At 47.5% G+C, this 114,066-nt stretch carries 119 protein-coding genes, 8 tRNA genes, 1 other RNA gene, 1 pseudogene and 2 other annotated features (1 of these 131 cut by a window edge); of the genes and pseudogenes, 23 read left to right on the top strand and 106 right to left on the bottom strand.

What is annotated here, in order from left to right; translation table 11 throughout:
• Positions 1-25 precede the first annotated feature (25 nt).
• The 6 genes from E8L90_RS22670 to E8L90_RS22695 all read right to left on the bottom strand — a co-directional run bounded on the left by E8L90_RS22670 (position 26) and on the right by E8L90_RS22695 (position 671).
• Positions 26-101: transfer RNA gene (locus E8L90_RS22670), tRNA-Lys, on the bottom strand.
• A 40-nt stretch (positions 102-141) separates the two neighbouring features.
• Positions 142-218, bottom strand: a tRNA-Asp gene (locus E8L90_RS22675).
• A gap of 5 nt (positions 219-223) precedes the next feature.
• A tRNA-Met gene (locus E8L90_RS22680) sits at positions 224-300 on the bottom strand.
• Between the two features lie 78 nt (positions 301-378).
• Positions 379-454 (bottom strand) — tRNA-Val (locus E8L90_RS22685).
• Positions 455-487: 33 nt separating this feature from the next.
• Positions 488-561: transfer RNA gene (locus E8L90_RS22690), tRNA-Glu, on the bottom strand.
• A gap of 17 nt (positions 562-578) precedes the next feature.
• Positions 579-671: transfer RNA gene (locus E8L90_RS22695), tRNA-Ser, on the bottom strand.
• A 747-nt stretch (positions 672-1,418) separates the two neighbouring features.
• Between E8L90_RS22695 and E8L90_RS22700 the strand changes: the two genes are divergently transcribed.
• Entirely contained in the window at positions 1,419-1,850 is a 432-nt protein-coding gene (locus E8L90_RS22700) for a GNAT family N-acetyltransferase (RefSeq protein WP_137031461.1), read from the top strand.
• Here the strand turns inward: E8L90_RS22700 and E8L90_RS22705 are convergent.
• The 7 genes from E8L90_RS22705 to E8L90_RS22735 form a co-directional block, all read right to left on the bottom strand.
• Complete coding sequence (locus E8L90_RS22705) at positions 1,845-2,612, bottom strand: type III pantothenate kinase (protein WP_137031462.1); 768 nt, start codon at positions 2,610-2,612, stop codon at positions 1,845-1,847. The genes E8L90_RS22700 and E8L90_RS22705 overlap by 6 nt on opposite strands.
• 12 nt (positions 2,613-2,624) lie before the next feature.
• Positions 2,625-3,473 (bottom strand): carboxylating nicotinate-nucleotide diphosphorylase, encoded by an 849-nt coding sequence (gene nadC / locus E8L90_RS22710; RefSeq protein WP_137031463.1) that lies wholly within the window; start codon positions 3,471-3,473, stop codon positions 2,625-2,627.
• On the bottom strand, positions 3,460-5,082 hold the full coding sequence (gene nadB, locus E8L90_RS22715) for an L-aspartate oxidase (protein ID WP_137031464.1): 1,623 nt from the start codon (positions 5,080-5,082) through the stop codon (positions 3,460-3,462). Before nadB ends, nadC begins: the two co-directional genes overlap by 14 nt.
• Before the next feature lie 115 nt (positions 5,083-5,197).
• Positions 5,198-5,623, bottom strand: a complete 426-nt coding sequence (locus tag E8L90_RS22720) for a Fur family transcriptional regulator (protein WP_137031465.1) — start codon at positions 5,621-5,623, stop codon at positions 5,198-5,200.
• Positions 5,624-5,662: 39 nt separating this feature from the next.
• Positions 5,663-6,502, bottom strand: coding sequence for a metal ABC transporter permease (locus E8L90_RS22725; RefSeq protein WP_137031466.1), 840 nt, complete (start codon positions 6,500-6,502; stop codon positions 5,663-5,665).
• A gap of 40 nt (positions 6,503-6,542) precedes the next feature.
• Positions 6,543-7,313 carry a metal ABC transporter ATP-binding protein gene (locus E8L90_RS22730; protein WP_137031467.1) on the bottom strand — a complete coding sequence of 257 codons (771 nt, stop codon included), beginning with the start codon at positions 7,311-7,313 and terminating at the stop codon, positions 6,543-6,545.
• A 132-nt stretch (positions 7,314-7,445) separates the two neighbouring features.
• Positions 7,446-8,405 carry a metal ABC transporter substrate-binding protein gene (locus E8L90_RS22735; protein ID WP_137031468.1) on the bottom strand — a complete coding sequence of 320 codons (960 nt, stop codon included), beginning with the start codon at positions 8,403-8,405 and terminating at the stop codon, positions 7,446-7,448.
• Positions 8,406-8,597: 192 nt separating this feature from the next.
• On the opposite strand from E8L90_RS22735, the gene E8L90_RS22740 reads away from it, so the two are divergent.
• The 3 genes from E8L90_RS22740 (at position 8,598) to E8L90_RS22750 (ending at position 10,824) form a co-directional block, all read left to right on the top strand.
• Positions 8,598-9,089 (top strand): PCYCGC domain-containing protein, encoded by a 492-nt coding sequence (locus E8L90_RS22740; RefSeq protein ID WP_137031469.1) that lies wholly within the window; start codon positions 8,598-8,600, stop codon positions 9,087-9,089.
• Between the two features lie 110 nt (positions 9,090-9,199).
• Entirely contained in the window at positions 9,200-9,535 is a 336-nt protein-coding gene (locus tag E8L90_RS22745) for a PadR family transcriptional regulator (RefSeq protein WP_137031470.1), read from the top strand.
• On the top strand, positions 9,532-10,824 hold the full coding sequence (locus E8L90_RS22750; protein WP_137031471.1) for an FtsW/RodA/SpoVE family cell cycle protein: 1,293 nt from the start codon (positions 9,532-9,534) through the stop codon (positions 10,822-10,824). Before E8L90_RS22745 ends, E8L90_RS22750 begins: the two co-directional genes overlap by 4 nt.
• A 60-nt stretch (positions 10,825-10,884) precedes the next feature.
• Here E8L90_RS22750 and nadA read toward each other — a convergent pair whose 3' ends face one another.
• From nadA to E8L90_RS22830, 16 genes and pseudogenes are all read right to left on the bottom strand, one after another.
• Complete coding sequence (gene nadA / locus E8L90_RS22755) at positions 10,885-11,829, bottom strand: quinolinate synthase NadA (RefSeq protein ID WP_137031472.1); 945 nt, start codon at positions 11,827-11,829, stop codon at positions 10,885-10,887.
• Positions 11,830-11,966: 137 nt separating this feature from the next.
• Positions 11,967-12,836 carry an HAD family hydrolase gene (locus E8L90_RS22760; protein ID WP_137031473.1) on the bottom strand — a complete coding sequence of 290 codons (870 nt, stop codon included), beginning with the start codon at positions 12,834-12,836 and terminating at the stop codon, positions 11,967-11,969.
• 346 nt (positions 12,837-13,182) lie between these two features.
• The gene (gene ftsH / locus E8L90_RS22765; RefSeq protein WP_137031474.1) at positions 13,183-15,162 is read right to left on the bottom strand and encodes an ATP-dependent zinc metalloprotease FtsH; all 1,980 of its coding nucleotides are present in this window, start codon (positions 15,160-15,162) and stop codon (positions 13,183-13,185) included.
• 69 nt (positions 15,163-15,231) lie between these two features.
• The gene (hpt, locus tag E8L90_RS22770) at positions 15,232-15,771 is read right to left on the bottom strand and encodes a hypoxanthine phosphoribosyltransferase (protein WP_017246961.1); all 540 of its coding nucleotides are present in this window, start codon (positions 15,769-15,771) and stop codon (positions 15,232-15,234) included.
• Positions 15,768-17,195: a tRNA lysidine(34) synthetase TilS gene (gene tilS, locus E8L90_RS22775; RefSeq protein ID WP_137031475.1), complete on the bottom strand. Its 1,428-nt coding sequence runs from the start codon at positions 17,193-17,195 to the stop codon at positions 15,768-15,770. Before tilS ends, hpt begins: the two co-directional genes overlap by 4 nt.
• Positions 17,167-17,619, bottom strand: a complete 453-nt coding sequence (locus E8L90_RS22780; protein WP_137031476.1) for a threonine/serine exporter family protein — start codon at positions 17,617-17,619, stop codon at positions 17,167-17,169. Before E8L90_RS22780 ends, tilS begins: the two co-directional genes overlap by 29 nt.
• Before the next feature lie 5 nt (positions 17,620-17,624).
• Positions 17,625-18,374, bottom strand: coding sequence for a threonine/serine exporter family protein (locus E8L90_RS22785; protein ID WP_137031477.1), 750 nt, complete (start codon positions 18,372-18,374; stop codon positions 17,625-17,627).
• 15 nt (positions 18,375-18,389) lie between these two features.
• Positions 18,390-19,325 (bottom strand): serine/threonine protein kinase, encoded by a 936-nt coding sequence (locus E8L90_RS22790; RefSeq protein ID WP_244297355.1) that lies wholly within the window; start codon positions 19,323-19,325, stop codon positions 18,390-18,392.
• Entirely contained in the window at positions 19,315-20,076 is a 762-nt protein-coding gene (locus E8L90_RS22795; RefSeq protein ID WP_137031479.1) for a VWA domain-containing protein, read from the bottom strand. The genes E8L90_RS22790 and E8L90_RS22795 overlap by 11 nt, the downstream gene beginning before the upstream one ends.
• 120 nt (positions 20,077-20,196) lie before the next feature.
• Positions 20,197-22,671, bottom strand: a complete 2,475-nt coding sequence (spoIIE, locus tag E8L90_RS22800; protein WP_137031480.1) for a stage II sporulation protein E — start codon at positions 22,669-22,671, stop codon at positions 20,197-20,199.
• 273 nt (positions 22,672-22,944) lie between these two features.
• Positions 22,945-23,127, bottom strand: a pseudogene (locus E8L90_RS22805) (S1 RNA-binding domain-containing protein); the annotation flags it as partial.
• 41 nt (positions 23,128-23,168) lie between these two features.
• The gene (locus E8L90_RS22810) at positions 23,169-23,477 is read right to left on the bottom strand and encodes an FtsB family cell division protein (RefSeq protein WP_137031481.1); all 309 of its coding nucleotides are present in this window, start codon (positions 23,475-23,477) and stop codon (positions 23,169-23,171) included.
• 18 nt (positions 23,478-23,495) lie between these two features.
• Entirely contained in the window at positions 23,496-24,068 is a 573-nt protein-coding gene (yabQ, locus tag E8L90_RS22815; protein ID WP_137031482.1) for a spore cortex biosynthesis protein YabQ, read from the bottom strand.
• The gene (gene yabP / locus E8L90_RS22820) at positions 24,065-24,349 is read right to left on the bottom strand and encodes a sporulation protein YabP (protein ID WP_007726414.1); all 285 of its coding nucleotides are present in this window, start codon (positions 24,347-24,349) and stop codon (positions 24,065-24,067) included. The genes yabQ and yabP overlap by 4 nt, the downstream gene beginning before the upstream one ends.
• 123 nt (positions 24,350-24,472) lie before the next feature.
• Positions 24,473-26,512 carry a copper amine oxidase N-terminal domain-containing protein gene (locus tag E8L90_RS22825; RefSeq protein ID WP_137031483.1) on the bottom strand — a complete coding sequence of 680 codons (2,040 nt, stop codon included), beginning with the start codon at positions 26,510-26,512 and terminating at the stop codon, positions 24,473-24,475.
• A gap of 60 nt (positions 26,513-26,572) precedes the next feature.
• Positions 26,573-28,351, bottom strand: coding sequence for an SgrR family transcriptional regulator (locus tag E8L90_RS22830; RefSeq protein ID WP_137031484.1), 1,779 nt, complete (start codon positions 28,349-28,351; stop codon positions 26,573-26,575).
• Between the two features lie 99 nt (positions 28,352-28,450).
• On the opposite strand from E8L90_RS22830, the gene E8L90_RS22835 reads away from it, so the two are divergent.
• Positions 28,451-29,731 (top strand): MDR family MFS transporter, encoded by a 1,281-nt coding sequence (locus E8L90_RS22835; RefSeq protein ID WP_137031485.1) that lies wholly within the window; start codon positions 28,451-28,453, stop codon positions 29,729-29,731.
• Positions 29,732-29,758: 27 nt separating this feature from the next.
• On the opposite strand, the gene E8L90_RS22840 is transcribed toward E8L90_RS22835, so the two are convergent.
• The 12 genes from E8L90_RS22840 to glmU all read right to left on the bottom strand — a co-directional run bounded on the left by E8L90_RS22840 (position 29,759) and on the right by glmU (position 45,144).
• Positions 29,759-31,894 carry a GDYXXLXY domain-containing protein gene (locus E8L90_RS22840; RefSeq protein WP_137031486.1) on the bottom strand — a complete coding sequence of 712 codons (2,136 nt, stop codon included), beginning with the start codon at positions 31,892-31,894 and terminating at the stop codon, positions 29,759-29,761.
• Positions 31,895-32,002: 108 nt separating this feature from the next.
• Positions 32,003-32,296, bottom strand: a complete 294-nt coding sequence (locus tag E8L90_RS22845) for an RNA-binding S4 domain-containing protein (protein ID WP_137031487.1) — start codon at positions 32,294-32,296, stop codon at positions 32,003-32,005.
• Complete coding sequence (yabN, locus tag E8L90_RS22850; RefSeq protein WP_208759481.1) at positions 32,283-33,755, bottom strand: bifunctional methyltransferase/pyrophosphohydrolase YabN; 1,473 nt, start codon at positions 33,753-33,755, stop codon at positions 32,283-32,285. The genes E8L90_RS22845 and yabN overlap by 14 nt, the downstream gene beginning before the upstream one ends.
• A gap of 26 nt (positions 33,756-33,781) precedes the next feature.
• A complete protein-coding gene (locus tag E8L90_RS22855; RefSeq protein WP_137031489.1) occupies positions 33,782-35,428 on the bottom strand; it encodes a putative polysaccharide biosynthesis protein in 1,647 nt (548 codons plus the stop codon).
• Positions 35,429-35,537: 109 nt separating this feature from the next.
• On the bottom strand, positions 35,538-36,080 hold the full coding sequence (spoVT, locus tag E8L90_RS22860; RefSeq protein WP_137031490.1) for a stage V sporulation protein T: 543 nt from the start codon (positions 36,078-36,080) through the stop codon (positions 35,538-35,540).
• 236 nt (positions 36,081-36,316) lie between these two features.
• Positions 36,317-37,384 (bottom strand): peptidylprolyl isomerase, encoded by a 1,068-nt coding sequence (locus E8L90_RS22865; RefSeq protein WP_137031491.1) that lies wholly within the window; start codon positions 37,382-37,384, stop codon positions 36,317-36,319.
• Between the two features lie 40 nt (positions 37,385-37,424).
• The gene (mfd, locus tag E8L90_RS22870; RefSeq protein WP_137031492.1) at positions 37,425-40,973 is read right to left on the bottom strand and encodes a transcription-repair coupling factor; all 3,549 of its coding nucleotides are present in this window, start codon (positions 40,971-40,973) and stop codon (positions 37,425-37,427) included.
• Positions 40,974-41,119: 146 nt separating this feature from the next.
• Positions 41,120-41,350, bottom strand: a complete 231-nt coding sequence (locus E8L90_RS22875; RefSeq protein WP_137031493.1) for an anti-sigma-F factor Fin — start codon at positions 41,348-41,350, stop codon at positions 41,120-41,122.
• A 61-nt stretch (positions 41,351-41,411) separates the two neighbouring features.
• The gene (gene pth / locus E8L90_RS22880) at positions 41,412-41,981 is read right to left on the bottom strand and encodes an aminoacyl-tRNA hydrolase (RefSeq protein WP_137031494.1); all 570 of its coding nucleotides are present in this window, start codon (positions 41,979-41,981) and stop codon (positions 41,412-41,414) included.
• A 105-nt stretch (positions 41,982-42,086) separates the two neighbouring features.
• Positions 42,087-42,695: a 50S ribosomal protein L25 gene (locus tag E8L90_RS22885; RefSeq protein WP_137031495.1), complete on the bottom strand. Its 609-nt coding sequence runs from the start codon at positions 42,693-42,695 to the stop codon at positions 42,087-42,089.
• 90 nt (positions 42,696-42,785) lie between these two features.
• Positions 42,786-43,736, bottom strand: a complete 951-nt coding sequence (locus E8L90_RS22890) for a ribose-phosphate diphosphokinase (RefSeq protein ID WP_007726399.1) — start codon at positions 43,734-43,736, stop codon at positions 42,786-42,788.
• A gap of 22 nt (positions 43,737-43,758) precedes the next feature.
• Complete coding sequence (glmU, locus tag E8L90_RS22895; protein WP_137031496.1) at positions 43,759-45,144, bottom strand: bifunctional UDP-N-acetylglucosamine diphosphorylase/glucosamine-1-phosphate N-acetyltransferase GlmU; 1,386 nt, start codon at positions 45,142-45,144, stop codon at positions 43,759-43,761.
• Between the two features lie 195 nt (positions 45,145-45,339).
• Here glmU and E8L90_RS22900 point away from each other — a divergent pair, with 195 nt between their 5' ends.
• Entirely contained in the window at positions 45,340-46,356 is a 1,017-nt protein-coding gene (locus E8L90_RS22900) for a CobW family GTP-binding protein (protein WP_137031497.1), read from the top strand.
• Positions 46,357-46,410: 54 nt separating this feature from the next.
• Here E8L90_RS22900 and spoVG read toward each other — a convergent pair whose 3' ends face one another.
• The 11 genes from spoVG to metG all read right to left on the bottom strand — a co-directional run bounded on the left by spoVG (position 46,411) and on the right by metG (position 55,945).
• Positions 46,411-46,698 carry a septation regulator SpoVG gene (gene spoVG, locus E8L90_RS22905; protein WP_007719936.1) on the bottom strand — a complete coding sequence of 96 codons (288 nt, stop codon included), beginning with the start codon at positions 46,696-46,698 and terminating at the stop codon, positions 46,411-46,413.
• A gap of 192 nt (positions 46,699-46,890) precedes the next feature.
• Positions 46,891-47,271 (bottom strand): RidA family protein, encoded by a 381-nt coding sequence (locus E8L90_RS22910; protein WP_017246939.1) that lies wholly within the window; start codon positions 47,269-47,271, stop codon positions 46,891-46,893.
• 6 nt (positions 47,272-47,277) lie between these two features.
• The gene (gene purR / locus E8L90_RS22915; protein WP_007719934.1) at positions 47,278-48,111 is read right to left on the bottom strand and encodes a pur operon repressor; all 834 of its coding nucleotides are present in this window, start codon (positions 48,109-48,111) and stop codon (positions 47,278-47,280) included.
• 55 nt (positions 48,112-48,166) lie between these two features.
• Positions 48,167-49,045, bottom strand: coding sequence for a 4-(cytidine 5'-diphospho)-2-C-methyl-D-erythritol kinase (ispE, locus tag E8L90_RS22920; protein WP_048035565.1), 879 nt, complete (start codon positions 49,043-49,045; stop codon positions 48,167-48,169).
• A gap of 215 nt (positions 49,046-49,260) precedes the next feature.
• Positions 49,261-49,440 carry a small, acid-soluble spore protein, alpha/beta type gene (locus E8L90_RS22925; protein ID WP_137031498.1) on the bottom strand — a complete coding sequence of 60 codons (180 nt, stop codon included), beginning with the start codon at positions 49,438-49,440 and terminating at the stop codon, positions 49,261-49,263.
• 117 nt (positions 49,441-49,557) lie between these two features.
• A complete protein-coding gene (gene veg, locus E8L90_RS22930; protein WP_005830485.1) occupies positions 49,558-49,830 on the bottom strand; it encodes a biofilm formation stimulator Veg in 273 nt (90 codons plus the stop codon).
• A 216-nt stretch (positions 49,831-50,046) separates the two neighbouring features.
• Positions 50,047-50,940, bottom strand: coding sequence for a 16S rRNA (adenine(1518)-N(6)/adenine(1519)-N(6))-dimethyltransferase RsmA (rsmA, locus tag E8L90_RS22935; RefSeq protein WP_137031499.1), 894 nt, complete (start codon positions 50,938-50,940; stop codon positions 50,047-50,049).
• Between the two features lie 3 nt (positions 50,941-50,943).
• Entirely contained in the window at positions 50,944-51,492 is a 549-nt protein-coding gene (gene rnmV, locus E8L90_RS22940; RefSeq protein ID WP_137033562.1) for a ribonuclease M5, read from the bottom strand.
• A gap of 171 nt (positions 51,493-51,663) precedes the next feature.
• The gene (locus E8L90_RS22945; RefSeq protein ID WP_137031500.1) at positions 51,664-52,761 is read right to left on the bottom strand and encodes a 3D domain-containing protein; all 1,098 of its coding nucleotides are present in this window, start codon (positions 52,759-52,761) and stop codon (positions 51,664-51,666) included.
• A 358-nt stretch (positions 52,762-53,119) separates the two neighbouring features.
• Positions 53,120-53,890: a TatD family hydrolase gene (locus tag E8L90_RS22950; RefSeq protein ID WP_137031501.1), complete on the bottom strand. Its 771-nt coding sequence runs from the start codon at positions 53,888-53,890 to the stop codon at positions 53,120-53,122.
• A 27-nt stretch (positions 53,891-53,917) separates the two neighbouring features.
• Positions 53,918-55,945, bottom strand: coding sequence for a methionine--tRNA ligase (gene metG / locus E8L90_RS22955; protein ID WP_137031502.1), 2,028 nt, complete (start codon positions 55,943-55,945; stop codon positions 53,918-53,920).
• A gap of 58 nt (positions 55,946-56,003) precedes the next feature.
• Positions 56,004-56,258, bottom strand: a binding site (T-box leader).
• Between the two features lie 443 nt (positions 56,259-56,701).
• On the opposite strand from metG, the gene E8L90_RS22960 reads away from it, so the two are divergent.
• A complete protein-coding gene (locus E8L90_RS22960; protein WP_007719913.1) occupies positions 56,702-56,950 on the top strand; it encodes an AbrB/MazE/SpoVT family DNA-binding domain-containing protein in 249 nt (82 codons plus the stop codon).
• Between the two features lie 60 nt (positions 56,951-57,010).
• On the opposite strand, the gene E8L90_RS22965 is transcribed toward E8L90_RS22960, so the two are convergent.
• From E8L90_RS22965 to E8L90_RS23025, 13 genes are all read right to left on the bottom strand, one after another.
• A complete protein-coding gene (locus E8L90_RS22965) occupies positions 57,011-57,781 on the bottom strand; it encodes a class I SAM-dependent methyltransferase (protein WP_244297357.1) in 771 nt (256 codons plus the stop codon).
• Positions 57,782-57,791: 10 nt separating this feature from the next.
• Entirely contained in the window at positions 57,792-58,664 is an 873-nt protein-coding gene (gene rsmI, locus E8L90_RS22970) for a 16S rRNA (cytidine(1402)-2'-O)-methyltransferase (RefSeq protein ID WP_137031503.1), read from the bottom strand.
• On the bottom strand, positions 58,661-58,936 hold the full coding sequence (locus E8L90_RS22975; protein ID WP_137031504.1) for a GIY-YIG nuclease family protein: 276 nt from the start codon (positions 58,934-58,936) through the stop codon (positions 58,661-58,663). Before E8L90_RS22975 ends, rsmI begins: the two co-directional genes overlap by 4 nt.
• Positions 58,911-59,678, bottom strand: a complete 768-nt coding sequence (locus E8L90_RS22980) for a tRNA1(Val) (adenine(37)-N6)-methyltransferase (RefSeq protein ID WP_137031505.1) — start codon at positions 59,676-59,678, stop codon at positions 58,911-58,913. Before E8L90_RS22980 ends, E8L90_RS22975 begins: the two co-directional genes overlap by 26 nt.
• A gap of 108 nt (positions 59,679-59,786) precedes the next feature.
• The gene (yabA, locus tag E8L90_RS22985) at positions 59,787-60,158 is read right to left on the bottom strand and encodes a DNA replication initiation control protein YabA (RefSeq protein WP_103109824.1); all 372 of its coding nucleotides are present in this window, start codon (positions 60,156-60,158) and stop codon (positions 59,787-59,789) included.
• Between the two features lie 28 nt (positions 60,159-60,186).
• On the bottom strand, positions 60,187-61,002 hold the full coding sequence (locus E8L90_RS22990) for a PSP1 domain-containing protein (RefSeq protein WP_137031506.1): 816 nt from the start codon (positions 61,000-61,002) through the stop codon (positions 60,187-60,189).
• Between the two features lie 3 nt (positions 61,003-61,005).
• Positions 61,006-61,986 (bottom strand): DNA polymerase III subunit delta', encoded by a 981-nt coding sequence (gene holB, locus E8L90_RS22995; protein ID WP_137031507.1) that lies wholly within the window; start codon positions 61,984-61,986, stop codon positions 61,006-61,008.
• 16 nt (positions 61,987-62,002) lie between these two features.
• On the bottom strand, positions 62,003-62,449 hold the full coding sequence (locus E8L90_RS23000; RefSeq protein WP_137031508.1) for a YaaR family protein: 447 nt from the start codon (positions 62,447-62,449) through the stop codon (positions 62,003-62,005).
• Between the two features lie 92 nt (positions 62,450-62,541).
• Positions 62,542-62,871: a cyclic-di-AMP receptor gene (locus E8L90_RS23005; protein WP_007719896.1), complete on the bottom strand. Its 330-nt coding sequence runs from the start codon at positions 62,869-62,871 to the stop codon at positions 62,542-62,544.
• 143 nt (positions 62,872-63,014) lie between these two features.
• On the bottom strand, positions 63,015-63,656 hold the full coding sequence (tmk, locus tag E8L90_RS23010) for a dTMP kinase (RefSeq protein ID WP_137031509.1): 642 nt from the start codon (positions 63,654-63,656) through the stop codon (positions 63,015-63,017).
• 39 nt (positions 63,657-63,695) lie between these two features.
• Positions 63,696-65,168 carry an aminotransferase class I/II-fold pyridoxal phosphate-dependent enzyme gene (locus E8L90_RS23015; protein WP_137031510.1) on the bottom strand — a complete coding sequence of 491 codons (1,473 nt, stop codon included), beginning with the start codon at positions 65,166-65,168 and terminating at the stop codon, positions 63,696-63,698.
• A gap of 104 nt (positions 65,169-65,272) precedes the next feature.
• Positions 65,273-65,455 (bottom strand): sigma factor G inhibitor Gin, encoded by a 183-nt coding sequence (locus tag E8L90_RS23020; protein WP_007719893.1) that lies wholly within the window; start codon positions 65,453-65,455, stop codon positions 65,273-65,275.
• A gap of 60 nt (positions 65,456-65,515) precedes the next feature.
• Complete coding sequence (locus E8L90_RS23025; protein ID WP_137031511.1) at positions 65,516-66,505, bottom strand: hypothetical protein; 990 nt, start codon at positions 66,503-66,505, stop codon at positions 65,516-65,518.
• A 209-nt stretch (positions 66,506-66,714) separates the two neighbouring features.
• On the opposite strand from E8L90_RS23025, the gene E8L90_RS23030 reads away from it, so the two are divergent.
• The gene (locus tag E8L90_RS23030) at positions 66,715-67,242 is read left to right on the top strand and encodes a hypothetical protein (RefSeq protein WP_137031512.1); all 528 of its coding nucleotides are present in this window, start codon (positions 66,715-66,717) and stop codon (positions 67,240-67,242) included.
• Between the two features lie 16 nt (positions 67,243-67,258).
• Here the strand turns inward: E8L90_RS23030 and E8L90_RS23035 are convergent, their stop codons facing one another.
• The 10 genes from E8L90_RS23035 to E8L90_RS23080 all read right to left on the bottom strand — a co-directional run bounded on the left by E8L90_RS23035 (position 67,259) and on the right by E8L90_RS23080 (position 76,122).
• Positions 67,259-67,525 carry a pro-sigmaK processing inhibitor BofA family protein gene (locus tag E8L90_RS23035; protein ID WP_137031513.1) on the bottom strand — a complete coding sequence of 89 codons (267 nt, stop codon included), beginning with the start codon at positions 67,523-67,525 and terminating at the stop codon, positions 67,259-67,261.
• 12 nt (positions 67,526-67,537) lie between these two features.
• Positions 67,538-67,768 (bottom strand): DUF2508 family protein, encoded by a 231-nt coding sequence (locus E8L90_RS23040; RefSeq protein ID WP_012683849.1) that lies wholly within the window; start codon positions 67,766-67,768, stop codon positions 67,538-67,540.
• Between the two features lie 15 nt (positions 67,769-67,783).
• The gene (locus tag E8L90_RS23045) at positions 67,784-68,761 is read right to left on the bottom strand and encodes a CPBP family intramembrane glutamic endopeptidase (RefSeq protein WP_137031514.1); all 978 of its coding nucleotides are present in this window, start codon (positions 68,759-68,761) and stop codon (positions 67,784-67,786) included.
• 59 nt (positions 68,762-68,820) lie between these two features.
• Positions 68,821-69,294, bottom strand: coding sequence for an SRPBCC family protein (locus tag E8L90_RS23050; RefSeq protein WP_137031515.1), 474 nt, complete (start codon positions 69,292-69,294; stop codon positions 68,821-68,823).
• A gap of 261 nt (positions 69,295-69,555) precedes the next feature.
• Positions 69,556-70,152: a recombination mediator RecR gene (recR, locus tag E8L90_RS23055; RefSeq protein ID WP_017246916.1), complete on the bottom strand. Its 597-nt coding sequence runs from the start codon at positions 70,150-70,152 to the stop codon at positions 69,556-69,558.
• A 28-nt stretch (positions 70,153-70,180) separates the two neighbouring features.
• Complete coding sequence (locus E8L90_RS23060) at positions 70,181-70,492, bottom strand: YbaB/EbfC family nucleoid-associated protein (protein WP_026042919.1); 312 nt, start codon at positions 70,490-70,492, stop codon at positions 70,181-70,183.
• A 45-nt stretch (positions 70,493-70,537) separates the two neighbouring features.
• Positions 70,538-72,235 carry a DNA polymerase III subunit gamma/tau gene (gene dnaX / locus E8L90_RS23065; protein WP_137031516.1) on the bottom strand — a complete coding sequence of 566 codons (1,698 nt, stop codon included), beginning with the start codon at positions 72,233-72,235 and terminating at the stop codon, positions 70,538-70,540.
• Positions 72,236-72,374: 139 nt separating this feature from the next.
• A complete protein-coding gene (locus E8L90_RS23070; protein WP_137031517.1) occupies positions 72,375-73,808 on the bottom strand; it encodes a PAS domain-containing sensor histidine kinase in 1,434 nt (477 codons plus the stop codon).
• A 230-nt stretch (positions 73,809-74,038) separates the two neighbouring features.
• Positions 74,039-74,303, bottom strand: an RNA gene (gene ffs / locus E8L90_RS23075) — signal recognition particle sRNA large type.
• A 55-nt stretch (positions 74,304-74,358) separates the two neighbouring features.
• A complete protein-coding gene (locus E8L90_RS23080) occupies positions 74,359-76,122 on the bottom strand; it encodes an HD domain-containing phosphohydrolase (protein WP_137031518.1) in 1,764 nt (587 codons plus the stop codon).
• Positions 76,123-76,336: 214 nt separating this feature from the next.
• Between E8L90_RS23080 and E8L90_RS23085 the strand changes: the two genes are divergently transcribed.
• Positions 76,337-77,227: an EamA family transporter gene (locus tag E8L90_RS23085; protein ID WP_137031519.1), complete on the top strand. Its 891-nt coding sequence runs from the start codon at positions 76,337-76,339 to the stop codon at positions 77,225-77,227.
• Between the two features lie 121 nt (positions 77,228-77,348).
• Here the strand turns inward: E8L90_RS23085 and E8L90_RS23090 are convergent, their stop codons facing one another.
• Together E8L90_RS23090 and E8L90_RS23095 are read right to left on the bottom strand one after the other, a co-directional pair.
• On the bottom strand, positions 77,349-78,008 hold the full coding sequence (locus E8L90_RS23090) for a DedA family protein (protein ID WP_137031520.1): 660 nt from the start codon (positions 78,006-78,008) through the stop codon (positions 77,349-77,351).
• 12 nt (positions 78,009-78,020) lie between these two features.
• Positions 78,021-78,620 carry a class I SAM-dependent methyltransferase gene (locus E8L90_RS23095; protein ID WP_137033564.1) on the bottom strand — a complete coding sequence of 200 codons (600 nt, stop codon included), beginning with the start codon at positions 78,618-78,620 and terminating at the stop codon, positions 78,021-78,023.
• 238 nt (positions 78,621-78,858) lie between these two features.
• On the opposite strand from E8L90_RS23095, the gene E8L90_RS23100 reads away from it, so the two are divergent.
• Complete coding sequence (locus E8L90_RS23100; RefSeq protein ID WP_137031521.1) at positions 78,859-79,167, top strand: DUF4870 domain-containing protein; 309 nt, start codon at positions 78,859-78,861, stop codon at positions 79,165-79,167.
• Positions 79,168-79,245: 78 nt separating this feature from the next.
• On the opposite strand, the gene E8L90_RS23105 is transcribed toward E8L90_RS23100, so the two are convergent.
• The 8 genes from E8L90_RS23105 to E8L90_RS23140 form a co-directional block, all read right to left on the bottom strand.
• Positions 79,246-79,878 (bottom strand): NAD(P)-dependent oxidoreductase, encoded by a 633-nt coding sequence (locus E8L90_RS23105; RefSeq protein ID WP_137031522.1) that lies wholly within the window; start codon positions 79,876-79,878, stop codon positions 79,246-79,248.
• A gap of 190 nt (positions 79,879-80,068) precedes the next feature.
• Positions 80,069-80,458, bottom strand: coding sequence for a rhodanese-like domain-containing protein (locus E8L90_RS23110; protein ID WP_137031523.1), 390 nt, complete (start codon positions 80,456-80,458; stop codon positions 80,069-80,071).
• 24 nt (positions 80,459-80,482) lie between these two features.
• Positions 80,483-80,749: a metal-sensitive transcriptional regulator gene (locus E8L90_RS23115; protein ID WP_137031524.1), complete on the bottom strand. Its 267-nt coding sequence runs from the start codon at positions 80,747-80,749 to the stop codon at positions 80,483-80,485.
• Positions 80,750-80,842: 93 nt separating this feature from the next.
• Positions 80,843-81,325 carry a DsrE/DsrF/DrsH-like family protein gene (locus E8L90_RS23120; protein WP_007719857.1) on the bottom strand — a complete coding sequence of 161 codons (483 nt, stop codon included), beginning with the start codon at positions 81,323-81,325 and terminating at the stop codon, positions 80,843-80,845.
• 84 nt (positions 81,326-81,409) lie between these two features.
• The gene (locus E8L90_RS23125; RefSeq protein WP_137031525.1) at positions 81,410-82,198 is read right to left on the bottom strand and encodes a sulfite exporter TauE/SafE family protein; all 789 of its coding nucleotides are present in this window, start codon (positions 82,196-82,198) and stop codon (positions 81,410-81,412) included.
• A gap of 340 nt (positions 82,199-82,538) precedes the next feature.
• Positions 82,539-82,763 carry a sulfurtransferase TusA family protein gene (locus E8L90_RS23130; RefSeq protein ID WP_137031526.1) on the bottom strand — a complete coding sequence of 75 codons (225 nt, stop codon included), beginning with the start codon at positions 82,761-82,763 and terminating at the stop codon, positions 82,539-82,541.
• 62 nt (positions 82,764-82,825) lie between these two features.
• The gene (locus tag E8L90_RS23135; protein WP_137031527.1) at positions 82,826-83,977 is read right to left on the bottom strand and encodes an MBL fold metallo-hydrolase; all 1,152 of its coding nucleotides are present in this window, start codon (positions 83,975-83,977) and stop codon (positions 82,826-82,828) included.
• A gap of 13 nt (positions 83,978-83,990) precedes the next feature.
• The gene (locus E8L90_RS23140; protein WP_137031528.1) at positions 83,991-84,572 is read right to left on the bottom strand and encodes a sulfurtransferase TusA family protein; all 582 of its coding nucleotides are present in this window, start codon (positions 84,570-84,572) and stop codon (positions 83,991-83,993) included.
• Positions 84,573-84,747: 175 nt separating this feature from the next.
• Between E8L90_RS23140 and E8L90_RS23145 the strand changes: the two genes are divergently transcribed.
• Positions 84,748-85,176: a DUF4275 family protein gene (locus tag E8L90_RS23145; protein ID WP_137031529.1), complete on the top strand. Its 429-nt coding sequence runs from the start codon at positions 84,748-84,750 to the stop codon at positions 85,174-85,176.
• A gap of 80 nt (positions 85,177-85,256) precedes the next feature.
• On the opposite strand, the gene E8L90_RS23150 is transcribed toward E8L90_RS23145, so the two are convergent.
• From E8L90_RS23150 to E8L90_RS23160, 3 genes are all read right to left on the bottom strand, one after another.
• On the bottom strand, positions 85,257-86,579 hold the full coding sequence (locus E8L90_RS23150) for a penicillin-binding transpeptidase domain-containing protein (RefSeq protein ID WP_137031530.1): 1,323 nt from the start codon (positions 86,577-86,579) through the stop codon (positions 85,257-85,259).
• Positions 86,563-87,093 carry an RNA polymerase sigma factor gene (locus E8L90_RS23155; RefSeq protein WP_137031531.1) on the bottom strand — a complete coding sequence of 177 codons (531 nt, stop codon included), beginning with the start codon at positions 87,091-87,093 and terminating at the stop codon, positions 86,563-86,565. Before E8L90_RS23155 ends, E8L90_RS23150 begins: the two co-directional genes overlap by 17 nt.
• Positions 87,094-87,234: 141 nt before the next feature.
• A tRNA-Ser gene (locus E8L90_RS23160) sits at positions 87,235-87,323 on the bottom strand.
• A 160-nt stretch (positions 87,324-87,483) separates the two neighbouring features.
• On the opposite strand from E8L90_RS23160, the gene E8L90_RS23165 reads away from it, so the two are divergent.
• Positions 87,484-88,203 (top strand): pseudouridine synthase, encoded by a 720-nt coding sequence (locus tag E8L90_RS23165; protein WP_137031532.1) that lies wholly within the window; start codon positions 87,484-87,486, stop codon positions 88,201-88,203.
• 46 nt (positions 88,204-88,249) lie between these two features.
• Here the strand turns inward: E8L90_RS23165 and tadA are convergent, their stop codons facing one another.
• Positions 88,250-88,732 (bottom strand): tRNA adenosine(34) deaminase TadA, encoded by a 483-nt coding sequence (gene tadA, locus E8L90_RS23170; protein WP_137031533.1) that lies wholly within the window; start codon positions 88,730-88,732, stop codon positions 88,250-88,252.
• A gap of 183 nt (positions 88,733-88,915) precedes the next feature.
• Between tadA and E8L90_RS23175 the strand changes: the two genes are divergently transcribed.
• From E8L90_RS23175 to nagE, 6 genes are all read left to right on the top strand, one after another.
• A complete protein-coding gene (locus tag E8L90_RS23175; protein ID WP_012683824.1) occupies positions 88,916-89,413 on the top strand; it encodes a ribonuclease H-like YkuK family protein in 498 nt (165 codons plus the stop codon).
• 367 nt (positions 89,414-89,780) lie between these two features.
• Positions 89,781-90,638 carry a glucose PTS transporter transcription antiterminator GlcT gene (gene glcT / locus E8L90_RS23180; protein WP_137031534.1) on the top strand — a complete coding sequence of 286 codons (858 nt, stop codon included), beginning with the start codon at positions 89,781-89,783 and terminating at the stop codon, positions 90,636-90,638.
• Positions 90,639-90,768: 130 nt separating this feature from the next.
• Positions 90,769-91,266 carry a PTS sugar transporter subunit IIA gene (locus tag E8L90_RS23185; RefSeq protein WP_137031535.1) on the top strand — a complete coding sequence of 166 codons (498 nt, stop codon included), beginning with the start codon at positions 90,769-90,771 and terminating at the stop codon, positions 91,264-91,266.
• Between the two features lie 31 nt (positions 91,267-91,297).
• Entirely contained in the window at positions 91,298-91,564 is a 267-nt protein-coding gene (locus E8L90_RS23190) for an HPr family phosphocarrier protein (RefSeq protein WP_137031536.1), read from the top strand.
• Between the two features lie 32 nt (positions 91,565-91,596).
• Entirely contained in the window at positions 91,597-93,309 is a 1,713-nt protein-coding gene (gene ptsP, locus E8L90_RS23195; protein WP_137031537.1) for a phosphoenolpyruvate--protein phosphotransferase, read from the top strand.
• A 152-nt stretch (positions 93,310-93,461) separates the two neighbouring features.
• Positions 93,462-94,901: an N-acetylglucosamine-specific PTS transporter subunit IIBC gene (gene nagE, locus E8L90_RS23200; RefSeq protein ID WP_137031538.1), complete on the top strand. Its 1,440-nt coding sequence runs from the start codon at positions 93,462-93,464 to the stop codon at positions 94,899-94,901.
• 293 nt (positions 94,902-95,194) lie between these two features.
• Here the strand turns inward: nagE and E8L90_RS23210 are convergent, their stop codons facing one another.
• Entirely contained in the window at positions 95,195-95,407 is a 213-nt protein-coding gene (locus E8L90_RS23210; protein WP_137031540.1) for a helix-turn-helix domain-containing protein, read from the bottom strand.
• Positions 95,408-95,573: 166 nt separating this feature from the next.
• Here E8L90_RS23210 and E8L90_RS23215 point away from each other — a divergent pair, with 166 nt between their 5' ends.
• Positions 95,574-95,930, top strand: coding sequence for a helix-turn-helix domain-containing protein (locus E8L90_RS23215; RefSeq protein WP_167497617.1), 357 nt, complete (start codon positions 95,574-95,576; stop codon positions 95,928-95,930).
• A gap of 101 nt (positions 95,931-96,031) precedes the next feature.
• Here the strand turns inward: E8L90_RS23215 and E8L90_RS23220 are convergent, their stop codons facing one another.
• Positions 96,032-96,379, bottom strand: coding sequence for a winged helix-turn-helix transcriptional regulator (locus tag E8L90_RS23220; protein ID WP_039960453.1), 348 nt, complete (start codon positions 96,377-96,379; stop codon positions 96,032-96,034).
• Positions 96,380-96,576: 197 nt separating this feature from the next.
• Between E8L90_RS23220 and E8L90_RS23225 the strand changes: the two genes are divergently transcribed.
• Positions 96,577-96,987: a DoxX family protein gene (locus tag E8L90_RS23225; protein WP_137031542.1), complete on the top strand. Its 411-nt coding sequence runs from the start codon at positions 96,577-96,579 to the stop codon at positions 96,985-96,987.
• Positions 96,988-97,055: 68 nt separating this feature from the next.
• On the opposite strand, the gene E8L90_RS23230 is transcribed toward E8L90_RS23225, so the two are convergent.
• The 3 genes from E8L90_RS23230 to E8L90_RS23240 form a co-directional block, all read right to left on the bottom strand.
• A complete protein-coding gene (locus tag E8L90_RS23230; protein ID WP_167497618.1) occupies positions 97,056-97,664 on the bottom strand; it encodes a hypothetical protein in 609 nt (202 codons plus the stop codon).
• Positions 97,665-97,912: 248 nt separating this feature from the next.
• Positions 97,913-99,094: a NupC/NupG family nucleoside CNT transporter gene (locus tag E8L90_RS23235; protein WP_137031543.1), complete on the bottom strand. Its 1,182-nt coding sequence runs from the start codon at positions 99,092-99,094 to the stop codon at positions 97,913-97,915.
• 140 nt (positions 99,095-99,234) lie between these two features.
• Entirely contained in the window at positions 99,235-99,642 is a 408-nt protein-coding gene (locus E8L90_RS23240; protein ID WP_137031544.1) for a RidA family protein, read from the bottom strand.
• 100 nt (positions 99,643-99,742) lie between these two features.
• Between E8L90_RS23240 and E8L90_RS23245 the strand changes: the two genes are divergently transcribed.
• A complete protein-coding gene (locus E8L90_RS23245) occupies positions 99,743-100,321 on the top strand; it encodes a hypothetical protein (protein ID WP_137031545.1) in 579 nt (192 codons plus the stop codon).
• Between the two features lie 217 nt (positions 100,322-100,538).
• On the opposite strand, the gene E8L90_RS30945 is transcribed toward E8L90_RS23245, so the two are convergent.
• Positions 100,539-100,703, bottom strand: a complete 165-nt coding sequence (locus tag E8L90_RS30945; RefSeq protein ID WP_244297361.1) for a hypothetical protein — start codon at positions 100,701-100,703, stop codon at positions 100,539-100,541.
• A gap of 350 nt (positions 100,704-101,053) precedes the next feature.
• Between E8L90_RS30945 and E8L90_RS23260 the strand changes: the two genes are divergently transcribed.
• A complete protein-coding gene (locus tag E8L90_RS23260; protein WP_137031547.1) occupies positions 101,054-101,479 on the top strand; it encodes a DUF7832 domain-containing protein in 426 nt (141 codons plus the stop codon).
• A gap of 205 nt (positions 101,480-101,684) precedes the next feature.
• Positions 101,685-102,455 carry a hypothetical protein gene (locus E8L90_RS23265; protein ID WP_137031548.1) on the top strand — a complete coding sequence of 257 codons (771 nt, stop codon included), beginning with the start codon at positions 101,685-101,687 and terminating at the stop codon, positions 102,453-102,455.
• Positions 102,456-102,540: 85 nt separating this feature from the next.
• Here E8L90_RS23265 and E8L90_RS23270 read toward each other — a convergent pair whose 3' ends face one another.
• From E8L90_RS23270 to guaB, 11 genes are all read right to left on the bottom strand, one after another.
• Positions 102,541-103,080 (bottom strand): hypothetical protein, encoded by a 540-nt coding sequence (locus tag E8L90_RS23270; protein WP_425267119.1) that lies wholly within the window; start codon positions 103,078-103,080, stop codon positions 102,541-102,543.
• Positions 103,081-103,193: 113 nt separating this feature from the next.
• A tRNA-Arg gene (locus tag E8L90_RS23275) sits at positions 103,194-103,270 on the bottom strand.
• A gap of 101 nt (positions 103,271-103,371) precedes the next feature.
• A complete protein-coding gene (locus tag E8L90_RS23280) occupies positions 103,372-103,788 on the bottom strand; it encodes a hypothetical protein (protein WP_137031549.1) in 417 nt (138 codons plus the stop codon).
• 120 nt (positions 103,789-103,908) lie between these two features.
• Complete coding sequence (locus E8L90_RS23285; protein WP_137031550.1) at positions 103,909-105,426, bottom strand: YcdB/YcdC domain-containing protein; 1,518 nt, start codon at positions 105,424-105,426, stop codon at positions 103,909-103,911.
• Positions 105,427-105,589: 163 nt separating this feature from the next.
• Positions 105,590-106,879: an isocitrate lyase gene (aceA, locus tag E8L90_RS23290; protein ID WP_137031551.1), complete on the bottom strand. Its 1,290-nt coding sequence runs from the start codon at positions 106,877-106,879 to the stop codon at positions 105,590-105,592.
• Positions 106,880-106,905: 26 nt separating this feature from the next.
• A complete protein-coding gene (gene aceB / locus E8L90_RS23295) occupies positions 106,906-108,513 on the bottom strand; it encodes a malate synthase A (RefSeq protein ID WP_137031552.1) in 1,608 nt (535 codons plus the stop codon).
• Positions 108,514-108,932: 419 nt separating this feature from the next.
• Entirely contained in the window at positions 108,933-110,213 is a 1,281-nt protein-coding gene (gene serS / locus E8L90_RS23305; RefSeq protein WP_137031553.1) for a serine--tRNA ligase, read from the bottom strand.
• A 54-nt stretch (positions 110,214-110,267) separates the two neighbouring features.
• Positions 110,268-110,493, bottom strand: a binding site (T-box leader).
• Positions 110,494-110,619: 126 nt separating this feature from the next.
• Entirely contained in the window at positions 110,620-111,195 is a 576-nt protein-coding gene (pdxT, locus tag E8L90_RS23310) for a pyridoxal 5'-phosphate synthase glutaminase subunit PdxT (RefSeq protein WP_137033570.1), read from the bottom strand.
• 10 nt (positions 111,196-111,205) lie between these two features.
• A complete protein-coding gene (pdxS, locus tag E8L90_RS23315; protein ID WP_137031554.1) occupies positions 111,206-112,090 on the bottom strand; it encodes a pyridoxal 5'-phosphate synthase lyase subunit PdxS in 885 nt (294 codons plus the stop codon).
• A gap of 106 nt (positions 112,091-112,196) precedes the next feature.
• A complete protein-coding gene (locus E8L90_RS23320) occupies positions 112,197-113,513 on the bottom strand; it encodes a D-alanyl-D-alanine carboxypeptidase family protein (RefSeq protein WP_137031555.1) in 1,317 nt (438 codons plus the stop codon).
• A 188-nt stretch (positions 113,514-113,701) separates the two neighbouring features.
• Positions 113,702-114,066: the 3' portion of an IMP dehydrogenase gene (gene guaB, locus E8L90_RS23325; protein ID WP_137031556.1), read on the bottom strand. Its footprint extends 1,096 nt past the window's final position; 365 of the gene's 1,461 nt are visible here — the last part of the coding sequence; its start codon lies beyond the right edge, outside the window; it ends in the stop codon at positions 113,702-113,704.

The raw sequence follows: 114,066 nt of genomic DNA on the forward strand, positions 1-114,066 counted from the left end.
AATTCAATCTCTCGTTTTTAAAAACTGGTGAGCCATGAAGGACTCGAACCTTCGACCCTCTGATTAAAAGTCAGATGCTCTACCAACTGAGCTAATGGCTCTCGCTATATTTGTCGCTATTTCAAACCATTAAGGTTGAAATGGCGGAGCTGACGGGACTCGAACCCGCGACCTCCGGTGTGACAGACCGGCGTGAACTCCAACTTCACCACAGCTCCATATTTGGTTGCGGGAGCAGGATTTGAACCTGCGACCTTCGGGTTATGAGCCCGACGAGCTACCGAGCTGCTCCATCCCGCGATAGTCAGGACGACTGAGTGTCAGTGTTGCCACAGGGCGTGGCGCTTTCAGCTGACCTTCCTTGTCCATTAATATAAGTGGTGGAGGCTGACGGGATCGAACCGCCGACCCTCTGCTTGTAAGGCAGATGCTCTCCCAGCTGAGCTAAGCCTCCAGGACCTCTGCGATTGCAGGGCGTTTTGCTAGGTGACCCGTAGGGGATTCGAACCCCTGTATGACAGCGTGAAAGGCTGCTGTGTTAAACCGCTTCACCAACGGGCCATTTCATAAGAAGGTGATGGCGGATGGAGTGGGATTTGAACCCACGAGACGGTTCGACACCGCCTACACGATTTCCAATCGTGCTCCTTCGGCCGCTCGGACATCCATCCGTATATTTGAAGTGGATCAAAGTGATCCGCTTGTTTGCCTTTCAGAATTCATATGTTAGCATGCATTCATCTGAAACGCAAGAACTTTTTTAAAAGAAATTTAAAAAGTTCAATGTGACATAACTTTTCTGCTAGGCACAATAGCCATTGTAGCGCGTGGAGCATGTACTGTCAACGAAAATCTCAATTTTTTCTTCGTCTTCACCCACAGATGTGAATTACGTATATATCATTACCTGTCAGTCGCAATGTTACTCGCTGAAGGTCACCCTTTTTGTCGAGCCAGCTCGTAACTACACTAACAAGAGTTCTCACCATTAGGAATGCCGAAATGGTATAATTTAACTTAAGACAAGACTGGCGGTGGAAGACCACGGCACAGCTTCCTGTAAAGGGGGTGATGCTGATGGTCTCGCTCGGCACGCTTTACCTTTTCCTAAAAGTACTGGCAACCTTGCTAAGCCTCTGGTTTAGCAGCAGGAAGCTCTACCGATGGATTAGAAAGTGGCGTAACAAGCGAAAACCCACCGCCTAAGGTTGACCGCCTGACGGTGGGTTCGCTGTTTTTGTAATCATGCGCGCCGTGGGTGTGCCACAGCTACTTGTCTCAGGAGCCTTGCCGCTGCAACGGTATTGGCTCCTTTATTTATATGTCGGATCATCAATATCTCTACCAGTAGTTTAACACCCTTTTTCCATTCCATACAACATAGGAAACGATTTACAAGTAGAAAGGATTTGAAATGGATGACCTCTATCCGTCTCGCTACTTCTCAAGACATTCCTGCTGTCTGTACGATTGATGCAAGGGTGCTCGGTTCAACCAGTCGTTCATCTGAACTTCAAGAGGCCATCGAGCAAGGGCATTGCTACGTGGCGTTAATCGACATGAATATCGTCGGTTTTGCCATCATCAATCAGTCATTTTTTAAGAACAGCTTTATTCATCTAATCATTGTTCACCCTCACTATCAGAAACGGGGCGTTGGCGAGGAGATGATGCGGTATCTGGAAACGATCTCCCCCACGGAGAAATTGTTCACTTCTACTAACCTTTCCAACGAAAGAATGCAACGCCTCTGTCTAAAGCTCGGATACGCTCACTGCGGAACCCTGACTCACCTAGATCCAGATGATCCTGAAATGTTTTTTTGCAAATACGTTCGTTATCCACTATGATTGATTCCGCTCATAGATCAAACGAAGTCCTTTTAGCGTAAGATTCTGATCCACGACATGGATACAAGAGGTCTCATTCGCAAAAAGTGCTGCCAGCCCTCCCGTAGCAACTACGGTAGGTCGCGTACCGTATTCATCCATGATTCTGCGTACAATACCTTCCACCTGACCGACGAACCCATAGAAAATGCCGGACTGCATCGCCGCTATCGTATTACGACCAACTACACTTGCAGGCTTGGCGATTTCAATTCGTGGCAGCTTGGCAGCACGAGTGAAGAGCGCCTCTGTCGATATCCCGATACCGGGGGCAATCGCCCCGCCCCAATACTGCGCCCGCTCGTCCACATAGCAAAAGGTCGTCGCCGTACCAAAATCGACAACAATGAGCGGCGCACCATAATGATGAATCGCAGCAACAGCGTTCACGATTCGATCGGAACCTACTTCTCGCGGATACTCATACTTGATGTTCAGTCCCGTCTTGATACCTGGTCCGATAATCAGTGCTTTTTGTTGCATGTACTTCCCACACATGCGCTCAATCGTGAGGTTTAAAGGCGGCACGACAGACGAGAGAATGACACCTCTCACCTGTTCAAATCCAAGCCCCACGCTACCAAACAAGTTTTTGACGAGCATGCCGTACTCGTCCTCCGTTTTGTTACGATCTGTGGACACTCTCCAATGGTGTTGGAGCTCGTCGCCTTCATACAAGCCCAACACAATATTGGAGTTGCCAATATCGATCACCAATAACATCGTGGTCGCTCCTTACCGCTTTCGTGTATTCAGATCAAGGCTGATATCAAACGCTTTGACAGAATGAGTCAGCGCCCCGACCGAAATAATATCTACGCCTGTTTTTGCAATGTCACCAATCGTCTCCAGACTCACACCGCCAGATGCCTCGACTATGGCTCGTCCATCGATAAACTGCACGGCTTCCACCATTTGATCGAGGGACATATTGTCGAGCATGATCGTATCTGCACCTGCTGCCAATGCTTCCTGAGCTTGTTCGAACGATTCGGCCTCTACCTCTACTGTCATCGTATGAGGAATAACCGCGCGTGCCGCTGCAACAGCCTGCGCGATACCGCCCGCTCCCTTGATATGATTGTCCTTGATCATCACAGCATCATACAAGGCAAAACGGTGATTGTAGCCTCCCCCGACTCGAACTGCGTACTTTTCCAAAGCTCTAAGGCCTGGCGTAGTCTTTCTCGTATCGACAACCCGTGCCTTCGTCCCTGCGACGGCTGTTGCGTATTCACTCGTTTTCGTGGCAATCCCAGACAGACGTTGCATTAAGTTAAGTGCAAGCCGCTCCCCGTTCAAAATCGAACGAACCGAGCCGCTGACTTCGGCGATCTGTTGACCAACCTCCACTCGTGCACCTTCTTCTACTTTTGCCTCAAAAACGAGGGTAGAATCAACCGTGGCAAATACTTGCTCCGCAATCGGCAAACCTGCCACGATCCCCGCTTCCTTCGCATATAAAATACCGACACCCTGCTCCGATTCAGGAATCGTGCTCATTGTCGTCACATCACCAAATCCCACGTCTTCCTGTAGCCATTCCTCTATTTTTCGCTGAAGCTCCCGTTTATTCCACATCATGCTTCTCACACTCCTCTTGGACACCATCTGCTACGGACTGGATCAAATGCTTCCGCCACACCAGGTCGTCTTTATTCGGAAAATCAGTACGATAATGCCCACCTCTGCTTTCTTCCCGCAAAAGTGCCGCTCTCGTTGTCAGGACGGCAGCATTCAGCAGATTGAAGAATTCAAACGTTTCCGGACTCTCAGGCTCGTACTGGTAGTATTGCTCCATTCGCGCAAGCTCTGCTAATGCTTTCGTTAATCCCTTATCGTCGCGCTTCACACTAACATGCCGCAGCATGAGCTTTTGCATTTTCAATCGTTGTTCACGTGTATTGAACGTTTGGGGCAGTTTTTGCTTGGAAACAACCTCGAAGGGATGAATGCTCGGCAAATCAGCCAACCGCTTGATCCGCTCCGCGATCCGGTGACCGAATACAACCGCTTCCGATAACGAGTTGCTGGCCAGTCGATTCGCTCCATGTACCCCGGTGCAGGATGCTTCCCCGCATGCAAAAAGCCGCTTCGTCGAGGTCTCTCCGTTCAAATCAGTCTGGACTCCACCCATAATATAATGGCAGGCAGGAGCTACTGGAATCCAATCTGTCACCATATTGAGCCCGTATTGTAAGCAAAAATTATAAATCGTCGGAAAACGACGCTTAATAAGCTCCTCTGATTCGTGGGTAATGTCGAGATACACGAACGTAGACTTCGTCTGTTCCATCTCAGAGACAATCGCTCTGGCGACAATATCACGCGGCGCCAGCTCTTTTTGCGGATGGTACTTGTCCATGAAGCGATCACCATTGCTGTTACGCAAAATGGCACCCTCCCCACGAACCGCTTCTGAAATCAAAAAGCGCGGGGCTCCCGGATAGTAAAGCGCAGTCGGATGGAACTGGATAAATTCCACATCTTTAATGCGAGCGCCCGCCCGATACGCGATGCCGATCCCATCTGCCGTAGCGATTTGCGGATTCGTTGTGTAACGGTAAAGCTGACCTGCTCCTCCTGTAGCCAGCACCGTTGCTTTAGCTTCCAGGAAAAACAGTTCGCCGTCCGGCTTCCGCACGAGGACACCCACGCATTCGCCATCCTGCGTGATGACATCCACTGCAAAATAATATTCCAAAACCTGAATGTTTGGTTGCTCCATCACACGCTTGGACAAAGCGCGGACGATCTCTGCCCCAGTGGCATCTCCGTTCGCATGCAAAATACGCCGCTTGCTATGCGCGCCTTCCTGTGTCAGCTCGTACTGCCCTTGTTCATCGCGGTCAAATTCCGTTCCATATGCAATCAGTTCATGCAAGCGATCAGGGCCTTCATGCACCAGGACCTCCACAGCGTTATACGAGCAAAGACCTGCTCCAGCGATTAACGTATCCTGTCGATGAAGGGCAGGAGAATCTGATTGGGCGGTTACAGCTGCGATTCCTCCCTGAGCCCAGCGTGTGTTACTATCATCGAGTCCCTTCTTGCTGATCAACACCACATCCGCAAACTCACTCGTTTGCAACGCCGTATACAACCCAGCAATTCCTGCTCCAATAACAGCTACATCTGCCCTCATCCGAGGTAAGGTGTGCAAATCAAAGTCCACAATATAACGGGGAATCATGACTGTGTCCCTTCTCTCTTGTAACTGATGATTTTCCACCCATTATAGCAAATACAAGCTTGAAGGAGATGCAAAAAAAGAGCATCCGCAAAAGCGAACACTCCCCTCTATCTGATTAATTCGAATGCATCACACATTCCTTACACGTGCCATATACCTCGAACTTATGCCCCGTCACCTGAAACTCATCCGGTACTGCGGAAATGATATTCATCGGACATCCTGGCAAAGATGAAGTCTTTCCACATTCCGTACAAATCACATGGTGGTGATGGTGCCCATCTGTCGAACAGGCTAAGCGGAATCTGCCTTCCCCGTCCAGCTCCGTCTCTTCCAGAATCCCCAGCTCAACAAAAGTGGAAATGTTGCGATAGACGGTATCGAAGCTGAGTGTTGGATACTGCTCCTTGATTCTTTCCATAATATCTTTGGCAGACAGGTATCGCTTCTCGGCCGCGCAGATTCGAATCATCTCCTCCCGCTTGCCGGTATACTTGAAACCATGTTCTTTCAATATTTGCAGCGCTTCTTCTACTTTCATCGACAAACACTCCTTCCTTTTGTCATATCCGGAAAACTCTTATCGGAAAGCGACCCGCAGCTTTTTTACACCCAATACAACCAGCATAACCAGTACTGCCATCAGTACAATTGTACCACCAGATGCCCAATCAAGGAGATAGGCAAAATACAAACCGCTCAGCACGGAAAACTCCGCAAACACAATCGACAAGAAAATCGTTTGACGAAAGCTTTTTGCGATTTGCAGACTAGCCGCTACCGGAAGCGTAATCAGCGCCGAGATTAACAGGACACCGACTATACGCATGGAAGCCGCAATCGTCAGAGCGACGAGCACCATAAACCACAGGTTGATTGAACGCCTTGCCACGCCAGAGACGCGAGCGAATTCTTCGTCAAAGGAGACTGCGAAAAGCTCCTTGTAAATCAACAAAACTGTTCCTAAAACAACAACTGCCACACCAATCAACGCATACAGATCTTCGATGGACACCGTCACGATTTTTCCGAACAAGTACGAATACAAATCGGCATTAAAACCGTCTGCGATACTGATCAATACCGTAAACAGCCCAAGTCCCGCCGACAAAATAATCGGAATCGCCAAATCCTGGTACGCTTTGTACACCTTACGCAATCGCTCGATGAACAACGAACCCATCACCGCAAACAGCATCCCGAAAAACAGCGGATTGACTGCGGAGAAGAAGGCGACCTTTTTGGAAATGAGCATCCCGGCAGCTACACCGGACAGCGTGACGTGTGACAAGCCATCTGCCATCATCGACAAGCGACGAACAATGAGAAACGTACCCAAAATCGGGCAGATCAGACCAATTAAAAGCCCTGAAAACAGGGTATACCGCAAAAAGTCATACTGCCACCAATCAGCAAGCATGTGCACATTCCTTCTTTCTTACCTATTTCTATTTACAAGCTTAATGATGATGAGACAGCAGCCTGACCGAATCACCGTACATACTTTGCAAGATTTTTTCTTGGTTATGCTCAAAATCGTGCGCTGTTCCGTGGAAGTGAATTTTCTTCTGCACACAAGCCACCTTGGTCACCCATTGTGACATAACTCCCACATCGTGGCTGACGATCATCATCGTCAATCCGTTCTCTTCCTTCAGCGAACGAAGCAAACTATAAAACTGATCGATCGATTCCTGATCGACCCCGACTGTTGGCTCATCGAGGATCAACAGCTCCGGTTCAGCTACGAGAGCTCGCGCTATGAATACGCGCTGCAATTGCCCACCGGACAAGTTGCCGATGCGTTGATCCAGCTTTTCCAGCAAGCCGACTCGCTCCACCGCACCCCGAACACTCTCATGATGCTGTTTCGTTAGTCTGCGAAAAAGACCCACTTTGCCGACCAATCCAGATGACACAACTTCTCGCACCGTAGCTGGAAATCCACCCGCTCCATGCGCGACCTGTTGCGCGACGTATCCAATGCGATTCCATTCACGAAACTTGGATAGTGGTTGTCCAAACAGCTCCACCGTCCCTTTGTTTGGCGTCAACAGACCCAAAATCAGCTTCATTAGCGTAGATTTCCCTGATCCATTCGGCCCGACGATTCCCACAAAGTCTCCGCGCTCCAGTGTGAATTCGACCTCATCGAGAACCTGTTTGTCTTCATATTGAAAGGAGACGCCTGTGAGCTTAATGACGGGCACCTCTTGTTTATGTGGTTCCATGAAATATCCATCCCTTAAATCGGATTTGTTCTTATTTGATTCCCTTCATCGTACTACGATTTTGCCCGAACCACAAGCATCCTACTAACGAAAAAATGCCGCCTGGCAAGCGACATCTTTTCGAGGGAAAGTTTATTGAAGTGCAGTCTTTAATGTATTCATATTGTCGCGCATGATAGACAAGTAATCACGACCCGCCGCTACATCGTCTTCTGTCAAACCTTCCAACGGATTGAGCGTAGCCGTCTTCACGCCAGCTTCCTTCGCAATCACTTCCGCTACCTTCGGAGAAACCAATGTCTCGAACAGCACATAAGAAATGTTGTGTTCTTTTACATGCTCCACCAAGCTCTTCAACTCTGTTGTGGATGGCTCATCAGAAGGATTGACCCCAGAGATCGCTACTTGCTCCAGCCCGTATCGTTTTGCCATATAGCTGAATGCGCTATGAGAAACCATGAATTCTTTCTTCGGCGCTTGCGTAACCATATCTTTGAACTCTTTATCCAGCTGTTCCAGATCTGTTGCTAATTGTGTGTAGTTCTTCTCGTAATCCGTAGCATGCGCTTGATCCTTTTGCACGAGCGTATTTTTTACCTTCTCCGCCTGTGCCTTCAGTTGCATCGGATCGAGCCATACATGAGGGTCCAGATCCCCGTGGTCATGCCCTGCTTCTTCTGAGTGTTCTTCTCCCTCATGCTCAGATGCACGAATCAGCTCGAGACCTTCCGTCGCATTAATAATCGTTGTCTTGTTTTTGTCGAGGTTGGTTACAGCCTTCTCTACCCACAGCTCCAAGCCGCTACCGTTATAGGCGAAGATATCTGCTCCAGACAGCGCGACCATGTCTTTTGCGGTTGGCTCGAAGTCGTGGGGCTCTACTCCAGCGGGAACCAGATTCGTTACCTCCACATGGTCACCGCCGATCCGCTTCGCTACATATTCCAAGGGATAAATCGTCGTGTATACTTTTGGTTTCCCGGACGCGTCGCTGCCAGTTTGCGGAGGCCCAGCCGTTTCGTTCGCTGCTCCACATCCCACTAACCCCACTGCCGTAATGAAACTTAGGGCTGCCAACATGACTCTTTTCATCTATATTTCCTCCTGCTCCAATTCAAAATGATTCCGATTTACGTTCTCGTCGTTTTTCATTATACGGAGAGGCGCCCAAAAAGTAAATAGGATTTATTCCGATTTAAAAATCATACGTTTGCATCTTCTCTCCCAGCTTCACAATTTCCCCATCTCATTATGATAAAATATTTGGCAGGAGGTATGTCCAAGATGAAGCGTAAATCATGGTTAGCCATTACTTTTATCACCGCAGCACTGCTTACTGGCTGTGGCTCTACTGATCAAGCTGAACAGAATCATAGCGATCACACGCAGCACGCCCCCAATGGAGATTTGCAGGAATTGACTGCTTCCGCTGATCAGCTACCGAAATTTTTAGACAACCAAGACCCTGTCATTATCGAATCCTACAAAGTTGCCGCAGCAAACCGTGAGCTGCTCAAATCCATTCCATGCTATTGTGGTTGTGGTGAAAGTGCTGGACACGGACATAATGGCAACTGCTTTATCAAAGAAGAAAAGTCTGATGGCTCCATTGTCTGGGATGACCACGGCACTCGCTGCGGCGTATGCATGGAAATCGCTGTTATTTCCGGCAAGCTGAGTGCAGAAGGCAAATCTACAAAAGAAATTCGTAACTACATAGACCAAACCTATGGGCAAGGCTACGGAAAACCAACTCCTACCCCGATGCCTTCCTAAAACATATAACAAGACTTCCCGACGAGGAAGTCTTTCTTTTTTCCCTTTTATGGAATAGAATGATGCATAGATATTCGAGGTATCGAAATCCGAGGTATAAGGAGGTCGCTATGGCAGTCAATAAGGAATTGATGAAAGGCAGTACGGTCATTCTCATTCTTACCTTGCTGGAACAAAAGGAAATGTACGGCTATGAGATGATCAAGACGATGGAAACTAGCTCGAACGGTGTGCTGTCTCTCAAGGAAGGCACCCTCTATCCCATTCTTCATACCCTTGAGTCTGAAGGAAAGGTCGAGGCGTTTTGGAGCGAAGGGGAAGGAGAGCGAAAACGCAAATACTATCAAATCACCCGCGAAGGCAAGAAGCATCTCAAAGAGAAAAAACAGGAGTGGGAGTCTTTTCGTACCGCTGTTGACTCCGTGTTGGGAGGGCAGGCTACATGAACGAAAACAAGCGAACTGCCTATTACATAAAAAAAGTCTGCGATCAGATCAAAAACAAAGAGGTTCATCCAGCCATTACGCTAGAGTTGGAGAATCATTTCGCCGAAAAGATCGAGGATTATCGTGAGGCTGGATATAAGGAAGATGAAGCGACTCGGATTGCGATTGCGGAGATGGGTGATCCTGTCGATGTAGGACGTCACCTCCATCAGGCGCATAAACCGCGGATGGAGTGGGGAATTGTTTCGATTGTGGGAATCCTACTCGCTATCGGGCTGGTTACCCTGTATTCTCTTCATATTGCGGAAGATAATCGTAATTTGATCGGGCGACAACTGGTCGGAATCATAATCGGAACAGTCGTCCTCGTGGCGATTCTCTTTTGGGATTACAGTAAATTAAAGAGATATAGTAAGATTCTGTATTTCGGCACGATGATCTTACTCCTTTATACACTGCTCGCAGGGAGACCTATAGCCGGTATCCAGTATCTGAATATCGGAGATTCTCCACTCCATTTTATTGGAATTAGCCCCTTCCTGTTCATCGTAGCCCTCGCAGGAATTTTCACAGAGTGGAAGGAGCACAAACGCTACACCATCGTAAAACTGATTTCGTACTTCCTGCCCCCTTGCCTGCTTCTCACGTTGGGCGAATACGAATTTGCCGTTTTCCTATATGTCGGTGGCTACATCGCGCTCGTGATTGCCGCTAAGCCTAAAAAGCTTGTTAAACTGAGCCTCCTCTCTATGGTTTTCGCGTGTGTAGGAGGAACGGTTTACCTGTTCGCTAAACCTTATCAGCTAGATCGTCTTTTTTACATCCTGAATACGTATCTCGAACCGGATGGAAGAGACTATATCACCACTCAATCCTTGAACGCCATCCAGTCAGCTACCTTATGGGGTCAAGGCTTCGGTGCCTCTCTAGATGCATTGCCCGCCCTTGAGTCTGACTATATTTTTGCCTACATGGTGTATATCTTTGGACCAATTGTAGGGATAGCCTTTTTCATTCTGGGCGTTATGCTGCTGCTTCGTTTGCTCCATGCCATCAGAAAAGTAAAAGATGTATACGGGTCCTTGCTGTTATCCGGTATGATTGTACTCTTTTTCACGCCGTTTTTCTGGAGTATTTTCATGACTGTCGGTCTGGTTCCACCTATCACTGTGAATCTACCATTCGTTGGCTTTGGAATCGTGCATACCGTATTGCAAATGGCCTTGATAGGACTCGTCTTGAACATTTACCGACGAAAAGACATCCAGCCTTTGACCAAAGCCTCCTAATAGAAAAAGGGAGTAAAGCCCCTACGCTCTACTCCCTTTTTGCATTTTATCAAACGGCCCTTAAGCAGGCGCTACCGCAAGCATGCGTTCCAACGAAGCACGTGCCGCATCAGCAACATCTGTTGGCACAAAAATCTCCGGCTTCATATTCTCCAGCGCCTCAACGCACTTTTTCAGGTTGTTCACCTTCATATTCGGGCAAACGAGGTACTTGGAAGCGAAAATGAACGTTTTGTCCGGGCTGTCCTTTTCCAGCATGTAACGTGTGCCGTCTTCCGTTCCGATAATAAACTCTTTGCGCGAAGACTCACGGCAATATTTCAAAATTCCGGTCGTGGAACCAACGTAGTCAGCTAGAGATACCACTTCTGGGCGACACTCCGGATGAACGACAACTACAGCCTCAGGGTGTTGCTGCTTCAACGTCATGATGTCTTCTACAGACAGTTGGTCATGCGTATTGCAGTACCCTTCCCAAATAATCATTTTCTTGTCCGTGAATTGGGATACATAGTGGCCGAGGTTTTTGTCCGGCACCCAAATGATCTCATCGCTGTCGATCGACTCGATCACGCGCTTCGCGTTGGACGACGTACAGCAGATATAGGTTTCGGCTTTAACATCCGCAGAAGTATTGATGTAAGCCACTACCTTTGCATCTGGATGCTGTGCTTTGAGCTTGCGTAGTCCGTCTACGTTCACCATGTCCGCCATCGGACAGCCAGCCCGTTCATCGGGAATAATGACGGTCTTCTGGGGATTGAGAATTTTTGCACTTTCTCCCATAAAATGAACCCCACAGAACAAAATCACATCGGCATCCGTTTCTTTTGCTTTCTGTGCCAATCCAAAGGAATCGCCAATGAAGTCAGCGACCTCCTGAATCTCGGGACGTTGATAAAAGTGAGCAAGAATGATGGCATTACGCTCTTTCTTCAGCTGCAGCAGTCGTTCACGTAACTCAGCGTTGCGCTGGGCTTTTTTTTCTAACGCTAAAGCGTCCATGGAAAAAATCCCCCTACGGTGGTGTCATAATTTACGGTCATTGTAAGCGTATAACCTCCCCTTGTCAACGTGGTACATTTTGAACAAAAAAAGCAGAAACCGGCCTGTACAGACGCAGCTTCTGCTTTTTCATTCTCTTACTCGCCTTTTTCTCCGAGGACGCGCTCCCGAATAAAGCGGGCTACGCCTTCCTCATTATGGTGTGGGGCGATATATTTGGCTACCTGCTTGATCTCGTCAGAAGCGTTTTCCATTGCGACGGAATATCCTGCGCCTGTTAACGCCTCACGATCGTTTTCGGCATCGCCAAATGCCATCACTTTCTCCGGGGAGATTCCCCATTTCTCACAGAAGTATTGAAGCCCTTCCCATTTGGAAACCCCTTGAGGAATTACTTCGACATTCTGCTTGCCGGATGAAGTGATAGTCACTTGCTCGCTCCAAGGCTTTAGCTGCTCTTTCACCCACTCCAGACGATCCGGGTCTTGATGCCAGACGAAGAACTTGACGATTTCTACTTCCCCGGACTCTACTTTTTCCAGTACTTCTGCCAAAGGCTCTACGCGTGCGAGTCTGTAATAAGGAAAACTCAAAATCGAGAATCCTTCTACAGATGCGTCCTCACTCATGGTCGCTTCCAAACATTCACGGTCTTCTTTGATCATCCAGCGATTGCTATTCGTATCATGAAGCTCATAATAAATCGTTTCTTGCCTCAGTGCATGGATCGCACCGATTACCATCTCAGTGGGAAGGAGCCATTGACGGACCAGCGTGCCATCCCCCTCGAAAACAGTGCCGCCATTGCTACAGACATAGCCGTCAAAAGGAAAGGAATCAATCGGAATTTGAGCGGAGCCATACATCCTGCCCGTAGACAAAACGAGTTTGCAGCCTTGCTGTTGTAATTGGCGAAGTGCTTCTTTCGTTCCTTCTGTCAGCTTTGAATCGTGAGTCAGTAAGGTTCCATCCATATCAAATGCAGCCATGCCCGGTGTAAGCAACATATCCAATCCCTCTCATTCGCTTTGGATTTGCCTTTGAGTCAACATAGTGGAGGAGAAGAAAAAGCGCAGTTCTCTTCGACTCTGACACGCCAGCAGGGGGATTCACTGGCCGTCTCCACTTAAAAAAGGGGACCGTCGAGCCAAAGCCACCCTACGGGCGGAAGTTTCTCAAGGAAGAAGTGTTCGACAGGCGTGGTCCCCTTTTTTAAGTTCCGACTGGGGTGGCCTGTCAAGGTCTACGAGCCCTGCGCTTTTTCTTCTCACCAGCTTTATTGGTTCATCGACACCTTTTAAAAACGTAACCTAATACTTTCCGATATTGCAAAAAAGGGCACCAGAGGCGCCCTTATTGTTTCGGTTCTTCGTTTGTATCTTCTTTTACTTCTTCTTTTACTTCTTCTTTTACTTCTTCTTTTACTTCTTCTTTTACTTCTTCCAGCTTCGGTTGAATGTTCACGACCACATCTTTATTTGCGTCCGGATCGTTATCCATTTTACCTGTTTCGATCAATTGCTTGATCTGCTCAGAATCAAGAGTCTCGACACGGAGCAGCGTGTTCGCAATCAGATCGAGCTGATCACGGTGCGTCGTAAGCAATTCTGTACACTTCGCATAGCACTCGTTGATAATATTTTGCATTTCCTGATCGATCTCGTACGCAATCTGATCGGAGTAGTTACGCTCATTGCCATAGTCGCGGCCCAGGAATACTTGACCTTGACTCTTACCGAACTGCATAGGTCCGAGCTTGCTCATTCCGTATTCGGTAATCATGCTGCGAGCGATAGCAGTCGCGCGTTGGAAGTCATTATGTGCCCCGGTACTAATATCCCCAAGCACCAATTCCTCCGCAACACGTCCCCCCAACAGACCGACGATTTTGTCGAGCAAGTCCGTTTTGGTAGCAAAGAAACGGTCTTCCTTCGGCAGCATCACGGTGTATCCACCAGCTTGGCCGCGCGGAATGATTGTTACCTTATGTACCATTTCTGCATTTCTCAGGTGGTATCCGATGATCGTATGACCAGCTTCGTGGAAGGCAACCAGACGGCGCTCGTCTTCGCTCACTACGCGAGACTTCTTCGCTGGACCTGCAATCACGCGGTCAATCGCTTCATCTACTTCCGTCATCGTGATTTGCTTTTTGTTTCTGCGGGCAGTCAAGAGAGCCGCTTCATTCAGCAGGTTCTCCAAATCTGCGCCCGTGAAGCCCGATGTACCACGAGCAATCACGTCCAGCTTCACGTCTTCGCCAATCGGCTTGTTGCGGGCATGAACCTTGAGCACCGCTTCACGGCCTTTGATATCAGGACGATCAACTGTAATTTGACGGTCAAAACGTCCCGGACGCAAGAGAGCCGGGTCGAGAATGTCAGGTCGGTTGGTCGCAGCAATCATGATGATTCCTTCGTTTCCACCAAAACCGTCCATCTCTACGAGCAACTGGTTGAGAGTTTGCTCGCGTTCGTCGTGGCCGCCGCCGAGTCCAGCTCCGCGTTGACGACCCACGGCGTCAATCTCGTCAATAAAGATAATGCAAGGAGCATTTTTCTTCGCATTTTCAAACAGGTCACGTACGCGGGATGCACCCACCCCAACGAACATTTCCACGAAGTCAGAACCGGAGATACTGAAGAACGGTACACCAGCTTCGCCTGCAACAGCGCGAGCGAGCAAAGTTTTACCTGTACCCGGAGGTCCTACAAGCAGCACCCCTTTTGGAATACGAGCGCCAACCGCATTGAACTTACGGTTGTCTTTCAGGAAATCAACGACTTCCTCCAGCTCCGCCTTTTCTTCGTCTGCTCCTGCTACATCGTCAAATGTAACGCGTTTCTTCTCTTCGTTGTAAAGCTTCGCGCGGCTTTTACCGAAGTTCATGACTCGGCTTCCGCCACCTTGTGCGTTGTTCAGAAGAAAGAAAAACAGGATGAAGATGATGACAAAAGGAATGATAGAAGTCAAGAACGTGAGCCAAATGCTATTGCCCTCCGCAGGATTGAACGCTACATTCTTCACCTTTTGCGCATCGATTTTCTCTTCGACTACCTTAACAACATCTGAGTCATACAAAGGAACATTGGTAAAAAATTTGTTGCTTTCCTGTCCCGGAATAGCTTTTGCCAACGTACCCTCGACCCTGTAAGTACCATTCTCTGGTCGAAGCGCCAACTCAGTGACGTTGTCAGCTTTTAGCTGTATCCGGAATTCCTGATATGTAAGTTTCCCAACCTTATCAGTACCGGAGAGGATGAAATTCACGATCCCGACCGTGACAAGAAAAATCAGTAGGTAGAACCCGGTATTACGAAAAAAGCGATTCATTCCTTACCTCCTCTCACGAACAGACACTTTTCACATTTTATCATAGAAAGCACGGTCTCCACAACAAACCTACTTTGTGTAGACCTCAGGCTTCAATACACCGATATAAGGAAGATTACGGTAGTGCTCGTCATAGTCCAAGCCGTATCCCACAACGAATTCGTCTGGAACATCGTATCCCTTATAGTCTGGTGAAATATCCACCTTGCGACGCTCTGGTTTGTTCAAGAGAGTCACCACTTTTACGGAAGCAGCTTCCCGATGGCGCAACAGCTCTACCAAGCGGCTCAGCGTCAGACCGCTGTCCATGATGTCTTCTACAACCAGCACGTGTCTGTTTTGCACAGATGTATCGAGATCCTTCAAGATTTTCACCATGCCAGAGGACTCTGTTCCACTTCCGTAGCTGGAAACAGCCATGAAATCCATTTCGCACGGAATATCCATGTGACGGATCAGATCAGCCATGAAAACGACCGCGCCTTTCAGCACGCAGATAACCAATGGATTTTTATCCTTGTATTCTGCAGCCAGCGTCTTGCCTAATTCTTGAACTTTTACCGCAATATCCTCTTCTGATAGCAAAATCTTCTCGATGTCTTGATTCATGAAAAAACCTCCCGCCAATCTTCTCCAAACTCTACCCGCACGTGTAGAAAACGCCTGGTCTGTCCATTGACAGGCGCTACGGCGGAACGGCGCACACCTGGTACCAAAATCACCTCATCGCCCGCCGTCAAAAGCGGAAGTTTGTCACGCCATGCTCGCGGAAATTTGGCATCAATCAATAAATCCTTCAACTTCTTTCCATCTGCTGAGCCAAACAGGGTGATGCGGTCTCCAGGTTTTCGGTTACGCAAATACAGCGATCCTGGCAACTGTTCGGCATCAAAGACCGCTTCATTCGCCGGGAGTCGCTCCCAATCCATGGGACCTTCCAGGTAAGTAATATGTACCGTGGCCTTGCTCTCGTCGACCCAGGTTACACCGGGAACGGCGAGCTCGTAACTATACGTATGTATGCGATCCTGTCGCTTTCTACGACGAAAAGTGATTCGCTCGTACACCCGGTCGACTACCAGGTCATTCGGCAAATGCAATTCCGCTGAAGGGCGACTTCCCCCTAGCATGTGCAAAACGGTCTCCACATGTTGCGAAGACCATTCGGTATGTTTTGAGAGATAACTTAATATTAGAGTAATCATTCTCCTTTGTAAAGCAACGTCACAAGTTTGAAACTTGTCATTGTCCATCAAAAATGCTTCAGGTTTTTTCTCAATCGTTACCTCTTTCAAATGCTCAATCGCCAGCCTCATTAAAAGCGCTTCGTCCTGTCGGATTGCCTCTGCAGTAGCCAAGATATGCTCCCGATACTTGTCATTCACCTTTTCTAATAAGGGCATGACATCCAAACGCAGAAGATTGCGCGTATACTTGCGCGATTGGTTGCTGCTATCCTCACGGGGGACAAGTTGATGTTCCCGACAGTAGCCTTCCAGTTCTTGACGCGTTTTATGCAAGAGCGGGCGCACGAGCTCAATCGGGCAATCCGCAAGCATTCTTCGCTTCGGCATCCCTGTCAGTCCATGCAACCTGCTGCCTCGCACAAAACGAAAAAGAATCGTTTCCACCTGATCGTCAGCATGATGGGCCAATGCCAGTTTGGTCGCCCCTTGCGCTAAGCCTACCTCTCGATACAGTCGATAGCGAATGTCGCGACTCGCTTCTTGCCCGCCCAGTCCCGTTTTTTCCATATAAGCGGGGACGTCATACTCAAAGAGATGGAAAGCCACGCTGAGTTTTCGACATAGCTCTTCTGCATAGAGTGCGTCCTGCCTTGCTTCTTCCCCACGAAAGCCGTGGTTCAGATGGACAGCATGCAGCTTCCAATTATACTGGTATTGTTTATTGAGAGAAGCCAATATATGCAACAGTGCGGTAGAATCGTTGCCGCCGGAAATTCCAACAACAATGGTCTCACCTGGAAGCAAAAGCCCCTCGGACTCAATCTCGTTGCGCACGCTTGCCAGCATAGCGGGCTCCTTTCCAAATCGTCAGAACCGAAATTCCAAACATAAGTCCAGAAGCAATCGCGCCGGCCACCATCACTGTCTTGGTCGCCTGAGTAATCCCTCCGACATAATCATTGTTTACAAAAGCAAGCATGGCTTTGTAAGCCAACGATCCTGGTACAAGTGGAATAATGCCCGCGACGCTAAAATTCGTAGAAGGTACTCGCAGGACAATAGATAAGAGCTGACTGAGCAAAGAGACAGTTGCAGCTGAAACAAACGTCGACAACAAGACCTCTGCACCGTAGATAGGAAGAATGGAGTAGACGAGAAAGCCAATCACTCCGGCTAAACCACCCGCTACGATTGTTCGAACCGGCACATTGAACAGCACACACCATGCTACTGAAGAGGCGAAGCTAAGCGCCAATCCTTTTAACAACATCGTACTCACCTCGTAAACGAAAGAATAATGGCTGTGGCTACCGCTACGGAGACCGCTGTCAGCATGGCTTCTACTCCGCGTGAAACACCTGCAACCAAATCACCAGCCATCAAATCCCGAAGCGAGTTGGTGATGGCGATCCCCGGAAACAACGGAAGCATCGCACCAATAATAATGATGCTTAAATGCAACTGCGGAAAGATCGTCACGGTCAACAACGCGAAAAGTCCTCCTAGTAAAGCAGCAGAGAACTCCGTAAAAAACTTCATCCGGACAAACTGTTCTAAATATTCCTGGCTCAGGTTCACAATCAACCCGGCCATCGCAGAAGGAACCAGACTGCCCCAATCTCCCCCTGCAAGCATAGCAAAGGAGCCGCTGGCCGTAGCGGCTGCTAGATGCTGCAACCATTTCGGATAGATCTGCTTTTTCTGATCAATCTCACGTAGCGTCCGATAGGCCTGCTCCAAATTAATTTTTCCACCGACAAACTGTCGGGAAACATCATTGACGAGCGTAATTTTATTGAGGTTGGTCGTACGTTTGGGGGTACGAACCATTCTTGTATGATCCAGTCCACTGCACCGAAAGGACAGGATGATGCTTGTAGGCGTAGCCGAGCTGTTGACGTCATCCATCCCCGCAGCCTTCGCAATCAATGCCATTGTCTCTTCCGTCCGGTAAGTCTCTCCACCGTTTTTCAAAATAATTGAGCCTGCCAACAAGCAAGTATCCATCACCAAATCTGAGGACACGAACCGTCACATCCTTCACATAAACCATGCGTAATACAAAGTGCCAGCCAACAGGAGTAGCGAAGCGACAAAAAGTCCGCTAATGCCCGCGCTTGCGTTCCTTTTCGTCCGCGCTTTCTTTTGCGATTTTTGAGGTTTGTCGCCCATGCTATCTCGCAAGACTGCCAACAGCTCCGCTCGCATTTCTTTCGCGGTCGCAAACTTACCGTGAAACGCCTTCAATAAAGGCTCCCGGTAAGGGTACAGGCTGTCACTTTTTCGTATTATATCACAGAGTAATATCGTGTGACGTGGGTCACCAAGGCTGTTTTTCCACGTTTCCGGTCCAACCGTCAAACGCACCATCATCACGGCTATCGAGAACAGGTCATAACTCACTTCAGCCCGTCTATCACCTGCGTGCCAAAAAGCTCGGTCATACTCTTCTGTAAACTGCCGAACAGCGTTGCCCAGCTTGGTCACTCCACCGAAATCAATCAAGCGTACCTGCTTGTCCGTCTGGGTAACCATCACATTCTGCGGTTTCAAATCACCAAAAATATAGCCATGCTGGTGCAAAACATCCAGTCGCGCCAGCAATTGAACCATCATCACGGCCACCCAGTCCGTACCCTCTTGCTTGATATATTCATCCAATTGCAATCCTTGAAGATACTCCATGGCATAAAACGTACAGGCCTTCCCGTTTACAACGAGATCGTCCACGTCGCACAGGAGCGGTCCCACTTTGGAATCCCGCCCCTGCTGTGTGCTTTTCAAAACATTCACTTCCATTAAAATGTCTATGCCTTCCACACCGACCTTAACCGCGCGCTGTATGCCATCTTGGGATACCAAGTACACGGTCCCGTTTGCACCACGCCCCAGCTCCCGTAAGACGTGGTACAATTTTTTGTTCCATTTTCCTGTAAAGTGCTTGGGCAGGTCGGGGGTGGCTGCCTTAAAAGACATGGTCACGCAGCATTCCGTTCGAGTCGTCCTCTTCGTCTTGGTCGGTGTAACGCTCTTGCAGCGAGCGTGGGAGCTTGTCCTGCTCAAACAGGGTAATTGCCTCTACGATGGCGGGGCCTGTAGGAGTAGTTCCGCTCATCGCCAAATCACTCGTAATTTGATGGGCCTGCTCGACCTTTTCTGTCCACGGAATGCGGATATCGAGATGCTTTTGTTTCCCCGGAAATGAACCGACCGCCATTCTGCTATGTCCACTCCGTGAATGCAGACTGATACTGAAATCGTGTATCGCTTGCTGAACAGCCGACAGCTTTGGCTTCATACTTCCTGAGGTATCCACCAGCATCACGACGTTCAAGCTGCTTTTTTCACCCAACTCGTCAACCATTCCGGCAACCTGTACTCTTTTATCAGGTGCCAGCTCCTCTATTCCGGAATCGCCCAAAATCTCTTTTAATTCTTTATTGACCACTTGATGAATGGTGCGCGTCATTGCTTTTCGCGTCAGCATTTGTACCGTTTGCGCAAGCTGTTGGGGATACACGATGTCGCAGAGTCCACCACCTGCTTTCGCAATATCCCTGATCTCCTTCTCCCCTTTCTCACCCAGCTCACTCTTGTCGATTACGCCAATCACATTGACCGTAATCCCTTGCTCCCTTGCCAGTGTAGCCGCAGCAACGGGACTCATCCCCGAATTGGAACAGCCGTCTGTTACTACCAGTATTTGACGAAGTGTCGCTTCTTTCACAATAATCTCCCCATTCGATCTGTTTTGTCAGTCCTAGCTCCGTGTAGCGATCCTTCATCCACTTCACTTCGCAGGGTATTTTTAGCAACAGTATCGACGGGTAATAGAGAAAACATACTCCTAACTCACAATCCGTGGACGCTCGAGCTTCTCCATGCCATGTACCGCGATGGCAGCCCACTGTGGTACAAAGCGGTCAATTCGGGCCACCAACACGGTCATGTCATCGACAATTTGTCCGGAATGCTGGCGAATGACTTTTTCCAACAGTAAGTCAGCGACCTCCTGTGGATCATTCGTCTCTAGTTCGCCGATGATTCGCTTCATCCACACTTGCCTGTTTTCAATGTGGCGCGGCGCCTCATAGATGCCGTCGGACATCATGACGAGCAAATCACCTGGCTTGAGCATACGAGATACGACATCCACCTCGATTTCTTCCAAAATCCCCACTGGCAGGTTGTTGGCGGTAATCGTGATGACATCTTTATTTCTTTTGACAAAGCTTGGGGTGGAGCCGATTTTTACAAAACGGGTATGAGCGGTTTGCAAATCGATCAGAGCCAAGTCTACTGTCGCGAACATCTCCTCCTTGGAGCGCAGGGCGAGCACAGAGTTAACGGTTTTGATCGAAATTTTTTCGTCCATACCTGAACGCAGAAGCTGCTGGAGCATATCGAGGGCAGATTGACTCTCTATGGATGCCCGCTCGCCATTCCCCATTCCATCACTGATCGCTAGCGCCATTTTTCCATTACCCAAATCCATCGTGCGAAAGCTGTCTCCAGATAGCAGCTTGCCGTCTTTGGCTGCACCTGCGACCCCGATATCGATCTCATACGTTTTAGCGGAAGCAAGGCACATCGTGCAAGAACCGTCTTTTTGCGCTTCACAATGCCGCTCGCGAACCACAATGTTTTCTCCCAATATCTCCGTGAGCATGGGAGCCACGATCTTCGCGCATTCATCGCGGCCATAGCAAGTCGGCTGACTGATTTCGATATCGACCTTCCCTACTTCCAAGCTGTGTATTTCTACGCGGCGTACCGACAGACCCAAGCCCTCCAATGCTTGTGAGACTTGCTTTTCCTGAAAGCTCAGCTCCATGCCCTCCCGTTGTATTTCCCGGGCAAAATCACTCATGACTCGAGAGACTCCCGATAGCTGGTCAGCTACGAGCATCCGGCTTTCCTTTACCTGCTTTTTCAGTTGTTCAAACGACTGCTGGCGATCGTATTCCTGCTCCATCACAGTCATGACCTTTTCCGTTTTGACACACTTGCGCTCCCAATCACGCGGTGGTGTTACACCAGCCAATGTACCTTGCTCATGCACTTTTTCCATTAAAAAGCGCATTCCCTCATAGGTCGATTGTGTATCCTTTTCCCAGCATTGTTCTTTTTTCCAGCATTTCTGGCAGGTGAATTCGGATACGCGGCTGAGAAAAGCATCGGCCTGTTCTTCTATTTCTTCAGGATCGGCTGTCTGGGCAAAGCTATGAGAGAGTTGCGTAAACAAATCGGAGAATTGCTGGATTTTGCCCGCCGTCACATCGCGGACTCTGCGCATGTATTCTTGATGGGATTGTAGATTCTCGGGAGTCCCGGGGATAAATCGGGCTACTTTTTTCCAAAGAGCAGCGGGGGTCAGAATGAAGAGAACCATTGCCAGAGAGGTTTCGATCAAGGAGTAGTAGAGCGTCTCTTCTGCGCCACCGTAAATCGCAAGAATAGCCGTACCAATCAACAAGCCTGCAGATACGCCCACTTTGCCGCCTTCCTTCAACAAGCCTGCCAAAAGACCGGAAAAAGCGAGCAGATTGATTTGTAAAAGAGCACTCACATTTGCCAGACTGAGGATGAGACCTGTGACCACGCCAACAGCCGCACCGATCGTGCCACCACCGACAAAAGCAAAGACGAGCAGCAAATAGCGTGAAAGTACATGCTCCATCGAAATGCCTTCGACCATCCAATCCACAGTACCCGTCATCAAGGACGCCAGTAAAATGACTAACGAAACGATCTCTTCATTTTTGAGAGGTTCGTAAGGCTTCGCCAAATGAATGATTGATAAGGACTGGATGAAAATGAGCGTCATTACAAAGCCAAGAGTCGCTTCCACGGCAACCATCACGAGCTCGTAGGTCGTTACCTGATTGGTCAGAACCGCATACAACAGACGGCTGATGAAAATCGTCCCGACGACCAGCAAAGGCGTCCGGGAAAAGTCTTTCTTGCGCATTTTATTCATTAGTTTGCAGGCAAACAAGGCAAGTATCACGCTCAAGGCGGTTTCCAGTCCAACAGGCACCGACTGGGTAAAAGCGCCGATAATAAGAGCCATCCCCGTGACAAGCAAACAATCTCGACGAATATAAAACATGACAATGAAATACGGTATAGCAAAGGGAGTTAGCTCTTCCACGATTAGAGCTCGTCCTAATAAGAAGCCCATAAGGATGGGGAGAACATTCCACTTCTCTATGAAATCCGCTACTTTTTCTCCCCACGTCTGGGCAGTGGTACCCATTCGATCGGACACTTGCCGCGTCCAAGCTTGTCCGGCTTGTGTTACGTTTTTGTTCGCAATCATTTCGCTCCACCCCGTTCTTGGTCAATGTGTTTCTCATTATACGGAGGGGGCATTGTAAAATTTGTCAAAAATCCAATGAATATTCACAGAATCGTGCGACAAATTCAGTAACGCAAATGGACAAAAAAAACCGACGTTATGGCGGATAACGTCGGCTGACAGGTGATTCGCGCTTTGCGAAACGGGCTTAGGATACTTTATTCGTCAAGACTTGGAAATGACCTTCCTATTTTTACAGTCAAAATGCGCTTTTAACAAAGAAAGAAAAGTCATAATTTTCCGAACCAGGAAAACCGACCGTAGTCGTTCCCTTGGATGGATATCCCGGACATAGACGTCGGCAATTTCACTAACATGCACTAGTCCGGTCACATCGCCTGGCAGCTTAACAAACGCTCCGAATTTGGTGATACCGGTGACTTTTCCTTCCAGTATACTCCCGATCTCGATCTCCATGACGTGGAATACCTTCCTCTCGTTGAAGATCAGCTGTATACTCAATCCGGAATCATATAGATGCTTTCTCCTTGCTTAGTAAACAAAATTCGCTTACGTACCAGCTCTGCCAAGTACTCCTGATCGTTTAACCGACTTGCTTCATAGGTCAGATTGTCTTGCTTTTGCTGCAAGACCGCTGATTCTTGCTTCAAGACTTCCAGCTCTGCTTCCTTCTTGGACAACTCCCCACTTTGCAAAAACAAGGTATAGCTAGTCCAGACGAAGAAGCACAGGATCACAAAGAAAAAGAGACGCATTCTCCTTCTTTGCCCTTTTCGGTTAATGGAAGAGGTTCTTGTTTCCTTCATCAGTACGCCACCTCGAATCTACTCCCGTTTTCTCTTTGAGTGAAACCAATTCTTCCAATTGGTCCAAAATCCTGTTGTTTTCCCATACATTTTTTTCCCTAAATGTTGACCCCATCTGGCAAAAGGAGAGGTGACAAAACGCGTCACTTTCCACAAAAAGCCGAGGATCGCGAGCAACACGGAATACAAAAATGTCAGCACCATGATGATCACTCGGAAAAGAAAGAGCACAGGACGTACTAGCAGGATGTCAATAATTTTTACGACCGTACGGTAAAACCACTGACAGAATTTTATCACGCGGTGCAAGAAAAGGATATACTTCTTACTACCTATTAAGAAGTACAGCCACGCGCCAAATATCATTCCAAAAAATATCGGAAAGCGAATAATCCCGTCGTTCACTTTCACCAAAATCAAGAAGACAGCGCCCATACTGCCCACCCAAAAAAGGATGTCAAAGAAAAAGACCAACCAGAGTGGCAGTCTGGCCTTGCCCTTAAATACATGGTACGTATCAAATCCCATACCCATCAGTGCACCACACGTCGACATGGCCAATACCGTCTGCAACTGGATGACGATGTTCACTTGAATAACTTGCCGAAGAATCCTCTCGACCGATCGCCGGCCTGCCCTTGCTCCAAATAGGCCATCTCGTGAACGAGCCCCTCGATCGCTACTTCTCCGGTTTCCAGACTCAGATTTTTCATATGCAGGTTTTGGCCTCGTATGGTTAAAAAGCCGCCGTCCGTCTCCAAGAGGAATTCTTCGCTGTCAAAGCTTTCGACGTTTTTTACTCCCGAAATCGCTAAGCTGCGACGATTAATCATCACGACTTCATGACGTGGCCGTCTCGTGTGATCGTTCATGATTACTCCCTCCTCACGTACCCTTCTTGTACTATCGTATGGGGAGGGATGTCCTCTTAGAACAAAAACGGTCCATACACAAAAGAAAACCCCGTATAAATACGGGGTTTCGTCTCACTATCTTTACTTGTAAACGGTGTAGTTCCCGTTCACGTAGATGATTTTGTAACCGGTACGCTCCGTGATGGTTTTCAGAGGCAGGGTAGGAACGTTGTTTTTCAGCTGAACTGCTGCAGGCAACGTTACATTTTTGCCATTGATGGTCGCTACGTTTGAACCGACCTTGAATTGCATAACCGTATTGCCGCTCACGACTTTGGCAGTCGTTTTGGTGTAGCTAATCGAAAACCCGAGGGCATCACGGAAAAACGTAGTTGGCATTAGCGTGTTGCCATTTACGGTATACGGCGCCACTGCGAGTCCGGTTGTTTTACCAGCCTTCGTAAAGGAAGCGACGCTCTGCTTGAAGCTCACGCCATTCAGAGCCACGACGGTCGCCGGACGGGAGAAGAGCAGACCTCTCTCCTCGGAGTTGTAGACACCAATGCTGTACACACCTGGAGTAGCCGGGTTCACAATGCCAGCTGTCTCGGCGATATTGACCTGAGCTGCTGTTTTTGCCGGAATATCCTGGGCAGGAATAATAATCAGATTTTGTCCACGTACACCAACAAAGCTAGCGGCCACACCGTTCACCGTTATTGTGTTCGCTGGCAAGTAGGCTGGAACACGGAAGCCAACTGGGAGTACGACTTCAATGAAGCCCTGGTTGCGAACAATCGGAGCACCCATGGCTTTGATGCCGATTGAAATACCAGCAGGGGTAGAGGCAGTCGCTCTCGTCAGCCCAACCGTTGCCAATGTATTATCCACTGCAACTGGTGGAGTCTCTCCCGTAACTTGAAATTCCTTCGACTTGTAAGTCTTGCTGTCGATTTTGGCCGTCACGGTATAGATTCCCGCTGTTCTCGGGGTGGTCAAGAAACCTTCGAGTGCAAACTTGATAGTCGCGCGATTCGTGCTACTGAATCCGTAAGGGGTACGGAAATAAACCTTATTTCCCAACACGCTTACATTCGTCACTTGAGCATTATTGACGGTGACGCTGTTGCTGGTAAGAATCGGAGGAACGGTTACCCCACTTGGGAATTCGACCTCGATTTCTGCGTTCGATCCCAGCTTGGTGGAAAGATCCACATCAAACGTATAGCTCGTACGCGCTCCCGCTGAACTGTCCGACAAAGAAACGGTGAATGGCGTATTTTTTGTGTTTGTAATCTCTACATTTTTTGACTTGTATTCCTTGCTGTCATATTCCACTTCATACGTATAGTTTTTGTCTGGTTTGGATGGGTTTACAATCCCCGCCGAAGACGTAAACTCCAGCTTTATGTAGCTATCTCCGTCTGCACTACTCGGAATCTCAATCCGAACCGAGGCGTTGTCGAGAATCGAGACGTAATCCGGTTTGTACCCGTTTACCTTCACATCAGATTTGCTGATGCTTTTTGGCAGCATGTCCTTGGAGGGAAAGTTGACATAAATGTATTTGCCCTCTTTTAGCTTGCTTTTCGAGGAGAGATTAAATTTTCCGAGCGTTAAGGAAATGGCGTCCTCGGCATTTTTATTGCTATGGGAAGCCTCGAAGTCACCCTTGCTGCTACTGCTACTGCTGCTGCTAGACGAAGATTTGCTAATCGTAATCTTGTCGCCCTTGTAGCTGGTCTCCTCACTTGTTTTTACTTCGATTTTGTAGCTGCCCTTGTCTTCCGGGTTGGTGATATTATCAATCGTCAGTGTGAGTACAGTACCTTTTCTGATCTTCTCATCGACTTCGACCTCAACCACATTTTTGCTTACGGATACGCTGTCGATTGAAATTTTGTCATTATCGTCATCTTTTAGCGTGACGTCCGATTTTTTCAATTTTTTGTCAACTGAATATTCGGATGGGAACCTCACGAAAATACTATCGCCCGATGATAAATCCTTGTTGATTTCAAACTCAATCGTATATTCCGTTTCCTTGTCTGCACCTGTATTGTCTGCAGAAACATCCTCAATAGAGAGAGCATAAGCCGCTTTTGGCTCGAGCATCAGTGGGCTTGCCAAAACCGCAGTGGCCAGCAGCACTGAGATCCCTTTGTTTATGCTTTTGTTCAACGGTAACGCCTCCTTCTCTATAATTCCCTACTATGATAGGTAATGTTCGGCAGGAAAGGGTTACAGACTGGTAACGAATGATTTTACCCACAGTTTTGAAAAGTCAATCCATCCAAACGAATCGACCGCAATTCCTTGCAAGGCGGGATGGTAGTGATCGAATCGCTTCTCATGGTACAGGAAAAGCAGCCACGCCTCATCCCTTAGTGTGTCCTCCATCTTTTCCAAAGCGCGCATACGTTCTTTGCTGTCTTGTAGTTGAAGAATTTTTGACAATAGCTCCTCAACAATCGCCAGCCTATCATCATCTAAAAAGCGATGCACCAAGGAGTATTTGTTTTTATATACCTCCATCAGCCCCAGCTCGATATCACGTTGCAGGACTTCCCCCATCATACCCATATCGGCATGTTGAGCTGTATCGTACGACAAGAACTGATCTTTTGTGACGCCCTGCAATTCAAGTCGGATACCAACCCGCTGACACCTCTCCTGAAGCCACTCTGCTTCTTCTCTTACTTTTTTCGCGTCGTTGAAACTCAACAAGACAGTCTCGCCCTGATAAGCACTTTTTTGTAGCCAATGAGCCGCTTCCTCTATGGTATGTGAGGAAAAGTGCATGTGTTGGCTTCTCTTGGGCAAAAAGCTTCCGGCAGGCGTAAACGTCTCTTTTTTCAAGTCTCGAATCATTTGTACAGGGTCGATCAGCAGTTTGATTGCCTGGCGAAAAGCGAAGTCGTGCTGAATACCGGGCTTTCGAAAGTTGAAGTTCAGATAGTGACAGCCTACCTCTTGAATCTCCAAAGATTTGCTACCCTCTTCCGTCGTTTCTTCCTCAACCAGCGAAAGTTGATACCGTTGCTTCAAAGATCGTGATCCCGGTACTCGCCAGATTTCTACCCGATCCAGGATCGCCCGCTCCCGATAATAGTCGTCGAACGCTGCCAATACCAACCGGTCTTCTGTAAATTCGACCATCCGAAACGGACCTGTTCCTACAATCGCAGACTCCGAAAACGGCACATCATGCGGCAAAATCGACATCCCGATGCAAGATACTAAATGCAAGAAAAAACCGTTGGGCTTCCGTAGATGAAAAGTAATGGCCCCGTCATTTCGCTGTTCGATCCAATCGATATCGTCCACTTGCCAACGATACGGTGAATCCAGCTCAATCAGTCGCTGCGCGGTATAGGCTACGTCTTCCCCTGTCAGTACACGACCATGGTGAAAGCGAACTCCTTTTCGTAAATAAAAGGTCCAAGCAGTCATATCCAGATTGCTTTCCCAAGCGTAGGCTAGCTGGGGCTTAAAATCTTGTGTAGCCAAATCGAAAATGACGAGCGTATGGCAGATTTGCTGGATAAAATGACTCTCCGCCGCTACAGCTACGAATGCCGGGTCGATGGTTGAAAAAGCTCGCCCACGTGGAATACGTAAAATTTCTTGACGCCTCTTATCATTCTCTTCCGCGACAAATCCGAATTGACTGTCCCACTTTTCCTGCAAAAGCCGCTTCGCACCTCCAGGCAAATTTTTATGATGCAAAAGCTCCACTGCTTCTCCTACGTTTCCGTCCTTCAATAGCTTCTGAAAGTAACTGGCCAAAAAGTCAGTGATATCGCAGAGAATCGTAAGTCTCGAATGATTGCCCCGTCCTACCCCTGCCTTCCATAAAAGAAGCCCCTCACTTTCCCATTTGCGCAAAATCAGTTTCACATTGCGGGGCGTACAGCATAAAAGCTGGGACAATTCTTGTATACCGATCTTTTGTTCGCGCCCCGTCTCCCATTCTGATAACCCGAGTAGCATCTGCATAAAGTGCTCATTGCTTTTCATAAGGCATCTCATTCCTTAAAAGGTGAAATTCATAGAGGAATCTTACCCTTTTTCTTCTCCTTTTCATAGCTACAATTGGAAAAAAAGGAGGTCATCCCCATGAGCTTTTCACAACTCCATCCCAACATCCGCATACGAATCGTGACTTCCTTTCTAACACGTCTGGTAGGAAATATGATCTTTCCTTTTATGGCCATTTACTTTTCTGCCAAGCTCGGTCCCGCTATAACAGGAGTCCTGTTAGTTCTGGCCGTATGTGCGCAAATCTTGATGGGCTTCTATGGCGGCTACCTGGCTGATCGGTGGGGCAGAAAAAAAGGGATGGTATACGGACAATGGATTCAGTGCTTCGCTCTCTTCATCATGATGGCGGCGAACTCCCCGTGGCTCGATTCTGCTTGGCTCACGTTTGCCATGATGCTCGTCCAGAATGCGAGTAACGGAATGATTAACCCCGCCGCAGAAGCGATGCTCATCGATGTCAGTACGAAAGAAAACCGAACGTATATGTACAGCATTAACTATTGGTCCAACAACTTATCGATTGCGCTAGGTTCCGTGGTGGGAGGACTCTTGTTTGCTACCCATCGCTTTGAACTGCTCCTCGTGCTAACCGTTATCAGCTTTCTCACACTTGTGATTATCGCCTTTTCTATCAAGGAATCGTACCAACCCAAGCCAATGACTCATGCCGGATCGAGGACAGGTATCTTACGAGATATGGCCGCAAGCTACAAGCTGGTAATGACCGACCGTCGTTTCATCCTCTTTTCACTAAGCGGCATGCTTATCTTTACACCGGAATTTCAAACACCTAACTACATCGCTGTCAGACTTGCTCAGGAGTTTGCACCCCGGAGCTTTGGCATGTTTGACTGGTTTACTGTTGAGTTGACTGGCATCAAAATATTCAGCCTGATCCAGCTCGAAAATACGCTGCTTGTGGTATTGTTCTCTCTTGCCGTCACCAAGCTCATCAAACACTTAAAAGAAGCTCCTGCCTTGTATATAAGCGGGCTGATGTATATTGCCGGGTACTCACTGATTATGTACAGCAACTCCCTTATCGTTATCCTAGCCGCGGTGCTGATAAGCACGATGGGCGAGCTGATTCACGCTCCCATTCGCCAGACCTATCTGGCGCAAATTGTAAAAGATGATTTGCGTAGCTCCTATATGGCTGTGAACGGACTCGTTGTGCCCAGTGCGCGGATCATGGGGGCAGTCGGTATCACTTTGGGAGCAGTCCTCCCGCCCTATCTAATGGCACTCCTCATCTTTTCGCTGGGGATCTTAGGCGTTATCCTCACCCGCTCGATCGTGTTGCAAATGGATTCCAAAGAACGTTTACTTCCTCACGCAAAAGAAGCTGCCCGATGACACAGGCAGCTTCTTCTTTTGGAATATCTACTGGTTCGACAGGCTCTCCAGGATGGCATCGCCTCTCTCGCCAATTTTTACGATTGCGTATTTGGCACTCCGCTCCACTTCAAGTCCGGTTCCTTCTGGGACAAAATAGCTTTCAATGCCGTATTCCACTCGACTGCCACCGATTGTGTTTCCATTAATCATTACATCCGATGGCTGCGGCTCGTAGGTACGATTCCATCGACCATCGATCTCATAAAAGCCACTGTAGCTGTACAAGCCATTTGCTTGTTGACGGAGTACCACACGAATCTTATCCCCTGAGTCAATCTCTTCTCGGTCCAATGTGGAGATGGTGTAGTTGAGCCTTACATAATCACCTTGCAGCAACGAACGCGGATCGATTGGGGCCAGCTCCAGCTTCACCGTTTTTCCGTTGACCAAGATCGTCTCACTACTCCATACTTGATAGCCAATCAAAGCAAATTGCAGCAAAATGACAGGAAGCAACACAAGCGCTTTTCTCATAAAAAGGGACGGTTCGCTTTTTGGCCACTCGATTTTCGCCCTTCGATCCCACCACAAGGTAGCAATAAAAAACACCAGGCTGAGCAAAAGCAGGCTCAGTGACTTATGCAGCAAGCTCCATAGCATGTCGTAGTACTTCATGAGGAGAAAGGCAAACCAGAAACCGAGCACGATTCCGAATCTCACCCGATTTTGCTGATGCAATGTCCGGTACAACAAATACGTGCTGACTGCGAAAAAAGCCAGATTCACGACCACATTCATGGAGCCCGATTGAAAGCTTTTCTCCGTCAGGATCAAAAGCGAAAGTAAGGCGTACACCAACGAGCTGTTTTGCAAAACGACTGGCAATTGCTTTACGTAATGCATCGCCATCTGCGTAACAAAGATGATTACGAGCACATATTCAAAGGAAGGCAGGTACTCATCCAGCTTCGTAGCAAGTACGACTAAAAAGGTCAACTGTGTCAAAAGCCGCGCCGGAATGGCAGAGACAGCTTTCCACACGTATAACAGTACCAACAGGAAAACGATCCAATAAGCTCCTTCTAAAAAGAGAACAGAACTGATACCAAATATATAGCCCATTGTAAGCAGCGTATATCGTACCGTTGTATTCATCCTGCTCATAAACACCACTGGGCCAATAAAGCCAATTAATGAAAGGAAAAACAGTAAATCAATAACCACTTCGTCTTGAATGATCAGAAAAAGCAGACCTGCTATCGAAGTGGCTCCAATGGATGCGGCAATGGTTGTGACGAGAACCGTGAATGCCTCTTGAAAGAACACAACCCATTTGCTTTTTTGATGCGCTGATTCCTTGCGTAGCCAATTAATCCCTGCAACTGCTCCCCAAACAATGAGTACAGTCAGCAGCAGCATGAAAACAAAGAAGCTTTCCGAGAAATATTGCACCATGTAGGATATGAAATTAGCGAGCACAAACAGCGCGAGCAGCGATGCCGTCACAATTAGAAGCCCGCGACTCGGCACCCATTTTAAAAACGTGACAAACAGAATCCCGCCTGTCAGGACATATAAAAGCTCAGGGAGCGGACCATACACCTCGGTGAAGGATGAAACGAAAAGACTGAGGGAAAACGTCAGAAACGATAGGTAGTAAATCGGCTTGGAATGCCATTTCCCCGTAGAGGTTAACCAGAAAAGGACCATATTCCCCAACGCAATCAACCAAAAAATCATGAACCACCACTCGTCTTCACGCCCTACATGAACGACGGTTGGATGGAGACAGAAGTAAATCGCCAAATGAGCAAGGACATAGCTGATAACATAGAATGGCTGATAGCGCGTGAAAAGCGCGAACAGCAAATTCGGTATGAGCCATACGACGAAAAGCATATAGCTGTCGGCATGTGAATTGTATATTTGCCCCAACAATGCCACACTGGTGCCAAAAGCCAAGCCACCAGCCACCAGAAGCCAATTGCTCAAAAACGAATGTCGTTTGATAAAACGCAGTCCATAGGATAATAAATAAAAAAGGACGAGGATTGCCACACTGACGCCGATCTTTTGTTCCCTGACCATAAGCGGCCAGTTCGAAGCAAAAAAGTATAGGATAGATGATAACAGAAGCGAAATGGACAAAAAGTAGCCCGTTCGAACCCCGTTTTGTTGCATACAGCACACATCCCTTCGGAAATGCCTTTAGGTACTCTCATTATATCCTTTGCTTGGAAAAAAGCCTAAAAAAAGACCGCCATCTCGGCAGTCTCTTTTCGTTGTATATTACCCTTTGATGTAGGCGTCTTCTTCTTTTTCATCACGTGGAACGGGAACTTCACCAATGACGGTATACAGCGAAGCCGCTTCTTCTTTGCGTGGGTTTTCCTTGATGTCCTCTACTTTTACCGACACGATTTTTTGTCCGAAACGGATCGCCAGCTTGTCGCCGATTTTCACGTTACTGGATGCCTTTGCAGGGCGATCGTTGATTTCCACCCGCTGTTTGTCGCACACTTCTTTGGCGAGCGTGCGTCGCTTGATCAGTCGAGACACTTTCAAATATTTATCGAGTCTCATGTTTGGCTTCCTCCCACCATTTATCCATCTCTTGCAGGTCCGTCTGCTCAAAGGTACGGCCCGCCTCTTGCAGCTTGCCTTCAATATAGGAAAAGCGCTTCTTGAACTTGTTGTTGGTCAATGCGAGGGCTTCCTCCGGATCGAGCCCGAGGAAGCGCGCCAGATTGACTACCGCAAATAGCAAATCACCCAACTCGCCAGCGCGTTCTTCCTCTGGTGCTTCTTGCAGCTCGTGATATTCCTCTTCTACCTTTTTGTACACGTCTGCAATATCGTCCCAGTCAAAGCCGACTTGGGCTGCTTTCTTCTGCAACTTGTACGCATACATCAGCGCTGGCAAGTCACGCGGTACTCCTGCCAATTGTGATTGAACCGTTACATCAATGCCTTTTGCTGCTTTTTCCTGTGCTTTGATCTCCTGCCAATTCGCCAGCGCTTCCTCGGAATCATTCGCGCTCTTTTCCCCGAATACGTGCGGGTGGCGGCGAACCAGCTTTTCATTCAACGTCGCGACAACATCATCTACCGAAAAATATCCGTCTTCGGCTGCCATCTGCGAATGCAGCATGATTTGCATCAACAAATCACCCAGCTCCTCACACATCGCATCTGGATCATCGTCGTCAATCGTCTCCAAAACCTCGTACGTCTCTTCAATCAAGTTTTTGCGGATGCTTTGATGTGTTTGCTCCCGATCCCATGGGCATCCATCCGGACTGCGCAGGATCGCCACGATCTCCTTCAAGTAGGAGAATTGGCGGTACGATACCTTCTCGTCCTTCGTCGGTGGTACATACACCAGGGACAAATTCCCGAAATGATCGAGTCTGTCCAGTTCATACAACGGCACTGTCTCAATGATTTCTTGCCCCGCTACCCCTACGGCTGTCGCTACCGTCACCTCGTAATCGTCCGGGAGTACTTCCATCAAGGTCAGCTTCACATCAGAGGCCACAAACGCATCGTACACTTGCGCGATAATCGTATGCAGACCCGGTGATATTTGATGAGCAGCAAGTGCAGTCCCATCCAGCAGAGAGAATCCCTCGATCGGGTCGATATGTAGGCGGGCAAACAAAGGATCGATAAAGCTCTGTCCACCGCCAATTTCGATTTCTACGCCACGGTTTGGTCCCTCTGCCAACAACAGCTGCACGGTACGTTCCGCTACCAAAGGATGACCTGGCACGGCGTAGACCAGGCTGCCTGCTTCGTTTACCCGTGAAAAAAGCCGCTCCACAATATCGGTGTACACATCAGAAAACGTATCGTGCTGCTCATACACATCGTCAAAGGACTCAATCGCAATGCCTTCTGCGATCAACTCAGCTACGACCGGATGCTCTTTCGTGCGCAAATACAGCTGTTTGGCAGCTTTGAGCGTACGATAGATGCCATAAGGGAGCTGGTCCAAATCTCCGGCACCAAGCCCGACTACGCTAATGGTCTTATTCTTCATTTCCACTCGTCACGCCTCCTTTTCGTTCATTTCGCCCTCTCCGCTGGGAGGAGCTTGTATTTCGTTAACAGCGAAGCAATTCGCTTTCCTTTTGGCAAAAATTGAATATCGTTTCTTGTGAGCCCACCTGTTTTCAAAAGCGCCAGCAAATAGACCAATGCTCCTGAACCGACAGCAATCAAACCTACCAACGTATAGAACAAGCGATTTGAAAGTCCGGCACTGCCGAGCACCATATTAGCGAGCCACTCGACCAGCAACACGACAATCGACATCGCCACGACGGAGATGAATGGCTTTTTCACCGTATGGCGGAATCCGATGTGTGCGCCCGTGTATTTGCTTACCGCAAGAACGTTCAGTCCCATAGCGACCAAATAAGCTAAAACAGTGGACACTGCTGCACCAGAAATACCCCAGAACGGAACGAGCGCCAGATTGAGGATGAGCTTCACCAGTACACCAATAAACAGGTTGCGGGCAGGTCGCATTACGCGCCCCAAGCCTTGCAAAATCCCCGCGCTAGCAATACTCACTGTGGCAAAAATAATCGTGAAGGACTGTACAGCGAGGGCCTCGGTACCGTTGCTGTCTCCGTAGAGCATGACGTTGATCGGCTCCGCCAACAGAGCAAGTCCAAATGAGGCAGGCAATCCTAATAGGAAGGTCAGTCGAATCGCGACTTCGGAACGATGAGAGATCAATTGATGCTGACGCTGGGCAACAGCTTCACTGATCGCAGGCACTAATGCCAGCGACAAGGACGTGGCGAAAAACGTACCAAACTGAATGAGTGGCTGACCACGGTCAAATGCACCCTTCAAGAGCTTGGCCAGGTCCTCCGGGGTCCCGCTCCATTGCAGCATATTGACGACGGTCATCGAGTCTACAAGCGGAACAAGCGGGAGAACCAGTGCGCCCATACAAATCGGAACGGCATAGGTCAAGAGATGACGCAATATCTGGCGATTGGTCCACGAATTCGCGGTTGATTGCTGCACTTGATTGATGGTTGTTAGCCCCATCTGCTTGTCTTTTCTCCAATACCAAAGCAAGACGAGAATAGCAGCAATGGCACCTGGAAAAGCAGCAAAAACGGCACCTGTACCAGCCATGTACGGGTCCTGATACATGTTCATCGCCCAGACTGCAGCGACTAGGATAAAAATCACGCGAATGAACTGTTCAGCGACCTGAGAGACGCCAGTCGGCATCATATTTTGATGCCCCTGAAAATAGCCGCGCAAGATCGCAACCATCGGCACCAATGGCAGTGACCAAGCTACCGCTCGGAGCGGGGTAATCAAATGCTCATCACCCATCATATGGGCAATCATAGGTGCCCCTCCATATAACAGTAAGAAGAAAAAGATCCCGAGAACGACCAGCGATATACTGGCTACTCGAAACGCCCTGCTCGCCCCGATCGCATCCCCGACAGCGACGCGCTCTGAGACGATCTTGGAGATGGCAATAGGGAAACCCGCCGTCGCTAGAATCAACAACGCGGTGTACAGCGGGTATACTTGCATATATACGTACAAGCCGATATCTCCGGCAATGTTTTGGTATGGAATGCGGTATACAGCGCCTAAAAGCTTGGAGACAAGACCGGCAATTCCAAGTATCGCCGCGCCTTTCACAAATTGAACGGAAGCTTTTTCTTGAGCCATGTGCGTGAAATTTCTCCTCTCCAACCTAAAACTTCGTTCATTATACCACAAGGCCATAGGCACAAGAAAAACAGCCCCGGGGTACGAGGCTGTTTTTGAAAACCCTATACTATTGCTCCATCTGCTTTGCCAGGAAACCGGCCGCTGTTTCCGACATTTTGATCTCCAAATCACTCATCTTGGTTGACTCGTTTTTGTTGAGGAGGATCACGGACCCGATTGGATCTCCTCCTGCAACAATCGGTGCGATGACGAACGAGCCCATCGTCTCGTTCAAATCACGACAAATTTCATAAGAGCCTGTGTTTTTCTCCAGTCGGGTCTTTCTTTCCTCCAAGCATTTCTCCACAATATTACCAATTGGTTTCTCCAAGTATTCCTTTTTGGAGGCACCTGCCACAGCAATAACAGTATCCCTGTCTGAAATCAGTACGGTATGATTCATGCTTTCATACAAAGAGTCGGCGTACTCTTTTGCAAAATCACCCAACTCTCCAATCGGTGAATACTTTTTGAGAATGACTTCTCCGTCACGATCCACAAAAATCTCAAGCGGGTCGCCCTCACGAATGCGCAGTGTACGACGAATCTCCTTAGGAATCACGACCCGACCGAGGTCGTCAATTCGACGAACGATACCAGTTGCTTTCATGTCTTGTTGCCTCGCTTTCCCGTAAGAAGTGGGTTGTGAATAGATGGTGGTTGGTTAGTTGTATTTTTTCCTCAAATTCTAATTTTAACTATGGGTGTTGGTATCAATTTTTGCCAGTTACTTCAATTACTCTCCCCCGGGTGGTAGCGAGTGATAATAGTATTTGCCCACGTTTGAAGAATATGCGAGAAAACGAAAAAACAGGGAAACGAATTCCCTGTTTTTCATCGGACCTCTTATTTCTTCGCCGGAGCGTCATTTTTGGACTGCGGGATGTTGAATTTTGTAATGAGCTTGTCCAGCTCGTTCTTGGCGAAAGCATCGTACGCTTTCTCCAAAGAACTCGCGCGGAGCTGTTCTTTCATCTCGTCAAAGGTCTTTTCTTTGCGATTCTCGACCTTAATAATATGGTAACCAAAATCAGTTTTTACTGGCGGGCCAACTTCACCGACTTTTTGCGTCAGGGATGCTTCTTTAAATTCTGGTACCCATTGCGTTACATCCGCATTTTCGTACAAGCCGCCAGACTGCTTGCTGCCTGGGTCATCTGTGAACTCTGTTGCCAGCTTCGCGAAGTCTTCACCTTTTTTCAGGCGCGCTTCCAAGTCGTTGGAGATTTTCAACGCCTCTTCTGGTGTGCGCTTTTCGGTAGAGATCAGGATGTGGCGAACAGAAGCAACGGTACGGGAAGTTTTGTCCATTTGATCATAGGCTTGCTTCAGCGTAGCATCGTCGATATTCTTTTTCATCACACTGATGGATTGGTTGATCAGGTCCATCTGATTGACGATCATATCCTTGGTTACGCCTTGGCCTTCCATGAGCTTGTTGAACTGAGCTTCATCTTTGCCCAAAAAGTCCATGTACTGCGTTTTGATTTTCTCGAAAGTTTTCTCAGCGAGTTCTTTGGACTCTTTTTTCATAGCATCGTCGGAACGGCTAGCCAAAACCTTGGTAGCTGTATACTCACGAGCAAAAGCCTTCAGTGAGTTGCTATTAGCCATTTCAATCATGGTACCTTGTTGTGGGTTCATGAAGTTAATGACACGCAGGAACTCTTCAAACTCATTTCCTGTTACAGTTCCTCCTTGATACTCCACAATGGTCGTTTTCTGGTCTACTGCGTAAGGCAGAGTGAGTTTAGGGAATTTTACCAAAGGATCGTTAGCAGCTTGATTGCTGCCATCTGTCTGATTCGCTGGAGTTTTTGAATCTTGTTTCGCTTCTTCTGCTTTTCCGCCGCAACCAGTCATGAGTGCCACGACCAGAACAGCCGAAGATAGAATCGCTACAGAACGTTTCATAAATAAGGTTCTCCCTTCTCGGGCAAGCCCTTCTTGTCAGTTAAGACACAGGGCTCTCCGTACCGGTGTCTCTTCGCACCTGGTGAAATTGACGCAACAGCTTTTCAACCAACTGCACGCCCTCATCTTCTTTTAACCCCTTTACTTTAACAGCAATCGTGATCTGTTGTCCACCCGACAGCCCAACCCTCTTGCTCCAGTTACCGGTAAGTGCAAACAGCGCTCCACCATCGATGTTGTTGTTCTGACTAGGGTGCAGGAACAATTTAATCTCGTCTGGATTCTTTTGGCTAATTTCGGTGATGTGGTGCTTCAAGGCATACACGCGCAAACGGGAAATGGTCAACAGATTATCAACCGGCTTCGGAACTGGTCCAAAACGGTCTAGCAGCTCTTCTGCCAAATCGTCGACGTCATCCAATGTAGACACTGCGACAAACTTTTTGTACATCTCGATTTTTTGACGACTGTCCGTAATGTACATCGACGGAATATAGGCATCCAGTTGAAGATTGATCTCCACAGGCGTGACAATTTCCTGTCTAACCTCGCCCTTCAGCTCATCAATGGCCTCTTTCAGCATCTGGCTATACAAGTCAAATCCGACCGTATTAATAAAACCATGCTGCTCTGCGCCCAGCAAATTACCCGCTCCACGAATGGACAAGTCCCGCATCGCGATCTTGAAACCAGAGCCAAGCTCGGTGAATTCCTTGATGGCTTGTAGACGTTTTTCCGCTACCTCTGTCAGCACCTTGTCCCGTTGGTACGTAAAGTAAGCGTACGCAATTCGATTGGAACGACCTACACGTCCACGCAGCTGATACAGCTGGGACAAGCCCATTTTGTCTGCGTTGTAAATAATCAGCGTATTGACGTTCGGGATGTCCACCCCGGTCTCAATGATCGTCGTACTGACCAATACGTCAAAATTCCCTTCCAAAAAGTCGAGAATGACGCCTTCCAGCTCGCTTTCGTTCATCTGCCCATGCGCCACAGCGATGCGCGCGTCAGGAACGAGCATAGAAATCTGCTCCGCCATCTGTTCGATTCCTTGTACTTGGTTGTAGAGGAAGAATACTTGCCCATCGCGAGCCATCTCGCGCTCAATCGCTTCGCGGACCAAAGCAGGGCTGTAATCCATCACATACGTCTGCACCGGAAAACGATTTTCTGGCGGTGTTTCGATGACAGACAAATCACGCACACCGAGCATCGACATGTGCAACGTACGTGGAATCGGCGTAGCGGTCAGAGTCATGACATCCACATTCGTTTTGATCTGCTTCAGCTTTTCCTTGTGGCTCACACCAAAGCGCTGCTCCTCGTCTACGATTAACAGACCGAGCTCGCGGAATGTCAGGTCTTTGGAAAGCAGACGGTGCGTACCGATGACGACATCGACTGTACCTTCCTTCAGTCCTTTTAGCGTGGCATTCTGCTCTTTGCGCGAACGGAATCGACTCAATACCTCCACGCGGATCGGATATTCCGCAAAACGCTCTCGGAACGTCTCGTAATGCTGCTGAGCCAGAATCGTAGTTGGAACCAATACGGCTACCTGCTTTCCGTCCATGACAGACTTGAAGGCAGCACGAATCGCAACCTCTGTCTTCCCGTAACCCACGTCCCCACAAACGAGGCGATCCATCGGGCGTTTGCGCTCCATGTCCGCTTTCACTTCCGAAATCGCGCGGAGCTGGTCTTGTGTTTCCTGATACGGGAACATCGCCTCAAATTCACGCTGCTCTGTCGTATCGGGAGAGAATGTATGACCGACAGCCGATTCGCGAGCTGCATACAGCTTGATCAAATCCTCGGCGATATCCTTTACAGACGACTGGACTTTGTTTTTGACGCGTTTCCATTCGCTGCCGCCCAAACTATAAATCTTCGGCTGTGCCTCTTCGCTCGCCACGTACTTCTGCACATGGTCGATTTGATCAATCGGAACAAACAGACTGTCTCCTGCTGCGTATTGAATATGAAGGTAATCTTTATGAATTCCGAGAATTTCCTTGGTTTCAATTCCAAGGTATTTTCCAATCCCGTGATTCACGTGCACAACGAAATCACCGGGCTTGAGCTCGAGGTAGTTTTTGATACGCTCCGCGTTGTTCATCGTCTGTTGAACTTTGCGCGCCTTGCGTTGTTTCGCAGTAAATACTTCGCCTTCCGTAATGACTACCAGCTTGTTTAATGGCAACTCAAAGCCAGTCTGGAGGTTTCCTAAAATGATCGTAGGACGTCCCGGAGGCACCGTTTCCACTGTATCTGTTAAAACATCTGCTTCCATTTCGTAGTCATGCAGGACACGCTCCAGTCGCTTCGCACGCTCCAAATCAGCTGCGACAAAGACGATCTGATCCTGAGACTTCTTCCAACGGGCCAGCTCTGTTTTCAGCACGTTCATCTGTCCATGGAAGTTTTGCATGGTACGACAAGTCAGATTTACGATGTTTTGCGGCTGGGTCTTCGGTGATTGTCTCAAAAATAGGGAAAGGTAAACGATCTGGCGCTTTTTCGTCGACACGATCTCGTCGTACGTACGCGACAGGCTGAGATTGGACATATATTCGCCCTGGACGATGCGTCCTGTCAGCCATTCCCCTTCTTCTTTTTGCAATTGCGCTGCCGTATCCAACACACGAGAAGGTTCATCAACGATCAGCAAGGAATCGGAAGGCATGTAGGACAATAAGGTATCACCCGTCGGGTAAATGACAGAGATGTACGAATAAAGCTGCGCAAAACGCTGTCCCTGCTTCATTCTCTCTGCATCTGAGCCGATTCGCTCCATGACTTTTTCCTTGGCAGCCCCATCCTTCAAATTGGCGATGGTTTCCCCCAGCTTTTGTTCTAAGCGAACAGCCGATTCCTGCAATAACGGAGTCGAAGCGATCATTTCTTTTGCCGGACCGAGAATATACGTCTGGACGGATTCCAATGACCGCTGGGAGAGCATGTCAAACGTACGGATCGAGTCGATCTCCACATCAAAAAGCTCAATCCGCACCGGCCACTCCGAATCGATCGGATACAAGTCGATAATTCCACCGCGAATACTCATTTCTCCCTTGCGCTCGACCATGTCCACTCGCTCATAGCCAAGCTCAATACATCGGAGCAAAAAGGCCTCGATATCGAGCTCATCACCGACAGACAACTGAATCTGCGCTTCCTTCCATACATGCGGGGGAACGACCAAACGACGCAAGCCAGCAAAAGGTGCAACCAAAAAACCCGTAAAGCCTTGGGCCAGACGGTTGAATACATGAATTCGCTGCGCCAGCATTTCAGGGCTGGCAATGGCAAGCTCAGAGCCAATCAGCTCATTACCAGGATAAAGCAACACCTGGTCAGAGGGAACTAACTCGATCAAATCTTCGTATACTTTTTGTGCTTGGTACATGTTATGCGTCACTACACAGACCGGACGATCCGACATTTGTTGCAATGACGCCATCAATACTTGACGGGCGGAACCAGCTAAGCCAGAGACAAGCTGCTCATGTAGCCCCTTCTCCAAACCAGCCACGATTGTCCCGACATTCGTGTCCTGTTTCATCGGGTTAATGATGACTTGCATTCACTAATCCCCTCTCTAATTCTTCTATCAACTATAATCAGAGCCTCGCTTACGTTCACAACAACCGCAGGTCGGCCATGCGAAAAGAAGCCTTAGCTCCCCAAGCTAAGGCCTTGTCAGTGCAAGCCTTCCTAATGCGTATCCACTTATTGAAGTGGGTTTCCGACTAGCGAAAGCTCTGGATGCTGAATCAGCGCTTCACGGCAATAGTCGCACGTGATGCTGACGACCGTATCTCCACTTTGTTCTCTCGATATTATAAGAGCACGTTCCTCCGGGGTCAAGGAATCAAACCCGAGCTGCGCTTCTGTTACTTGCGATTCCTCAAATTCTGCAATCTTCATGCCGCAGCAACGACATGTATAGCGTATGCTCATGTACATACCACCCCCATACTGTTCCTATCGGTTAGTATGGACGATTGGGTGGGAAATCATACTACTTCTTCAAGCTGTTGTAATGGTTCATGACCTTTAAAAACGACTCTCTTGTCCACATGGCGCATGCATCAGCAGCCACGCTCACCGCCTCTTGAATGTCGGCTCTTTCCGCCACTGGAAACGTATTCAAAACATAGTCGCTGACGCTCCGCCCTGGTTCAGGACGACTGATTCCTACCTTGATTCGTTTAAACTCCTGTGTGCCCAAATGTTGGATCATCGACTTGATGCCGTTGTGCCCACCGGCGCTGCCTTTTTCTCGCAGACGAAGATGTCCGGTCGGCAAATCAAGATCGTCGTAGATGACGACGAGATCGTCCGGAATCAGCTTGTAAAACTTGAGGACTTCCGCTACCGATTCACCGGAGAGATTCATGTACGTCTGTGGCTTCACCAGCAATACCTTCTCGCCTTCGATGCGGCCTTCGCCCACGAGAGCACGAAACTTGTTTTGCGTAACAGGAATTCCCCATTTGTCGCTAATCTTATCTATGGCCATAAAGCCAGCATTATGTCTGGTGTCTTCATATTTTTTGCCGGGATTACCCAATCCGATTATGACTTTCACACTTATTCCCTCCTACTCTCTTCCCATTGTACTCGAATGGTCACCCGAACAAAAGGAAAAGGGCAGAGATGAAATCACCTCGCCCTGCTTTTTCGTACCAAGCTTTTATTCGTTAGCTGCTCCTGCTTTTTCGGCCACTGCTTCTGCCTCTTGCTCCGCATCGATTGATTCTTCGGACTTGACCTTCACCGGCAGTACACTGATCAGCACTTCCGTGGATTCGAGCCCTAGATCTACTCCAGGCGGGACATTCAGATCGGAAACCAGTACGACATCCCCGATGTTGAACCCGTCGACATCGACCAGGAACGATTCTGGTATATTACCTGGCAAGCAAGTCACTTCCACACTGTGGCGGACAAGGGTAGCCACACCCAACTCGGGATCTCCTGTCATAAGGACAGGTACGGACGTGTGTATTTTTTCATTCATATTGATCTTCTTAAAATCGGCATGTAAAATGTTTCCCTGCAAAGGATGCCGTTGCAGCTCATAAACCATGACATCGTGCGTGTCCCCGTCTACACTCAACCGAAATGGCTTATTCGTCGTCTGGTGACGCAGAGCCGCATCCAGCTCTCTTCCTTTGACCTGAATCGGCTTATTGCCTACTTCACTACCGTACATAATACCGGGAACCCAACCTTCGTTTCGCAGTACCTTTACAGCATTGCCTGTCTTTTTTTCACGAGACTGTGCCTGTAATTGTTCCACAAAAAAACCTCCTTCGGACTGCTAGTAAAAGTTTCCTCACTAGCTTGTCCATCGGAGGTTTAGTTCAACCCCCAAAGAGGGGATTGTATATTAATCGAACAACTTGCTTACGGAAAGCTCTTCGTGAACACGAATGATTGCTTCACCAATGATTGGCGCTACGGAAAGAACGGTAATCTTGTCGATAATTTGTTCTTCTGTCAGCGGAATCGAGTTGGTCACAATCAGTTCCTTGATCTTCGAGTTAGCAATACGCTCAATAGCAGGACCAGACAGAACTGGGTGCGTGCAGCATGCATATACTTCACGTGCGCCTGCTTCTACAAGTGCACTTGCAGCCAGTGTGATCGTTCCAGCGGTATCGATAATATCGTCGATGATGATCGCTGTTTTGCCTTCGATGTTCCCTACGATGTTCATTACTTCGGCTACGTTTGGTTCTGGGCGACGTTTGTCAATAATGGCAATAGGCGCTTCCAGACGTTCTGCCAATTTACGAGCACGGGTCACTCCACCATGATCTGGAGATACGACAACGATATCTTTCAGACCTTTTTCAGAGAAGTGTTTACCCAAGATAGGCACACCTAGAAGATGATCAACTGGAATATCGAAGAAGCCTTGGATTTGTGTTGCATGCAGATCCATCGTAATCACACGTTGTGCACCTGCAGTCTCGATCAGGTTCGCAACCAGCTTAGCCGTGATTGGATCGCGTGCACGTGCTTTACGATCTTGACGAGCATAACCGTAGTAAGGAATTACCACGTTAATACTCTTAGCCGAAGCGCGCTTCAATGCATCGACCATCACCAAAAGCTCCATCAGATGCTCATTAACGGGAGCAGATGTTGGCTGAATGACAAATACGTCACAACCGCGAACGCTTTCATTGAGTTTGAGTTGGCATTCGCCATCACTAAAGCGCACTACTTGTGCGTTTCCGAGTGGTACACCGATGTGTTCGGCGATTTCTTTTGCCAGTTCCGGGTTTGCGTTGCACGTAAATACCTTCAGTTTTGGGTCGCGGTAGTTAGCCATGATCTTCTCAAGAACCTCCCGTTTATGATTGCTTTTTGCCCTTGCGAGGCATTTTGTTCGCGTAATCGATTTTATTGACTTGACGCTCACGTGCGATCGCAAGCGCATTATCTGGCACATCTTGATTAATGGTCGATCCTGCAGCTACATAAGCATTTTGTCCAACTGTAACTGGCGCAACCAAATTGCTGTTGCATCCGATGAATGCTCCATCTTTTACTGTTGTTTTATGCTTCACTGCGCCATCATAGTTGACGGTAATCGTTCCACAGCCAATATTGACTCCGTCTCCGATCTCCGCATCTCCTACATAGCTGAGATGTGGAACCTTCGTACCGTCACCAATTTTCGCATTTTTCAATTCCACGAAATCACCGATTTTGGCATTGCTTCCAATCTGTGTTCCTGGTCGAACATAAGCAAATGGTCCTACTGAAGAATCGCTTTTCACACTCGAATCAACCATCACCGAGTAAGAAATAGTCACGCCACTCGCTACTTCTACATTCGTCAGATCCGCTTGAGGCCCGATTACACAATCAGCTCCAACGGTTGTTTGTCCACGCAGGAAAGAACCTGGGTGAATCACGGTATCTGCCTCAATCTTCACATCCGCTTCGATGTACGTAGAAGCTGGATCGATGATTGTCACACCATTTCGCATGTGACCAGTCATAATACGTTTTTTCATGTAGGCTTCTGCTTCCGATAGCTGCACACGATCGTTCACACCCATTGTTTCCTCCGGGTCAACCGCTTCGTATCCAACTACCTTTTCACCTGCCTCACGCAAAATACCGACAACGTCTGTTACATAGTATTCGCCTTGTGCGTTGTCATTTTTCACTTCCGCCAAGGCTCTCCATAATTTTCGGTTGTCATAGCAGTATATGCCCGTATTAATTTCTCTGATCGCCCGTTCCGCTTCCGTAGCGTCCTTATGTTCCACGATTCGCAAAACTTCGCCCGCCTCATTGCGCACGATACGCCCATAACCTGTTGCGTCAGGTAACACGGCGGTTAATACAGTTGCAGCCGCTTGCTGCTCCTCGTGATAGGTCAGCAAGGCCGACAACGTAGTCGCTGACAAGAGGGGAACGTCTCCATATAAAAGAAACGTAGTTCCTTCTTTATCCTGTAAAAATGGCGCTGCCTGCGAAACGGCATGCGCCGTCCCCAACTGTTCTTCTTGCAGTGCATAAGTGATATCCTCGCCTAGCTTGGCGCGGACAGCGTCAGCACCATGACCTACGACGACAACGATATCCTGAACCTGCATGGACGCCATCGTATCGACTACATGCTGAACCATAGGCTTTCCGCACACAGGGTGCAGGACTTTGTACAGCTTCGATTTCATCCGTGTACCCTGACCAGCAGCCAGAACCACGGCATGGATCTTAGACATGTCAACCCTCCATCGTAGAAGTTCCACAATGACTATATCCTAATTCATATGTGAATTTCAAGACAATCGACACAGGATTATCACCAATTCCTTGCATTGCCAGTAGTTAGACACAAGCCAGACAACATTTAATTTTCTGACAAAAATGTGATATATTGTTGGGCGAAAGGGGTTAATTGAAGGAGGTAGGATGAGATGAGCACAGAGATATACTTGCTGACTGGGTATTTAGGAAGTGGAAAAACCACCCTTTTGCAAAAGTGGCTGACTCACTTGCGCATCACAGACCAGAAGGTAGTCGTCTTGATGAATGAAATGGGGGAGGAAGACATTGACGGGGAACAATTGCAAGGCTTCGGCTTTCCTATCAAAAAAATGCTCGATGGCTGCATATGCTGCTCGATCAAGGGCGAGCTGACGGAGGGCTTGAAAGATATTATGAACGCCATTGCGCCAGACCGAATCCTCATCGAGACTACTGGCGTAGCCGATCCACTTGATGTCATCGATACGATTACCCATCCGGAGCTGTATGATCGACTGGAGTTAAAAGGGACCATTAGCGTTGTCGATGCCTCTCGTTTTCTGGACCTCAACTCACGATTCTCCTCGACTGCCACTCTGGTCAAAACGATTCGAAACCAAGTGCGTTACGCAGACCTGCTTCTTTTGAACAAAACCGATTTGACTAGTCCTGATGTCGTACAGCGGGTCCGTCAAAAGCTCAGTGAAATCAATCCGACTGCACCCATACACGCTACTGTTCAGGCAGAAATAGAAGTCTCCCGGCTTCTGTCTGTCAAATGCACCGTCCATGAACGGTCGCCAGACAACGAGACAAACCGCCCCCTTGCCGTACAGAAAAGCATTGGCCGAATGTCCACGATGGACAGGCTCAAGCAATCCCTTGGCCTGAAAACAAGCCAACCCTCTCTCTACAATAGTATCGAAACGTTTTCCTATGTATTCACAGGACCCGTAGACGCGAAAAAATTTGAGGACTTTCTGTACGATCTCCCCAAAAACGTCTATCGGGCAAAAGGCTACGTCCAGTTCCACGGTAAGCCCGAGCTGATCTCGTTTCAACATACCGATAATCAGGTGCTCCTGTTCCCTTTTGAAAATTTCGGGCCGAAAATGGTCGCTGTCTTCATCGGGGAAGGAATGGACCGAGAAATTATTTTGAACGATCTAGAAAAATGTTATGGTTAACGGACGCCGAAGCACCCTGCCGCAAGTGACAGGGTGCTTTGAGTATAAGGATTTTTAAGCACCAGCTTCGATAGTGCTCTCTTCCTCTTGACCTACGCGGTCGTATTCTGTGAGAACTGCTGCCTGGATTTTTTCACGGGTAGTCGAAGAAATCGGATGTGCAATATCACGGAATTCTCCGTCTGGTGTACGCTTGCTCGGCATAGCTACGAACATACCATTGTTTCCGTCAATGACACGGATATCATGAACCACAAACTCATGGTCAATTGTAATGGATGCAATCGCTTTCATCCTACCATCCGTATTCACTCGGCGAAGTCTTACGTCTGTTACTTCCATCTAGTTCACTCCCTTTATCTATGTAACGCGTTTAGGATTATTTCCACCCGCTGGGTAAATATTCCTGCTTACCATTATGCAATATTTGAAAAAATATATAAATATGTTTATATGTAATTTTTTGGAAACATTTTTTGTAAGTACAAAAAAAACAGCCCAATGCGCGTGGCATCAGGCTGTTTTCCATTTTTTCTATTCGATATAAGCGACGATTTCGATTTCAACTTTTACATCACGCGGCAGACGTGCCACTTCTACAGTGGAACGAGCTGGCTTGTGATCGCCAAAATAGTGGCCGTACACTTCATTGAGTTGGCCAAAATCATTCATATCCTTGATGAATACAGTCGCCTTTACTACGTTCGTCAGGTTGCCACCGGCTTCTGCCAATACCGCTTGAATATTGGAAAAAACCTGATGGGTTTGCTCCACGACGTCACCTTCTACCAAAGTGCCGTCTGCACGCAGCGGAATTTGACCCGATGCAAAAAGAAATGGACCTACCTTTGCAGCTTGGCTGTAAGGACCAATTGCGGCAGGAGCCTTGTCAGTTGAAACAAAAGAGATTGCCATACCTATCTACTCCCCTCTATTTTCAAAAAAACTGCCCAGCTCTATTTCAATTTGCTTGCCCTTGAAGTCTACATCCTGCAGTTTTGCAAGCGATACGTATTCATCTACCAAACGCTCAGAAACATCCGCTGTCGTTTCTACCAGTACGCCGCATCCTACTACGGTTGCACGGAATTCCTGCAACAGATCAATCATGCCCCGCAGTGTCCCGCCAGCTTTCATAAAGTCATCCACAATGAGGACGCGAGACTGCTCGGCCAAACCGCGGCGAGCGAGTGACATGGTCTGAATTCGTTTACTGGAACCCGATACATAGTTAATACTCACTACTGAACCTTCCGTGACCTTATTGTCACGGCGTACAATCACAACAGGCACATTCAAAAACATAGCCGTCGCATACGCAAGTGGAATCCCCTTTGTTTCCACCGTCATGACGACATCTACATTTTTATCCGCATAAGCGGTTGCAAAGAGCTTTCCGATCTTCGCCATCGTTTGTGGATTTCCGAGAATGTCGGACATGTACAAGTATCCACCTGGCAAAAGTCTCTCTGGATTAGCGAGTTGACCGATCAGTTCGCGCATGAAGTGAAGGGCCTCTTCCGTTTTGACCTGTGGAATATACTTCACTCCGCCTGCCGCTCCCGCCACCGTTTTCAACAAGCCTACCCCTTGGACTTCAAAAGCCTCTTTGATGATAGACAAGTCTTCACTGATGGATGATTTCGCTGCGCCGTATTGTTCCGCGAACAGAGTGAGAGGAGTCAGCGTATGGGGATGGGCGAGCAAGTGCTGCGTCATGTCAACCAGACGTGCACTTCTGCGCAATTTCTTCATGGCTCTTCCTCCAAAACCGAATATTATGCTGATAATGTATCATTTCCATACGGGTTTATGCAAGTATTTCCCCATCTTGAGCGCCTAACATTCGGACAACAAACACATCTTTGACAAAACCTCGCAACGCGTTGTAGATCCGATGTACTTTCGCTTCCTTTTGCACAAGAGCAAACACAGTAGGGCCACTGCCAGACATCAGGACACCATCTGCCCCTGACGCGATCATGAGATCCTTGATCTGTTTTACTTGTGGATGAAGCGAGAGTGTGACGTTCTCCAACACATTCCCAAGAGATTGGCACATGAGTGAAAAGTCTTGGGTCGCGATAGCTTGCAGCATTTGTTTGGTATCAGGATGATTATCGATCTGAGCCACACGAAGGTTTCCGTATACATCCGGGGTAGATACTCCAATAGGCGGCTTGGCTAGAATGACCCAGCACGGTGCAGGCGCTCCCAGATGCGCAATCTGTTCGCCACGCCCGGTCGCCAGCGCTGTTCCACCATAAACGCAAAATGGCACATCAGAGCCAATCTCCGCTCCGATTTTAGCCAGCTCATCCCTGGTCAACCCGAGATTCCATAATTGGTTCAAGCCGCGCAATGTTGCCGCTGCATCACTGCTGCCACCTGCCAGTCCAGCCGCAACTGGTATTTGCTTGTCGATATACAAGTGTACGCCCTGGCGTACTTGAAATTTTTCTTTCATGAGCGTTGCCGCTTTATATGCATGGTTACGGATATCATCTGGTACGAAGCTGGCAGAACAGTCCAGCGTAATCTCACCATCTTCGCGTAGAGTCATGTCCACACGATCTGCCAAGTCTACGGTTGTCATCACCATTTCTACTTCGTGATAACCGTCCGGCCGTTTGGCAAGCACGTCGAGAGTCAAATTAATTTTGGCCGGAGCTTTGACCGAGATACGCACGTAATTCACCTCTGCCTACTTTCTAAATTTCCTAGTTTCTTATTGTAGCATAGGCAAACTCTCCCATGCCACTTGATCAATTAAAAAGAATAGGATCGAGATCATTATGGGTATTTCGAAAATTCAGCTCTCTTTACAGAAAAAAAGCCGGGATGCCCCGGCCCTGTCAACGAGTTTTATATGGTGTGAAACGTCCGTACGATCAATCCCAAACGTTACAATCGCTTAGCGGCTAATGCTTCCTCAGCAAGCTGAACAGCACGCTTGACCATGTTACCCGCGTCACGTGTCGTGATGCCTCCCCAACCCTCGGCTTTTACCGTATCGTAAAACCCAAGCTCTTTGGCCAGTTCCATCTTTAACTGCTCTGACATCAGTCCTCGTCTGCGACCCATAGCACCCTCCTTCTCGTTGACAGGCTTAGTGTGCTCCATGCCGCTCTTTTTATTGCCTCAACCAAATGTTCAGAGCCTTTCGATATAAAAAACAAAACAGTAGAACCCAAAAGGGCTCTACTGTTGTACAAATGTGATGCGGATGTGCTCGTTTTCTCGGCACACCGTCAATTCTACTGTTTCCGTCAAGATGTCAGCATAGCTGTAAGATACCCGCTCAAAGAGTTGGTCGTCATCCAGCTTTACCACAAACACAGATGGGTAAGTTTCTTCGAGGATGCCACTACGTTCAACGGTTTTGCGGCGACCGCCATTAGCCTTCAGCAGGATGCGCTCACCAATGTGTCCGTCCAAACTACGCTTAATGTCAAGTAACGCGTTTCTTGCCATTGTTCCATCCACCTCGCTTACATCTATTATAACAGCTCACTTATATTTTGTCAAAGAAATAAAAAATTATAGCAACCCTGCCGATATTTTGTCAACGGGGTTTTTTTCATAAAAAACGTAGATATTTGTCAAAAGATATGCATAAAGGGCATAATTACGCAAAAACCCCCATTCTTGGGTGATCTCGCCCAAAAATAAGGGGGTTGTCTACACGACTTACGTAATCAGTCCGCGGCGCATACCTTCGTTTGCTAGGCGGGCAAATTCGTCCAAACTGAGTGTTTCACCACGCCGGGTCGGATCGATTCCGATGTCAGCGAGCATCTGTATTACATCATCCTTTTGGGTTTTAGGAAACAGTCCGTTCATTAGGTTGTTCAACAACGTCTTACGTCGCTGTGCAAACGAGCTGCGTACCACCCGAAAAAACACATCCTGGTCGTCTACTTCCACTGGTGGACGATCCCTTACCTTTAAGCGAATCACTGCCGAGTCGACATTCGGACGCGGGATAAACACGCTTGCAGGTACAATCATCGCTACTTCTGTTTCTGCATAGAATTGAGCTGCGACTGAAAGAGATCCATAGTCTTTCGTCCCTGGTTTGGCTGCAATTCTCTCTGCCACTTCCTTTTGAATCATGACCACGATATTTTCGAGAGGCAATCTCTCTTCCAACAGCTTCATCAGGATCGGTGTCGTCACATAGTAAGGCAGATTCGCCACTACGCTCAGCTTTTCCACTCCTGTCATCTTTTCTTCTATTAACTTCTTCAGATCCAGCTCGAGTACGTCCCCATGAACGACTTCAATATTTTCATAGGGCGACAGCGTGTCCTGCAAAATAGGCAAAAGACGCTGGTCGATTTCGACCGCCATCACTTTTTTGGCTGCTCGTCCCAATTGCTCCGTCAGCGCACCTATACCGGGCCCGATTTCAATCACTCCCTTTTCCTTGGTGAGGTCTGCCTCTGAAACAATGTTATGTAAAATATTGGTGTCTATCAGGAAGTTCTGGCCCAGACTCTTCTTAAAAGCAAAGCCGTACTTCTCCAATATCTCCTTTGTACGCGTAGGTGTGGCAATATCCTTGCCCGCTATTTGGGTCATGGCTTACTCCTTCTCTTTGTTAATGGCCGTAATGGCCGATTCGAATTCTGCTCGACTGATTTGGAAGGCATTGAGCCGCTGCAGCATTTGCTTGGCGTTGGCGTATCCGATCCCCAATGCTTCTCCCAGCTTGATTCTGCGTTCTTTGGCATCTACTCCGGACGTCAGGCCATTTGCCAACAAATCGTCAGAGGTAATCTCTCCAGCCGTTTCCGCCATTTCGGTACGTACTTCTGAGAGCGCACGAATAATTACGTCAGGTGTCGCGTTTTCGACACCGATGTCGCCCTTTTTGGTCCCATCCTCCTGGGTAATAAATGCGTGCTTACAGCCCGGAACTGACTTGCTAATAATTTTTCGGATGCGCTCCCCTTGATAATCAGGGTCTGTGAAAATAATAACACCGCGTTTTTGTTGCGCCAGCCTGATTTTTTCAATTGTTCTTTTATGAATGGCAGAACCGCCAGTTTCAATCGTATCGGCATTAACCGCGCGCTTGATCGTTGCGGTATCGTCTCGTCCTTCGACCACGATGACTTCCTTGATCTTCATCATGTGCTCCCACTTTCGTACAAAATCGGTACGATATTAGTGTTCCAAAAAAAACCGTACCCAAAGCCAAAAATACATGTAACATTTGGCAAAAGAGGATCGTCTAACTAACAAACAGCTTATCACAATAACCATTTAGGAAACAGAAGAACAGGAGCAATCGCTCCTGTCCTAAGGCTTCTTTGGTCCAATGATATATACCGTTTTGTTTCGCTTGCGACCGAATTTCCTCGCCTCGGATTCCGTGCCTACGAATACGTCGATTTTGCCACCTTTCATGGCACCACCCGTATCTTCAGCTCGACGATACCCAACACCTTCAATGTACACCCACCATCCATACGGAATGACGTTAGGATCTACAGCGATTGTGTGACCTACCTTGGCTGTTGCCCCTGTCGATGTGCGTCCATATCCCGGAGAGCTTGGGTGTTTGCCACCCCCCGAAGGAGTATATGCAGTCAGGGTAACCCCGTTCAGTACTTTTTTCGGCCTAAACACTTTTCCACCACGAGAGACCGGCCCCGCTGCAGAAGCAACCAGGACCCGATCTGGTTGACCCTTTTTCTGCAACATGGGAACTGCGGTACCCACGGCTACGACATTATCTTTCTTCGGTACAAGTACATCTCTTTTGACCAGATCACGGGAGACTTCTTTTCCATCTTCCATGACTAGCTGATAGTGTGCAATTGCCTTACCTTCTTGCCCGCTCTGTAATACGCGGGTCTTACCTTTTTCCAGCGCTGGATCATTTTTGCGTATTTCTTGAAAGGTGACTCGCTCATCGACTTTTACCATTTTCTCAACAACCCGCTTTACGCTGATCGAGGAGTCTTTGGTAAGTGTAGCGGTCAATGCCGGTTCTACCCGGTCCTTCTCACCTAGCACGATGCCGCCGTCCTTCAACGCACCAGCAACATCACGACTAAGTGTCTCTATCGTTTTTTTCTGCCCGTCAACCTGGATTGGTATTGCCCAGGTCGTATATAAAGTAATGAGTGCTCCGTCTTTTAGCTTCGTCTCAGGTGTTGGTTGAAGGGAATCCTTTTCCGTTACCGTAATGTTTCGCTCGGTTAAGAACTGCTCAACGGTCTTGGCTTTTGTAGCGACCGTCTTGCTTTCTCCGTCCAACGAAAAAGTGACCTGTTTTGGCTGAGTAGCCTGGGCAGAGAAATAGCCAATCATGGGAACGAGCACAAGAGCAAGGCAGCCAAACATGACGAGCCCACGATTCTTATACCTTTCCCATATCGCGCGTAAATCCATTTCCCACACTCCTTTTCCTAGAAAAGCACAAGGCTCTTCTTGTCTAGCCAGGTAAGGGTCGATGTAATTGCACTAATATTCTGGAAGTGGCCGGTACTTCACAAGGTCGGCTTTGATTGTATTTCACTTTCCCGGCTTTGTCAAATTTACCCTCCCTCTTGGCTGAAGCGATAATGGTACCAGACTAGCAAAATAGGTTTAGCGAATGGTAGCGGAAACCTGTCGAGAAGCTATGTCGGATGGACAATAATCGTTCGACACATTGTTCATCGTATGCGTCGACAAAATAGAGTAGAACCCGGTTACATCACACAAAAAAACGGGAAATCACGTGATCAATCGTGATTTCCCGTTTTTATTAACTGTTCATGCGAAAAAGACGTCTGGCGTTGTCCGCGGTAATTTGTGCCATTTCCTCGTAAGACAACCCATGAATGTTCGCCATTTCCTCACAGACGTAACGCACATATCCGCTCTCATTTCGCTTTCCGCGGAAAGGATGCGGAGTGAGATATGGGCAATCTGTCTCTATCAACAGCTTGTCTAGCGGTACCTTCGCTGCTACCTCTTTTGGCTGCTTGGCATTTTTGAATGTAAGCGGACCACCGAACGAAATATAAAAATTCATATCGAGTGCCAGCTTCGCTGTTTCCCAGCTGCCGGAGAAGCAGTGCATGATGCCGCCAACATCTGCTGCCTTCTCTTCCTTCAGGATCGTCAAAACGTCTTGGTGCGCATCGCGATTGTGGATGATGATCGGCATGTCGAGCTTGCGAGCCAGACGAATCTGCTTGCGGAATACCTCTGCCTGCACATCGCGAGGCGACGTATCCCAGTAGTAGTCCAAGCCCATTTCACCCAATCCCACTACTTTCGGATCACGACTGAGTTCCTCGATCCATTCTAGGTGTTCGTCTGTCATGTCCTTGGCGTCTTGTGGATGCCAACCGATGACAGCGTAAATAAATTCATACGCATGAGCCAAATCCATGCAGCTTGGAATGGTTTCAGCGTTGAATCCGATGTTCACAATCGTACTGACGCCATTTTCTTGCGCACGAGCAATGACCTCTGCACGATCTTCATCGAATTCATTCGCATTTAGATGAGCATGGGTTTCAAATAACAAGATGGGTCCTTCCTTTCCTTGCCCTCGTTACTTCACGATTGCTCCATTTTGCATACTTGGGTCTACAGTCGCAAGTGTCAACTGATCTCCCGCCGACGCTGCCAAGATCATTCCTTGAGACAGCTCACCGCGAAGCTTCACTGGCTTTAAGTTAGCTACGAGGATCACTTTTTTGCCGACCATATCTTCTGGGGAGTAGTATTTTGCAATACCAGAAACAACCTGGCGCTTCTCGTAGCCGAGATCCAATTGCAGAACCAACAGTTTGTCTGCATTTGGATGCTTGGCACATTCCACTACCTGTGCGACGCGCAGCTCTACTTTTCCAAAATCGTCGATGCTGACTTCTTCTTTTGCATCAGCAGGTTTGTCAGTTACTACTTCTGTTTGGTTGGTGTTTGTTTCACTCACAGGTGCTTCCCCTTTCAAAGCTGCTTGTTTTTTCTTGTTTTCCTCCGCTTGGCGACGTGCCTCTGCTGTCGACTCGTCGATGAAAGCCAGTTCCGCTTGAACATCCAGACGAGGGAAGAGCAGTTCCTTGCGGCTAACGGTGCTTCCAGCAGGCAATCCACCCCATACACTTGCAGATTCCCAGCTCGTTGCTTCTTCATTGCCCAAAATGCCCAGTTGATCCCAAATTTTCGCTGGTGCTTTGGTCATGAACGGTTGGACCAGCACGGAGCTAATGCGGATGCTTTCCACCAAATTGTACATAACAGTTGCCAGACGACCTTTGGTTTCTTCGGATTTTGCCAAATTCCAAGGCATGGTCTCGTCAATGTATTTGTTTGTACGTCCCACCAGTTCCCAGATGTGAGCCAGTGCATTGGAGAAGCGCATTTCTTCCGTGTGCTCTTCCACCAGCGCCTTCGTTTTCAACGCGAGTCCGATCAAGCTGTCATCCGGCTCTCCTGCATCCTGTGGAGCTGGAACGATACCATCGAAATATTTCTCAATCATCGTAGCGGTACGGCTGAGCAGGTTTCCGATGTCATTAGCCAAGTCGTAGTTCAGACGCTGTACGAACGATTCTGGCGTGAAGATGCCATCCTGACCGAAGTTGATTTCACGAAGCAGGAAGTAGCGAACGCCGTCAGAACCGTAACGGTCGATCAAAACCTTCGGGTCAATGACATTGCCCTTGGATTTCGACATTTTTCCATCCGGCATCAGAAGCCAGCCATGACCAAAAATTTGTTTTGGCAACGGGATGTCCAGTGCCATCAACAGGATTGGCCAGTAGATCGTATGGAAGCGCAAAATGTCTTTTCCAACCATATGAACATTGGCTGGCCAGAAGTTGCGGTATTTGCTGTCGTCTTCGGACAAATACCCGAGAGCAGAGATATAGTTCGTCAACGCATCGATCCATACGTAAATAACATGCTCTGGATCGGTTGGCACCTTGATTCCCCAGTCAAATGTACTGCGGGATACGGACAAATCCTGGAGGCCTGGTTTCAGGAAGTTATTGATCATTTCGTTGCGGCGGCTCTCCGGTTGAATAAATTCAGGATTCGCTTCAATGTGTGCAAGCAGTCTGTCCTGATACTTGGACATGCGGAAGAAGTAGTTTTTCTCCTTCACTTTTTTCACTTCGCGACCACAGTCAGGGCAAGCATACCCTTTGTCTGTTTTTGCTTGGGTTTCTGTCCAGAAAGCCTCGCAAGGTACACAGTAGAAGCCTTCGTACTCGCCCAAATAAATATCACCTTGGTCGAGCAGGCGCTGGAACACTTTTTGTACGACCTCTTTATGACGAGGCTCTGTGGTACGGATGAAATCGTCATAAGAGATGTCCAGCTTTTGCCACAGGTCCTTTACCCAATCGACAATCGGGTCGATGAATTCGAGTGGTTGTTTGCCATCCTCAGCTGCACGCTCTTGGAGCTTTTGACCATGCTCATCTGTCCCTGTCAGGTAATACACATCATAGCCGCGCAAACGCTTATAACGAGCCAGAGCATCACACGCGATTGTGGTGTAGGCGTTACCGATGTGGAGTTTGTTACTTGGATAGTAGATCGGTGTTGTGATGTAATAAGTAGGTTTCATTGCAACTATTCCCCTCCTGTTTACGTTTATGAAAATAAGGAAAAGCCCACCCCAAAAAAATTGGGGCGAGCTCTATCTCGCGGTACCACCCAAACACTCCGTACCCTCGCGGATAACGGACTTGGTGAGTCAAAACATGACTCTACCCGTAACGTGGGCACACGTCACAAACTACTAGGTACGGTCAATGCCGTCACTCTTCATCTGCGAGACTCAGGGTCCATGTTCAGCTTGCTCACTTATACCGGTTTTCAGCTACCCCGGCTCTCTGAAATAAGGAGGATCGGCTTACTCTTCCCATCATGGTCGTTTTGGTATCATTTGCTGTATTTATCCTCTATTGTACACGACCAACCTGTTTTGTAAACATCCTCGGCAAGCCCATTTTCCTGAGGAATTTTTCCACTCTCGTTGTACCAATATTACAAAATACAACAAAAAAAGAGAGAACTTGGCTTTTTTGTCGAATCGACATGTGCGTTTCGACATTCGTCGACTTATTCGACACCCAATACTCCCAGTAAATTTTATCCATAAAAATTTCCATATCCCTTCCATGCAAATGAGAAACATTGATATGACAGCATTTCCATTTTCAAAAAACATTTTCGTTTTCAAGGAATTGTCAAAATCATGTTGACACGTTTGGGAATGGCTGGTATGATTATCCCAACAGAAAATGTCGAATATTGACGATAAATGATGATCTTATACAATAGCATCGACATATACAGATTTTGAGAGGAGATTTTAACTATGATGAAATCAACCGGTATCGTTCGCAAAGTAGATGAATTGGGTCGTGTTGTTATTCCAATCGAATTGCGCCGCACTCTGGGTATCGCTGAGAAGGATGCTTTGGAAATCTACGTTGACGGAGAGCGCATCATCCTGAAGAAGTATGAGCCTGCTTGTATCTTCTGTGGAAACGCTGACAAAGTATCACATTTCAAAGGAAAAATTGTGTGCCAAGATTGCCTGACAGAAATGCCTGTTAAACGCTAATATCATTTGATTACATAAAGATGCCTTTGTGGGACGAGCCTCACAAAGGCTTTTTGTTTGCTATTTTTTCTTCAATAGCGCTCGGAAGAAGAACAGCCTGGGCGCATACAAATCGGAATAGACCACATCTGTCGGCATATCAAAGGATACTTCGCCAGAAAACTGTAATCCAACCTCCGCCAAAACTTGCTGCAATCGCTCCAAATTGATCAGCGGGTAATCAAAAGTGAGTACGAGCTGCCCATCGTCTTTTAATACTCTGTGAAATTCCCGGAATGCTTGCACCATAATCGTGTCTTCGAGATGCTCGAGAACAGAGATGCAAAATACGGTATCAAATTTTTGATTCGAGTACGGCAAGTAGGTCAAATTGGCTCGACAATAATGAATACCATCAAAATAATGCGCAGGCAAGCTGTCTGCTACACTTTTCCCAAATACGTCCACAATATCTTGATAGATCGCTTCCTGAGCCAATATCCGATTATCGAGATCACATGCGTGTACTTCTCGACAATGATCGGCCAAATAAAATTTAAATGGGTGGCAGATCCCACATGCCGAATCAAGTACAACGTCATTCGGTTTGACAAACTGTTTGGCCCAGGCATATTCGTACGGTCTACTGTTCCATGTATCCGGCAGCGCAAATATGAAGTGATCGTCTTTTTCATCTGTATTCACAATAAAACGAGAATCACGAATACTCACTGCTGATCGCCCCTTCCATTCCTTCCGATAACACCGCCAGCGCCCCTTACCATCGTATTCACGTACACTGTCGACATGACGAAAAGAAAAAAGCCGACCGTATTGGCCAGCTTTGCTCACTCATTACCTTCTATTCACGATGATATTCGTTGTAAACATCTCGTTTGGATACGTTTCGATCATCGGCAGCTTGCTTGATGGCTTCCTTTTTCCCCATGCCTTGTGCGCAGTAATGATCCACGTGCTCCACAATACTCAGCGATTGCCACCAGGAATCATCGACTTCTGCTTCCAGCGGACCGGTGTTCCCTTCGACAATAACACAAAACTCACCGCGCACCTCGCCACTTCTAAGCCATTCCAGTAGCTCGTCCAACGTTCCACGCGCAAATTCCTCGTAACGCTTTGTCAGCTCTCTTGCCAGGACAGCTCGCCGATTCCCCCACGCTTCCCGCATGGCAGCAAGTGTCTTTTCCACCCGATGGGGAGCTTCATAAAAAATCAGCGTTTCTGGATATCGCTTCAATCGTTCCAGCTCTTCGCGTCTTTCTTTGTTTTCACGTCCTATAAATCCGCAAAATACAAAGCGATCCGTAGGAAGTCCGGAAGCGATCAAAGCTGTCAACGCCGCATTGGCACCTGGAACGGGGATGACAGAAAATCCCGCTGCGGTCGCATCTCGTACCAGCTCCGCGCCCGGATCGGAAATAGCCGGCAAGCCAGCGTCGCTTACCAAGGCAATCTTCTTGCCCTCGGCAAGCCACTGCAACAGCCCATTTCCACTTGCTTCCTTATTATGCTCGTGATAGCTGACCGTACGTTTTTCGATTTGAAAATGATTCAGCAGCTTTCTCGTCTGGCGCGTATCTTCACACGCGATGACATCAACTTCACGCAACGTATTTAGACACCGCACCGTGATATCGTCGAGATTGCCGATAGGTGTAGCCACCAAATAAAGGACTCCTGCTTCTTCTGACGCAAAACTGCGTTGCACATTCATTCGGAGGCCCCTCCAATCAATTCATCTTTTTTCTTACGCGTTAATCGTTTGATGCTCTCTTCACGCTTGAGACCCCAGGAACGGTCTGCTCCTTCTTCCCAATAGAGCAGCTCCACTGGCCCGCGGCCTCTCGTATACTTGGCACCTTTTCCTTCATTATGAGCAGCCAAGCGACGGATTAACTCTGTCGTATATCCGGTGTAGAGTGTCCCATCCGCACAAGAGAGGATGTAGACATAGTGACTCTTATTCGAGGGAATCTCGTCTGCCATAATAGATTTCCTGTAGTTCTTCACAGTATTGCTCTCCATTTTCATACACAATCAGCGGCGGCTGAATTCTCAGCTCCGGCTTTCCACCCCTTATTCCCTCGATCAGAACCATATTCGGCTCTGCTTCCTTGCGCGGATAAACCAGACGCATCCGTTTCGGCTCGATGCCGTATTGGCGCATAAGCGAAATGATGTCGATCAAACGTGTGGATCGATGCACGAGCGCCAGCTTTCCACCGTTTTTCAGCAACTGACTCCCCACGCGAATGACATCCTCCAAGGACAGCATAATCTCATGGCGGGCAATCGCAAAGTGCTCGCTGATGTTTTTCTCCCCGCTCGTCGCAGGCATATACGGCGGATTGCATGTGATCAAATCGTACTTCCCGTGCCCGAACAACGACACTGCATCCTTCACATCTCCATGATGCATTACGATTCGTTCGTTCAAACCATTCAGCGTCACATTGCGGCTCGCCATGCTGAACAAGCGCTCTTGAATTTCGATTCCATCAAAACTGGCTTCTGGCGTACGCGTAGTCATTATGAGCGGTATAGCCCCATTGCCCGTGCACATATCCAATACTTTTCCGCGCTTTGGCACCGATGCGAATCGCGCCAAAAGAACCGCGTCCATCGATAAGCAAAACACTTCGTGGCTCTGGATTATTTTCATTTCATGCGTCAATAAATCATCGATGCGCTCTGTTTCATAAAGCGGCACGTTGGTGACAGGTTCCATTTACGGCTCGTACTCCCTTTTGTTCTCGTCTTAGTATTCCTATCCGGAAAAAAGCGACCTGACACGTGGCCCAGGTCGCTTTTTCATGTGGTGCTGGTTACTCACCGCTTATTTTTGAGGGCCGCCGCTCAGGAATGAGAGACAGAACAGGCAATCCCCTTCTTTTCGCAGGCTGCCAAAATGCACATTGCAAATATGAAATCCTTCCGCGTACAAACGAGCGAGGTTGTCATATCCTTCTCCGACCACTGCCTTTTTGGCTTTTTCCTTCGCGACAGGGCTTGTTCCCTTTTGTTTTGTTTGGGAGCCGGTCTTTTTCCTGTCTAGTCGGTTGCGAAGGTGCTGGTTTTCAACGAGTAATTGGGCGTTTTCCTCCATCAAAACAACGATGACGTCTTTCAGTTCACCAATTTCTTTATAAAGGTCGCCAATACGTTCTTCAATGCTCGCCATCTTGACGAAGATTTCCCGTTTGTCCACTAGCTCACCTCTCCCCTACCCCCACACTTTATTCAAAGGTGGGGAGACCTATCGCAATCTCATCCAATCCGAATTCGGTGACGCGTTTGTCGATTGAAAGCTCTACCTGGACAGATTGGTCAAGTACGTTTACAGAAACGACTCGTCCGTTCCCCATCGGGGTGGTGACCACTTTGCCGACGTCCGGCATTTCATCCTTCGAGCTTTCATAGTTGTCGTTCTCGTATTTTAAACAGCACATCAACCGGCCGCACAGGCCAGAGATTTTGGCTGGATTCAACGAAAGATTTTGGTCCTTGGCCATTTTGATCGAGACAGGCTCGAAATCGCCGAGGAACGTCGAACAGCAAAGCAACCTGCCACAAGGACCGATCCCGCCGAGCATTTTGGCTTCGTCACGTACACCGATCTGGCGAAGCTCAATCCGGGTGCGGAATACGGAGGCGAGGTCTTTTACCAACTCACGGAAATCAACCCTGCCGTCAGCGGTAAAATAAAAGATAATCTTGTTGCGGTCAAACGTGTATTCCACATCGACCAGCTTCATATCGAGCTTGTGCTCTTTGATCTTTGTCTGACATACAGCAAAAGCATTCTTGGCGGCTTGCTTGTTTTCATCCACCTGTTTTGCATCTCGCTCGTCTGCCATCCGAATGACCTTTTTCAGCGGCAATACGACATCAGACTCAGCCACTTCTTTTTTGCCAATGACGACCTTGCCAAATTCGACCCCTCGCGCCGTCTCAACGATGACGGTGCATTCTTGCTCAATCGGCAGTCGGTCAGGGTCGAAGTAATATATTTTGCCCGCTTTCTTAAAGCGGACCCCAACAACCTCGTACAAGGGTTATCCCTCCTGGAATTGAAGAACCAACCGCTCAAGAGCCAACTGTGCGTTGGCATTTCGCTCTATCCGATTTTTCGTCTCCATGACCAAATCTATCCCACGCAAGAGCTCAGCTTTTGTCCATACCAGTGCTTGTCCTTGCAGCACATCCTGTTGATCGCTGTTAATGAGATGGGCATGCCTGCCTACTTGCAAATACAGGATATCGCGCAGCCAAAGGATGAGCAAATCTAAAAAGAGGGGTAGTTCCTCTTTACTTTTGTCGCTCTTTTGCAACATATCATGGATCGTTAAGAGTGCAGATGAATTGCGCTGTTTACACTCCTGCACCAATTGTATCACTAGATTTCTTAGCTGTGCAAACGATTCTGATTGGCTGAGTGTCATAGCTTCTTCCACATTTGTCGTAATGTGGGAAGCAACTTGCGCCATTCCTGCCAAAACGCCCTCTGCTCGCAACTTTTCTGCAATCGATTCTGCAGAAAGTGGTGAAAATTGAACGATTTGGCACCGAGATAAAATCGTAGGAAGAATCGCATGGCTGTGCTCTGTTAAAAGTAGTGCCAGTACACCAACAGGCGGTTCCTCCAGAAATTTGAGCAGACTGTTGGCAGCCTGTGTTGTCATTTTATCGACGTGCTCGATGATATATACCTTGCGTGACGACTCGACGGCGCGCATCGCCATTTCTTTTTGCAATGAACGGATCTGGTCGATCTTAATCGAAGCCCCATCAGGCGTAATAAACAACACATCCGGGTGGTTGCCACCCTCTATGCGCCTGCATGTAACACAGGCCCCGCAGGCGTCTGCCTCCCTTTCCGTACAAAAAAGGGACTTCGCCAGATGCAGGGCCATCTGCTTTTTACCTGAACCTTTGGGACCCGCCAGCAAGTAGGCGTGTGCCAGTCGTTCATTGCGCAAACTATGATACAGCAGTTCCTGTGCTCGTGGCTGCTGAGAAAAACGGGTCCATGTCATGATGGTTTCACACCCACTAAAAATACAAATTGATCAACATGCCGCGGATTTCGCCAATCCTGGCTAACAAATCAATCGTTGGTGCCTGCTCGCTCAAGAGCTCATCTGTCAGCTTGAGCAGCTCTGCATCCACCTCTTTGACGATTTTGTACAGCCTGCTACGGCCACGCCGATTCATTCCTCGTCTGTCATCTAAGGCAATGCCGAACTTCACAGCCTCTTCCATGAACTGCTTGACGAGATTTTTATAAGCATAGAAGTCACGAACGGCCCGGGAACGAGCAAGAATTTGTCCCTGCCTGTCTATGTCTGTCAGTAGCCGGGTAAGCTTCTCCTGAGACATGCGTTCGTCTTCTCCTTGAATCATCGTGCCAAAATTCAGCTTTTCCATTTGAGGATTCTTGCGTGAATCCGTTGTTTTAATCAAGTCCAGTTTAGGCCGTAACCCATCACTGATTTTCATATCGCCACCTCCGTCGCCCGATCCAATACAGGGTTTATCCCCATAAGATCAAGTATATACGAAAGTTGCGAAAAAAGAGAGAAGGAACCACGTTAAAATGAATGGAACTCTCCGACATCCAATACGAATACTGCCGCACCACCCACCTGTACTTCCAGTGGATATGGCATGAACGAGTCTACAGCATTACTGAGTGGAGAGACGGGAGTGACCATTTGTTTGCGGGATTTGCAATTATGCGCAATGATGTCGATTACTTCCGGCACGCTTTCGTCAGACGTACCGATCAAAAAAGTTGTGTTACCGGCGCGTAAAAAGCTACCCGTACTAGCCAGCTTCGTAGCACGAAACCCTTTTTTCACCAGTTGTTGAGACAGACGACCACTATCTTTATCTTGGACGACCGCAACTACCATTTTCATCGGCTATCACCCTTTCTCCCATGATCCATTCCCCATTTGACTTCTTCATTGTATGAAAAACACGTAGGCTTGGTACGTTATTTCACTTAAAACATATTATACAGCATGTCCATCATCCTGCGGTACAGGGAACCTTACAGCCTTTACAATCTGTCTAGCAGTGCCTGTAGGGCAGATTGATAAACATGTTCCATCGGCTGCTCGGCATCAATCACGACAAAACGCTCTGGGTCTCGTTCCATGACCATCTGATACCCTTCCCGAACAAGTTCATGGAAACGCATCCCTTCCAGATCGAGACGATTCACTTCTCGTCCACGGGAAGCATTAATCCGTGCCAATCCGGTTTCGGGCTGTACATCAAAGAACAAGGTCAATTCCGGCATGCAGTCGCCGACAGCAAATCGGTTAATCTGGTAGACAGCATCTATGCCCAATCCCCGTGCATGTCCTTGATAGGCAAGGCTACTGTCGATAAAACGGTCGCACAGTACCAGCTTGCCCTCTGCCAAAGCAGGTAACACCTTTTCCGCCAAATGCTGACCACGTGCTGCCGCGTACAAGAGAGCCTCTGTTCTTTCATCCATCTGCGTGTGGGCCGGATTTAAAATAATTTCCCGAATTTTTTCGGCGATATCAATTCCACCGGGCTCACGAGTCAAAAGCACATCGACTCCCCGCGCTTTCAGTTCCTCGTACAGCTTGGCGATGACGGTGGATTTCCCGGCACCTTCTCCGCCTTCTATCGTAATAAATCGGCCTTTTTTTCCTGTTGCCACTTCCATACTCCTTCCACCCCTGTTGTAGCAGGCCAGTTGCTTTAATTATCGTAAAACCTGTATCGTTTGTAGCTGGTCGTCTTGCACGCCGTGGAATCGTGTTTGTCCTCTCGCCAATTCCTTCAGCATCGCCAGACTTTCTTCATCGATCCGCTCGCCTGGCACCAGCACCGGAATCCCCGGCGGATATGGAATCACCATCTCTGCCACAATGCGTCCCAGAGCCTGCTCCAAAAGAATCGACTCCCTCGGGCAATCAACGGCTTCATGCATCTGCAATGCCTGCTCGCGCAAATAATGGGAAGACACGACTCCCGCCAAAAGAATGCGCTCCTCCCCCGGTTCCACTTGTGGCGCCATCGATTCAAGCAATCTCCACAAAGCGTCTAAGTCACGGGAGGATGTTCCTGTCGAGGCTGCGAGGAGTACATGAGAGTCATCCGCCAGCTCCGAGAAAATCCCGTGCTTTTCCATCCATTTCTGCAACTCAAATCCACTGAATTGGGCCGTTCGCAAATGAAAAAACAGCTTCAGCGGGTCAAGCGTAGTGTATACGCTGTTCGTGGACAGTCTCGGCCAATCCAGCCACTTCAGTCGATCGAGTCGCTCCCGAAACTTGTCCAAAAGCGGCAGCAGTTTGTTCCACTCCTCGGTCGCCGCAAGCACCAGATGACGTCTGGCTAAATCGAGTGAAGCCATCAGCACATACGACGGGCTGGAAGACTGAAGCATAGCCAAATGACGGAATAACCGTTCACGATCAATCCGCTCCCCCTGAATATGCAGCATCGAGGACATCGTCATTGCTGTTCCCATTTTGTGTGTCGATTGGACCGAAGCATCCGCACCTTCCTGCATAGCAGAACGCGGAAAGGCAGGATGGAACCCGTAGTGAGCACCGTGAGCTTCGTCTATCAAAAGCGGTACGTCAAACCGATGGACCGTAGCCGCCATTTTCGCCAAATCGATACCCATTCCATAGTAGGTAGGATTCGTCAAAAACACTGCCTTGGCATCGGGGTGTGCAAGCAGCGCACGCTCTACATCTTCACGCCTTACACCCGCAGCGACTCCTGTTGCCAAATCGACGGCAGGGACTAAAAAGATCGGGGTTGCTCTCGCCATCATAATGCCGTTGAATACAGACTTATGGCAATTGCGTTGTACGAGTATCTTGTCGCCCGGCCGACATACCGTCATGATGAGAGCGATATTCCCTACTGTACTTCCTCCGATCAAAAACTTGGTCTGTTCCGCATGGAAGGCTTGCGCCGCCAAATCCTGCGCTTCTGCAATGACACCCTGTGGCTGATGCAGGTCATCTGTCCCGCTAATTTCCGTTACGTCCAGCTCCAAGATGTCTTGAAAGCGATTTTTCGCATGGTTGTCAAAGCTATGGCCCATTTTATGTCCTGGCACATGAAACGGATGCGGCCGATGCTTGGCGTGCCGTTCAAGCTGTTCATAAAGGGGCGCACGCTTTTGTCGCTCCCGAAATTCAACATCTCTCTCCAACACGCGCGACTCACGTCCTTTATTTTTATTCCCCTATTTTAGCATGATTTGGACACGCATGAGTCCAGCAAAAAAAAGACACCGGAATGCACCGATGCCTTCTTTCTTCACGCATCTTTTCGCAACCAAATGCGTCTCATCTGATGAATAAAAAACGGATACTTTTCATCCTGTACATCGGTATTGACCATTTCCTGTTCGCACCGTTGACAGATAAACTGCTCACAAATGGCGATTCCGTCATTCTGCTCCTGTTCACAGACGATACATCGCTGAGCAACTTTTTCCATAGTGAAAACGCCTGCCCTTTTCCTCAATATATCAACCATTATACCCCATTATAATCAGCATCATTCCCAAACGTTCGTGTTTTCGCCGATAGCTCGGTAGGCTTGGAAGTAGGACTGGGCTTCCTGCAAAGGGAAGCAAGCTGCTGCATCAATGACGTAGGACTGCCGCATCCCGTTAACCAGCTCTGATAATGGCAGCTCTGCAATGGTCGTTCCCGCGGCATTTCCGATCACGAGCAAATCCGCATCCTTTACAGCATCCTGCCACGAATCGTATCGTGTCCAACCCGTCATCCTTTTGTTCGGAATTGGCTTGTCCTCCCCCATGTACACCGCAACGTCTTTTTCAGCCAACCAGTCAGAAGGCATATGCCCCCATAGCGAATCGTCTCCCCAAAGTACGATCCGCTGTATATTGGCTTTTTGTAGAACGAGCCTGCATTCTTTTTCAAGCCATCGAATTATGAGAGAAGAGTCTTGGCGGGAAGGGTAGAGCCAGCCCTGACCGATTCGTTTGTCCATACCGAGCGCGCGACTGACTTGGAGCAGAGAAATTCCCTTCTCATCGCAGCTCGCACCCAGCTCGATGTAAAACTGCTCCTTCCACGCCAAATAGCGAGGGAATTGCCGAACTGCTTCATCCACTTCGCGCATCCCGCAAACCATCGTCACCAGTGAGCAGCGAGCGAGCTGCTTACAGAGGAACCGCATCCATCTCCCATTGGGTTCTCCTCCAAGCAAAGCACGCTCACGGGTAAATAACGCCATGCGTATGACCTCGTGCTCCCCGGTGTGCTCGCATTGGGCATGTAAAGTATTCGCCCAGTCGTATGGCACGTCGCTCCCATAGACAAGTGCGAGCCATGGCCCCGTTCCCGGCTGTTGCATCCTTTGCTGCAAAAGCTTTCCATCACTCTCTTTTGTCAGCAGGAATCCATTGGCGCCTTCTTGTATGGCATCTGCGCTGCAAACAACCAGCTCTATTCCACATGCTCCTAGCTCATTTCCGAATCTGGCTACGACCTCCTCTGAAATGACCCATAGCTTCACGATTTCCTTCCCTCCTCCTCAGGCCCTAACCAATCAGTTCCCCTATCATTCCTTTTATCCTACCCATAACAAAAAGCCGTCAGTCTAATCAGGCTAGACTAACGGCTTGTTTCATTCCGTGTATGAGCTTTCTCCAGATTTGCGACTGTGCGATAATAGAAACGCAGACTTTCATTCATCCAGACCGCTGTAAAAGGAAGTGACTTCTCATGAAGGAAACCGCCGCCCATACGATCTATAGCTACAAGCTGCTCTATCGTTTTCGCTGGCAATTCGTCGGCTACCTTTTTCAACTGCTGTTAATAGGCTTGTCCCTTATTTGGCACTCATTCATGCTACAAGTCCCCGCTTATACACTGATTGTGACATTAGCGATTCTACCTGTTATACCGATCTGTCATTTAGTCTTATTTCGACTATATGCCCTTCTGCGCGGCCATAAACCAAAGACAACTGCCGATATGCTCGTCTCTCCATGGTGGGGGGCAGGCTATCCACTTCCCATCCCGCTCTCTGTCTATCGGGGAAGTGAGCTGACGGTAAACGTGGGGAGTATGGCGATTGCAGCAGGGGCTTATGTGTGGCTTTCAGAAGGATATGGGCTCACGTTGATCACCGGAACGTTGATCGTCTCGCTGCCACGCCTCCTCGCCCTCCTTACTTCCTTTCGTCAGCCAAGTCGTAGTCGTGTGAAATACGAGGATCGCGGCGTTGCTTTTTTGTTTACCGATGGATAACCGAAGCGATACATCTTTACATAATCCATAGCTTGATGACAATCAACGCCGCCAATCCAGGCAAACGGAGAAATCCAACGAGCAGAGCCGTCACAGGGTTGATCGGGATGTGGAAGTTAGCCAACTCTCCTACCAGATTGGTGAAAAACAGCAATAGTGCCCCAATCACGACTTGCATGATCCCAAATCCAATCCACCTGATCGGGCCCGTGACAGATTTGCTGGCGGCAATCACCAGCAAAATTCCAACTACAATCAGTGCTATAACCCACCCTGTAGTCATCTGCTTTTCCTCCTATGCCTGTTGGCGATTCCTCTCGCGCTTTGCTTGCGCGAGCAAATACATATACCGCTTTTCGGTCACGTGCAAATAGTAAATGACATCATCCAAACCGCCATCCGGCTCACTGATCTCCACAAGATGGCGGGCATGCTGCCAGTCCATTCGCGCCTGATTGACTGCCACATCCAAGCTGGCTTCATTCCATTCCACCACGAACCGCGCTTTTTTTCTCCACCTACTCACCTGCAAGCTTCCCCCTCAGTGAAAGTAGTAAAGCACTCCTGTCATGTTGTTCAACGCATGCAACAGAACTGCTCCCCAAATTGATTGGTACCGATGTCGAACGAATCCGAGGATAAGTCCAATGACAAAAAGCGGAACGAACAGCGCGATATCCATATGCAGGAGCCCAAACCAGAGACTGCTCAGGAAGATACCCAAAACGGGACCGATTCTCTGAACCAGATAAGTCTGAATCACGCCGCGAAACAAAATCTCCTCCGCAATCGGAACCAATATGCCAATGACCAGAAGTGAGGTGAACGCCGCCAAAATATCCGTTTCTTTCGCCTGCACAATCTCTTTTTCGATCAGCTGCTCTCGCTCTGATGACAGAGACAGTCCAAACCAGTCCGCAATCGGGTTAGTCACCACCACATCCAGCACCAGTGCAATCAAAAGAAACAGAGCAGCGAGCATCAACAGCATCCGGCCAAGTCGTACAGGTCGGCGAACACCGATTTCTCCCAGTCGTCCACGAAACCACAGCGGAATCAAAATCAACAGGAACAGTTGAAAAATAGCTGATTCCAATATCCCTCCGATCGTACCGGTGGAAAAGAAGGTACCTTCCAGTAAAAACCCATACAACAGCAGTACGCCTGTTTGAAACACATGCAACCAAGCTACAATATGCAGTACATCATTCCCTGTAAGCTCGTCATATTGCCATAGCCATGACGTCGGCTGCCGCCTTTCTCGGAGCAGGCTCACAATGAAACCGACGGTCGCAATGAAGCTAAATACTGCCACTGCAAAAGCAAGTAACCCTAGCCATACCTCCGGTTGCCCAGCGGTAGTAGCAACCCACTTTCCGTCATCCCCCTTGTGAAAACGAATCATGGATAACTCCGTAGCAAACATGAGCCAATACCCAATAAACAGCATGATCGCCCATGGAGTGGACTTTTGTCGCCGTATTCCACTCGCAAGCGACAGTCCCGGTCCTGTCAGCATCTCCTCACGCTCCTATTTCACTGTATGTCTCGTCCATTCAAAAAAGTCCGGCATTTCTATCAAGATTGCAAAGCTTTGATCTGTGCTTCTGCTACTTGCTTGAGATATTCATTGCGCGTCCGCAAAAACCGTGTCATATACGCCTCCAAGAACAGCCAATCCGCGAGCTTTCCCAAAATGCCCAGCGGAGAAGTGTAATCAAAAATATCAATCATCCTCGTCTGACTGTCCGTTATCGGAATGAACTCGTGCGTGTGATGAAACCGTTTGAATGCGCCCGAAACCATCTCATCCACGAAATAGCGCGGTTCCTCCATCTCTGTGATTTTCACCGTCAAATTCTGCTTGATACCAAAGTGAATGGCTTCCCAGGTAACCGTCTCCCCAAAGTTTATCAGTCCGCTCGTTACTCCTCCAATCGCTCTCTCCTTTGTGCTAGCGGTCGATTCCATATGCAAATCAATGCTTCTGGCAGCATCGAAGCAGACCTGTCGCGGAGCATCTATCAAAAACTCCATACGAATAACTGGCATACTTCATCCTCCTCCCGAAACGAAAAAAAGACAGGCAGCCCCCGTCTTCTTTTCTATCTTTGTCGTACGTATTGAAATTCCTAGGATGATATTTAAAAAGTCGTCCTTTCAGCACCGAGAAAGTGGCGAGAACCTGAAGAAGGAGGAGCGGAGTGTAGGGGACCTACATGAGCACCGGACTTCGAAGGTGAACGCCAATTTCGATGTCGAATGATCATCTAGAACTACATCGTGATCAAAGGACGACTTTTTAAATTTCCTTTACAGGTCGCGTCTGCCTTCCAATGCCTTGGTCAGCGTCACTTCATCGGCGTATTCCAAATCTCCACCCACTGGCAAGCCGTGAGCGATACGTGTCACACGAATGCCAAAAGGTTTAATCAACCGGGAAATGTACATCGCTGTCGCTTCCCCTTCGATATTCGGATTGGTCGCCAAAATGACTTCCTTCACCTGCTCGTCACCGAGGCGCTTCAACAGGTCAGGAATGCGAATATCCTCCGGGCCGATCCCATCCATAGGAGAAATCGCCCCGTGCAAAACGTGATAATACCCTTCAAACTCTCTGGTCTTTTCCATCGCTACCACGTCTCGCGGCTCTTGCACCACACAGATAACTGAACCGTCACGACGTTTGTCCCGACAAATATGACATGGATCGAGATCGGTAATATTGTTGCAGACTGAGCAATAATGAAGCTGACGCTTGGCATTGACCAATGCTTTTGCTAGATCAAGCACGTCGTCCTCTTTCATATTGAGCACAAAAAAGGCAAGCCGCCCAGCCGTTTTTGGACCAATGCCGGGCAATTTCATAAAACCATCAATGAGCTTTGAGACCGGTTCTGGATAAAACATCGCCTATTCCTCTTTTCCTGCCCAATTTTTAGAACAGGCCTGGGATGTTCATGCCTCCGGTAAATTTGCCCATTTCCTTGCCTACCATTTCATCTGCTTTGCGCAGGGCATCGTTCACAGCAGTGAGCACCAGGTCTTGCAGCATTTCTACATCTTCAGGGTCTACTACTTCTGGCTTGATCACGATGTCTTTGATTTGCTTATGTCCATCGATTTTCACAGTGATAGCACCGCCACCAGCAGAGCCTTCCACGATTCTTTCTTTCAAGCCTTCTTGCGCTTTTTGCATATCTTCCTGCATTTTTTTCACTTGCTTCATCATTTGTTGCATTTGCTGCATGTTTTTCATTGAGGTATCCTCCCTAAATGGTTATGAGTGTATGATTTAGTCTTTGACTTCCACAAGACCTTCTCCGACAAGCTTGATGGCTTCCGCCAAAAACGGGTCCTCTTCAGGCTCATCAGAAGCGTCTTTTTGACCAACCTGCTGGTCTACACTTTGCCACTCTTCCTCCATGACAGACAAGAGCTGCAAGGGCCTGCCCAGCACCGTAGACATAACGCGCTCGATCACGCTCCGAAGCTCTGCCTCCATCGTCTTATCGCAATGGATGGCACTGTTGAAGGTTACGACAACAGCTTCATTGCCGGCAGCTACCGGTTGACCATTGACTAGCCAAGCCTGGTACTGAATCTTGATCTTTTTCAGTTCGGTCAAAATTTGACTCCACTGCCCGCGCACCTGTCTCGTCAAATTCTCATCCATGGCCTTCGCGACTTCCCTGACTCTATTCATCGGGGTTCTTGAACCACCAGAAGCCGCAGCTATGCGCCTTGGTTCGTTCTTGCGCGTTTCTTCGGCCTTTTGTTGGCCAGGAATGCTCACCTGACCTTGCATCACTTGAACCAAACGCTCTTCCAAAACGCGGACGCGATTGGACATCGCGGTCAGTTCCTCGCTGTTAACGGGTGAGGCACCCATAGATTCCGTCGCATTCGCATTAGGCTGGCACATTTTGACAAGGGTCAGTTCAACCAGCACCCTTGCATAGGTCGACCATTTTAATTGCGACAAAGCCTGATTACAGGTCTCAATCGCTGCGTAAAGCACCGGAAACGAGTACAGCTTTGCAACCTCTGCAAACTGATCATCAATCATGGTCCGCTCGACAATCTCTTCCAACTGCGGCGCTGTCTTCAATAACAGCATATCGCGGTAATAGTAAAGGAAATCGTGCAGGAACTGCTCCGGGTCCTTCCCTTGCACCATGACTTTATCAAATTGCTCCATGACCTGCGCAATATCATTTTCGGCAATATGTCGCGCAAGCACAGAAAAGTAAGATTGGGCAACTGTGCCCGTAATCTGCATAATATCACTAGCACGAACCTCGTCCTTGCTATAGCTAATCGCTTGGTCCAACAAGCTAAGAGCATCACGGGCTCCACCTTCAGCCATCTTCGCTACGAGCTGCAGGGCCTGCTCCTCCACCTGCACCCCTTGTGATTGGCAAATCCTTTGCAAAAGATTGACCATCACGCTCAGAGGAATTCGGTGAAAATCAAAGCGCTGACAACGAGAGATAATCGTAGCTGGCAGCTTGTGCGGCTCTGTCGTCGCCAAAATAAAAATGACGTGGGACGGCGGTTCTTCGAGAGTTTTTAACAAAGCGTTAAATGCCTCTGTCGTCAGCATATGCACCTCATCGATGATGTACACTTTATACCTGACGTCGCTCGGGGCAAATTTCACTTTGTCGCGAATGTCGCGGATCTCTTCAACACCACGGTTGGATGCCGCGTCGATTTCCAGCACATCCGTTACAGAACCGTTGGAGATGGCTCTACACGTATCGCATTGATTGCATGGCTCGCCATCTATGGGCTGCTCGCAGTTCACTGCTTTCGCCATAATTTTGGCTGCACTTGTTTTTCCCGTACCTCGGGGACCGTTGAATAAATAGGCATGGGACAGCCTATTTTCGCGTAAAGCATTACGCAAGGTTGTCGTAACATGCTCTTGTCCGACTACGTCTTGAAAAGTCGTCGGTCGGTATACGCGGTATAGCGCGGTATAAGCCATGTTCGTGTGACACTCCCCATCTGCACAGTCCTCTTCTATATCCTATTCAGTATACACGATTGCCACCGTTCGTACAAAGTGAACGGACATGTCTCACTTAAAAAACGCCCCGTTCACAATTGTGCGGGACGCATTCTTCCTAATACGGCAGCATGATATGGAAGGTCGTCCCAAACCCTTTGGAGGAGACGCGGATTTGACCGCCAATATCGTGAATGATTTTTTGGCAGACAGACAATCCGAGCCCTGTTCCTTCCTCTTTTGTCGTAAAAAACGGATCAAAAATCTTATCAATAATGTAAAGCGGGATGCCCGGACCTGAATCGTGAATATCGATACTCACTTTGTCACCATCCTGATCAAAATGATGGGAAATCCGAAGCGACCCTTGCTCTCCCATAGCTTCTATTCCATTTTTGCAGATATTGATGAACACTTGCTTCAATAGCTCGTTATCCCCGACGACCATCGGAAGCTTACCGCGAGAGGCAAACTGGACATCAATTCCGTACAGATTCGCCTGTGACTCGACGATCGGCAAAATTTCCTCAAAAACGGTATTTAAGTCGACCATGGAATATTGAATATTACGCGGCTTGCTCAATAGTAGGAATTCACTGACTAAAGAATTGATGCGATTGATTTCGGTGAGCATGATTTCGGTGTACGTTTTCTCCCTGTCCATGCCGCTGTCACCGAATAACCTGAGGAACATTTGCAGAAATCCTTTGATCGAGGTAAGCGGATTGCGAATCTCGTGTGCTGTACCAGCAGCAATTTGCCCGATCATCGCCAAACGTTCATTCCGCTCGAGCTTTTGGGCGAAGGATCGCAGGTTTGTTATGTCTTTGAAAAGAATAAACGCCCCTACTGTTTTCCCTGACTCGTCTTGGAGCGTATTTGCGTCGACAATCAGCTCATAGCGTTGGTTGTCATTAGTCCAGGAAGTCGCGACATTTTGCAGCTTTACGCCTTCCAACAGTTCTTTTTTTATAAGCCGATGCGGTTCGGGAATGCCGCTAAATACTTGATCGACGTGTTTATTGATGACGTCCAGTCTCTCCATACCCAGCAGCTTGCACGCCGTCTGACTGGCTTCGATAATGATCGATTTCTCGTCGAGGATAAACAAGCCCATGCTTGTATCATAGGTCAGCTTGGTTAGCAATCGCTGTGACAAAAGCTGTTCGCTTTCTTTCACGAGTTGGGGAAAATGAATCATGTACAGAAGTTCTTCTGCTTGCTGTGCCATGATCATGACAGATGTGTTCCTACATCTTCCCTGTTTATCACACCATTCCAGTTCGACCTCGCCTTTGGTTCCCACTTCTTCTTCCTTTCGCAAATATTCCTCATACAGGTGCTCTATGGAACCTCGATGGGGAAGAAGAGAGCTGATCGGCTGATTAACAAGTTGATCGCGTGAATATCCGGTTACACGAAGCAGTTGTTCGTTGACCTCCACGATACTACCCGCTTGATTCACCAATAAAACGGCAGTAGGCAGTTGATGCATGAACCGCTGCAATCGACCGGACGAGCCAACGAGATGTAACGAAGAAAGTGCACTCATTGCTTGTCCCTCCTGGCCTATGACGTATTTTGAAAGGAAAGAAACCAAATCCTTTCCGCCTATTATGAAAATTCGTGAGAATACTCATAAAACCTTCATTCTATCCACTTGAAAAGCACGGAAATGTTTCGCTAGTTATCGCCAATTTCCAACAAAAAATAATTGGATCGCAAAATAAAAATAGCATGCTTCCCTTTGGAAACATGCTATCTGTACATGCGTGATAAGTACCGTGCACCTATCTTCGATAATTCTTATCCGAGCGTTACTTATGGTAGCAGCTCAGAGCAGGCTACCCTGCGGCACACGCGATGATCCACTTATGGCTGCTTCCTTCCGGACCTGACCAGATTCATGGGTTCGCGTTGCACAGGACCCGCTCCTCAACACCGCCGCCATAAGGCAGCCTCACATAAGAAAACCTAGGATAGGAATTCAACCCTGCTATTGCGGATTGCAGGTTACAGGGCACCGCAACCTCCCCGTCTAGCACGGTAGAACTAGAATACCAAAGTTAGTAGCCGATAGCAAGGAGTAAACCTATCCAGTGCTAGGAAATCTCTCTATCCTTACTAACTCTTCCCTTGCAATCCGCCGATTGTGTAATCTGAATAGCTCCATCCTCAAAAGCCTTCTTAAAAATCGAAACAATGGAAGGATCAAACTGTGTTTCTTGGCAGCGCAGAATTTCTTCGTATGCCTCTTCTGCTGACATGGCTTTGCGATAGGAACGCGTAGAGGTCATGGCATCAAATGTATCTGCTACGGCTAGAATACGGCCAATCAGTGGAATTTCTTCCCCTTTGAGCTGATCAGGATAACCCTTTCCATCCCAGCGCTCATGATGATGCCGTACCCCTGGACTGATATGAGACAGGTTTTCTATCTGCTCCACAATTTCTCCACTGATGATGGAATGAGTTTTCATGCACTCGTACTCGTCAGGCGATAGCTTTCCTGTTTTTAAAAGGACGTGATCAGGAATAGCTACTTTTCCGATATCATGCATTAATCCAGCATAACGTAAATCATCTCGTGATATTGCAAGCTGCTCCTGTTGCTGTAAATAATCGTAAATGATTAGGGCATAGTGTGTAACTCGTTCTGAATGTCCTGCTGTATAAGGGTCCTTCATCTCTACGGCTAAATAAAAGCTGCGAACAATTTGATCCAGGCTCTGTTGCGAATACTCCCGCTCTCGGATAATTAACGCATGCATCTGTTCTGCCATGGTGTTGAACTTATTCTCCAGTAGCGTTATTTCTTTCATCCCCTGTATCGGGACGCGTATGGAGAAATCACCCTTCAACAAGGAGTCAGTGGCGGATACCAAGCTATAGATCGGCTCACCAATCCATTTTGATAAACGATGAGCCACATAACAGGCAAATAAAACAACGATAAAAAGGGTGAAAAAAAAGATGAGGTTCAATCGTTGTAATCGTTCATTAATCCCCTCTCTCGGCAACCATTCAAAATAAGCAGCACCGCTTTTTTCAGACACTTTACGGTATACATAAATGTCCTTGCCTTCGATGAGTAAGGAAAAGAGTCCTTTTTCATTGGATTGTTCCCACTGCCTGTGTACTATTTCATAATGTGGAAGTGCCGAAACATGTTTTCCAATCATAGCTTTATCAGTGTGAATCATAATGGTTCGAGAGGGGGAAAGGACCATTATGCCATACTCTTTTGGAACGATATCAGTACAGATCCAGTCAGTCAGTTTATCCAGATTGATTTCCACCAATAAAAGTCCCGTAGCTTTTGGATTCGAGCTCTCCAGGCGCTTCTCGAGAAAAAATGATCTTGGGCGCTCCTCTTGCTCCCTTTTGGTAAGAAAATCTACCCTGTTTTCTCCCGTTCCCCATTGCTCTCGTTCCATAAATTGATTATCCGCACTCCAGCTCTTATCTTCGTGTAATGAGAAAACTCTACCATCCTCACCGAGAAAAACAATATTTCCTACCACGTTTTGTTTGCGGGAGAAACGCTCGAATAGATGTTGGACGCCATGTTCCTGCGATGTCCATTCACGCCTGAAGCCATTCCTTTTTCCTTTGACAAAATGTGGTTCCTCTGTGATACGCACGGCCAGTCTATCCGCCAATTCATCGGTATCCTTTTGGATAGACTGAAAAAGGGACAAAAGCCGCTCATCGACGAGCCCCACGTCCGCATCCATATTCGTCTTGTATAGTTCAAACACTGCCTCCTTGGCTTGATCATAAAAAAGGAAGCAAATAAGAATAGTTGGTCCTAGAATCAACAATAAAAATGTGGAAAATAATCGATCCCTCCACTTCTGGTACACAAGCCTCCCCCTTTTATCTAAGCTGTTCACCAATCCTATAGCTACACTATTTATAGTGGGTACGATTATATAGTGTCACTTCACTATTTCCCGCTGAGATCAAACGTAAACATTTGTTCGAACCAAAAATGGAATCTTTTTCATCCATAGACAAACAGACGCTGTCGTAATATCCTAGCTAAGAATTATTATCGTATGTGAGGAGATGCATCAGATGAGATACATCCTCCTGGTTTTTCTCGGAGCATGTAGTTACGGCATACTATCAACCATTGTGAAGCTTGCCTACAAGCAAGGCTATTCGCCCGCAGAGGTAATTGGTGGGCAAATGTTTTTGGGCTTTGTGCTGACCTGGATACCCGCTCTTTTTTTCCTGCGGACCAAGCCCTCCCTTCGCCAGTTGCTATTATTAGCCGTCGTAGGTCTGACTGTCGGTTCGACAGGAATTTTGTACTACAATGCCCTGCAATATATCCCAGCCTCGATCGCCATCGTCCTTTTGTTTCAGTTCACGTGGATGGGTGTACTGATTGAAGCTGTGATGACTCACCGGATGCCTGGAAAAGAGACGATTTTTTCCCTCCTCTTGCTGCTAACCGGGACCCTTCTTGCTGGAGGAATTTTCGAGAGCGGCGGATTGGCCCAATTTCATATCCTGGGTGTCATATTCGGTCTTCTCTCAGCCGTTTCTTTTACGCTGTTTATTTTGTTCAGCGGGAAAACCGCCATTGCTGTGAATCCCTGGATTCGTAGTTCCAGTATGGCCACTGGCTCTTTTCTGTTAGCCAGCCTGATTTACCCACCCGTTTTTCTATTCAATGGAGCATTGTTGGACGGTTTGTTTCCATACGTATTATTGCTCGCTTTCTTCGGTATTTTGATCCCGACAGTTTTTTTCAATTATGGTATGCCTCACATCGGACCAGGGATGGGAGCTATATTAGGAGCAGCTGAGCTACCTATGGCTGTACTCTCCTCCTATGTCATTCTGAATGAGTCTGTCTCTATACTCCAAGTGAGCGGTGTCGTGGTCATTTTACTTGGAATTATCTTGCCAGAATGGCTACGCCAGCGAAACATTCGAAGAAACAAGGCTACCTCATAAACGTTGTCCAAAGCCCATCCATTGTGCCACTTCCGCGCATACGGATGGGCTTTTTATGATAAAAAGCAACAACCCTCTGCTCACGCAGAGGGTTGTTGACTTCGTCATTATTACATTCGGGTTACTCTTTTCGATCAGGATCGATCATCAAAGGCTGTGGCGCAGCTGCGATGCTTTTTTGTTTTCTCCAAACGGTAAAGCCATAATAAGCAGCAATAATGAGAACCAGTACGCCTAAGACAGAGAAAATCACGGTTCGATTATTCAATAAGGCCACATAGGAAGTAAGCATCTCCACCTTATTTCCCATGAAATGACCGAGCAAAAACAAGATCAGTGTCCATACAAAGCCGGTTGTGTACGAAAACAGGGCGTAGCGTGGAAACGTCATTTTCCCGATCCCGACCAAGTAAGGAACCACATGCCTGACGACAGGAAAGAAATAGCTGATACATAGCGCGTAGCTTCCGTAACGATCGAGCAGCGACTGCGCTTGCTCTACGTACTTATTCATTCCTTTTTTGCGACTAATCCAGTTCAGTGCAGGCGCACCTAGCCATCTCCCGAGCACATATCCCAATGACAGCCCAGACACAACACCCAAATAGGTTGCAATAAATGCAGGAAAAACATGCAGAAGTCCCATCGAGGTCAGCACTCCCGCAGACAGCACGATCACCTCGTCAGGAATCGGCATACCGACAATCCCTAGCCATAACATAAAGAAAAGAGCAAAATAGCCAAACTGACCCACAGACTCGGACAGCATATCGACAATCATTTAGAAATCCTCCTAGCCGACACCCTTGCCATCATCCTTCCGGCAAATGTAGACAAAGGCAGGTGGCAGATTCAATGGAACCATCTTCACCGATACTTGCTCAAATACAGAGGAAAGCTGCTTTTTCATTTGCAGCGAATATTGAAAGGCGACAAATACTCCACCTGGTTTTAGCGCATGATATACCTGATCCATAATTTGATCACGCAGCTCTTGTGGGAAGTTGGCAAATGGCAATCCTGACAAAATACAGTCGGCTTTATCCAATCCCGCTTCCGAAAGAACCCGATTCAAATCTACTGCATCTTCGTGGAATCGTACATCGGGAAATAGTGGTTCCAACCTGTTGCGCATCTTGGTCTCCTTTTCAAAGGATATCAGTACGGCTTCCGGTTTTTTCTTTTGCTCGATCCACTTCGTAAAAATCCCCGTTCCTGCTCCTAATTCCACAATTGTATGTGCTTGCTCCCAGTCGATAGGCGCAACCATTTGTTTACAAAGTGCACGGGAGCTAGGAGTAATACTGCCCACTTGACCAGGTGACCGCAAAAAATTATAAAAGAACATCAGCCGATCCTTCATGCTGGATGGATGATGGCAATCGATCATCATGTCTATATGCTCCCTTCTCAGTTCTTGCTTATCCATTTATCATATCCAAAAAACATTACGAATTATCTACCAAAAACGAAAGATTTTCTTACTACTATAACAGTAAACGAATGGAAATAAAAATTCCTCCGTCTATAGTCGGAACAAACAATCACACTCATGATGGTTTTTTGAGTGAGCTCCATACGTTACAATGACAGTAGATCAAGTTTTACATTTAATCAAGGAGGACTTATTTATGGATTATAGAGGTGTAAAAGTCATCACGCACGCTAGCACATTTTTTGCACCGATCCTTGTGCCCATTCTGGTTTGGCTGCTCGTACAAAATCGTGACGCCAAAAATATGGCGCTACAGGCTTTGTTCTTCCACATCATTATGACGGTGCTCCTCGCTATTTCCTGGTTCTTCACCTTCTTGTTGATCGGGATTCCGTTCCTGATTGTGTTTGGACTGATGGCGATCTACTATCCGATTAAAGGTATCATTTATTCCTTAAATGGACGCCCGTTTTCCTACCCATTCGTCGGTGGGATTGGCCGATAATCTCGATACACAACAAAGACCAGCTATCCTTTAGAAGGAAGCTGGTCTTTGTGTTAAGGAGCCTAATTCCAATCGAGATTAGGAGCCTACTGTGAAACGCTCATTTTGATGCTTTGGATTTTCGATTTCATCGAGCATTGCCACCGCATAGTCAGCATAGCTCACATAGCTCTGTCCGCTAGCGTTCACTAACAGATGGTCTTTTCCGAGTCGGTACGCACCTGTTTTCTCCCCTGCTGGGTCAAAAAAGGCGGATGGACTGATATACGTCCATTGAATGCCGTTTGACTCTCCCAATACATGCAGGTACTCTCCATGCTTTTGCGCAGTTGCCAAGTAAGCCTTAGGGAATTCAGGAGTTTCTACGAGGCGCAGTGTTTTGGCTTCGTCTACAAACAGACTGCCTGCACCACCTACAACGAGCAAACGTGTAGAAGGAGCACCCTTCAACGCTTCAATCAGAGCCTTCCCTGACTCGACGTGCAGATGTTCTTGACCTGCTGGTGCACCAAAAGCGTTCACGACTACGTCAAAGCCGTTCAAATCTGCGGCTGTCAGATCAAACACATCTTTCTGAATCACAGCTACATCGCTTTGCTCGATTTTGGATGCATCACGCACAATCGCTGTCACTTGATGGCCACGATCCAACGCCTCTTTCATAATCACCTTACCTGCTTTACCGCTTGCTGCTACAATTGCAATCTTCATGATGATATTCCCTCCGTTTTGTATGTTTTTGATGTAACCAAATCAGTTACAACTCTCTCAAAAAGAATAGGCGCTTACCGCATCGCCTTGTTGTAATCATTGTAGTTACAACTAAACGAAATGTCAACCCTGTTTTTTCATCGAATAAAAAAAGCACCCGGGTATTCAAACATACACCAGGTGCTAGCTGTTACTTCTTTTTCGTCGGACCATTCCAGGTAATGAACCCGCCTTGCAGATGAGCCATCTGCGGAATGCCTTGTTTCTTTAAAATTTTTGCTGCCTGCTTGCTACGCATCCCGCTCCGGCAGTATAGCAATATATCGTTTTTGCTGGAAATTTCTTTTGCGCGTTGGTCGAGCTGAGACAAAGGGATGTTCACCGCCGATGGAATATGACCCGCTTTATATTCGTGCGGCTCGCGTACGTCGATGAGCATCACCCTGCTTTTTTGGTTGACCCGTTTCTTGAACTGATCTGACTTGAGATTTTCCAATCCCTTTACAGGAAGAAAGCGAGAGATGATATACCAAATAATGACCGCATAGCCGAACAGCAAAAGAATCGTAGTGAAACTCATAGGAAGCTCCTCTCCAAAATCGGTTTAGCGGCTCTTAACCAAAAGCTCTACGGCTTCTTTCACCAGCTTGCTCGTGTCTCCTCCAGCAGCCTGCTCTTCTAGCAAACAGCGTTGCAGGTTTTCCGCTACAATCTGGGCAATCGCCTTGTCTGAAGCGTTGCGAACAGCGGAGAGCTGCGCTACTACGTCTTTGCAGTTTTTCTGCTCGTCCATCATTTTCAGCACACCGCGGACTTGTCCTTCAATTCGTTTTAAACGTCTTTTGACATCGTCACTGTAGTTGTAATCCATATGAATTCCTCCTGTTTCACGACAAGGCATACGTATACAGGTATCTTATGCGAAATCCAGGTAATGTCAAGCAAGCTGCCTACGCGTGCTGTTTTAAATAAACAGGTTTACTTTTGCCTGTGTCGCATCCCCCAAATAAGCAGCTACACCTGCATACTCCATTCCGTCGAGCAATTCCTCCTGCTTGAGGCCGAGCAAGTCCATCGTCATCGTACAAGCGACCAGCTTCACTCCCTGCTCCTGAGCCAGCTCGATGAGTTGTGGAAGCGTCAGGGCATTGTGCTTTTTCATGACATGCTTGATCATCTCTGGACCCATGCCCATCATGTTCATTTTAGACAATCCGAGCTTCTTGGCGCCTCTTGGCATCATCCAACCGAACGCTTTTTCAAGCCATCCCTTTTCTACCTTCACGATCTCGTCCTTGCGCATGGTATTCAGTCCCCAGAAGGTGAAGAAAATCGTGACATCATGGTCATAGGCCGCAGCTCCGTTCGCAATAATAAAGGCTGCAATCGCTTTATCCAAGTCACCGCTAAACAACACAATCGTCGTTTTTTCTTTTTGTTTTTCCATGTAAGAACACCCCTTAATAATACTTATACTTGTATAGGTATGAAAATAAGCGAAAGAAGCTTTTGCAACGAAAAGCATCTTTCCTTATAGAATGTCACTCCAAATCTTGATCGCCGTTCCACAGATCAGCACAATCAGGCCATAACGCAAATATTTCACATCGATCTTGGCGCTGACCATACTGCCCACCGGTGCCCCCAAAACACTTCCGATGACCGTATACAAAACGGGCAAGAGCGGAATTTGCCCACCCGACAGCTTCCCGATTACACCACCTATTGCGGAGATGAATACAATGGCCAAAGATGAGGCAATTGTCACGCGCGTAGGTATTTTCAACACGGTCAGCATGATCGGAATGAGGATGAACGCTCCCCCTGCACCGACAATCCCGGATACGATTCCCACAGCAAACGCAGCACCAGCAGCAATGAATCGGTTGTATGTGACTTCCCCTGCCGCCGCTTCTGTTCCCCTATTTTTCACGAGCATCAAAATCACGGCAATGATCGCCAGTATCCCGTACACCACATTGATGCTTTCATTCGACAAGTATTGGGAGAGAGCCGCACCAATCAGGCTGCCCGCCAAGATACTTCCCCCCATATCTCTGACAAGTCCTTTATGAATCAGGGGCGAGTTTCTCCCGTTTCTTTTGCGGAAAGCCAGTACGCCAGACAGTGACGCGAAAAATACTTGAGACATCGATATCACCGAAACTTCCTGGGGAGAAAACTGCGCCACACCTAGTGCCGGTGGTATAAACAGGAGCATCGGATAGCTAATGATCGCTCCGCCAATCCCGAGCAATCCGGAAAAAAAGGAGCCGACAAAACCGAGAGAGCCCATGAGCAGAAGCAGTAAGACGTCCATATATCCTCCTCGCATTCCTACCTACCACATCGGAATGCTCAACCCTCTTTTCAAATGAACCATCATGAAGTAAAATTAATCCCAAGTAAATAACTGCGAATAAGGTGATTTAAATGGTTCGCTTTTTCAAATCCATTTTTCAGCATCGGTGCTCCACCTGCCAAGCACCTTTGCGCTCACACAATAATGCCTTGTTCAGTGAAAAGCAATGTCCTAATGGTCACTACAAAGAAGAAATCTATACGCACCTTGGCGTACGTATCGTTTATGAAAATCAGGAGTAAGCGAGCACTCCACGAACCGTTAGCGGCTTCATCCATACGTGCTCGCTTCTGTCTCCCTACAGCTTTTTCACTAAAAACTTGTACACACCGTTCTCAACCTCATGGGAAACCAGCTCATTCCCGGTTTGCTTGACCCAAGCGGTGAAGTCGTTCAGAGAGCCTTTGTCCGTCGAGAGTACTTCCATGGTTTGACCGGATTGCATTCCGTCCATTGCTTTTTTTGCTTTGACGATTGGCATCGGGCAAGCCAGACCTTTTGTATCTACCACAACATCCGCCATTTTTTATTCCTCCTGTTATATAAATGCGTGTTTAAAAGACGATTTTTTGAACTACCTTTCCGTTATTTATCGTGAATGGCGCAGCGATTTGGCCCTACTTCCATCTCTTGTTGTTCCTCTTCGCTCGGTTTTAATTTTCCCATATTCACCTGACGAATCTCTTGATACGCATTCGGCTGCGGCGGCAAATGATGCGTAACGATATGCCGGAATTCACTTTCATCCGCAATCGTTAGCCCTGGATTGTTGCGATATAAGTCACCCAAACGAGCAGATACGACACCCATTGGTCCAAGCTCGGTGTAGCTGCCAAAATGAGCAGGCAACACGACTAAATGCTCAGGGAGCTCTTTATATCGATTATACAGGGTGTCGCGGAGGTCTCCTACCCAATCTTCCGCTTTCCCAGCCAAATCCGGCCGTCCAATCGAGGCAACAAACAGAATGTCTCCCGTAAGAAAATACACATCATCGACAATCAGGGACGTACTCCCGATGGTATGTCCGGGAGAATAGATTGGCAGGATCGCAATTTTGGTTGTGCCCACTTGGATTTCCTGCCCTTCCTCTAGCTTACGATAAGAATACGTAACTTCTTCCGCATCTTTTTCTGGAAGCCAATACGATGCATCTACTCGATCTGCCAGCTTCTTTCCACCGGAAATATGGTCGGCATGTAGATGAGTATCGATGGTGTGCTTGATTGTCCATTGATGCTTGGCTGCAAATGCTTCGTACACATCCGTCATCCGCAATGAATCAACGACCGCTGCCTCCCCTCCTGATACGATCATGTAAGACAAGCAGCCTTTTCCAATGCGGACAAACTGATAAATCGCACCGCCATCACGGAGGTCACCCACCTTCACTGGCTCCAGATGCTCACTCCACGCCTTCATTCCTCCTTGCAGGTAAGAAACATCCGTAAAGCCCGCTTCTGCTAGCATCTCTGCGACAAAAATGGACGAGCCCTCTTTTGCACAGACGACCAACACCTTCTGTTTCACAGGGATTTTCTCAAGAACACCCTCCACCCCGTCCAGCAAATCAAAGTAAGGGATGTTCACGCTCACTACTCGATGCCCTTCGATTCGCCAATTCTCGTAATCGCTCGTATTGCGAACGTCGAGAATAAACAATTCCTCCTGCGCAAAAAGATGCTGCGTTAACTCGTGTGCTGTCATCGCTTGTACGTTTGTTTGTTGTTCCATCATCTTTCTCTCCCCCTTATTGTTTTTCTACCGGGCCATTCCAGCCAGACATACCCGGTAGCACATTGGTGATTTTGGTAAAACCTTTTTCGGCCAGCAACTGACAAGCCATGTCGCTGCGTTTGCCGGATCGGCAGATGATATAGATGTCATCATCCGGCTGTAGCTCATCCAAGCGCTCTCCCAATACTCCCAGGGGTATTGGAATGGCTACAGGAATGCGATGAAAAGCGTATTCTGCCGGTTCTCGCACATCAATGAGTGTCAGCTTGTCGTTGGCTTCCAGCTTTTTTTGTAGTTCTTCATTAGAAATGGTCCGCAAGAAATTCGTCTCCTCCTTCACCTCATGGGTACTCGCTTTTCGCAGGAAATGCTTCATGACTTCCCCCTCCTGAACCGTGCCCAGAAATTCATGCCCGGTATTGTTTGCCCAGCTTTTCAAATCGGCCATTGAGCCTTTATCAGTCGCTTGTACTTCCATCACTTGACCCGGTAACATCTCTTCCATCGCTTTTTTTGTGCGTACGATAGGCATTGGACATGCCAAGCCTTTGCAATCTAACGTTTTATCAGCAGAAAAATTCGATTGTACAGACATGTTGTCTACCTCCTACGTTTTGAGTGGAAATGTGATCGATCAACTTTATACGTATACCCCTATGGGTATTATGATATGCGCCTCGTTTTCCTTTGTCAATAGGTACGACGTGACCGACCCACTCTTTCATACGTATTTTCTTAGAGATGAACTTGTACCAACATGGAGGCGCCCAATGAAACTAGCTGATCGGATGAAGGAAAAGAACACGAAGACAACAGAGCTGTTTATTTGGGGACCATACTTACGGGAAGAATGGGAGAAGCATTTTGCGAGCCATCTGACCGAAGAAGATAAAGAGAGGATTTTTCTCAAAAATAAAGACGGCTACCAAGGGTATCTGTGGCATTTATTTAGCAATAAGCTGAGGGATTGTCTTGAACGCGAGGAAGCGGATGAAGCCTTTCAGCAGGTGGCCCATGAGTCGTACTATGTGTTTTACCAGCTTGCTAACGAAGTATTGATCTTGGAAAATGCTGCGGAGTTTTCTGTCGCGGACTTGGAAAAGGAATACGATGTGTACGTCGTGGATAAGGACTTTACGTGGACGTATGTGAAGACCCATGAAACCGAGTGGTGTGGGCCTTATTTTTGTAGGAAATAGGATGGGGAAAACAAAGAGAGGAAGCATTCGGATACCTTTAGGGGTATGCCGCCATGCTTCCTTTTTGATTGATGGGTTGATTATCGTTGCTGGATATACTGCAAACTGTTTTCCATGATCTCTTTGAAAGGGGGAGCAACAATTTCTTGTCCCCATAATTTTACCCCGAGGTCTGTCTGCGGGTCATCAACAGCTATGTAAACTAATAGCTTTGGATCATCGCTTGGTGCAAATCCGATAAACGAATACGTATATTTTCCTTCGATGAAGCTTCCTTGTTGGTCGCGTTTCTCTGCTATTCCTGCTTGCCCAGCGACTATATATTCTTTTATGGAAAAAGCTTTACTCGCTCCAGCAGCGCTGCTTATGGCTGATTCTAAAATCTCTCGAACCCTTTTGGCTGTTTCCTTTGTTATGACTTGCCTAACCTTATAATCGTGTTTCGTATCCGATTTCCCTTTTTTTGACATATGCGGTTTCAACAAATCACCACCGTTGGCAATCGCACCGATCGCCGCTACTTGCTGAATCGCAGTTGCAGTGCCAGCATGTCCCGTAGCTGCCATTGCTACATCGTATGGGGTATCCATTTTTGGTATCTGCCCAGCCTCTTCACCAAAAATAGTATCCGTCTTTGCGCCAAAACCAAATCGCTTTAAATATTTTCCAAGTGAATCCTTTGGTAAACGTTCGTAACCGAGCTTGGCGAATGCAACATTAGAGGAACGCTGGATTCCCTCTAGATACGTAATTTTCCCCCATCCTACACCGCGATTGTAGTCTTTTATCATCTGTCGTGGAGTGATTTCATATGTTCCAGAATCGTATACCTCGTTGTCATGATACCTCCCTTCTTCTATTGCGGCCGCCAAAGTAACGATTGGAAAAGCGACGACCGGATCAGGTATGGCTCTAACTGATTCTGCCAAACCGTCATTGTACTCATGTTTTCTACGACTTCCCATAGCAAGAATCTCTCCGGTATTCGGATCGGTTACGACGACACTCATATTTTCAGGATTATAAGCTGCGTTCGTTTTATCCAGTGCTTCATCTACATAGGCTTGAATTTTCCGATCGATCGTTAAGACAGTACCTGAAGGCATTATGATTTCCGAAGCGTTCGTACTCTGACTCTTTCCTGTATTCGTCTGTTGTGCGCTCGGCACGGATGAGGTTACCTCCGAAGGTATCCATTGATAAGCGATAAACAATAAAGCAAAGGAAGCAACTGCGCCTCCGATTACCTTGGCATATTTTTTACGCTTTTTCATTTGTACGAGCAGCTCCCTTTCTCGACGGATATGACTCGCGATTTCATGTCGCTTATCCTCGTCCAGCTGAAGCGACGGAAATGATTGCAGCACTGTGCTTATCTCTTTTTCTTCAAAAAATGGCGTCATGTAGATTGACCTCCCTGCCGCTATTGCCCATTTGTTTTTGCAATTCCTTGATGGCTCGATGGAGCGTCGTGCTGACTTTTGCTTCGCTCCAGCCCAAGATTTCTGCTGTCTCTGTTGTAGATACTCCCTCTATCAATCGCAGGATTAGAACCTCTCGATACGTGCTTTTGAGGTGATTCATCGCTTCATAAACTTCTTGCAATTGTTCCTTTAACACCAATGCCTTCTCAGGTGAGCGCTCTTTGGAAGTGAGGAGTCGGAGGACGTTTTCGGGAAACCAGTCCATCATTTTTTGCTTTCGCCTATAATCAATCGCTGCATGGCGCGCGATGGTCAGAAGCCATGTCTTGGGCTGTGCCCTTCCTTCGTAGCTTGGTAAGGCTCTGAGCGCCTTCGTAAAAACTTCCTGGACTAAATCCTCGACATCTCTACGTCCGGTAAAATACGCAAGGTAATTGTAAATATCATGGCCGTATTGCTGAAACCATCGCTCTATTCGGTCATCGGAATCCATTCGTACGCTCCTTTTTATGGGTTTGTACCTTATTAGACGCAAAACTGAGATTTGCTTACAGTTTTTGATATAAAAAAATGAAGCATACTTCTGCCGCACTGGCAAAAATATGCTTCATTCACTTGATCCGAAAAATCTAAGCGGAGAGAGTGGGATTCGAACCCACGCACGCCTCACGACGCCTAACGCATTTCGAGTGCGTCCCCTTATGACCACTTGGGTATCTCTCCATATTTAGTTTGTCAGAAACATTACTTACTATAGCAAAATACAGTTAAAAATGCAAGACTCATTCCTCTGTATGCCCCTTGATTTGCGCGGCTCATTAGGCCAAACTAATAACAGCACAAACGATTGGTATCCGATCAGAAGAAAAGCGAGGAACATATAATGAAACGTGAACGTTTGGACAAGGTGCTGGCCAATATGGCAATCGGCACGCGCAAGGAAGTGAAAGCATTAGTGAAGCAGCGACTGATCGTCGTAGACGGCGTTGTCGCAACAGACCCAGGAATGCATGTCATTGCCGAGGAGCAGGAAATCCTCGTGGATGGAGAACCGCTTAACTTTAAGCGCTGGGTATACGTTTTACTGAATAAGCCGCCTGGAGTGGTTTCTGCTACAGAGGACAATGTCCATGAAACCGTAGTGGACTTGCTCCCGTATGAGTGGGCTATCAAAGTGCATCCGGTAGGCCGACTGGATATTGATACAGAGGGTCTCTTGCTCTTGACCAATGACGGTCACCTCTCCCATAGCCTCTTGTCCCCGAAAAAGAAAGTGGACAAGGAGTACTTTGCCCGCATCGATGGCCGGGTCACTGAGCACCATGTACAGGAGTTTGCCAAGGGCGTGGAATTGGAGGACTTTACTACACTGCCAGCCAAGCTGGAGATTATCTCTTCAGGAGAAACATCAGAGATTCGTGTCACCATCATGGAAGGAAAGTTCCATCAAGTAAAACGGATGTTTGCTGCTTTCGACCTGCATGTCTCCTATCTACAACGGATTCGTATGGGCCCGCTTCACCTTGACCCGTCACTTGCCCCTGGTGAGTATCGCGAACTGACCGAAGAAGAGCTGAACATGCTGCAAAACGTAAACAAATAAAGACCGCCTGCATGTGAGATGCAGACGGTTTGTCCAGACAGCCCGGTCATTCCTGCACGGGCTGTCTTTTTTTACGCAATCCACGAAAGAAGTCCTTGAGCATCTGCCCGCATTCCTCTGCAAGAACACCCTCTATAACTGGCACCTGATGATTGAAGCGCGGTTCCTCGAGTAGGTTCATTAATGTCCCGGCACAGCCCGCCTTCGGGTCGCGAGCACCATACACGACCTGTTCGATGCGGCTTTGAACGATTGCACCCGCACACATCGGACACGGCTCCAACGTCACGTACAGCGTACACCCGATCAAGCGCCATCCACCCAAGCGTTCACTTGCCTCCCGTATCGCGATCAATTCCGCGTGCAAGGTAGGGTCTTTTTGTGTTTCCCGCAAGTTGTAGCCGCGACCTATGATTTCCCCGTCGCGCACGATGACCGCACCGATCGGAACCTCGCCAATCGCGGCGGCTTTCTGTGCCTCTTCCATGGCTTGTTTCATATAATAATCATGTTCATTTGCTTGTATCACGTTTCCCTAAAGCTCCTTCAAAAACAGTCTTTCGTCCCGAACAAAGGACCCTTTTACCCCAAAAAGTTGATTCCAGAAGTTTTTGTCCCTACCCGTTCACATACTATCTGCGAGATTACATACATTAATGATGTAAGGAAGAAGTATGCAAATCATTGTAAGCCTCTTTCTGGAGGGATGTGAGTGGGCTTAACCTCTGCAAATACGTTATTTGATCGCTTTCACAGTCCGACTAGAGGTCTACTGGCAAAAGAAGAAGTGTTTTCCCACATCGAACATACCATCTCATCAATAGGTGGTCCATTTGAAATTATTGTGGGAGCCGACTCTCAATTAAAAAGCCGCGGGACTTTTTTTGCTCTTGTGATCACAGTGATCCGTCCCGGCCATGGGGGCACCTTCTTTTATCACAAATTTCAAGAACGCCGGTACTCATCCTTGCAGCAGCGTATATTCCAGGAAGCGATGTACGCAGTCGGACTTGCCACAGAAGTACGCCAATATTTGCGGGACCGCCACTTAGATACTCCCATCCGCCTGCATTTTGATATCGGCACGAATGGTCCTACCCGTAAGTTTATCCAGTCTTTGTTGAGCTTAGCAGAAACCAATCACTTTCGTGCCGAGATCAAACCGAACTCCTTCTGTGCATCTACGATTGCCGACAAGTACACCAAGTAACAAAGCGGGCGGATTGCTAATGAGGCGTCCGCTTGGCTTTGTTTTGCCCTTATCCTGTTGGTTCAAACAATTCGGGACAAGTTTCTACTTCTCCTGCCCATCTTGTTTTTCCCGTTGACAGAGTGATTGACAATGTACGAGACGTGAGCTATTATAAGCTTTAATTAAAGCGTTTTCACAAGGCGTGTTACTGGTAATGCAGGCATGAGCCGAGAAGATCTTTTTCTTGTTAAAAAGGTTTTTTCGGCTCTTTTTTCTGATTAACGTCATGGTTCCTCGGCGTTTTTCATTGAATTGGATGTGACCGCTTGCGGTAAGCAAATACGGTCATGGACCGTTTTTGTCTATCGAAAGGTGGTGGAATGGATTGTCCCGTGAAAAGGAAAAAACGTTCGCAATTACGCGTGTGTTGAACCATAACGTCGTACTCGTAGAAGAACCCGAATCCGGACAAGAAATTGTCCTGTTCGGAAAAGGAATCGGATTTGGCGCAAAACCCGGGATTACCATTACCGCCCAAGACTCGCGTGTGGAAAAGCGCTTCAGGCTCGAAAATGAAAACCATCAGAAGCAATATCAGAACATTCTGAGCCAAGTAGATCCTGCTGTCGTAGGAATTGCAGAAGAAATTATCGCTCTCATTGCGAGAGAGATTACGCCAGAATTGAACGAACACGTCCACGTTGCCTTGCCTGACCATATCCAGTTTGCCATCTATCGGCTCAATAACGGCATGGAGATCGTGAATCCCTTCTTGTTCGAAATCCAGACGCTGTACACGAAGGAGTACGCGCTGGCGAACCGGGCAGCGGATATGATCAAAAACGCATTTGACTTGGACATTCCAGATAGTGAAATCGGATTTCTGGCCTTGCACATTCACTCCGCGATCAGCTATGTTCCAGTAAAAAAGGCTGTCCAATTCACCAACATCATCACAGAGTTGGTAGGCCTGATTGAAGAGCGAACAGGTATTACGATTGAACGCAGTACCATTGATTACGTTCGCCTCATTACGCATTTGCGCTTTGCTGTTGAGCGCATCCGTCAACAAAAATTCATCAAGAACCCGCTTCTGGACCGAGTCAAAACCACCATGCCAGAAGCCTATCAATTGGCAACTGAGCTGGCTCAATACATCTCCACTCGTCTCGAGATCACTGTACCAGAAGACGAGGTTGGTTACATGGCTCTGCACCTTTATCGCTTATTACAACAAAATTAAATCATAATCCTGCGTGTTACTAGCTCGACTAGGCATGAGCGGTGAGATCATACGGACATAGTAAGGATGTCGTCGTATGAATTCAACCGTCTCATGCCTTTTTTGGTTCAGACGCAAAAGGAGGATACTTATGCTACGCGGTCTTTTTTCCCGGAAAAAACAACAACAAGAGGTAACCTTTCTTGCACCATTAACAGGTGCCGTACTCCCCCTGTCCGAAGTTCCTGATCCTGTATTCGCGGGTAAAGTCGTCGGTGATGGTGTAGCCATTTTGCCAAGTGCAGACACGCTCGTCTCCCCTGTCGATGGAAAGGTAATGCATCTTTTCCCTACCCACCATGCTATCGGGCTGTCGACTGAAAGTGGTCTTGAGATATTGATGCATATTGGAATTGATACCGTGAAATTAAACGGGAAAGGCTTTACCCCATTTGTCTCGGTTGGCGATCAAGTGAAAGCAGGCGACAAGCTCATCCAATTCGACAAGAGTGTACTGGAAGAGGCGGGCTGCCCGATCGTAACACCCATCGTTATTACGAACGGTGATCGGGTTGCTGAAAAAAATGTGGTGGCAAAAGCTACTGTGCAAGCAGGTCAAGAGCCACTGATGACTGTCGTCTTAAAATAAACGCGAAGCACATGGTTGAGGGAGGTACAACATGGTTCAATTTGAAGTAACCGTCAATGTAGAAGGTGGGCTCCACGCGAGGCCAGCAGCTTTACTCGTGAATTGTTCGTCGCAATCTCAGTCAAAGATTACGCTGAGCAAAGGGACAAAACACGCAGATGGCAAAAGCATTCTGGGCATCATGACGTTGGGTGTCTCCCAAGGCGACACCCTGACCGTTCAGATCGACGGCGCGGATGAACAAAACGTAGCCAATGCGATTCAGCAGCTATTGGAGCAATCCTCGTCAAACATATAGTGTAAACGACGGACAGGAAGGTGGAAGGATATATGTTAAAAGGAATCCCGGTTTCCGCTGGCATTTCGATTGCCCCTGTTTTACGCCTCACACACGAAACAGCCATCACGCAAGCAGAGTCAACGACTCCAGTGGATACGACTCAGGAGCTAGGAATACTTAGCAAGAGCGTAGAGCAAGCACGCGAACAACTGCAAAAGCTAAAGGAACAAACCGAGGAACAATTAGGTTCGGAAAAAGCAGCCATCCTCTCTGCTCATATCGCCTTTTTGGATGACCCGGCATTTGTCGGGGAGATGAGTGCGCTCATCGAAAACCAACAACTGGTGGCATCTGCCGCCGTCTCGCAAGTAGCCGATCAGTTCATCGCTCTCTTTGAGAGTATGGACGATGCCTACATGAAAGAGCGTGCGGATGATATTCGTGATGTGAGCCGCCGTCTGATTCGAAATATTTCGGGCGGTGACACTGTCATCTCCTACCCGGAAGAGCCTTTTATCCTGGTTGCTTGGGACGTCACCCCATCCGAGACGCTTCAGCTTCCGCTCCAGCATGTACGGGGAATTGTCACGGCAAAAGGCGGCGCTACCTCTCATGCAGCCATATTGGCACGTTCTCTCGGTATTCCCGCTGTCATGGGGGCAGGCGATACCTTAATGGAAAAGGTAGACTCCGGAAGTTTGCTAATCATCGATGGAACCTCTGGACAGCTGATTGTTTCGCCTGATGCGGATACACTGGCTGCCTTTCAGGAAAAAGCCGCGCAGGAAAAAAAGGAACGCCAATGGTACGAAGCCATTAAAGATCTACCTGCCGAAACAACCGATGGCCACCGCGTTCACCTAATGGCAAACATGGCCGTGCCAGAAGAATCAGATGCATTGATCACATCTGGTGTAGAAGGAATCGGGTTGTTCCGCTCCGAGTTTTTGTTCATGGATCGCAGCACCCTTCCCGATGAGGCCGAACAATTTGCTGCCTACAAGCATGTAGCCGCTGCTTTTGGCGACAAGCCAGTCATCATTCGCACCTTGGATGTTGGCGGTGACAAGCATTTGCCGGCACTCGCGCTTCCACAGGAGGAAAACCCGTTCCTTGGTTTCCGCGCAATGCGCATCTCGTTAGCCAGACCGGAGTTGTTTCTGGTGCAATTACGCGCTCTCTTGCGGGCCAGTGCATTCGGTCGTTTGCTGATCATGTTCCCGATGATTTCCCATCTGGAGCAGCTGCGTGAAGCCAAACGATTGCTGGAGCAAGCGAAAGCAGAGCTGCGAGCAGAAGGAATCGCTTTTGACGAGAACATCGCAGTAGGCATGATGATGGAGATTCCGGGTGCCTGCCTGCAAGCAGATGCGTTTGCAAAAGAGGTAGATTTTTTTAGCATCGGCACGAATGACCTCGTTCAATATACGCTGGCAGTAGACCGGATGAATGCCAATATCGCCGAGCTTTACAGCTACTACCATCCAGCCGTATTACGACTGATTTCACAAGTCATCGGAGCTTCCCATCGGGCAGGTATTTGGACCGGGCTGTGTGGGGAAATGGCGGGTGATCCGTTGGCAACCAAGCTCTTGCTCGGATTAGGGCTCGATGAGTTCAGTGGTGCCGCTTCGGTCATGCCAAAAGTCAAAGAACGTATCCGCTCCACCAGCCTAGAGGAAGCGAAACAACTGGCCGAACACGTTCTTACACTCTCTACTGTAGACGAGGTCGTTCAATATCTGAAAGGCAAAGCCTTATAAAAGGTTTTGTCGCCCGAATAGTGTAAGCGCTTTCAATCAATCGATCAGAATGGTCTCTCTCCGGCTTATTCCTTGTGCCCTCATCATTTTGCCATTCATCCGGAGAGCGGCTTCCCTGATAAATTCATCCCATTCCAAGGAGGTTTTATCCTATGCTCGCTTTTCTGCAAAAGATTGGGAGAGCCCTCATGCTCCCGGTCGCAACGTTGCCAGCCGCAGCGATTTTGCAAAGCTTTGGTCTTCTCAAATTCGAGAAGGACCTCAATCTCGGCGCCTTTGGTGCATTCATGGACTCGTACATCGCTCCGCTTTTGGCTGCTGGCGGTGCAGCCATTTTTGACAACCTGGCATTAATCTTTGCTGTCGGTGTTGCCATTGGCTTGGCGGGAGATGCTGTTGCTGCTTTGGCCGCTGTCATCGCCTACGTTGTATTGACGAAAGTACTTGCAGCTGTTCCTGGTGCCTTGCCCTTCATCGCGGACGATTTGAAACTGAACATGGGTGTCATCGGCGGTATTATGGCAGGTGGTGTTGCAGCGTTTTTCTACAACCGCTACCATTCGATCAAGCTACCTGAATGGCTAGGCTTCTTTGGTGGAAAACGCTTCGTCCCGATCATCACTTCTCTTTCCATGGTTGTTATCGGCTTGATTTTCGGGATCATTTGGGGGCCGATCCAGATTGCCCTTGACTCATTGGGTTCTTGGATCGTAGGTCTCGGCGCAACAGGTTCTTTCTTGTTCGGATTCTTCAACCGATTGCTCGTTCCATTTGGTCTGCACCACGTACTCAATGCGATTGCCTGGTTCCAAATCGGTGACTTTACCGATGCGACAGGAAAAGTGGTACACGGCGACTTGCATCGTTTCTTTGCGGGAGACCCATCAGCAGGAATGTTTATGACTGGTTTCTATCCGATCATGATGTTCGCACTTCCTGGAGCGGCTTTCGCTATTATTCACTCAGCGCGTCCTGAAAAACGCAAAATGGTTGCTTCGATGTTTATTGGTGCAGCTCTCGCTTCGTTCCTGACTGGGATTACCGAGGTAGTTGAGTTTGCGTTTATGTTCGCTGCTCCGCTCCTGTATTTTGTTCATGCGATATTGACGGGTGTGTCCGGATATATCGTAACCTCTCTGGGTATCAAGCACGGCTTTGGATTCTCAGCGGGTCTGATCGACTACGGTATTAACTACCACCTCTCTACGAATGCTTGGATGATCATCCCGATTGGTCTGGCATTCGCCGTGGTCTACTACGTCCTGTTCCGTTTCTTAATCGTGAAGCTGAACCTCAAGACGCCAGGACGAGAAGATGATGAAGAAATGACAGCTACAGCTACAGGAAGGAACAATTCGATGCAGGATAAAGCGATCCAAGTGCTCACTCACATTGGTGGAAAAGAAAACGTCGTTAGCGTAGACGCTTGCATCACTCGTTTGCGTCTCGTCTTGAAGGACGACAAGAAGGTCAATGACAAAGCTTTGAAAGACCTCGGTGCAGCAGGTGTTATGCGACTGGGTCAAGGAAGCGTGCAAGTCGTCTTCGGAACCCATTCGGAGTTGCTAAAAGAAGAGATCAGCAAGCTGTAACAGATGACGAATGCCCGGTCACGGTGAAGTCCGTACCGGGCTTTTTTCTGTTTCCTGAACGGGTAACGGACGCGACCCGGTATTATTCCCATCATGTGTCGTACTATATGGGCATCGCGCGTTGTTTTCCAACTCCTTTTCAAACAGTACCAAGCGCTCAAGAAATCCCTCGCAAGCCGGGATACTCTGTGGCGCCATCATTTCAATTTCGTAAGCGACGGTTTTTCTCCATATATCCAGCTGCCTTCTATTTGCCTCCCAAGCGTTCAAGCCACCCCACCCCTTTTGCAAAATCAGCAAATCATCCTGATAAAAAGGTCAAGCATGTTGCATCGTAGCTTTTTAGCCAACACTGGCAAATGATTGGCCTTGAAGTCATATTCCCCCTTCTCGTACTTCAAGTATGTCGAAGCATTTCGAAACCCGAGTGCTTCCGCCATTTCTTGCAAGGTCAGCTTGCACTCATTACGCCGTTGCACGATAAACGAGAGGTTGAGTCTTTCCACCAGTTATCCCCTCCTGATTTGCAAAAATGGCAAATATTTATAGTTACATCATATCCTTTCATTTTTAGCAAAGTCAATACAGAATTTGTCATATTAGCAATCCTGTTTTTTCCGTTTTGGAAAATTGTTAGAATGGAATTGCCAAAACGATAAAGGTGGTCTCACGATGTCCATAATTGGTCAACGCATAAAATGGCTGCGCGAACAAAAACAATGGTCACAACTTCAATTAGCTGAAAAGCTGGGCATACATAATACGGTACTTTCGCGGATCGAGTCAGGCGAAAAGAAGGGCGTCGATTTTCATCTGATTTCCAAAGTCGCAGATTTATTTGAAGTATCCACCGATTTTCTCCACGGACGCACGGAGGAACTATCTTGGCAACGCGGTTCTGTCCGGGAAACACCAGCGACTTTCTTAGATGTCGATGGCCTGTCAGAGGACGAGCTGATTGAGGTCAAGCGCCATATTGAATTTTTAAAGTGGAAGGCTTTGCAAGAAAAGAACGAAGACCCTTCGTAAAGATTAACAGATAACAGAAAAACCCCTGTCTCCAGGGGTTTTCATCGTGGCAAGCGTCAGGCGTACTCTCCTGATGCCTTTTTTTTATATAGGCTGCTGTGTTATTCTTCGCTGTCGTTAGCCATTTCGTCTGCATTCAACTCGATCCAGCTCTGCGACCAAGACTCAATTCCTTTGAGCACTGGAGTCAGAGCTTTCCCCATCTCCGTTAAGGAGTACTCTACGCGGACAGGAGCAGAATCAGTAAACACCTGCCGATGCACGAGTCCTTCCTTCTCCAAATCCTTCAAACGCTCAGAAAGTAGCCTTCCGCTTACTGGCAGGGCCCCTTCCAATCCACAAAATCGCTGTGGTCCCGACAACAACTGGTATAGGATTAGACCTGTCCATCGCTTCCCCAACAACTGCATACCTTTTTCGAACTTGGGACAGAGGGTAGACTGTTTCATAGGTATCACCTCATTCTCCTTCCAGTATACTGCTCTTTGTTCCATCCATCAAAACCAATGATGTGAATTAACCTTGAAAATTACACTTACCAATTGTTGGGATTTCACTAAATCACTTGACTCAGAAAATTATTATTGTATACTTACTAACGAAAAGTAACTTTGTTACGCATTTAAATTTTCGGAGGGATTCATACATGTCTAATCGTTTTGAATGGAGCGCACTTATTCTACGTGTGATTGTTGGACTTACTTTTGCCATTCACGGAGTGGCTAAATTCCAAATGGGGCTGGAGAATGTCGCTGGTTTCTTCGGGACCATGGGACTCCCTGCATTCATTGCTTATCTCGTAGCCTTCTTGGAGTTAGTAGGTGGTATTGCCTTGATTCTGGGTCTGGGTACTCGCGTGTTCGCAGGTGCGTTGTCTGTTGTCATGCTTGGTGCTATCTTTACGGCCAAGCTCGCTGCCGGCTTCCTGGGCGGTGAAGGTGGAGCAGGTTATGAATTGGATCTGGCCTTGCTTGCGATGTTGGTTGCTCTTGGCATCAGCGGCAGTTCCAAATTCGCACTGGACGCTATCCTTTTTGGAAAAAGATCGGTTGAGTAAACTCATTGCTAAATATATAAAAGCCAAGCCTGAAGGTCACATTTGAGCGCCTTCTGACTTGGCTTTTTTTATTCTTTTTGCGGTGATTCCTCGATGATTTTTTTATTGATGATCCTTATTTTGTCTGCTGGTGATTTCTCGTCCTTTGCGCTAATAAATACAGAGTTGTCTCCCGCTTCAAAAAACATGACATAATCCTGATCAGCCATGCTCTTCTCTTCACTAACAGGCGCCCCCAAATTTTTACGGATCGTGTCCAGATTTGTTTCATTGAGATGAAGACCAGCCAGATCAATTCCATATACGCGATCTTGCCCATCAAAATAAATGAGCGCAGTCTCTAGCTTCTCAAAGACTTCATAGCGCCCGCCATCCAAATAATCCTGTTTCGTTACCTTGCCGTATAGCGCAGAAACTTCATCCCGCTTCATCCCGATTTGGATATCGAAGCCACTGATTTCGTTTTTGGCGAGTAGCTGCAAAAACTGCCCATCCAGAATAATTTGACGCACGGTAAATGTTTGCTTCTCTTCCTTTTGGTCGCCACCGCTATTTCCCGTTTCTTGCTTCTGCTCGGTTACAGGCTGTTGTTTAGAATCTGTTGAAACACTCGTGTCAGGTGAACAGCCTCCTACAATCAAACCTGCCATTACGGTCATACACACCCATTTTCTCATCCGACTTCGCTCCTTTTCTTCCTCTTGCATGGTTTCATCGCAACTTCGCCGGTTACTCGTCGTTCTTATTTTCGGAGGTCTCTTGCTGATTGGAGTCCTCATAGAGCATAACCACCGTGATTCCCATTTCTTTGATGAAGGATACAATCCGAGAAAGAAAGACGAATATCTCAATTGATAGACGGGAATTCCCATCATTTGGTTACGAAACTGTCCCTAACAAAAAAAGACCCCGGAAAGGGTCCCCTTCACAGCACAATGCTGATGATAATTCCTGACAAAATGCTGACGAGTGTTGCCCCATACAGCAGCTTCAGTCCAAACCGGGCGACGACATTTCCTTGTCTTTCATTCAAGCCTTTTACCGCGCCGACAATCGTCCCGATGGAGCCAAAGTTCGCAAACGAGATCAAAAACACAGACACGATGGCGATCGTTCTTTCGCTCAACTGACCTTGAATCTTCGTAAAATCGAGGATGGCGACAAACTCGTTCGCCACTATTTTAGTAGCCATGATACTTCCCGCTTGTACGGCTTCGTGCCAAGGAACCCCCATAAGAAAAGCGAGGGGAGCAAAAACATACCCTAACAACGCTTGGAACGAGATACCGAATACCGCACTGAATAATCCGTTCACCATCGCAATGATTGCAATAAATCCGAGCAACATCGCGGCAACGACTACAGCTACTTTAAATCCATCCAGAATGTACTCCCCGAGCATTTCAAAGAAGGCCTGTCTTTCTTCTTTTTCTTGATCGAGCAAGTCATCTTCCGGCTTCACTTCATACGGCGTAATAATAGAAGCAATGATAAAACCACCAAATAAGTTGAGTACCAGTGCAGCTACCACATACTCCGGTTTGAGCATGGTCATAAAGGAACCCACGATCGACATAGACACGGTGGACATCGCAGAGGCGCACAACGTGTACAACCTGTTTTCGGGAATGGCACCTAGCTGTTTTTTCACGGTAATAAACACTTCGGACTGCCCGACAATCGCCGAGGCAATCGCATTATACGATTCCAATTTCCCCATGCCATTCACTTTACTCAATACGAGCCCTACGTACTGAATGAATAAAGGGAGGATCCTCGTGTACTGCAAAATGCCTATCAGTGCGGATACGAACACGATTGGCAGCAAAACTTGCAAGAAAAACGGCGTCGTCCCTGGATTCGCAATGCCACCGAAAACAAAATGAATCCCCTCGTAAGCATACTCCAGGAGTACGGAAAAGCTGCTGGCAATGCCTGATATTAAAATGAGTCCAATACTGGTTCGCAACAGTAGCAAGCCAAACACGATCTGAATCAGAATCATGATGAGGATAGAGCGATACCGAATGTGCTTTTTATTACTACTTGCCAGCCAAGCAAGCAAAAATACCGTAATCAAACCTATACCTGCGATGATATAATTCATGCAACCAACTCCAATAGCAAAGATTTAGAGCCGACACGTACCATTGCCGATCCGCTTATCTCGCTCCATAATCTTCCCAAAAGAGCACAAAAAAACCCTCCTGAACGATGAATTATCGAAACAGAAGGGGGATGGGACAACTATATATCTGCAACGGCGATGGCCTCAATCTCGATCAACAGCTCGTCCCTGATGAGCTTGCTCACTTCAACGGCAGAGCTCGCTGGCGGGGTTTCTGCATTCACGTACTGATCTCGGATCTCACGGACAATGTGCATCTTGGAGATGTCAGTCAAGAAAAAAGTCAATTTGACTACATGATCAAAGCTGGTTCCTGCCGCTTCTAGAGCGTATCGGATATTTTCAAAAACTTGCTTCGTCTGTACAGCTAAATCGCCTGTGCCGACCACTTGGCCTTCCTTGTTGAGAGCCACCTGACCCGATACATAAATCGTCCGTGCGTTGCGAACCTCCACCGCATGGGTGTAGCCAAACGTAGGTGGCATTGTTTCAGGGTTGATGAATGTGATTCGCTTATCATTTTGCATCCGACATTCTCCTCCGATTCACATTTGTTGGTGAACCATTTTATTATACCCGAAAATTCTGACCATTCTTCGAGTTCTTAAAGAAAGAGAGGAAAGCCTCATGATTATTACATGTGATGCTTACTGCAACATGGGCTATATTTATTTGCAGCAACCCGATAAGGAAATGATAGATTATCAAAAGGAGAAGGATAACAAGGTTAGCCGTTATCTCGATCCTTCCTTGTTGCACATCCCGTTAGTCGTTGATTTCAACAGGGGAAAGCTGTTGGATGACATGCGTTTATCCACGAAAACGTACGAGAAGGCGGTTGACGATGAGATCGTTGAGGAATACCAGAACGATCTCGATGAGCAAGGCTACATGACAGGGATTGAACTGAATTTATCCAAAGACAAGCTGGTTCACTTGTTAGAAAATAAAGCGTTTGTAGTTTATCGCACTGAGTGGAAAGGTCTACCCTCTCACCTGGTTACATTGGATATGGATCACAAAGTCTTTGATTCGAGCAATGTAATTTATCCTCTGAATGAGAAGCAGGATGCGTTCGTGATCATTGAAGTTATGGGAGAATATCAAATTGGGTTAGTGAAGGCGTTACTAACAAGAAGAAATGATTTATATCCCGTCGAGTACTTGTTAGCTCCGCAGTTTATTTTAAGTGAGTATACGTTATAGAATGGAATGAATAACCCGTCTCCAGCTAGGCTGAGGGCGGATTTTTGCTTATCAATGGTTGTTTTTAAATTGATCAAACAGCCCGCTTCCAGAGCTTTTTGGCTGTTCTTTTTTGTTTGCGGCTTCAAATTGCTGAAACAGTCCGTTGAATCGGTGTTCTTTCAGGCTTTACAGGCTTTTTCTTTCTCGTATGGTTGTATTTTTCTTAATGACATTGTTAGGAGGTTGCCTCTTCTTCTTGTTTTTCTATCCGCATCTTTTGGACAACCTGTTCAAAATCGCGAACCTTATATCCTTCTTCAACAGACGACAGGTTCTTTACAAACCCAACTGAACGGCTTCCATAATAGATAAAATGTCGCAGGGCATTGTTCACTGTCATCTGATATATGTATCCTGTCGGGACTCCTGAATCTTGGATTTTTTTTTTCGATCTCGTTCAAAAGATCAGGAGAAGTCGGATCAATCATTTGGTCATATTCCAAAACGAGCTTCTGCCTGAACTACTGGAGCTAGACGAACTTGAGCCTCTAGATGACGCAAGCTCTACAGGAAGGATTACTAGACTAATCAATGGTTCTCTCTACATAACAGTTAAATACTACCATTTCGCATCACGTCAATGCTACAAAATTCCTACCCTTCCTTCTTCATCCCCTTTTGACTTTTTACGATTACATCTATCCTGTATAATTTTTGAAAAACGGGCAAATAGAAAGAGAGGATTCGCTAGTGACAACGGTATACGATAAGGCGAAATATCATTACGAAAACTTTGAGGAGGATCTTCCTCAAAAACAGGCATACGTGCATACAGGCTTTTTCATTGGCTGGTTGATTGAAAAGGATATGGTTAGCGAGGACTTTAAAAAGAGTTTTGAAAACCAAATCGCTGATTTTAAACAAAGGAAGCTGACTGGTCCTGAAGTTTATGAGAAGACGGGTGGAGTATTTGCTAAAGACATGCTGAATGAAGAAGGAAACCAGTTCGCGATGTTTTACTTCGATTTCGATACGGGGGAGTATCGCTATCATTATCTAGAGGCGTTTGATTGCGAGCCAAGTGTGTATCACGTGGAAGATACTTGGGAGAATTACGACCATATTAAAGATTGGATCGACAATGAGTACGAGTACTGGTGCCAGAAAAATGATTAAGACCGCGTAACGCGTAATCCCTCCTACCAAATTGGCAGTACAATTCGCAGTAATAGACGAAAATTCTCATGTCCATTCCTTAGTGTTTCGAGCAGTTCCCTAGCGACTGTTTGCAATGTTTGCAAAATGGAACCCTTCTCAGTCGAGAAGGGTTCGAATATCACTCCAAAGGTAATTTGTATTCAATAATAGAAAGAGGGATTTTTTGGAACTTTTACAACAAAAGGAGATGATTAAAATAAAAAATTTTTTAACTTACGCTTTATTTCTAATTGTTATATTTGGAGTCGGATTAATTGGATGTTCTTCAAACAATCAGACAACTACTGATTCTGTAGGCTCATACAGTAACCAAAATCAAAACCGGGAAGAACTGATTATCACAAATGAAAGTGACACGATTACCATTCCAATTGAACAAATCCCTACTATCCGTACATATTTAGAAGAATACACTACCAGTGCATCTGAACGAAAAACTGAAATAGATCGCATGAGAGTTAACCCACTCCCTAATCCCAACGCTACCTACGCAGTAATAAGTTACAGTTGTGGAATAAAGTTATGTGACAATGTTCTTGTAAACTATAAAAATGATCAGGTCACATCTATCCCCCTCCCGCAATCAAGCTTTTTTCAGGAGGCCCTATTTACGGTCGATAACAAATATTTAGCTATAAAACTCGGGAAAAATGAAGGATCAACTGTAAGCAAAAGTAGTGTAGTGATAATTGACACTGTCGAAACTAAGAACGCGGAGTTTCAAAATAATAGCGAAATAATCAACCAGATAACTAATGGAAATTTCACCGTACCCATTCGTAGTTTGCAGTGGCAAAATGATACAACGTTAAAAGTAACGATTCCCGATATAAAGGACTACTCGTTTCAAAATATTGAAAAATGGATTAACGGGGAAAGTGAAACTAAAACCAAAGAAGTAAAAATTACTTTGGCGAGTATTCCAAATGAGTAACCTAGAATATTGATGAGACAAATGTTACTTTTGGGACGTCCACTCCTATTTAAAGTGAACGTTCTCTCTATGTTTGTTATCTTCATTATTTCTTCAGGATGAAATCAGACATGACTGCCTTTTCCCATTGAATTCCTTTTATACCTACATTGGTGTAAAGCGTTATGTAGTTCGCATCTTCAATTACCGCTTTCAAATGAAAATTCATGTCCTTGGGCTGCAAATATTCATCATACAGCTTTTGGTAGTTGGGATCGTTCTTTTCTTTTGCGGCTTTGATGTAGTCCACGGTGCCAGGGTCTTTCTCAAAGTTTTTGTACTTCACTTGATACCCGAATGTCGCTTCTACTTTTCCGTCCACTGTCTTCTCTTCATAATCCGATAGTGTAAACTCCAGCAGCTCATAGTAAGGGGAGAAAGCTTTCTTGCTCTCTTCTTCCATATAGCTCGCGATTTGGTTATAGGTTGAAGAGTTATCGACCGATTGTTTCGGTTTTGTCCCAGTATTCTGTACTTCTTTTACAGGTGGCGAGGCTGTCTGATTTTGTACGCCCGCATCTGAGCTGCAACCGCTGAAGAAAACCGCTAATGCCATAGCCATACATCCTACAGTCACTTTTTTCAAAAGAAATCCCCCCTTATTTCGTTCGTCATTTGATATACGTTATACATTTCAAGCATGCTACACGTCTCAACAAAAAAAGAAAAAACCTTGATACACCAAGGTTTTTTCTTCGATGGCGTCCCCGAGAGGATTCGAACCTCCGACCTACAGTTTAGGAAACCGTTGCTCTATCCTGCTGAGCTACGGGGACGTGATACTTACATTCACTTCCATTATAGTGAGATTGCTCGTTTTTAGCAATCAAGGACCAGGGTGAATATGCCCTGGTCCTTCTTCATCTCTGTCCATTCATCACCGTTTTTCTTGTACGCCTTCAAGTACAGCTCCGGTTATCGCTTCAATAGATGTCTCGATTCCTTTTTCCTTGTTCACATGGTATACAAGAAGCGGCTGCATGTCAGCTGTGCCGTTCCAGATATATGCAAGTGCCAGCGACTTGTTTTTTTTCATTGTTGCCTCAGCAGCTTCCTTGGAAATCGCTTTGGCAGGGTCGGGGAAGCTAGTGGCTTGTTGCCCAAATGAACCTGACATGCCTACAACTTCTCCCGTGCCTGTATCGACAATCACCTCATAAGTGTGGTCGATTACGGAGATACCCTGATACATCTTGTTAAAATGGAATCGGATCTCTGCTGCTTCCCTTTTGATGCCTGTCAACTCCAGCTCTTTGATCGACTCGTCCAGGTAACGTTGCAGATGCTCAATCACAGATGGTAAGAATTAAACAGTCAGGTAGTGTTGTTGATAGATACTTCTCATTTTTTGATTGAGGTCGTCATCCATGCGCACATCCTCCTTTCCCGTATGTTGTTCGATCCTTGATCAAGATCAGTCGGTTTTTTTATCCTTATCTTGAATAATTTTTCCAGTAGATGCATCTATTTGACCATCGAACCATTTATACTCGCTCGCTAGTTTGTATACCAAGACCGCTTGGTTGCCGTTATTTTCAGGATAAAAATACTCCAGTTGAAATTGCTTCAGGTATTCCTGAGCTGCCTGTTCTGCAGTGACTCCTGCCTTTAGATCAGGTAACTGTTCGACGAAATCCGTTTCGCTGGTCGTTCCCATCGTCATGACCTTTCCGTTTACGATGTTGACATAGAAGCTTCTGTCGTTTACGGGTATCCCTTGATGCATCTTGACGAATTCAAATTGGAATGTCCCACGTTCCTCTCCTTTCAGAAAACTTGTATCACTGATTTCCATCATTTCCTCTATATCAGTTGGTACATATTTTTCCATTTCCTTGATGGCCTGCGCGCGTGCTTCTTCCCTCGTCATACTATTTTTCTCGATTATTCTCGGTACTTGTTTAGAAAAGGACAGAATCTCTCCTGTTTTCTCCATTACTTTTACTTCCGTTTCATCGTCTGTATCTTCCTTCCATATAAATGCCTTGACCCCCGTTTTCGGAAAACTCTCTTCCTCCCATTCCTCTGCTTTTATGTCTACGTTATGTTCCTGTTTCACGTAAGCGGAAACGTCCTCTTTTGTTTTTGCTGTCAGTTTTTTAGCTTGCGGCGTAACTTTAATGAGTTCTCCTGTCAGGTTATACTTCTGTTGTGGGACGTCCAAGGGCTTCCCTGTCGTTGCATCCAGATACCCTGAAAACATGGGCTCATACGTAAGCAGCTTCTTATCTGCCCAATAGGTCAACTTCAAGTGGGAAGCAACTGTTTTTATCATTTGTTCCTTTGACAATGCTTCTTTTGGTTGGGGAAAAGAGGTCTTTTCGAATGAAGGGGTCTCGTAGGAAAATTCGGAATCCGGTACATGAACGGAACCACCAGACACAACCTCCCCTTTGGCATTGAGCTTGATACCTACACTCAGATTCGGATACAGTAAACCATTTATTGATTTAGAAAAGACAACACCGTGCTGTTCCGTAAAGGTTGGATTAAGCTGATAACCATCCATATCTGCACCGTACCACTCTTTCAAAAAGGCAGTTGCCTTTTCTTTCGACTCCTTCCACGTTGGTATCTTTCCGTCTTGTGTTTCTTCGTCGAGCCTGAAACCAATTAATTTCCCAGAGTTCGCTTCAAATTGCATCTGTACCATTGGATTTTCTTGGTCCTTCTCTTTTCTAAGCTGAACAAAGATGATGTTGGCCCTCTCTTTATCAACCGTTACCGTTTTGAACGTATACTCCTTGAGATACGGTAATAGCTTCCCGGCTTTGGCTAGTGATTCCTCTACCTTTTTCATGACATCATCCGCTACATTTGCTTGATTTGCTGCTGCCAGATACTCTCCTTGCTGGGCTGACGCTACAGGTGTTGAGACCAGCACACACATGGCTCCCATCATACAAACTGCCTGCGAAATTGTTTTCTTCATAGGTTACTCTCCTTTTTATTGGTTACGTGGATGCTGCATGATCTTTTTTGTACATTGACTTATTCGTAAAAACATTCAAAAGGTTACAATTTCCAGAAAAACAAATTTAAGGATCCAAACAAAAAAACCTTACTGTACAAGCTAAGGTTTTCTTGTATCTTTTTTAGTTATGAGCGAATTGCTCCTCTTCAGTAGACCCGCTGAGCGCAGTCGTGGAGGAATTGCCGCCAGAGATAACTTGCGCAACCTCATCGAAATACCCGGTACCCACTTCACGCTGATGACGAGTCGCCGTATAGCCATGTACTTCGCTGGCAAACTCAGCCTGCTGCAATTCAGAGTAGGCTGCCATTCCGCGGTCACGATAGCCGCGCGCCAGTTCAAACATGCCGTAATTCAGGGAGTGGAAGCCAGCAAGTGTGACAAATTGGAACTTGTAGCCCATCTCACCGATCTCTTCCTGGAAGCGAGCGATGGTCTGTTCATCCAGCTTCTTTTTCCAGTTGAAGGATGGGGAGCAATTGTAAGCTAACAGCTTGCCCGGGTATTTGGCATGGATCGCTTCCGCAAAACGGCGTGCTTCCTCTAGATTCGGCTCAGAAGTCTCGCACCAGATCAAATCTGCATAGGGAGCATATGCAAGGCCACGGGCAATCGCTGCATCCAATCCACCGCGTAAACGGAAGAAGCCTTCTGCTGTTCGTTCACCTGTCAGGAATGGTTTATCCTGCTCGTCGATGTCGCTGGTGATCAAGAAAGCGCCATTGGCATCGGTACGTGCCACGATAATCGTCGGAACTCCCATCACATCTGCCGCAAATCGGGCGGAAATCAGGTTACGGACGGCTGCTTGCGTCGGAATCAGTACCTTCCCACCCATATGGCCGCATTTTTTCTCGGAAGCCAGCTGGTCTTCAAAATGCACCCCTGCTGCACCCGCTTCAATCATACCCTTCATCAATTCGAAGACGTTCAGCGGCCCACCAAAGCCCGCTTCTGCGTCCGCTACGATCGGAGCAAACCAATTCGTCTCGGTACCCCCTTCTGATTGATCGATCTGATCCGCCCGTTGCAATGCCTGATTAATTCTTTTTACGACTTGTGGAACACTATTTGCCGGGTAGAGGCTTTGATCAGGATACATTTGACCAGACAGATTGGCATCGGCCGCTACCTGCCAGCCACTCAAATAAATCACTTTTAGTCCCGCCTTTACCTGCTGAATCGCTTGATTCCCGGTCAAAGCCCCCAACGCTTTAATATGGTGCTCGGTATGCAAGAGGCCCCACAGACGCTCTGCCCCTAGACGAGCCAGCGTATGCTCGATTTGTATAGAGCCGCGCAAACGAACGACACTTTCTGCCGTATACGGGCGTGTAATTCCCTGAAACCGCTCCCCCTGCCAGCTCTGCTCCACCTGTTGAATCGCTTCTTGCTTGTTTACTTTCGTCATTTTCATTTCCCCCACTCTTTTTAATTTTACAAATAGCGATAACCCGGTACTGTTAGGAAGTCCTCAAAATCTTCTGACGTTACCAATTGCAAGAACAGATCACCAGCAATCGGATACTTGCTGTTGTCGTACCTCTCTTGGCCAATTGCCTGCTTGATTGCTTGCAGCTCCTCACTCAACCACTGCTTTATCAAGCCTTCTGTCACCTTTCTCCCATCCTGCAAGGCTCCGTGACGATGACGAATCCATTGCCAGACTTGTGCCCGCGAAATTTCTGCTGTAGCCGCATCCTCCATCAGATTGTTGATCGGCACAGCCCCAGAGCCTCGCAACCAAGCCTCGATGTACTGCATGCCTACGCTTATGTTCGTACGAACACCCGCTTCTGTAATCGTGCCCTCTGGGACTGCCAGAAGATGTTTAGCAGATACGTCTACGTCTTCACGTTTGTACCAGATTTGGTTCGGCTCTCTCATCAAGCGATCGAATACTTCCATGGCTACTGGCACTAGCCCAGGGTGAGCAACCCACGTCCCATCATGTCCATCGTACGCTTCCCGCTCTTTGTCAGCGCGCACTTTGGCGATAGCTTCTGCATTTTGTACTGGGTCATTTTTCACCGGAATTTGTGCAGCCATTCCGCCAATGCAAGGCGCCAGACGTTTATGGCAAGTCTTCACAGCCAGCGTGGTGTATGCTTTCATGAACGGAACTGTCATGGTTACTTGCGCACGATCCGGTGTAATCACATCTGGCTGATTCCGCAGCTTTTTGATATAGCTGAAAATGTAATCCCAACGTCCGCAATTCAGTCCTGCACTATGCTCGCGCAGCTCATACAGAATCTCATCCATCTCAAAAGCCGCGAGAATCGTTTCGATTAATACTGTCGCGCGAATTGAGCCGCGTGGAATATTTAATTCATCCTGCGCGAAAAGGAAGATATCGTTCCAGAGGCGGGCCTCCAAATGGCTCTCCAGTTTCGGTAAGTAGAAATACGGTGCTGTCTGATTCGCGATAAGAGCATCTACGTTGTGATAAAAGTAAAGTCCAAAGTCAAGCAGGCTGCCGGAGATCGGTTTTTGATCAAGGAGGATGTGCTTTTCTTCAAGATGCCAGCCACGAGGACGCACGATCAAAACCGCTGTCTTTTCATTGAGGGTGTATGATTTGCCTTGTGGACTGATGTAAGAGATATTGCGGCGTACTGCATCCTTCATGTTGATTTGGCCTTGGATGGTGTTCTCCCAGGTCGGTGAGTTCGCGTCCTCAAAATCAGCCATGAAAAGCCGAGCACCCGAGTTCAGTGCATTGATGACCATTTTCCGGTCACCCGAAGGTCCTGTAATCTCCACCCGTCTGTCCTGCAAATCTTTGGGCAATGGAGCAACAGTCCAATCTCCTTTACGAATGTCCGCTGTTTCCTGTAGAAAATCGGGCAGTTGCCCTGCATCGATCTGCAATTGACGCTCCACGCGTTTAGCCAACAATTGTTGGCGTCTGTCGCCAAACCTTTGCTCCAGCTTCATCACGAATTGAATCGCTTCTGGTGTCAGGATATCTTGATAACCGGGGTGCATTTCACCGGAAATCTGCACCTCCAGCGGATATGGATTCGTTGGTACGGTAGTCAAAAGAGCTCCTCCTCCCTCACCCTAAAGTTATTATGATACAGATCAATAAAAAGTTTTTTATTATATAACAGTAGTGACAAAAAAATGTCCTTACTCCTGATACCCGCTGCCACTGCAATGGCTGCAGCTTACATGCCCGTCTCCCAAGCAGTTGTGGCAAGCCGCTCCGTTGGCATCATGACCAACGCCTCCACATCTTGGGCAATTTTGTTCTCCATTTCCTTCACACCGATAGCAGTCCATTCCCCATTCCTCCATTTCTGTATTAAAACAATATTCTTAAAATTTGTTTTTATTATATAACAGAGATTAGTACAGTGCAACACGTTTTTTAAAATATTCAACCTGTATTAGTACACAATATAAAACAGCCCTTGACCCGTTATAGATCAAGAGCTGCTTTTCAAATCTAGTGCTTATTACTTAGGTGCAATCTTGTCTACTCCGCCCATGTACGGACGAAGAGCTTCAGGAATCACGATTGCTCCGTCTGCCTCTTGGTAGTTCTCCAAGATCGCTGCTACGGTACGTCCAATCGCCAAACCAGAACCATTCAATGTATGCACAAATTCCGGCTTCGATTTCGTATCGCGACGGAAACGGATATTGGCACGGCGCGCTTGGAAATCTTCAAAGTTCGAGCAAGACGAGATTTCACGGTATGTGCCTCCGCTTGGAATCCAAACCTCGATGTCGAATTTCTTCGCAGCCGTAAATCCAAGATCGCCCGTGCACATGCTCAGGACACGGTATGGCAGTCCAAGCAGTTGAAGCACCTTTTCAGCGTTTTTCACCAGCTTGTCGAGCTCATCATAAGACTCTTCTGGTTTCACGAATTTCACCAGCTCAACTTTGTTGAATTGATGCTGACGAATCAACCCACGCGTATCACGGCCAGCAGAACCCGCTTCCGAACGGAAACATGCGCTGAAAGCAGTGTAGTAGCGCGGGAGATCGGCTCCATCCATGATTTCATCACGATGCATATTGGTGACTGGCACCTCTGCCGTTGGAATCAGGAAGTAATCAGGTCCCTCGATTTTGAATGCATCCTCTTCGAACTTAGGCAATTGACCTGTTCCCGTCATGCTCGTACGGTTGACGATATACGGCGGGATCACTTCTTCATAGCCATGCTCATTCGAGTGCAGATCCATCATGAAGTTCATCAGTGCGCGCTCCAGACGTGCGCCCAAGCCTTTATAGAAAACAAAACGGCTTCCTGTTACTTTTGCCGCCGTTTCAAAATCGAGGATGCCTGCTTGGCTAGCCAGCTCCCAGTGAGGCTTAATCTCGAAGTCAAATGCACGTGGCTCTCCCCATGTCCAGGCGAGCACGTTATCGTCTTCTGTTGTACCGATCGGCGTGCTTTCATGCGGAAGGTTCGGGAGGCTCAGCAATATGAACTCGAGCTGTTCATCCAGTTGGCGCAGCTCTTCATCCAAAGCCTTGATGCGCTCATTTACTTCTTTCATTTCCGCGATTAGATGGTCTGCATTTTCCTTATTGCGTTTCATAACCGCTACTTGCTCAGATACCGTGTTACGCTTATTTTTCAGCGCCTCTGCTTCTTGGATGATTTGGCGACGCTTTTCATCTACTTCTACAAATTGATCCAACGCAGAAATATCCTCATTACGGTGAGCCAAACGGCGTTTTACTTCTTCTAGATCCTGGCGTAATACTTTTACGTCCAACATGTGTAAATCCCTCCGAATCGTATTGAAAAAAAAACAAAAAACACCCATCCCCTGGTAAGGGACGAGTGTTGTATACCCGCGTTGCCACCCTCGTTGACACATGCAGCATTCCTTCATGCATATGTCCACTCTTCCGTCATAACGGGACGGTTCCGGGCAAAGTTGTTGTTCCTTTGCCACTCCGAGATGGATTCCCTCACATAACCGGATCGGTTCGCACCTACCACCGACTCTCTAGGCCTGGCTCTTGTGAAGTACTTGTTCTCATCATCGCATTCTCATTCATGAATACTATTATTGTTAACTGTACTACAGGTTCTATACGTATGTAAAGAGCAGCCCGCCCCGATATTTACAGAAAAAAGAAGATCGGCACCTTTTCACGGCCGATCTTCCGGTATGACAGCTAGCTTCTGTATTCCCTGACCATGTCGAGGAAGTATTTGTGCAGTCTTGTATCTTCGGTCAATTCTGGGTGAAAGGCTGCTGCCAAATAGTGACCGCTTCGGGCGACAACAATCTTGTCTTCGTACTTGGCCAAGACTTGACCGTTCTCTCCCAGTTCCATGATATACGGTGCCCGGATGAACACTGCCGGGTAATCTGCCCCCACATCGGCAACAGGCATCAAGACTTCAAAGCTCTCCTTTTGGCGACCAAAAGCATTCCGTTCGACTTTGATATCCATCAAGCCTAAATGGCAATCGTCTTGCCCTTGAATCCGTTTCGCCAGAAGAATCGCTCCTGCGCAAGTTCCAAAGATCGGTTTGTTCGCCTTACCGAACTCTTGAACCGCCTCCATGAATCCGTACTTGTGCATCAGCTTGCTAATCGTGGTGCTCTCTCCGCCGGGAATGACCAGCCCGTCTAGGTCGTCCAATTCTTCTACTTTTTTGACTGAGATAGCAGCGGCACCAACTTCTTCTAGTAGTCGCACATGTTCTGCTACAGCTCCTTGTAGAGCGAGTACACCGATTTTCATGCTACTCACCTTACCAGCCCCGCTCTTGCATGCGATCAGCTTCACGGATTTTGGAGATTTCGATTCCTGGCATTGCTGTTCCCAGACCTTTAGATACGCGAGCAATCAGTTCGTAATCTGTGTAGTGGGTGGTTGCTTCCACAATCGCGCGGGCAAACTTCTCTGGATTCTCTGATTTAAAGATACCAGAGCCAACAAACACGCCATCGGAGCCCAATTGCATCATCAAGGCAGCATCTGCTGGTGTTGCTACTCCACCTGCTGCGAAGTTTACAACTGGCAGCTTACCTGTTTTGTGTACCTCTTCAAGCAGTTCGTATGGGGCACCCAGGTTTTTGGCTTCTGCCATCAGTTCATCGTAGGACATTGCTTGTACTTTGCGGACTTGTGACATCATCGTGCGCATGTGACGAACAGCCTCTACAATGTTTCCGGTTCCTGGCTCACCTTTTGTGCGGATCATGGATGCACCTTCCCCGATACGGCGGAGGGCTTCACCCAGATCACGGGCGCCACATACAAACGGTACGGTGAACTCTTTTTTATTGATATGGTACAAGTCATCTGCTGGAGTGAGTACTTCACTCTCATCGAGATAATCCACACCCAGAGATTCGAGAACACGGGCTTCAACAAAATGACCGATACGAGCCTTGGCCATAACAGGGATCGAAACAGCATTCAGTACTTCCTCTACAATGCTAAGGTCAGCCATACGCGCAACTCCACCAGCTGCACGAATGTCAGACGGTACACGTTCCAAAGCCATTACAGCAACAGCACCCGCTGCTTCTGCAATTTTCGCTTGTTCAGCATTCACGACGTCCATAATGACGCCGCCTTTTTGCATTTCAGCCATACCTCTTTTAACGCGGGACGTTCCTACTTGTACCATTACAAATACCCCCTACATCATGAGTCAGAACCGAAACTGTTATGCGGTGTTATGGTTCCTGTTACCGTCATTGTAAACGATAGATGTAGGGGAAAACAATAGTTATTTAATTTCCGGTTCCACTGCTAAACAAATTGCTGAAAAACTCTACAATGCTGCGGAAGAACAGACGAATCCAGCTCGCTTCCTCTACTGCCTGTCCTGCAACGATATCCACGCCTACTTTTGCTGCATCTTCAGGCTGCAAGTAATCCGATTCCTTCATACCTTCTTCTTTCAAAACGATCTTACCAACCACTTGTCCTTGCTGGATCGGTGCGGTTAGCTCCTGGAAGGTAACAGTTGGTGTGTATTTTGCTTCCGTACCGGTTTTTGTGATCATATTTACTTCGTTGCTGGTAACAACTGGTACAGTTACCTCTACACCGTTTTTCACAGGAGCTGTTTCAAATCCTTTGACTGGTACATTCTTGTCTATTTGTTTCGTGAGTTTGAAATTGCCAAAACCGTAGTCAAACAGTTTTCTCGTCTCACCAAAACGCTTTACCTCGGTGCCTGCATTCATCACAACGCTAATCAAACGCATGTTGTCGCGAACGGCCGTACCTGTAAAACAAAAGCCTGCTGCATTTGTATGCCCCGTTTTTAATCCGTCTACACCTGGGTAAGAGCTAATCAGACTAGGCAGCATCCAGTTATAGTTTTTCTTGCTCCACTCTTTTGGTGTACCTGTACGGAAGGTGAAGATTGGTTTTTTGGAGGTCTCCAACGCATCCGGGAAATCGTGAATCAGCGCACGAGCAAGGATCGCTGCATCACGAGCAGACATCAAGTTTTCTGTTTGATCGGTCTGAACAGAGTATGGACCCAACTCATTGGCTGGCAAACCAGTAGAAGTGACGAACGAAGTATTTTTCATACCAAGCTCTGCCGCCTTTTTATTCATCAGTTCAACAAAGGCTGGCTCACTGCCTGCAATCCTCTCAGCCAAAAGTACAGTAGCGTCATTGGCCGATACGATTGCCATCGCTTCGTACAATTGTTTAACTGTAAAGGATTCGCCTAAATTCAAATACACACCAGATGAGTCAGAAATTTTAGCGATATGAAACGCATAATCACTTACAGGAACGACATCATCCCATTTCATTTTCTTTTGCTTGATGGCATCATGAACCAGATATTCGGTCATTATTTTACTCATACTCGCAGGCGGAAGTGCTACGTCAGGGTCTTTGCTATAGAGAACCTTTCCCGTCGATGCCTCAACAAGAATGGCTGACTTCGCTTCCAGTTGTAGATTCGCTTGAGATGCTACAGGGGCGGCTTCCACCTTTGAAACCATTCCTCCCATTGCTGTAGCAAAAACAGCGACAGAAAGGAACAGACCCGTCAATCGCTTTGTCCATGTCTTTCGCTTCATGTAATCTCTCACTCTCCTATTTCTGTCGATTTCATTTTTTCATGAAACAAGCACACAATTGTAAGTGTACCATAGGTTGCAGGGTGGCTTGAAGCAAGATTCCCCCTATTTCCATATGTTAGTAGCTAGTAAAAATCCCCTCTCTTTATAAAAGAAAGGGGACGTAGGTCTTCCGTACCATTTTTCGATTAGGAAATCGAGTAGTTAGGTGATTCTTTTGTAATTTGTACATCGTGTGGGTGGCTCTCACGCAAGCCAGCGCCGGTAATGCGAACGAACTGGGAGTTTTGAATCAAATCTTCGATGGTCTTCGCTCCGCAGTATCCCATACCTGCACGCAGTCCACCAATCAACTGATACGTGACATCTGCCAATGGGCCTTTGTAAGGAACACGGCCTTCGATCCCTTCCGGAACGAGCTTCTGTGCGTTCTCTTGGAAGTAACGGTCCTTACTACCGGCTTTCATCGCGCCAATTGATCCCATTCCGCGATATACCTTGAAACGACGACCTTGGAAAATCTCGAATTCGCCTGGGCTTTCTTCTGTACCGG

It is taken from the genome of Brevibacillus antibioticus, from assembly GCF_005217615.1.
Classification (GTDB): Bacteria; Bacillota; Bacilli; order Brevibacillales; family Brevibacillaceae; genus Brevibacillus; species Brevibacillus antibioticus.

Bases quoted from the DNA above. Each gene is read 5' to 3' on its own strand.
- E8L90_RS23145 (WP_137031529.1), top strand. From the start codon at position 84,748: ATGAAACTAGCTGATCGGATGAAGGAAAAGAACACGAAGACAACAGAG.
- E8L90_RS23130 (WP_137031526.1), bottom strand. From the start codon at position 82,763: ATGGCGGATGTTGTGGTAGATACAAAAGGTCTGGCTTGCCCGATGCCA.
- E8L90_RS23020 (WP_007719893.1), bottom strand. From the start codon at position 65,455: ATGGAAAAAGTTGCTCAGCGATGTATCGTCTGTGAACAGGAGCAGAAT.
- E8L90_RS23135 (WP_137031527.1), bottom strand. From the start codon at position 83,977: ATGATGGAACAACAAACAAACGTACAAGCGATGACAGCACACGAGTTA.
- E8L90_RS23035 (WP_137031513.1), bottom strand. From the start codon at position 67,525: ATGACTACAGGGTGGGTTATAGCACTGATTGTAGTTGGAATTTTGCTG.
- E8L90_RS23185 (WP_137031535.1), top strand. From the start codon at position 90,769: ATGCTACGCGGTCTTTTTTCCCGGAAAAAACAACAACAAGAGGTAACC.
- E8L90_RS23150 (WP_137031530.1), bottom strand. From the start codon at position 86,579: ATGACGCCATTTTTTGAAGAAAAAGAGATAAGCACAGTGCTGCAATCA.
- E8L90_RS23090 (WP_137031520.1), bottom strand. From the start codon at position 78,008: ATGATTGTCGATATGCTGTCCGAGTCTGTGGGTCAGTTTGGCTATTTT.
- E8L90_RS22745 (WP_137031470.1), top strand. From the start codon at position 9,200: ATGGCAGTCAATAAGGAATTGATGAAAGGCAGTACGGTCATTCTCATT.
- nadA (WP_137031472.1), bottom strand. From the start codon at position 11,829: ATGGACGCTTTAGCGTTAGAAAAAAAAGCCCAGCGCAACGCTGAGTTA.
- E8L90_RS23165 (WP_137031532.1), top strand. From the start codon at position 87,484: ATGAAACGTGAACGTTTGGACAAGGTGCTGGCCAATATGGCAATCGGC.
- E8L90_RS23230 (WP_167497618.1), bottom strand. From the start codon at position 97,664: ATGAGAAAATGGGTGTGTATGACCGTAATGGCAGGTTTGATTGTAGGA.
- recR (WP_017246916.1), bottom strand. From the start codon at position 70,152: ATGTTTTATCCAGAACCGGTCTCAAAGCTCATTGATGGTTTTATGAAA.
- E8L90_RS23320 (WP_137031555.1), bottom strand. From the start codon at position 113,513: ATGAAGCGAAAGACATGGACAAAGCGATTGACGGGTCTGTTCCTTTCT.
- E8L90_RS22705 (WP_137031462.1), bottom strand. From the start codon at position 2,612: ATGTTATTGGTGATCGATATTGGCAACTCCAATATTGTGTTGGGCTTG.
- E8L90_RS22945 (WP_137031500.1), bottom strand. From the start codon at position 52,761: ATGGATTTACGCGCGATATGGGAAAGGTATAAGAATCGTGGGCTCGTC.
- tmk (WP_137031509.1), bottom strand. From the start codon at position 63,656: ATGGAAGTGGCAACAGGAAAAAAAGGCCGATTTATTACGATAGAAGGC.
- E8L90_RS23095 (WP_137033564.1), bottom strand. From the start codon at position 78,620: ATGATGATCGATTGCCATCATCCATCCAGCATGAAGGATCGGCTGATG.
- E8L90_RS23140 (WP_137031528.1), bottom strand. From the start codon at position 84,572: ATGTCTGTACAATCGAATTTTTCTGCTGATAAAACGTTAGATTGCAAA.
- nadB (WP_137031464.1), bottom strand. From the start codon at position 5,082: ATGATTCCCCGTTATATTGTGGACTTTGATTTGCACACCTTACCTCGG.
- E8L90_RS23225 (WP_137031542.1), top strand. From the start codon at position 96,577: ATGTCTAATCGTTTTGAATGGAGCGCACTTATTCTACGTGTGATTGTT.
- E8L90_RS22830 (WP_137031484.1), bottom strand. From the start codon at position 28,351: ATGAAAAGCAATGAGCACTTTATGCAGATGCTACTCGGGTTATCAGAA.
- rnmV (WP_137033562.1), bottom strand. From the start codon at position 51,492: ATGAAGATCAAGGAAGTCATCGTGGTCGAAGGACGAGACGATACCGCA.
- E8L90_RS22960 (WP_007719913.1), top strand. From the start codon at position 56,702: ATGATGAAATCAACCGGTATCGTTCGCAAAGTAGATGAATTGGGTCGT.
- E8L90_RS22865 (WP_137031491.1), bottom strand. From the start codon at position 37,384: ATGAAACGTTCTGTAGCGATTCTATCTTCGGCTGTTCTGGTCGTGGCA.
- E8L90_RS22810 (WP_137031481.1), bottom strand. From the start codon at position 23,477: ATGAAGGAAACAAGAACCTCTTCCATTAACCGAAAAGGGCAAAGAAGG.
- E8L90_RS23120 (WP_007719857.1), bottom strand. From the start codon at position 81,325: ATGGAAAAACAAAAAGAAAAAACGACGATTGTGTTGTTTAGCGGTGAC.
- E8L90_RS23115 (WP_137031524.1), bottom strand. From the start codon at position 80,749: ATGGATTACAACTACAGTGACGATGTCAAAAGACGTTTAAAACGAATT.
- E8L90_RS23005 (WP_007719896.1), bottom strand. From the start codon at position 62,871: ATGAAAATGGTAGTTGCGGTCGTCCAAGATAAAGATAGTGGTCGTCTG.
- E8L90_RS22840 (WP_137031486.1), bottom strand. From the start codon at position 31,894: ATGCAACAAAACGGGGTTCGAACGGGCTACTTTTTGTCCATTTCGCTT.
- E8L90_RS23235 (WP_137031543.1), bottom strand. From the start codon at position 99,094: ATGAATTATATCATCGCAGGTATAGGTTTGATTACGGTATTTTTGCTT.
- E8L90_RS23030 (WP_137031512.1), top strand. From the start codon at position 66,715: ATGAAGGAAACCGCCGCCCATACGATCTATAGCTACAAGCTGCTCTAT.
- E8L90_RS23245 (WP_137031545.1), top strand. From the start codon at position 99,743: ATGATTATTACATGTGATGCTTACTGCAACATGGGCTATATTTATTTG.
- E8L90_RS23215 (WP_167497617.1), top strand. From the start codon at position 95,574: ATGTCCATAATTGGTCAACGCATAAAATGGCTGCGCGAACAAAAACAA.
- E8L90_RS23125 (WP_137031525.1), bottom strand. From the start codon at position 82,198: ATGGACGTCTTACTGCTTCTGCTCATGGGCTCTCTCGGTTTTGTCGGC.
- E8L90_RS22925 (WP_137031498.1), bottom strand. From the start codon at position 49,440: ATGGGTCGCAGACGAGGACTGATGTCAGAGCAGTTAAAGATGGAACTG.
- E8L90_RS23100 (WP_137031521.1), top strand. From the start codon at position 78,859: ATGGATTATAGAGGTGTAAAAGTCATCACGCACGCTAGCACATTTTTT.
- E8L90_RS23220 (WP_039960453.1), bottom strand. From the start codon at position 96,379: ATGAAACAGTCTACCCTCTGTCCCAAGTTCGAAAAAGGTATGCAGTTG.
- pdxS (WP_137031554.1), bottom strand. From the start codon at position 112,090: ATGGTACAAGTAGGAACGTCCCGCGTTAAAAGAGGTATGGCTGAAATG.
- E8L90_RS23050 (WP_137031515.1), bottom strand. From the start codon at position 69,294: ATGCCAGTTATTCGTATGGAGTTTTTGATAGATGCTCCGCGACAGGTC.
- purR (WP_007719934.1), bottom strand. From the start codon at position 48,111: ATGAAGAAATTGCGCAGAAGTGCACGTCTGGTTGACATGACGCAGCAC.
- E8L90_RS22725 (WP_137031466.1), bottom strand. From the start codon at position 6,502: ATGCTTGCTGATTGGTGGCAGTATGACTTTTTGCGGTATACCCTGTTT.
- spoVT (WP_137031490.1), bottom strand. From the start codon at position 36,080: ATGAAAGCAACTGGTATCGTTCGTCGAATTGACGACCTCGGTCGGGTC.
- spoVG (WP_007719936.1), bottom strand. From the start codon at position 46,698: ATGGAAGTAACAGACGTAAGACTTCGCCGAGTGAATACGGATGGTAGG.
- rsmA (WP_137031499.1), bottom strand. From the start codon at position 50,940: ATGACCCAAATAGCGGGCAAGGATATTGCCACACCTACGCGTACAAAG.
- E8L90_RS22975 (WP_137031504.1), bottom strand. From the start codon at position 58,936: ATGGCAGACGAGATTCCCTCGAATAAGAGTCACTATGTCTACATCCTC.
- E8L90_RS22720 (WP_137031465.1), bottom strand. From the start codon at position 5,623: ATGAAAGTAGAAGAAGCGCTGCAAATATTGAAAGAACATGGTTTCAAG.
- nadC (WP_137031463.1), bottom strand. From the start codon at position 3,473: ATGATGTGGAATAAACGGGAGCTTCAGCGAAAAATAGAGGAATGGCTA.
- spoIIE (WP_137031480.1), bottom strand. From the start codon at position 22,671: ATGATTGCGAACAAAAACGTAACACAAGCCGGACAAGCTTGGACGCGG.
- E8L90_RS22790 (WP_244297355.1), bottom strand. From the start codon at position 19,325: ATGTCTTTTAAGGCAGCCACCCCCGACCTGCCCAAGCACTTTACAGGA.
- ptsP (WP_137031537.1), top strand. From the start codon at position 91,597: ATGTTAAAAGGAATCCCGGTTTCCGCTGGCATTTCGATTGCCCCTGTT.
- E8L90_RS23105 (WP_137031522.1), bottom strand. From the start codon at position 79,878: ATGAAGATTGCAATTGTAGCAGCAAGCGGTAAAGCAGGTAAGGTGATT.
- veg (WP_005830485.1), bottom strand. From the start codon at position 49,830: ATGGCAAGAAACGCGTTACTTGACATTAAGCGTAGTTTGGACGGACAC.
- rsmI (WP_137031503.1), bottom strand. From the start codon at position 58,664: ATGAATGTGCAACGCAGTTTTGCGTCAGAAGAAGCAGGAGTCCTTTAT.
- mfd (WP_137031492.1), bottom strand. From the start codon at position 40,973: ATGCAAGTCATCATTAACCCGATGAAACAGGACACGAATGTCGGGACA.
- holB (WP_137031507.1), bottom strand. From the start codon at position 61,986: ATGACATGGACCCGTTTTTCTCAGCAGCCACGAGCACAGGAACTGCTG.
- serS (WP_137031553.1), bottom strand. From the start codon at position 110,213: ATGTTGGACGTAAAAGTATTACGCCAGGATCTAGAAGAAGTAAAACGC.
- tilS (WP_137031475.1), bottom strand. From the start codon at position 17,195: ATGCTGGCAAGCGTGCGCAACGAGATTGAGTCCGAGGGGCTTTTGCTT.
- E8L90_RS22855 (WP_137031489.1), bottom strand. From the start codon at position 35,428: ATGGCTCAAGAAAAAGCTTCCGTTCAATTTGTGAAAGGCGCGGCGATA.
- ftsH (WP_137031474.1), bottom strand. From the start codon at position 15,162: ATGAATCGCTTTTTTCGTAATACCGGGTTCTACCTACTGATTTTTCTT.
- yabP (WP_007726414.1), bottom strand. From the start codon at position 24,349: ATGAACGATCACACGAGACGGCCACGTCATGAAGTCGTGATGATTAAT.
- metG (WP_137031502.1), bottom strand. From the start codon at position 55,945: ATGAAACCTACTTATTACATCACAACACCGATCTACTATCCAAGTAAC.
- E8L90_RS22980 (WP_137031505.1), bottom strand. From the start codon at position 59,678: ATGGAACCTGTCACCAACGTGCCGCTTTATGAAACAGAGCGCATCGAT.
- E8L90_RS22875 (WP_137031493.1), bottom strand. From the start codon at position 41,350: ATGAGCATACGCTATACATGTCGTTGCTGCGGCATGAAGATTGCAGAA.
- E8L90_RS30945 (WP_244297361.1), bottom strand. From the start codon at position 100,703: ATGACAGTGAACAATGCCCTGCGACATTTTATCTATTATGGAAGCCGT.
- hpt (WP_017246961.1), bottom strand. From the start codon at position 15,771: ATGAATCAAGACATCGAGAAGATTTTGCTATCAGAAGAGGATATTGCG.
- E8L90_RS22900 (WP_137031497.1), top strand. From the start codon at position 45,340: ATGAGCACAGAGATATACTTGCTGACTGGGTATTTAGGAAGTGGAAAA.
- glmU (WP_137031496.1), bottom strand. From the start codon at position 45,144: ATGTCTAAGATCCATGCCGTGGTTCTGGCTGCTGGTCAGGGTACACGG.
- E8L90_RS22750 (WP_137031471.1), top strand. From the start codon at position 9,532: ATGAACGAAAACAAGCGAACTGCCTATTACATAAAAAAAGTCTGCGAT.
- E8L90_RS23045 (WP_137031514.1), bottom strand. From the start codon at position 68,761: ATGCTGACAGGACCGGGACTGTCGCTTGCGAGTGGAATACGGCGACAA.
- E8L90_RS22845 (WP_137031487.1), bottom strand. From the start codon at position 32,296: ATGAGACTCGATAAATATTTGAAAGTGTCTCGACTGATCAAGCGACGC.
- yabN (WP_208759481.1), bottom strand. From the start codon at position 33,755: ATGAAGAATAAGACCATTAGCGTAGTCGGGCTTGGTGCCGGAGATTTG.
- E8L90_RS23000 (WP_137031508.1), bottom strand. From the start codon at position 62,449: ATGAAAATCAGTGATGGGTTACGGCCTAAACTGGACTTGATTAAAACA.
- E8L90_RS23085 (WP_137031519.1), top strand. From the start codon at position 76,337: ATGAGATACATCCTCCTGGTTTTTCTCGGAGCATGTAGTTACGGCATA.
- E8L90_RS23155 (WP_137031531.1), bottom strand. From the start codon at position 87,093: ATGGATTCCGATGACCGAATAGAGCGATGGTTTCAGCAATACGGCCAT.
- E8L90_RS22910 (WP_017246939.1), bottom strand. From the start codon at position 47,271: ATGGCAATCTCTTTTGTTTCAACTGACAAGGCTCCTGCCGCAATTGGT.
- E8L90_RS22735 (WP_137031468.1), bottom strand. From the start codon at position 8,405: ATGAAAAGAGTCATGTTGGCAGCCCTAAGTTTCATTACGGCAGTGGGG.
- aceA (WP_137031551.1), bottom strand. From the start codon at position 106,879: ATGACGAAAGTAAACAAGCAAGAAGCGATTCAACAGGTGGAGCAGAGC.
- E8L90_RS22760 (WP_137031473.1), bottom strand. From the start codon at position 12,836: ATGTTGCTTACACCGGGCATGGCTGCATTTGATATGGATGGAACCTTA.
- pdxT (WP_137033570.1), bottom strand. From the start codon at position 111,195: ATGAAAATCGGTGTACTCGCTCTACAAGGAGCTGTAGCAGAACATGTG.
- E8L90_RS23240 (WP_137031544.1), bottom strand. From the start codon at position 99,642: ATGCAAAATGATAAGCGAATCACATTCATCAACCCTGAAACAATGCCA.
- E8L90_RS22700 (WP_137031461.1), top strand. From the start codon at position 1,419: ATGACCTCTATCCGTCTCGCTACTTCTCAAGACATTCCTGCTGTCTGT.
- E8L90_RS22740 (WP_137031469.1), top strand. From the start codon at position 8,598: ATGAAGCGTAAATCATGGTTAGCCATTACTTTTATCACCGCAGCACTG.
- E8L90_RS23110 (WP_137031523.1), bottom strand. From the start codon at position 80,458: ATGAGTTTCACTACGATTCTTTTGCTGTTCGGCTATGCGGTCATTATT.
- E8L90_RS23285 (WP_137031550.1), bottom strand. From the start codon at position 105,426: ATGAAGAAAACAATTTCGCAGGCAGTTTGTATGATGGGAGCCATGTGT.
- dnaX (WP_137031516.1), bottom strand. From the start codon at position 72,235: ATGGCTTATACCGCGCTATACCGCGTATACCGACCGACGACTTTTCAA.
- nagE (WP_137031538.1), top strand. From the start codon at position 93,462: ATGCTCGCTTTTCTGCAAAAGATTGGGAGAGCCCTCATGCTCCCGGTC.
- E8L90_RS22730 (WP_137031467.1), bottom strand. From the start codon at position 7,313: ATGGAACCACATAAACAAGAGGTGCCCGTCATTAAGCTCACAGGCGTC.
- E8L90_RS23060 (WP_026042919.1), bottom strand. From the start codon at position 70,492: ATGCAGCAAATGCAACAAATGATGAAGCAAGTGAAAAAAATGCAGGAA.
- E8L90_RS22835 (WP_137031485.1), top strand. From the start codon at position 28,451: ATGAGCTTTTCACAACTCCATCCCAACATCCGCATACGAATCGTGACT.
- E8L90_RS22890 (WP_007726399.1), bottom strand. From the start codon at position 43,736: ATGGCTAACTACCGCGACCCAAAACTGAAGGTATTTACGTGCAACGCA.
- E8L90_RS22780 (WP_137031476.1), bottom strand. From the start codon at position 17,619: ATGTTGTTAAAAGGATTGGCGCTTAGCTTCGCCTCTTCAGTAGCATGG.
- E8L90_RS23070 (WP_137031517.1), bottom strand. From the start codon at position 73,808: ATGAGTGCACTTTCTTCGTTACATCTCGTTGGCTCGTCCGGTCGATTG.
- E8L90_RS23190 (WP_137031536.1), top strand. From the start codon at position 91,298: ATGGTTCAATTTGAAGTAACCGTCAATGTAGAAGGTGGGCTCCACGCG.